This is a genomic window from Azospirillum agricola, from assembly GCF_020005195.1.
Taxonomy (GTDB): Bacteria; Pseudomonadota; Alphaproteobacteria; order Azospirillales; family Azospirillaceae; genus Azospirillum; species Azospirillum agricola.
Window position 1 is genome coordinate 1,001,049 of the sequence record NZ_JAIFZR010000005.1, and the last position, 112,645, is coordinate 1,113,693.

104 protein-coding genes and 2 tRNA genes (1 of these 106 running past the window's edge) are annotated in these 112,645 nt (G+C 70.2%); 45 read left to right on the top strand and 61 right to left on the bottom strand.

Features of this window, described 5'->3' with window-relative positions; translation table 11 throughout:
• The first annotated feature begins 68 nt into the window (after positions 1-68).
• Both hslV and hslU read left to right on the top strand, forming a co-directional pair.
• Positions 69-632: an ATP-dependent protease subunit HslV gene (gene hslV / locus JN22_RS19700; RefSeq protein ID WP_085555558.1), complete on the top strand. Its 564-nt coding sequence runs from the start codon at positions 69-71 to the stop codon at positions 630-632.
• Between the two features lie 16 nt (positions 633-648).
• Complete coding sequence (gene hslU, locus JN22_RS19705; RefSeq protein WP_085555559.1) at positions 649-1,965, top strand: ATP-dependent protease ATPase subunit HslU; 1,317 nt, start codon at positions 649-651, stop codon at positions 1,963-1,965.
• A 337-nt stretch (positions 1,966-2,302) separates the two neighbouring features.
• Here hslU and JN22_RS19710 read toward each other — a convergent pair whose 3' ends face one another.
• From JN22_RS19710 to JN22_RS19740, 7 genes are all read right to left on the bottom strand, one after another.
• Positions 2,303-3,493: a sensor histidine kinase gene (locus JN22_RS19710; protein ID WP_085555560.1), complete on the bottom strand. Its 1,191-nt coding sequence runs from the start codon at positions 3,491-3,493 to the stop codon at positions 2,303-2,305.
• Positions 3,494-3,615: 122 nt separating this feature from the next.
• A complete protein-coding gene (locus tag JN22_RS19715; protein WP_085555561.1) occupies positions 3,616-4,014 on the bottom strand; it encodes a helix-turn-helix domain-containing protein in 399 nt (132 codons plus the stop codon).
• Between the two features lie 24 nt (positions 4,015-4,038).
• On the bottom strand, positions 4,039-4,611 hold the full coding sequence (locus JN22_RS19720) for a Smr/MutS family protein (RefSeq protein WP_085555562.1): 573 nt from the start codon (positions 4,609-4,611) through the stop codon (positions 4,039-4,041).
• Positions 4,612-4,735: 124 nt separating this feature from the next.
• Positions 4,736-5,281, bottom strand: a complete 546-nt coding sequence (thpR, locus tag JN22_RS19725; RefSeq protein ID WP_085555563.1) for an RNA 2',3'-cyclic phosphodiesterase — start codon at positions 5,279-5,281, stop codon at positions 4,736-4,738.
• Between the two features lie 37 nt (positions 5,282-5,318).
• Positions 5,319-6,362 (bottom strand): NADP(H)-dependent aldo-keto reductase, encoded by a 1,044-nt coding sequence (locus tag JN22_RS19730; protein ID WP_085555564.1) that lies wholly within the window; start codon positions 6,360-6,362, stop codon positions 5,319-5,321.
• A gap of 12 nt (positions 6,363-6,374) precedes the next feature.
• Positions 6,375-7,544 (bottom strand): FIST signal transduction protein, encoded by a 1,170-nt coding sequence (locus JN22_RS19735; RefSeq protein ID WP_085555565.1) that lies wholly within the window; start codon positions 7,542-7,544, stop codon positions 6,375-6,377.
• A 7-nt stretch (positions 7,545-7,551) separates the two neighbouring features.
• Positions 7,552-8,187: an arylesterase gene (locus tag JN22_RS19740; protein WP_223677798.1), complete on the bottom strand. Its 636-nt coding sequence runs from the start codon at positions 8,185-8,187 to the stop codon at positions 7,552-7,554.
• A gap of 88 nt (positions 8,188-8,275) precedes the next feature.
• Between JN22_RS19740 and JN22_RS19745 the strand changes: the two genes are divergently transcribed.
• The 3 genes from JN22_RS19745 to JN22_RS19755 all read left to right on the top strand — a co-directional run bounded on the left by JN22_RS19745 (position 8,276) and on the right by JN22_RS19755 (position 12,524).
• Positions 8,276-9,064 carry an ABC transporter ATP-binding protein gene (locus tag JN22_RS19745; protein WP_085555567.1) on the top strand — a complete coding sequence of 263 codons (789 nt, stop codon included), beginning with the start codon at positions 8,276-8,278 and terminating at the stop codon, positions 9,062-9,064.
• 5 nt (positions 9,065-9,069) lie between these two features.
• A complete protein-coding gene (locus JN22_RS19750) occupies positions 9,070-11,655 on the top strand; it encodes an ABC transporter permease (protein WP_223677799.1) in 2,586 nt (861 codons plus the stop codon).
• A gap of 143 nt (positions 11,656-11,798) precedes the next feature.
• A complete protein-coding gene (locus JN22_RS19755) occupies positions 11,799-12,524 on the top strand; it encodes a Bax inhibitor-1/YccA family protein (RefSeq protein ID WP_085555568.1) in 726 nt (241 codons plus the stop codon).
• A 120-nt stretch (positions 12,525-12,644) separates the two neighbouring features.
• Here JN22_RS19755 and JN22_RS19760 read toward each other — a convergent pair whose 3' ends face one another.
• The 3 genes from JN22_RS19760 to dnaK form a co-directional block, all read right to left on the bottom strand.
• On the bottom strand, positions 12,645-13,673 hold the full coding sequence (locus tag JN22_RS19760) for a GGDEF domain-containing protein (protein WP_223677800.1): 1,029 nt from the start codon (positions 13,671-13,673) through the stop codon (positions 12,645-12,647).
• Between the two features lie 301 nt (positions 13,674-13,974).
• On the bottom strand, positions 13,975-15,132 hold the full coding sequence (gene dnaJ / locus JN22_RS19765; protein WP_085555570.1) for a molecular chaperone DnaJ: 1,158 nt from the start codon (positions 15,130-15,132) through the stop codon (positions 13,975-13,977).
• 151 nt (positions 15,133-15,283) lie between these two features.
• The gene (gene dnaK / locus JN22_RS19770) at positions 15,284-17,209 is read right to left on the bottom strand and encodes a molecular chaperone DnaK (RefSeq protein ID WP_085555571.1); all 1,926 of its coding nucleotides are present in this window, start codon (positions 17,207-17,209) and stop codon (positions 15,284-15,286) included.
• 618 nt (positions 17,210-17,827) lie between these two features.
• Here dnaK and JN22_RS19775 point away from each other — a divergent pair.
• Positions 17,828-18,031 (top strand): hypothetical protein, encoded by a 204-nt coding sequence (locus JN22_RS19775; protein WP_085555572.1) that lies wholly within the window; start codon positions 17,828-17,830, stop codon positions 18,029-18,031.
• Positions 18,032-18,095: 64 nt separating this feature from the next.
• Here JN22_RS19775 and JN22_RS19780 read toward each other — a convergent pair whose 3' ends face one another.
• Positions 18,096-18,608, bottom strand: a complete 513-nt coding sequence (locus JN22_RS19780) for a hypothetical protein (protein ID WP_085555573.1) — start codon at positions 18,606-18,608, stop codon at positions 18,096-18,098.
• A 135-nt stretch (positions 18,609-18,743) separates the two neighbouring features.
• On the opposite strand from JN22_RS19780, the gene JN22_RS19785 reads away from it, so the two are divergent.
• Positions 18,744-19,622 carry a DUF1848 domain-containing protein gene (locus JN22_RS19785; protein WP_085555574.1) on the top strand — a complete coding sequence of 293 codons (879 nt, stop codon included), beginning with the start codon at positions 18,744-18,746 and terminating at the stop codon, positions 19,620-19,622.
• A gap of 23 nt (positions 19,623-19,645) precedes the next feature.
• Here the strand turns inward: JN22_RS19785 and JN22_RS19790 are convergent, their stop codons facing one another.
• The 4 genes from JN22_RS19790 to JN22_RS19805 form a co-directional block, all read right to left on the bottom strand.
• Positions 19,646-20,011, bottom strand: a complete 366-nt coding sequence (locus JN22_RS19790; RefSeq protein WP_085555575.1) for a response regulator — start codon at positions 20,009-20,011, stop codon at positions 19,646-19,648.
• Between the two features lie 149 nt (positions 20,012-20,160).
• Entirely contained in the window at positions 20,161-20,835 is a 675-nt protein-coding gene (gene grpE / locus JN22_RS19795; RefSeq protein WP_263300962.1) for a nucleotide exchange factor GrpE, read from the bottom strand.
• Entirely contained in the window at positions 20,825-21,865 is a 1,041-nt protein-coding gene (gene hrcA / locus JN22_RS19800; RefSeq protein WP_085555577.1) for a heat-inducible transcriptional repressor HrcA, read from the bottom strand. The genes grpE and hrcA overlap by 11 nt, the downstream gene beginning before the upstream one ends.
• Before the next feature lie 155 nt (positions 21,866-22,020).
• On the bottom strand, positions 22,021-22,767 hold the full coding sequence (locus JN22_RS19805) for a creatininase family protein (protein ID WP_085555578.1): 747 nt from the start codon (positions 22,765-22,767) through the stop codon (positions 22,021-22,023).
• Between the two features lie 209 nt (positions 22,768-22,976).
• Between JN22_RS19805 and JN22_RS19810 the strand changes: the two genes are divergently transcribed.
• Complete coding sequence (locus JN22_RS19810) at positions 22,977-24,506, top strand: YifB family Mg chelatase-like AAA ATPase (protein ID WP_085557256.1); 1,530 nt, start codon at positions 22,977-22,979, stop codon at positions 24,504-24,506.
• Positions 24,507-24,520: 14 nt separating this feature from the next.
• On the opposite strand, the gene JN22_RS19815 is transcribed toward JN22_RS19810, so the two are convergent.
• Together JN22_RS19815 and JN22_RS19820 are read right to left on the bottom strand one after the other, a co-directional pair.
• Positions 24,521-24,757, bottom strand: a complete 237-nt coding sequence (locus tag JN22_RS19815) for a Pathogenicity locus (protein WP_085555579.1) — start codon at positions 24,755-24,757, stop codon at positions 24,521-24,523.
• Positions 24,758-24,790: 33 nt separating this feature from the next.
• Positions 24,791-26,335, bottom strand: a complete 1,545-nt coding sequence (locus JN22_RS19820; RefSeq protein ID WP_223677801.1) for an alpha/beta hydrolase — start codon at positions 26,333-26,335, stop codon at positions 24,791-24,793.
• A 281-nt stretch (positions 26,336-26,616) separates the two neighbouring features.
• Here JN22_RS19820 and JN22_RS19825 point away from each other — a divergent pair, with 281 nt between their 5' ends.
• Together JN22_RS19825 and JN22_RS19830 are read left to right on the top strand one after the other, a co-directional pair.
• Positions 26,617-26,835 (top strand): hypothetical protein, encoded by a 219-nt coding sequence (locus JN22_RS19825; RefSeq protein ID WP_085555580.1) that lies wholly within the window; start codon positions 26,617-26,619, stop codon positions 26,833-26,835.
• Between the two features lie 406 nt (positions 26,836-27,241).
• Positions 27,242-27,616: a helix-turn-helix domain-containing protein gene (locus tag JN22_RS19830; protein ID WP_085555581.1), complete on the top strand. Its 375-nt coding sequence runs from the start codon at positions 27,242-27,244 to the stop codon at positions 27,614-27,616.
• Between the two features lie 34 nt (positions 27,617-27,650).
• Here JN22_RS19830 and JN22_RS19835 read toward each other — a convergent pair whose 3' ends face one another.
• The 6 genes from JN22_RS19835 to rsmI all read right to left on the bottom strand — a co-directional run bounded on the left by JN22_RS19835 (position 27,651) and on the right by rsmI (position 32,900).
• Positions 27,651-28,268, bottom strand: a complete 618-nt coding sequence (locus tag JN22_RS19835; protein ID WP_085555582.1) for a pyroglutamyl-peptidase I family protein — start codon at positions 28,266-28,268, stop codon at positions 27,651-27,653.
• A gap of 15 nt (positions 28,269-28,283) precedes the next feature.
• A complete protein-coding gene (gene trpS / locus JN22_RS19840) occupies positions 28,284-29,282 on the bottom strand; it encodes a tryptophan--tRNA ligase (protein WP_085555583.1) in 999 nt (332 codons plus the stop codon).
• Between the two features lie 470 nt (positions 29,283-29,752).
• The gene (gshB, locus tag JN22_RS19845; protein WP_085555584.1) at positions 29,753-30,700 is read right to left on the bottom strand and encodes a glutathione synthase; all 948 of its coding nucleotides are present in this window, start codon (positions 30,698-30,700) and stop codon (positions 29,753-29,755) included.
• A gap of 28 nt (positions 30,701-30,728) precedes the next feature.
• Positions 30,729-31,562, bottom strand: coding sequence for a SirB1 family protein (locus tag JN22_RS19850; protein WP_085557258.1), 834 nt, complete (start codon positions 31,560-31,562; stop codon positions 30,729-30,731).
• A 23-nt stretch (positions 31,563-31,585) separates the two neighbouring features.
• Positions 31,586-31,954 carry a YraN family protein gene (locus tag JN22_RS19855; RefSeq protein ID WP_085555585.1) on the bottom strand — a complete coding sequence of 123 codons (369 nt, stop codon included), beginning with the start codon at positions 31,952-31,954 and terminating at the stop codon, positions 31,586-31,588.
• Complete coding sequence (rsmI, locus tag JN22_RS19860; protein ID WP_317852932.1) at positions 31,947-32,900, bottom strand: 16S rRNA (cytidine(1402)-2'-O)-methyltransferase; 954 nt, start codon at positions 32,898-32,900, stop codon at positions 31,947-31,949. Before rsmI ends, JN22_RS19855 begins: the two co-directional genes overlap by 8 nt.
• Before the next feature lie 125 nt (positions 32,901-33,025).
• Between rsmI and JN22_RS19865 the strand changes: the two genes are divergently transcribed.
• Complete coding sequence (locus tag JN22_RS19865) at positions 33,026-34,111, top strand: penicillin-binding protein activator (RefSeq protein ID WP_223677802.1); 1,086 nt, start codon at positions 33,026-33,028, stop codon at positions 34,109-34,111.
• A gap of 50 nt (positions 34,112-34,161) precedes the next feature.
• Here the strand turns inward: JN22_RS19865 and holA are convergent, their stop codons facing one another.
• The 4 genes from holA to JN22_RS19885 are packed head-to-tail and all read right to left on the bottom strand — an operon-like array spanning position 34,162 to position 38,940.
• Positions 34,162-35,187, bottom strand: a complete 1,026-nt coding sequence (holA, locus tag JN22_RS19870; protein ID WP_085555588.1) for a DNA polymerase III subunit delta — start codon at positions 35,185-35,187, stop codon at positions 34,162-34,164.
• 36 nt (positions 35,188-35,223) lie between these two features.
• The gene (lptE, locus tag JN22_RS19875) at positions 35,224-35,784 is read right to left on the bottom strand and encodes an LPS assembly lipoprotein LptE (RefSeq protein WP_085555589.1); all 561 of its coding nucleotides are present in this window, start codon (positions 35,782-35,784) and stop codon (positions 35,224-35,226) included.
• Entirely contained in the window at positions 35,771-38,341 is a 2,571-nt protein-coding gene (gene leuS / locus JN22_RS19880) for a leucine--tRNA ligase (protein WP_085555590.1), read from the bottom strand. Before leuS ends, lptE begins: the two co-directional genes overlap by 14 nt.
• A 59-nt stretch (positions 38,342-38,400) precedes the next feature.
• Positions 38,401-38,940 carry a DUF3576 domain-containing protein gene (locus tag JN22_RS19885; protein WP_085555591.1) on the bottom strand — a complete coding sequence of 180 codons (540 nt, stop codon included), beginning with the start codon at positions 38,938-38,940 and terminating at the stop codon, positions 38,401-38,403.
• Between the two features lie 302 nt (positions 38,941-39,242).
• On the opposite strand from JN22_RS19885, the gene JN22_RS19890 reads away from it, so the two are divergent.
• Together JN22_RS19890 and JN22_RS19895 are read left to right on the top strand one after the other, a co-directional pair.
• Positions 39,243-40,424: a porin gene (locus tag JN22_RS19890; RefSeq protein ID WP_085555592.1), complete on the top strand. Its 1,182-nt coding sequence runs from the start codon at positions 39,243-39,245 to the stop codon at positions 40,422-40,424.
• Positions 40,425-40,729: 305 nt separating this feature from the next.
• On the top strand, positions 40,730-41,833 hold the full coding sequence (locus tag JN22_RS19895) for a porin (protein WP_085555593.1): 1,104 nt from the start codon (positions 40,730-40,732) through the stop codon (positions 41,831-41,833).
• A gap of 111 nt (positions 41,834-41,944) precedes the next feature.
• Here the strand turns inward: JN22_RS19895 and JN22_RS19900 are convergent, their stop codons facing one another.
• Entirely contained in the window at positions 41,945-42,481 is a 537-nt protein-coding gene (locus JN22_RS19900) for a hypothetical protein (RefSeq protein ID WP_085555594.1), read from the bottom strand.
• A 114-nt stretch (positions 42,482-42,595) separates the two neighbouring features.
• Between JN22_RS19900 and JN22_RS19905 the strand changes: the two genes are divergently transcribed.
• Positions 42,596-43,324 (top strand): YggS family pyridoxal phosphate-dependent enzyme, encoded by a 729-nt coding sequence (locus JN22_RS19905; protein ID WP_085555595.1) that lies wholly within the window; start codon positions 42,596-42,598, stop codon positions 43,322-43,324.
• On the opposite strand, the gene JN22_RS19910 is transcribed toward JN22_RS19905, so the two are convergent.
• The 3 genes from JN22_RS19910 to ribA form a co-directional block, all read right to left on the bottom strand.
• Positions 43,309-43,866 (bottom strand): L,D-transpeptidase family protein, encoded by a 558-nt coding sequence (locus JN22_RS19910; RefSeq protein WP_085555596.1) that lies wholly within the window; start codon positions 43,864-43,866, stop codon positions 43,309-43,311. The two genes, JN22_RS19905 and JN22_RS19910, sit on opposite strands and share 16 nt — an antisense overlap.
• Positions 43,863-44,819: a hypothetical protein gene (locus JN22_RS19915; protein WP_143268367.1), complete on the bottom strand. Its 957-nt coding sequence runs from the start codon at positions 44,817-44,819 to the stop codon at positions 43,863-43,865. The genes JN22_RS19910 and JN22_RS19915 overlap by 4 nt, the downstream gene beginning before the upstream one ends.
• Positions 44,820-45,037: 218 nt before the next feature.
• Entirely contained in the window at positions 45,038-46,243 is a 1,206-nt protein-coding gene (gene ribA / locus JN22_RS19920) for a GTP cyclohydrolase II (protein ID WP_085555598.1), read from the bottom strand.
• Positions 46,244-46,461: 218 nt separating this feature from the next.
• Here ribA and JN22_RS19925 point away from each other — a divergent pair, with 218 nt between their 5' ends.
• Together JN22_RS19925 and JN22_RS19930 are read left to right on the top strand one after the other, a co-directional pair.
• Positions 46,462-47,037, top strand: coding sequence for a glycosyl transferase (locus JN22_RS19925; RefSeq protein ID WP_179166195.1), 576 nt, complete (start codon positions 46,462-46,464; stop codon positions 47,035-47,037).
• Positions 47,038-47,113: 76 nt separating this feature from the next.
• Positions 47,114-47,809, top strand: coding sequence for a response regulator transcription factor (locus JN22_RS19930; protein WP_085555599.1), 696 nt, complete (start codon positions 47,114-47,116; stop codon positions 47,807-47,809).
• On the opposite strand, the gene JN22_RS19935 is transcribed toward JN22_RS19930, so the two are convergent.
• Positions 47,791-48,522 (bottom strand): hypothetical protein, encoded by a 732-nt coding sequence (locus JN22_RS19935; RefSeq protein WP_085555600.1) that lies wholly within the window; start codon positions 48,520-48,522, stop codon positions 47,791-47,793. The genes JN22_RS19930 and JN22_RS19935 overlap by 19 nt on opposite strands.
• 261 nt (positions 48,523-48,783) lie before the next feature.
• Between JN22_RS19935 and JN22_RS19940 the strand changes: the two genes are divergently transcribed.
• Together JN22_RS19940 and JN22_RS19945 are read left to right on the top strand one after the other, a co-directional pair.
• Positions 48,784-49,644 (top strand): MBL fold metallo-hydrolase, encoded by an 861-nt coding sequence (locus tag JN22_RS19940; RefSeq protein WP_085555601.1) that lies wholly within the window; start codon positions 48,784-48,786, stop codon positions 49,642-49,644.
• A gap of 180 nt (positions 49,645-49,824) precedes the next feature.
• On the top strand, positions 49,825-50,676 hold the full coding sequence (locus JN22_RS19945) for a YcbK family protein (RefSeq protein ID WP_085555602.1): 852 nt from the start codon (positions 49,825-49,827) through the stop codon (positions 50,674-50,676).
• A gap of 28 nt (positions 50,677-50,704) precedes the next feature.
• Here JN22_RS19945 and xth read toward each other — a convergent pair whose 3' ends face one another.
• Together xth and JN22_RS19955 are read right to left on the bottom strand one after the other, a co-directional pair.
• Positions 50,705-51,499, bottom strand: coding sequence for an exodeoxyribonuclease III (gene xth, locus JN22_RS19950; protein ID WP_085555603.1), 795 nt, complete (start codon positions 51,497-51,499; stop codon positions 50,705-50,707).
• A gap of 8 nt (positions 51,500-51,507) precedes the next feature.
• On the bottom strand, positions 51,508-52,191 hold the full coding sequence (locus tag JN22_RS19955) for a fumarylacetoacetate hydrolase family protein (RefSeq protein ID WP_085555604.1): 684 nt from the start codon (positions 52,189-52,191) through the stop codon (positions 51,508-51,510).
• 422 nt (positions 52,192-52,613) lie between these two features.
• Here JN22_RS19955 and JN22_RS19960 point away from each other — a divergent pair, with 422 nt between their 5' ends.
• Complete coding sequence (locus JN22_RS19960; protein WP_223677803.1) at positions 52,614-53,108, top strand: MarR family winged helix-turn-helix transcriptional regulator; 495 nt, start codon at positions 52,614-52,616, stop codon at positions 53,106-53,108.
• A 122-nt stretch (positions 53,109-53,230) separates the two neighbouring features.
• Here JN22_RS19960 and JN22_RS19965 read toward each other — a convergent pair whose 3' ends face one another.
• The 4 genes from JN22_RS19965 to JN22_RS19980 all read right to left on the bottom strand — a co-directional run bounded on the left by JN22_RS19965 (position 53,231) and on the right by JN22_RS19980 (position 56,863).
• Positions 53,231-53,995, bottom strand: coding sequence for a gamma-glutamyl-gamma-aminobutyrate hydrolase family protein (locus JN22_RS19965; RefSeq protein WP_085555606.1), 765 nt, complete (start codon positions 53,993-53,995; stop codon positions 53,231-53,233).
• Between the two features lie 63 nt (positions 53,996-54,058).
• Entirely contained in the window at positions 54,059-54,694 is a 636-nt protein-coding gene (locus tag JN22_RS19970) for an HdeD family acid-resistance protein (RefSeq protein WP_085555607.1), read from the bottom strand.
• Between the two features lie 95 nt (positions 54,695-54,789).
• Positions 54,790-55,458: a LolA family protein gene (locus tag JN22_RS19975; protein WP_085555608.1), complete on the bottom strand. Its 669-nt coding sequence runs from the start codon at positions 55,456-55,458 to the stop codon at positions 54,790-54,792.
• Between the two features lie 136 nt (positions 55,459-55,594).
• A complete protein-coding gene (locus tag JN22_RS19980) occupies positions 55,595-56,863 on the bottom strand; it encodes a UbiH/UbiF/VisC/COQ6 family ubiquinone biosynthesis hydroxylase (RefSeq protein ID WP_085555609.1) in 1,269 nt (422 codons plus the stop codon).
• Between the two features lie 362 nt (positions 56,864-57,225).
• Between JN22_RS19980 and glnK the strand changes: the two genes are divergently transcribed.
• From glnK to JN22_RS19995, 3 genes are all read left to right on the top strand, one after another.
• Positions 57,226-57,564, top strand: coding sequence for a P-II family nitrogen regulator (gene glnK / locus JN22_RS19985; protein WP_085555610.1), 339 nt, complete (start codon positions 57,226-57,228; stop codon positions 57,562-57,564).
• 267 nt (positions 57,565-57,831) lie between these two features.
• A complete protein-coding gene (locus JN22_RS19990) occupies positions 57,832-59,091 on the top strand; it encodes an aminotransferase class I/II-fold pyridoxal phosphate-dependent enzyme (protein WP_085555611.1) in 1,260 nt (419 codons plus the stop codon).
• 74 nt (positions 59,092-59,165) lie between these two features.
• Complete coding sequence (locus tag JN22_RS19995) at positions 59,166-61,772, top strand: DNA translocase FtsK (RefSeq protein ID WP_085555612.1); 2,607 nt, start codon at positions 59,166-59,168, stop codon at positions 61,770-61,772.
• Positions 61,773-62,119: 347 nt separating this feature from the next.
• Here JN22_RS19995 and znuB read toward each other — a convergent pair whose 3' ends face one another.
• Positions 62,120-62,905: a zinc ABC transporter permease subunit ZnuB gene (znuB, locus tag JN22_RS20000; protein ID WP_085555613.1), complete on the bottom strand. Its 786-nt coding sequence runs from the start codon at positions 62,903-62,905 to the stop codon at positions 62,120-62,122.
• Positions 62,898-63,680 carry a zinc ABC transporter ATP-binding protein ZnuC gene (gene znuC / locus JN22_RS20005; protein ID WP_085555614.1) on the bottom strand — a complete coding sequence of 261 codons (783 nt, stop codon included), beginning with the start codon at positions 63,678-63,680 and terminating at the stop codon, positions 62,898-62,900. The genes znuB and znuC overlap by 8 nt, the downstream gene beginning before the upstream one ends.
• 99 nt (positions 63,681-63,779) lie before the next feature.
• Here znuC and znuA point away from each other — a divergent pair, with 99 nt between their 5' ends.
• Both znuA and dapB read left to right on the top strand, forming a co-directional pair.
• A complete protein-coding gene (gene znuA / locus JN22_RS20010) occupies positions 63,780-64,814 on the top strand; it encodes a zinc ABC transporter substrate-binding protein ZnuA (protein ID WP_085555615.1) in 1,035 nt (344 codons plus the stop codon).
• A 72-nt stretch (positions 64,815-64,886) separates the two neighbouring features.
• Positions 64,887-65,684, top strand: coding sequence for a 4-hydroxy-tetrahydrodipicolinate reductase (dapB, locus tag JN22_RS20015; RefSeq protein WP_085555616.1), 798 nt, complete (start codon positions 64,887-64,889; stop codon positions 65,682-65,684).
• A 7-nt stretch (positions 65,685-65,691) separates the two neighbouring features.
• Here the strand turns inward: dapB and JN22_RS20020 are convergent, their stop codons facing one another.
• From JN22_RS20020 to JN22_RS20040, 5 genes are all read right to left on the bottom strand, one after another.
• Positions 65,692-67,251: a response regulator gene (locus JN22_RS20020; RefSeq protein ID WP_085555617.1), complete on the bottom strand. Its 1,560-nt coding sequence runs from the start codon at positions 67,249-67,251 to the stop codon at positions 65,692-65,694.
• A 158-nt stretch (positions 67,252-67,409) separates the two neighbouring features.
• Positions 67,410-68,039, bottom strand: a complete 630-nt coding sequence (locus tag JN22_RS20025) for a LysE family translocator (RefSeq protein WP_085555618.1) — start codon at positions 68,037-68,039, stop codon at positions 67,410-67,412.
• A gap of 261 nt (positions 68,040-68,300) precedes the next feature.
• Complete coding sequence (locus JN22_RS20030) at positions 68,301-70,067, bottom strand: glycoside hydrolase family 17 protein (RefSeq protein WP_085555619.1); 1,767 nt, start codon at positions 70,065-70,067, stop codon at positions 68,301-68,303.
• A 333-nt stretch (positions 70,068-70,400) separates the two neighbouring features.
• Positions 70,401-71,174, bottom strand: coding sequence for a ferredoxin--NADP reductase (locus JN22_RS20035; protein ID WP_085555620.1), 774 nt, complete (start codon positions 71,172-71,174; stop codon positions 70,401-70,403).
• Between the two features lie 279 nt (positions 71,175-71,453).
• Positions 71,454-72,896: a helix-turn-helix domain-containing protein gene (locus JN22_RS20040; protein ID WP_085555621.1), complete on the bottom strand. Its 1,443-nt coding sequence runs from the start codon at positions 72,894-72,896 to the stop codon at positions 71,454-71,456.
• Between the two features lie 269 nt (positions 72,897-73,165).
• On the opposite strand from JN22_RS20040, the gene aceA reads away from it, so the two are divergent.
• The 3 genes from aceA (at position 73,166) to JN22_RS20055 (ending at position 77,468) form a co-directional block, all read left to right on the top strand.
• Positions 73,166-74,443, top strand: a complete 1,278-nt coding sequence (gene aceA / locus JN22_RS20045; RefSeq protein WP_085555622.1) for an isocitrate lyase — start codon at positions 73,166-73,168, stop codon at positions 74,441-74,443.
• 558 nt (positions 74,444-75,001) lie between these two features.
• Complete coding sequence (locus JN22_RS20050; protein WP_085555623.1) at positions 75,002-75,565, top strand: DJ-1/PfpI family protein; 564 nt, start codon at positions 75,002-75,004, stop codon at positions 75,563-75,565.
• Positions 75,566-75,752: 187 nt separating this feature from the next.
• Positions 75,753-77,468, top strand: coding sequence for a methyl-accepting chemotaxis protein (locus JN22_RS20055; protein ID WP_223677804.1), 1,716 nt, complete (start codon positions 75,753-75,755; stop codon positions 77,466-77,468).
• 7 nt (positions 77,469-77,475) lie between these two features.
• Here JN22_RS20055 and JN22_RS20060 read toward each other — a convergent pair whose 3' ends face one another.
• From JN22_RS20060 to JN22_RS20075, 4 genes are all read right to left on the bottom strand, one after another.
• On the bottom strand, positions 77,476-78,990 hold the full coding sequence (locus tag JN22_RS20060) for a sensor histidine kinase (protein ID WP_085555624.1): 1,515 nt from the start codon (positions 78,988-78,990) through the stop codon (positions 77,476-77,478).
• 112 nt (positions 78,991-79,102) lie between these two features.
• Positions 79,103-80,752 (bottom strand): ABC transporter ATP-binding protein, encoded by a 1,650-nt coding sequence (locus JN22_RS20065; protein ID WP_085555625.1) that lies wholly within the window; start codon positions 80,750-80,752, stop codon positions 79,103-79,105.
• Complete coding sequence (locus tag JN22_RS20070) at positions 80,749-81,492, bottom strand: ABC transporter permease subunit (protein WP_085555626.1); 744 nt, start codon at positions 81,490-81,492, stop codon at positions 80,749-80,751. Before JN22_RS20070 ends, JN22_RS20065 begins: the two co-directional genes overlap by 4 nt.
• A 55-nt stretch (positions 81,493-81,547) precedes the next feature.
• Positions 81,548-82,309: an ABC transporter permease subunit gene (locus JN22_RS20075; RefSeq protein WP_085555627.1), complete on the bottom strand. Its 762-nt coding sequence runs from the start codon at positions 82,307-82,309 to the stop codon at positions 81,548-81,550.
• 169 nt (positions 82,310-82,478) lie between these two features.
• On the opposite strand from JN22_RS20075, the gene JN22_RS20080 reads away from it, so the two are divergent.
• From JN22_RS20080 to JN22_RS20090, 3 genes are all read left to right on the top strand, one after another.
• Complete coding sequence (locus JN22_RS20080; RefSeq protein WP_223677805.1) at positions 82,479-84,728, top strand: VTT domain-containing protein; 2,250 nt, start codon at positions 82,479-82,481, stop codon at positions 84,726-84,728.
• The gene (locus tag JN22_RS20085; RefSeq protein WP_085555628.1) at positions 84,725-85,537 is read left to right on the top strand and encodes an endonuclease/exonuclease/phosphatase family protein; all 813 of its coding nucleotides are present in this window, start codon (positions 84,725-84,727) and stop codon (positions 85,535-85,537) included. The genes JN22_RS20080 and JN22_RS20085 overlap by 4 nt, the downstream gene beginning before the upstream one ends.
• Before the next feature lie 306 nt (positions 85,538-85,843).
• The gene (locus tag JN22_RS20090; protein ID WP_085555629.1) at positions 85,844-87,067 is read left to right on the top strand and encodes a polyhydroxyalkanoate depolymerase; all 1,224 of its coding nucleotides are present in this window, start codon (positions 85,844-85,846) and stop codon (positions 87,065-87,067) included.
• Between the two features lie 160 nt (positions 87,068-87,227).
• Here the strand turns inward: JN22_RS20090 and JN22_RS20095 are convergent, their stop codons facing one another.
• Positions 87,228-88,388 (bottom strand): sensor histidine kinase, encoded by a 1,161-nt coding sequence (locus JN22_RS20095; protein ID WP_223677806.1) that lies wholly within the window; start codon positions 88,386-88,388, stop codon positions 87,228-87,230.
• A gap of 544 nt (positions 88,389-88,932) precedes the next feature.
• Between JN22_RS20095 and JN22_RS20100 the strand changes: the two genes are divergently transcribed.
• From JN22_RS20100 to JN22_RS20125, 6 genes are all read left to right on the top strand, one after another.
• A complete protein-coding gene (locus JN22_RS20100) occupies positions 88,933-89,871 on the top strand; it encodes a thiamine pyrophosphate-dependent dehydrogenase E1 component subunit alpha (RefSeq protein ID WP_085555631.1) in 939 nt (312 codons plus the stop codon).
• A complete protein-coding gene (locus JN22_RS20105; RefSeq protein ID WP_223677807.1) occupies positions 89,852-90,946 on the top strand; it encodes an alpha-ketoacid dehydrogenase subunit beta in 1,095 nt (364 codons plus the stop codon). The genes JN22_RS20100 and JN22_RS20105 overlap by 20 nt, the downstream gene beginning before the upstream one ends.
• A 35-nt stretch (positions 90,947-90,981) precedes the next feature.
• Entirely contained in the window at positions 90,982-92,151 is a 1,170-nt protein-coding gene (locus JN22_RS20110; protein ID WP_085555633.1) for a DegT/DnrJ/EryC1/StrS family aminotransferase, read from the top strand.
• 24 nt (positions 92,152-92,175) lie between these two features.
• A complete protein-coding gene (locus tag JN22_RS20115; RefSeq protein WP_085555634.1) occupies positions 92,176-93,120 on the top strand; it encodes an NAD-dependent epimerase/dehydratase family protein in 945 nt (314 codons plus the stop codon).
• Positions 93,121-93,313: 193 nt separating this feature from the next.
• Positions 93,314-94,054: a Sir2 family NAD+-dependent deacetylase gene (gene cobB / locus JN22_RS20120; protein ID WP_085555635.1), complete on the top strand. Its 741-nt coding sequence runs from the start codon at positions 93,314-93,316 to the stop codon at positions 94,052-94,054.
• Complete coding sequence (locus JN22_RS20125) at positions 94,047-94,634, top strand: uracil-DNA glycosylase family protein (RefSeq protein ID WP_223677808.1); 588 nt, start codon at positions 94,047-94,049, stop codon at positions 94,632-94,634. The genes cobB and JN22_RS20125 overlap by 8 nt, the downstream gene beginning before the upstream one ends.
• A 21-nt stretch (positions 94,635-94,655) precedes the next feature.
• Here the strand turns inward: JN22_RS20125 and JN22_RS20130 are convergent, their stop codons facing one another.
• On the bottom strand, positions 94,656-95,006 hold the full coding sequence (locus tag JN22_RS20130; protein ID WP_085555637.1) for a metallopeptidase family protein: 351 nt from the start codon (positions 95,004-95,006) through the stop codon (positions 94,656-94,658).
• A gap of 136 nt (positions 95,007-95,142) precedes the next feature.
• On the opposite strand from JN22_RS20130, the gene JN22_RS20135 reads away from it, so the two are divergent.
• The 4 genes from JN22_RS20135 to JN22_RS20150 all read left to right on the top strand — a co-directional run bounded on the left by JN22_RS20135 (position 95,143) and on the right by JN22_RS20150 (position 98,929).
• Entirely contained in the window at positions 95,143-95,445 is a 303-nt protein-coding gene (locus tag JN22_RS20135) for a 4a-hydroxytetrahydrobiopterin dehydratase (protein WP_085555638.1), read from the top strand.
• Between the two features lie 92 nt (positions 95,446-95,537).
• Positions 95,538-97,040: an ABC transporter substrate-binding protein gene (locus tag JN22_RS20140; protein ID WP_085555639.1), complete on the top strand. Its 1,503-nt coding sequence runs from the start codon at positions 95,538-95,540 to the stop codon at positions 97,038-97,040.
• 10 nt (positions 97,041-97,050) lie between these two features.
• Positions 97,051-97,998: an ABC transporter permease gene (locus tag JN22_RS20145; protein ID WP_085555640.1), complete on the top strand. Its 948-nt coding sequence runs from the start codon at positions 97,051-97,053 to the stop codon at positions 97,996-97,998.
• Positions 97,999-98,095: 97 nt separating this feature from the next.
• Positions 98,096-98,929, top strand: a complete 834-nt coding sequence (locus tag JN22_RS20150; RefSeq protein WP_085555641.1) for an ABC transporter permease — start codon at positions 98,096-98,098, stop codon at positions 98,927-98,929.
• Between the two features lie 21 nt (positions 98,930-98,950).
• Here the strand turns inward: JN22_RS20150 and JN22_RS20155 are convergent, their stop codons facing one another.
• Together JN22_RS20155 and gpt are read right to left on the bottom strand one after the other, a co-directional pair.
• The gene (locus JN22_RS20155) at positions 98,951-100,573 is read right to left on the bottom strand and encodes a hypothetical protein (RefSeq protein ID WP_085555642.1); all 1,623 of its coding nucleotides are present in this window, start codon (positions 100,571-100,573) and stop codon (positions 98,951-98,953) included.
• 178 nt (positions 100,574-100,751) lie between these two features.
• Positions 100,752-101,246 (bottom strand): xanthine phosphoribosyltransferase, encoded by a 495-nt coding sequence (gene gpt / locus JN22_RS20160; RefSeq protein WP_085555643.1) that lies wholly within the window; start codon positions 101,244-101,246, stop codon positions 100,752-100,754.
• A gap of 202 nt (positions 101,247-101,448) precedes the next feature.
• On the opposite strand from gpt, the gene JN22_RS20165 reads away from it, so the two are divergent.
• The 3 genes from JN22_RS20165 to JN22_RS20175 all read left to right on the top strand — a co-directional run bounded on the left by JN22_RS20165 (position 101,449) and on the right by JN22_RS20175 (position 103,734).
• A tRNA-Arg gene (locus tag JN22_RS20165) sits at positions 101,449-101,525 on the top strand.
• 169 nt (positions 101,526-101,694) lie between these two features.
• Positions 101,695-101,771, top strand: a tRNA-Arg gene (locus JN22_RS20170).
• Between the two features lie 331 nt (positions 101,772-102,102).
• The gene (locus JN22_RS20175) at positions 102,103-103,734 is read left to right on the top strand and encodes a methyl-accepting chemotaxis protein (protein WP_223677809.1); all 1,632 of its coding nucleotides are present in this window, start codon (positions 102,103-102,105) and stop codon (positions 103,732-103,734) included.
• A gap of 47 nt (positions 103,735-103,781) precedes the next feature.
• Here JN22_RS20175 and ptsP read toward each other — a convergent pair whose 3' ends face one another.
• The 8 genes from ptsP to JN22_RS20215 form a co-directional block, all read right to left on the bottom strand.
• A complete protein-coding gene (gene ptsP / locus JN22_RS20180) occupies positions 103,782-105,566 on the bottom strand; it encodes a phosphoenolpyruvate--protein phosphotransferase (RefSeq protein ID WP_085555645.1) in 1,785 nt (594 codons plus the stop codon).
• On the bottom strand, positions 105,556-105,855 hold the full coding sequence (locus JN22_RS20185) for an HPr family phosphocarrier protein (RefSeq protein WP_085555646.1): 300 nt from the start codon (positions 105,853-105,855) through the stop codon (positions 105,556-105,558). Before JN22_RS20185 ends, ptsP begins: the two co-directional genes overlap by 11 nt.
• Before the next feature lie 6 nt (positions 105,856-105,861).
• Positions 105,862-106,260, bottom strand: a complete 399-nt coding sequence (locus JN22_RS20190) for a PTS sugar transporter subunit IIA (protein WP_085555647.1) — start codon at positions 106,258-106,260, stop codon at positions 105,862-105,864.
• Positions 106,261-106,376: 116 nt separating this feature from the next.
• Positions 106,377-107,369, bottom strand: coding sequence for an RNase adapter RapZ (gene rapZ / locus JN22_RS20195; RefSeq protein ID WP_085555648.1), 993 nt, complete (start codon positions 107,367-107,369; stop codon positions 106,377-106,379).
• 18 nt (positions 107,370-107,387) lie between these two features.
• Positions 107,388-107,846, bottom strand: a complete 459-nt coding sequence (locus JN22_RS20200) for an HPr kinase/phosphorylase (protein WP_085555649.1) — start codon at positions 107,844-107,846, stop codon at positions 107,388-107,390.
• Between the two features lie 160 nt (positions 107,847-108,006).
• Positions 108,007-108,441, bottom strand: coding sequence for a hypothetical protein (locus JN22_RS20205; protein ID WP_085557261.1), 435 nt, complete (start codon positions 108,439-108,441; stop codon positions 108,007-108,009).
• 68 nt (positions 108,442-108,509) lie between these two features.
• Entirely contained in the window at positions 108,510-110,228 is a 1,719-nt protein-coding gene (locus tag JN22_RS20210; RefSeq protein WP_085555650.1) for a stimulus-sensing domain-containing protein, read from the bottom strand.
• Complete coding sequence (locus JN22_RS20215; protein WP_085555651.1) at positions 110,170-110,868, bottom strand: response regulator transcription factor; 699 nt, start codon at positions 110,866-110,868, stop codon at positions 110,170-110,172. Before JN22_RS20215 ends, JN22_RS20210 begins: the two co-directional genes overlap by 59 nt.
• A 314-nt stretch (positions 110,869-111,182) precedes the next feature.
• Here JN22_RS20215 and JN22_RS20220 point away from each other — a divergent pair, with 314 nt between their 5' ends.
• The gene (locus tag JN22_RS20220; RefSeq protein WP_247877517.1) at positions 111,183-111,905 is read left to right on the top strand and encodes a HugZ family pyridoxamine 5'-phosphate oxidase; all 723 of its coding nucleotides are present in this window, start codon (positions 111,183-111,185) and stop codon (positions 111,903-111,905) included.
• 492 nt (positions 111,906-112,397) lie between these two features.
• Positions 112,398-112,645, top strand: the 5' portion of a protein-coding gene (locus JN22_RS20225) for a phosphoenolpyruvate carboxykinase (GTP) (protein ID WP_263300964.1). Its footprint extends 1,612 nt past the window's final position; only the first 248 of its 1,860 coding nucleotides appear in the window; the start codon lies at positions 112,398-112,400; the stop codon falls past the right edge of the window.

The following is a 112,645-nucleotide window of genomic DNA, read 5'->3' on the forward strand; positions in this document are numbered from 1 at the left end:
TTATCCTGAACGGGTGGATCCGGTACCGGATCCGGGCGCGGCTCATCCTTTTCACATCATGGTTGCGTATGACCTTCTCAGCTTCCAACCCCCATGACCCGATCCAGTGGCACGGCACGACCATCCTGTCGGTGCGCAAGAACGGGCAGGTGGTCATCGCCGGCGACGGGCAGGTGTCGGTCGGCCCGACGGTGATGAAGTCGAACGCCCGCAAGGTGCGCTGGCTGGCCGGCGGCACGGTGATGGCCGGCTTCGCCGGGGCCACCGCCGACGCGCTGACCCTGTTCGAACGGCTGGAAGGCAAGCTGGAGCAGCATCCCGGCCAGCTCACCCGCGCCTGCGTGGAGATGGCGAAGGACTGGCGGACCGACCGCTACCTGCGCCGGCTGGAGGCGATGATGGCGGTGGCCGACAAGAGCGTCAGCCTGGTGCTGACCGGCAACGGCGACGTGCTGGAGCCGGAGGACGGGCTGATCGGCATCGGGTCCGGCGGATCCTACGCCCTGTCGGCGGCGCGCGCGCTGATCGACATCGACGGCATGGACGCCGAGGCGGTGGCCCGCAAGGCGATGAGGATCGCCGCCGGCATCTGCGTCTACACCAACGAAAACGTCACGCTCGAAAAGCTCTGACTCCGGAATCCGCGCCATGACCGCCTCCTTCACCCCCCGCGAGATCGTCTCCGAACTCGACCGCTACATCGTCGGCCAGAACGACGCCAAGCGCGCCGTCGCCATCGCGCTGCGCAACCGCTGGCGCCGCCAGCAGCTGCCCGAGGCGCTGCGCGAGGAGGTTCTGCCGAAGAACATCCTGATGATCGGCCCGACCGGCGTCGGCAAGACCGAGATCGCGCGGCGCCTCGCCAAGCTGGCGCAGGCGCCCTTCCTGAAGGTCGAGGCGACCAAGTTCACCGAGGTCGGCTATGTCGGCCGCGACGTCGAGCAGATCGTCCGCGATCTGGTGGAGGCCGCCATCGGCCTGACCCGCGAGCGTCTGCGCAAGGAGGTCGAATCCAAGGCCGAGCTGCGCGCCGAGGAGCGCGTGCTCGACGCGCTGTGCGGCGAGAGCGCGAGCGCCGACACCCGCGCCAAGTTCCGCAAGATGCTGCGCGAGGGGACGCTGAACGACAAGGAGATCGAGATCCAGGTCGCCGACACCGGCGCCGCCGGGATGCCGACCTTCGACATTCCGGGCATGCCGGGCGCCCAGATGGGCATGCTGAACCTGAACGACATGTTCGGCAAGATGATGGGCGGCCGCACCAAGACGCGCCGGCTGACCGTCGCCGAGAGCCACACCGTGCTGATGGCCGAGGAGTCCGACAAGCTCCTCGACAACGAGAAGGTGGTGTCGGAGGCGATCCGCGCCGTCGAGCAGAACGGCATCGTCTTCCTCGACGAGATCGACAAGATCACCGCGCGGTCGGACACGCGCGGCGGCGCCGACGTCAGCCGCGAGGGCGTCCAGCGCGACCTGCTGCCGCTGATCGAGGGGACGACCGTCTCGACCAAGCATGGCGCGGTGAAGACCGACCACATCCTGTTCATCGCGTCCGGCGCCTTCCATGTCGCCAAGCCGTCCGACCTGCTGCCCGAGCTTCAGGGCCGCCTGCCGATCCGCGTCGAGCTGAAGGCGCTGACCCGCGAGGACTTCAAGCGCATCCTGACCGAGCCGGAAGCCAGCCTGATCCGCCAGTACCGCGAGCTGCTGAGGACGGAGGAGGTCGATCTGGTCTTCACCGACGACAGCATCGACGAGCTGGCCCTGCTGGCGACGGAGATCAACGCCTCGGTCGAGAACATCGGCGCGCGGCGCCTGCACACGGTGCTGGAGCGTCTGCTGGAGGAGATCAGCTTCGCCGCCAACGACCGCGCCGGCGAAACCGTCACCATCGACGCGGCCTATGTCCGCGAGCGGGTCGCCGGTCTGGCGAAGAACGCCGATCTGTCGAAGTTCATCCTGTAGCACCGGAAGCTTTGATACCAGAGCCAGAAAGTTTTGACTTCTGGCTCTGGTATCGGCCGCGACTGCGGCCGCGCGGGCCCATGCCCGCGAAGCCAAGGCCCGCGGAGGCGGGCCGCCCGGCGTTTGAGGGACCGGAAAGTTCCGACCACAGGTCGGAATTTTCCGGTACTGGTATGACTCGCCGGCCCCTTTGACTTGCCGGCCCATGAACCGTCACCCCGCGAAGATAGGGATGGCGGGTGGAGAGGTCGGGATTCAAAGCCGTTGATGAGACGCCTCCGCCCACTCTCCCTTGTCGTGCCCGGCCTTGTGCCGGGCCCGGCAAGGGGGGCTGGTTCTACAGCGGCAGCAGACGGGTCCTGGGAAGCCGCATCGTCACCACCGTTCCGGCCCCGGCCTGGGAGCGGATCGCCAGCGAGCCGCCGTGCCGTTCGGCCAGGGAGCGGGCGATGCTCAGGCCGAGGCCGATCCCCTCGTAAGCGCGGTCCAGTCCGGACTCGCCCTGGACGAAGGGCTGGAACACCCGTTCCATCAGCTCGTCGGTGATGCCGCAGCCGGTGTCGCGCACCTCGATCAACAGGTCGCCCTCCGCGTCCAACCCGGCGCTGACCCCGACCATGCCGTTCTCCGGCGTGAACTTCACCGCGTTCGACAGCAGATGCAGCAGCGCCTGCTTCAGCGCGCGCGGGTCGGCGGTGAGGGGCGGCAGTTCGCCGGGCGGCGTCATGGTGACGGTCAGCCGGCCGCGTTCCGCCCGCTTGGCGATCAGCCGCAGGCAGGAGGCGACCAGCTCGGCCGGGTCGACCAGCGTCTCCTCCAGCGCGCCGCACCCGGCCTCGATGGTGGCGATCTCCAGAAGATCGTTGATGTTGGCGAGCAGCAGTTCGCCCGAGCGCCGGATCTCCTCGGCGCCTGCCAGGAGCAGCGGGTCATGGGAGCGGCCTTCCATCCGCTGGCGCAGCAGGTCGGCGAAGCCGAGGATGCCGGTCAGCGGGGTGCGCAGCTCGTGGCTCATGTTCGCCAGGAAGGCGGTCTTGGCGCGGTCGGCCAGTTCGATCGCGGTTTTGGCGTCGCGCAGCGCGCGCTCGGTCTCCTTGGCGGCGGAAATGTCGCGCAGCATGGCGACGAAGATCCGGTAGCCCGGCAGGTCGATGTCCGACAGGGTCAGCCAGAGCGGAATGTCGACCCCGTCGCGGCGCCGGCCCGTGACCTCGCGCCCGATGCCGACGACGTGCGGCTTCATGGTGGACAGGTAGCGCGAGAGGTAGGCGCCGTGCGAGGCGCCGGCCGGCATCAGGCAGTCGATCGGCTGGCCGACCAGCGCGCCCGGCTCGTACCCCAGCAGCCGCTCGGCCGAACGGTTGGCCGACAGGATGGTGCCGGTGGCGTCGGCGGTCAGGATCGCGTCCACCGCCTGTTCGACGATGGCGCGGTTGCGCGCCTCGCTGCGGCGAAGCGCCTCCTCCGCCGATACCGTCTGTGCCGACGAGGCGGGTGGAGGAATGGATGAAGGAATCCGGTCGGTCATGTCGCGGTCGTCCCGGCGCTGTGCCTGCCTTAACGAAAGACATAGATCCGCGGAACGGGAAATTCGACTCTCAACAATGCCGCAGGCGGGCAGGACGCCGGCGGCCGGCCACCCGGATCCGGTCAGCGACGCCGGGCGGCGCCGCGGCGGCGGCCGCCCTTCTGTAGCGGCACCGCGTCGAGAATGGCGAGAAGCCGCTCGATCGCCGCGTCGTCGAGGTCGCCGATGCGTTCCGACAGCCGGTTGGCCAGTTCGGTCGCCCTGGCGCTGAGGCCGGAGGTGTCGACCGTCACGCGGGGGTGCGACAGATCCGCCAGCCGTTCCAGATCCTCCGCCTCGTCCCAGATGATGCCGAAATAGGCGCAGATCTGGCGGACGAGCTGGGGCGAGGGCTGGCCGCGCTTGCCGTGCTCCAGCGCCGACAGGTAGGCGGAGGAGATGGACAGATCCGTCGCCATCTGCTTCAGCGTCACGCCCTTGGCGTCGCGCAGCGAACGGACCCGTTCGCCGAACGGGGTCATCGAAGACAATCCTTGTTGAACCGCTCAGTCCTTACGGTCGCGGCGGCGCTTGATCAAGACATAGAGGGCGCCGTCGCCGCCGTCCCTGGGTTGCGCCGGCTGGATCGCCAGCACCATCGGGCGCAACGCCGGGTCGCCGAGCCAGCGGGGAGCCGCCTGCCGCAGCACGCCGGCCCCGCCGGTGAAGCTGCCCTTGCCGGTGATGACCAGCACGCAGCGCCGGCCCTCGTTCCAGGCGCGGTGGACGAAGGAGGCGAGTGCGGTGTGCGCCTGGGCCTGGGTCATGCCGTGCAGGTCGATCCGCCCTTCGATCTCCAGCTCGCCACGGCGGAATCGGTCGCCGGTGCGGCGGTCGATGTTGGCGGTCGAGCCCGGGGTCAGCGGCGGCAGCGGCGACCGTCCCGGCCGGGCGGAGGGGGAATGCTGTTTCGCCGTCGGCGGCGGGGCGAGGCTGGTCGCCACCGGCTCGTCATAGCCGGGGAAGGGGGGCGGATCCGGTTCGGGCTCGACCGCCCGGCCCGGCATCGGCTCCGCGTCGCGCATGGCGATCCGCCACAGGCGCCGCTCGTCGGGCGTGGGCAGGCGGCGGCGGGTCATCGGCGCGGAACCTTCTTCGGGCTGGAGCGGCGGGAGCGGAAAAACGGGACCGGGCCGGATAAATCCCGACGCGGCCCCTGTGTCAATGTGTGTTGCCGCAGCGCGAAGAAAAAGAGCGCCGGCCTTACGGTTCCCTGCCCAGCGGGTACGCGCGCAGCGCCTCGTAGACCGAGCCGCCGTTGCCGAGATGGCTGCGGTAGAGCGTCAGGTGGTCGACCGCCATCGGCCCGGCGCGGAACAGGCCGCGCTCGCCCAGGAAGCGGGCGACGCGGTCCTGTGGCGGGTCCTTCAGCCGGGCCAGGGTGACGTGGGGGCTGAACTTGCGCTCCTCCGCCGGCAGGCCGCAGCGGACCAGGGCGGATTCCACCTTGGCCTGGAGGTGGTTGAGCGCCTCGTTGCGCTCCACCCCGGCCCACAGGACGCGGGCGCGCCGGCCGCTGCCGAACACGCCGACCCCGTCCAGCGTCAGGGCGAAGGGCGGGGCGCGCACCCCGGCCAGGGCCTCGTCGATGTCGAAGGCCTGGTCCTCCGGCACCTCGCCGATGAAGCGCAGGGTGAGGTGCAGGCTGGCCGGATCCATCCAGCGCGCCCCCGGCACCCCGCCGGACAGGCCGGCGAGGCGCTGGCGGATCTCCTCCGTGACGTCGAGGGCGACGAACAGACGGATCATGGGCGCATCCTTGGGAGTGAGGCTGTGGAAGAGGCGATCAGGGGCAGGGATCGGGCAGGCGCTCGTGGACCGCGTCGATCTCCGCCAGAACCTCGTCGGACAGGGTGACGTCGATGGAGCCGATGTTGGAGAGCAGCGTCTCCATCGTCGTGGCGCCGATCAGCGCGGAGGTGACGAAGGGCTGGCGCAGGGTGAAGGCGATGGCCATCTGCGTCGGCGACAGGCCGTGGCGCCGGGCGATGTCGAGATAGGCCCCGGTCGCGGCGTCGGCGTTGACGGTGGCGTAGCGCGACGGCCGGTGGTCGATGGCGCGGCGCGAGCCGGGCGGCACGGCGCCGTTCAGGTACTTGCCGCTCAGCGTGCCGGCGGCGAGCGGCGCGTAGGCGAGCAGCCCGACATCCTCGCGCAGCGACACCTCCGACAGCCCCTGCTCGAAGGTCCGGTTCAGCAAATTGTAGGCGTTCTGGACGCTGGCGACGCGCGGCAGCCCGGCGACCTCAGCGGCGCGCAGGAAGCGCATGACGCCCCAGGGGGAATCGTTCGACAGGCCGACATGGCGGATCTTGCCGGCGGTCACCAGCTCGCCCAGCGCCGCCAGCGTCTCCTCGATGGACACGTCGTCCTTCTCGGGCTTGTGGCTGTAGAGGCGGGCGCCGAAGCGGTTGGTCACGCGGTCGGGCCAGTGGATCTGGTAGAGGTCGATGTAATCGGTCTTCAGCCGCGCCAGGCTGGCCTCGACCGCCGCGAACAGGTTGGCGCGGTCGAGCCGCGACTTCCCATCGCGGATCCAGCCGAAGCCACCGGCCGGGGCGCCGATGATCTTGCTGGCGAGCACGATCTTGTCGCGGCCGCCGCGCGCCTGGAACCAGGAGCCGATGATCTCCTCGGTCTTGCCATAGCTCTCGGCGGTGGGCGGCACGGCGTACATCTCCGCCGTGTCGAAGAAATTGATGCCGCGGTCGACGGCGGCGTCCATCTGGGCGTGGCCCTCGGCCTCGCTGTTCTGGCGGCCCCAGGTCATGGTGCCCAGGCCGATGGCGCTGACCGACAGGCCGGTGCGGCCAAGCGAACGATACTGCATCCGAAACGATCCTTACAGGAAAAGGGTCAGTACGCCTGTGTAACCATACAGGCGGTTGTGGGAAATTTCACCGGAGGCGAAGAAGCCGGTCAAGGGCACGTCGCCGAAGGCCTCGCGGATCAGCGACAGCTCGGTGTTCGCCTCGCCGAACAGGCTGGGGCCGCGGGCGATGCAGCTGACATAGACCGCCCCCCTGGGCGTCGTCCTCACCCGCTTCCTCAGGCCGTCCAGCATCCGGCGCATGTCGGCGGCGGCGCTGGCGCGATCGCGGCGGGTGAACAGGATGGGTTGGCCGGTCGTCACCCGCTCGGCGATCGACAGCCAGCCGGCACGCGGGTCGATGGCGATCAGGTCGCGCACCAGATAATCCTGGGTGTCGGACCCGGCGATCGGCAGTCCGGCGCAGATGGTGCCGGCCACTTGACGCAAGTCGGCGGCCAACTCCGGACCGATGTCCTCCTTGAAGACGTCGAGCGCCGGGCGGCCATCGATTTCCAGGATGACGTTGTCGTCGCTGGCGGTGACGCTGCGCTTCGGCCCGATCGGCAGGCAACCCTGGGTGCGCGCGGTGGCGACCTCGACGGATGGGGCGAACAGCACGCCGGAGACACCGTTTTCGGCCACGGGGCCGCCGTCGAGCGGGTCGGTGAATTGCGGGAAGGCGGTGCGCGACGCGCTGGTGCCACCGACCAGGAAGGCGCTGGTCGTCTCCGACAGGCTGGCGACGAGGTCGGCGAGCTGCGGCGTGCGCGGGTCGGCGTGGACCAGCGCCAGCGAGGCGCCGTGCTTGTCGAGCCAGCCGCCGGCCGAGCGGCGCAGCGGTTCCAGGTCACCGCTCACCGCCGGGAACGGGCGGAAGCTGTCGGCGGGCAGGCGGGCGGCCATGACGGCGATGCCCGGCTCATCGAAGATCACCTCGCCGTTGGCGCAGACGCCGATGCCGACCGTGCCGGTCCAGTCGCGGATGCCGGTGATGGCGCGCAGCAGCGTGACGATGCTGCCGGCGTGCTCGGCGAAGCCGTCGGTGATGTACAGGAAGCCGAGGTTGCAGCCGGTCACCGGCCCCAGCCGGTCGAGGCAGGCCTTGGTCGTCGGCCCCCAGTCGGTGCCGGCGGCGCTGGCCGCGCGGAAGAAGACCTCTCCGGACGTCTCTTCGGACGTTGCGCGGGTGGCTGTGGTCATGGCGGCCTCAGCCTCCGGTCTTGGGCAGGGAGTCGAGCAGGCGGGTGACGTCGGGCAGGATGCGCTCGACGATGACCGCCACCCCCTGGGCGTTGGGGTGCAGCCCGTCGGCCTGGATCAGCGCCCGTTCGGTCGCCACCCCGTCGAGGAAGAAGGGGTAGAGCGGCACGCCGTGCGTCTTCGCCAGCTCCGGGTAGAGCGCGTTGAAGCGCTCGGTGTAGGGGCGGCCGAGGCTGGGCGACGCCAGCATGCCGGCCAGCAGGGTCGGAATCTTGCGTTCGTTCAGCCTGGTCAGGATGGCGTCGAGGTTCGCCTTGGCGGCGCCGGGGTCGAGGCCGCGCAGCATGTCGTTGGCGCCCAGCTCGACCAGAGCCGCGTCGGGCTTGTCGGCGAGCGCCCAGTCGAGCCGCGCCAGCCCGCCGGCCGTGGTGTCGCCCGACACGCCGGCGTTGACCACGGTGACCGAATAGCCCTTGGCGGTCAGCGCCTTCTGGAGCTGGCTGGCGAAGCCCTGCGGCTCCGGCAGGCCGTAGCCGGCGGTCAGGCTGTCGCCGAGCGCCAGCAGCTTGACGGGAGCGGCGGCGGCCGAGGCGGGAGAGGTGGCGGGAAGGATCGTCATCGACACCCCTGCGGCGAGCAGCATCGTGAAAGCCGCGTTGAGAAGGCCCGTGTTGAAAGCGCGGCGGGCCGTGCCATATGGCGAACGTCCGTTCCGCATGATCGAGAGACGCATGTCCAAGGTCCAATCCGCTGCAACGTCGTCCGAAACCATCGCCGATCGAACCATCGTGGATCTCGACGACGTCCACTTGAGATTGGACAGCGGGGCCGGACCCGTCAACATCCTGAGGGGCGTGAATCTTCACGTCGGCCGCGGCGAGCGGGTCGGGGTGGTCGGTCCCAGCGGCTCCGGCAAATCGACGATGATGATGGTGATGGCCGGCCTGGAACGCCCGAGCGGCGGCCGGATCCGGGTCGCCGGGCAGGATCTGGGCGCGCTCGACGAGGACGGGCTGGCGCGCTTCCGCCGCGACCATGTCGGCATCGTCTTCCAGGCCTTCCATCTGGTGCCGACCATGACGGCGCTGGAGAATGTGGCGATCCCGCTGGAGTTCGCCGGGGCGCGCGACGCCTTCGACCGCGCGCGCGTCGGGCTGGAGTCGGTCGGGCTCGGCCACCGGATCCACCATTATCCGGGGCAGCTCTCCGGCGGCGAGCAGCAGCGCACGGCGCTGGCCCGCGCCTTCGTCGCCGAGCCGTCGCTGCTGCTGGCCGACGAGCCGACCGGCAACCTCGACATCGACACCGGCGCCACCATCGTCAAGCTGCTGTTCGACCTCGCCGAGCGGCGCGGCACCACGCTGGTGCTGATCACCCACGACCCGGCGCTGGCGGCGCGCTGCGACCGCACGGTGCGGCTGGCCGACGGCCGGATCGCCGACGATGGGCTCGGCGGCGGTGATTTGGACGGCGTCGCCCTGGCAGCCCGGCGCGAGCGCGCCCGGCTGGCGGGGGAATGACGGGGATGGCGACGGAAAACGGTGCCATGGGGAGCGGGGTGATGGGCGGGGCCGGCACCTTGCGGCTCGCCCTGCGGCTGGCCCGGCGCGAGCTGCGCGGCGGGCTGAAGGGATTCTGGATCTTCCTGGCCTGCCTGACGCTGGGCGTCGCCGCCATCGCCTCGGTCCAGTCGGTGTCGAGCGGCCTGCTCGACGGGCTGGCCAGCGACGGGCGGTCGATCCTCGGCGGCGACGTGGCGCTGCGCCAGCTCTACACCCCGCCGACCGACGAGCAGAAGGCGGTGCTGGCCGGGGCCGGTCCCAACGTCGCCCGCGTGTCGAACTCGGCCGAGATGCGGGCGATGGCGCGCGCCGACGACGAGGTCCGCGCCTCGCTGGTCGAATTGAAGGCGGTGGACGGCGTCTACCCGCTCTACGGCACCCTGACCCTGCGCGGCGGCGGCGACCTGAAGGAGGCGCTGTCCCGGCGCGACGGGCGCTGGGGGGCGGTGGTCGAGGCCAGCCTGACCGACCGGCTCGGTGTCGGGATCGGCGACCCGATCCATCTCGGCGACAGCGTCTACCGCGTCGCCGGGGTGATCGACCGCGAGCCGGACCGGGCATCGTCCAACGCCTTCTCGCTGGGTCCGCGCCTGATGGTGGCGTTGGATTCGCTGCCCGACACCGGCCTGCTGCAACCGGGCAGCCTGACCTGGTGGAGCGCCAAGGTGGCGTTGCCGGAGGGCACCGACCTCCGGGCGTGGCAGGAGTCCCTGAAGGCGCGCTTCCCCGACGCCCCCTGGCGGGTGCGCGACTTCACCAACGCCTCGCCGCAGATCGAGCGCTTCATCGACCGCATGACGCTGTTTCTGACGCTGGTCGGGCTGACCGCCCTGCTGGTCGGCGGGGTCGGGGTCGGCAACGCGGTGCGCAGCCATCTCGATTCCCGCGCCCGCACCATCGCCATGATGAAGTGCATCGGCGCGCCCGGCGCGCTGGTCTTCCAGCTCTATCTGGCGCAGATCCTGGCGCTGGCGCTGGTCGGCATCCTGCTCGGGCTGGCGCTGGGGGCGGTGGCGCCGCTGGCGCTCGGCCGGCTGCTGGAGGATGTGCTGCCGGTCTCGGCCCACATCGGGGTCTATCATCCCGGCGCGCTGGCGCTGGCGGCGCTCTACGGCGTGCTGACGGCGCTGACCTTCTCGCTGTGGCCGCTCGGCCGGGCGCGCGAGGTGCCGGCCGGCGCCCTGTTCCGCGACGTCATCACCCCGGCGGGCGGGCGGCCCAGGGCGCCCACCCTCGCCGCCATGGCGCTGTCGGTGCTGGCGCTGGCCGGGCTGGCGGTGGCGACCGCCGACAACAAGCTGTTTGCCGGCTGGTTCGTCGCCGGCTCCATCGCCACCTTTGTCACCTTCCGGCTGGCCGCCGGGCTGGTGACGATGGCGGCGGCGAAGGTTGGCCGGGTGAGGCGGCCGGGGCTGCGGCTGGCGCTCGCCAACCTGCACCGGCCGGGCAACCCGACGGCGGCGGTGGTGCTGTCGCTTGGGCTCGGGCTGACCGTGCTGGTCGCCATCGCGCTGGTCCAGGGCAACTTCGCCCGCCGGGTGTCGGAGACGATCCCCAAGGACGCGCCGAGCTTCTTCTTCGTCGACATCCAGCGCGACCAGTTCGACCCGTTGCGCGATCTGGTGACCGCAATCCCCGGCACCAGCGCCTTCGAGGCGGTGCCCAGCCTGCGCGGCCGCATCGAGAGCGTCGACGGGGTGGAGGCCGAGAAGGCGCTGGCCAACCCCGAGCAGGCCTGGATCCTGGCCGGCGACCGCGGCATCACCTACGCCGCCACCCTGCCGGCGCGCTCGCAGGTGGTCGCCGGGTCGTGGTGGGCGGCGGACTACAAGGGACCGCCGCTGATCTCGATCCACCAGAGCGTCGCCGAAGCCTTCAACATCGGTCCCGGCGCCAAGCTGGCGGTCAACATCCTCGGCCGGACCATCGAGGCGACGGTGGCCAACGTCCGCGCCGCCGATTTCAGCAGCATGGCGATCAACTTCACCATGGTCTTCGCCCCCGGCACGCTGGAGGGCGCCCCGCAGACCTGGATCGCCACCGTCCGCGCCACGCCCGACGCCGAGGAGGCGGTCCAGCGCGCCGTGTTGCAGCGGTTCCCCAACGTCACGCTGGTGCGGGTGAAGGACGCGCTCGACACGGTGGGCGACATGCTGGGCCACATCGGCACGGCGGTGCGCATCGTCGCCGGCATCACGCTGGTCGCCGGCACGCTGGTGCTGGCCGGGGCCGTCGCCGCCGGCCACCGCCGCCGGGTCTACGACGCCGTGGTGCTGAAGGTGCTGGGGGCGACGCGGGCCGACGTGCTGCGCGCCTTCCTGCTGGAATATGGCCTGCTCGGCCTGATGACCGCCGCCATCGCCGGGGCGATCGGCACGCTGACCGCCTGGGCGGTGATGCGCTTCCTGATGCGCTGGGAGTGGAGCTTCCTGCCGTCGGCTGTGGTGACGACGGCGCTGCTCAGCACCGCGATCACGCTGGCCTTCGGGTTCTATGGTACCTGGCGCGCCCTGGGGCAGCCGGCGGCGCCGTTGCTTCGCAACGAATGAAGAGGGTCGGGACGTTCCAAAGTCACGGGTTCATGAAAGCTTTTTCATCCCGTGGACGAGTTTCCGATTCCTGTTGAACGGCATGGCGGACTCGCCAATATGTCAGGTCGACGGGACAACCTTCTTTCACCGAGGATACGACCATGGCTGACCCGACCTTTAACCGCTTCGCGACCGTGGGCCGCGCGACAGATCGGGGATACTTCGACGAAGGCCTGCGGCAGCACATGCTGCGCGTGTACAACTACATGGGCGCCGGCCTGATCCTGACGGGTCTGGTCGCGATGCTCGTGTCGTCCAGCCCGACCATGATGGCGGCGATCTTCGGAACGCCGCTGAAGTGGGTGGTGATGCTGGCGCCGCTGGCCTTCGTGATGGTGCTGTCCTTCGGCATTCAACGCCTGTCCTTCGCGTCGGCGCAGCTGGTCTTCTGGGCCTACTGCGGCGCGATGGGCCTGTCGATGTCGGCGATCTTCCTGGTCTTCACCGGGGCGTCGATCGCGCTGACCTTCTTCGTCACCGCCGCGACCTTCCTGTCGATGAGCCTGTACGGCTACACGACGAAGGCCGACCTGTCGAAGATGGGCTCCTTCCTGATGATGGGCGTGATCGGCCTCGTCATCGCCGGTCTGGCCAACATCTTCTTCCAGTCGCCGGCCCTGCATTTCGCGATCTCGGCCATCGGCGTGCTGATCTTCACCGGCCTGACCGCCTACGACACCCAGGCGATCAAGGAAAGCTACGCCGAGGGCTACGACCATGAGAGCACCGGCAAGCTGGCTCTGATGGGCGCCCTGACGCTGTACCTGGACTTCGTGAACCTGTTCCAGTTCCTGCTTCAGTTCCTGGGCGTGCGCAACAACGACTGAGCGTGACCAATCGTCGGATCGGTTGATCGAAACGATGAACCGCCCGGAAGCAGCCGCTTCCGGGCGGTTTTTCTTTGGGAGTGAGGGGCAGGGGAGGTGTCCCACCCCCGCCTGACAGCCTCACGCCGGCTCGGTGCTGACCACGCGGTCCTTGCCGGCCTGCTTGGCCTGGTACATGCGCTGGTCGGCCAGTTCCACCAGCGCTTCCCAGTCGATGGAGCGGTCGGCGTGCTGCTCGGCGATGCCGATGCTGGCGGTCTGGAGGGCGCCGTCCGGCCGCTTGCCGAAGCCGGCGGTGCGCATCCGTTCGACCGCGATCATCGCGCCGTCGATCGGGGTATCCGGCATGATCACCAGGAACTCCTCGCCGCCCCAGCGGACCAGCGCGTCGGATTCCCGCAGCAGGCTGCGGATGGTGGTGGCGGCGTGGCGCAGCACGCGGTCGCCCTCGTCGTGCCCGAAGCGGTCGTTGACCGCCTTGAAATCGTCGAGGTCGACGAAGATCGCCGACAGGGGCTGGTGCGAGCGCTGGGCGTGCGCGAGCTGGAGCCGCAGCAGCTCCTCGCCGATCCGGCGCGACAGCGCGCCGGTCAGCACGTCGTGCGCCGCCTGCTCCAGCAGGGCGATCATGAAATGGAGCTGGCTGATGGCGGCCAGCGTCGCCACCACGGCGATCAGCACCAGCAGCCAGAGCGCGCTGATGTAGGACGGGAAGGGCAGGACCAGCGAGCCGTAGAAGCCGGCGCCGAGATGCGCCGCCAGCATCGGGGCGGCGAAGAGGGCGCCCTCCTTGGCGGTCAGCGGGAAGACGCTGAGGCCGGCGACCATGACGAAGGGCAGGTAGCCGTAGCCGGCCGTCACCGCGATGCGCAGGTCGTCCATCCCCTGCTCGTAGAGCAGCGGGTGCGAGATGGTGAAGAACAGGGTCGGGATCGCCAGCAGCGCGGCCAGCCGCCACCACGCGTCCTTGATGTCGTCGCAGGGGCGCGGGTCGAGGGCGAGCGCCAGGAAGGCGCCGCTGGCGGTCAGCCGCAGCGCGGCGAGGGCGGCGGACAACGGCCAGTTGAACACCGTCACGTCGATGATGATCCACAGCGGCGTCAGCAGCCCGAAGACCATCGCCACCATGCGGACACGCGAATGGATCATCGCCGCCCGCCGCCGGTTCAGGATGGGCGAATGCCCGGACGGCACAATCAGGTCTCTGATCTGGTCGCTCCGGATGAAATCCGCGAAGGACGGGTTACCGAGCATGACGCGGCCTGTTCCCAGCACAGTCAAAGGGGAAACGCGTTGGCAAATTGCACAGGCATGTTTCGCCCGGCAATGGCTTTCGCCAAAAAAGGTACCCTATCAGGGTGGGGCGGCCGCGACAAACATCATACAAAAAAAGAGGCGGCATTGCGCCGCCTCCGTTCCGTTTCATGGGCTTTGAAGCTTTTTGAAACTTTCAATCCTTCAGGTCTTCCCACAATTCCTTCACCTTGGCGAAGAAACCTTCTGATTGTGGATTCGAACCTTCTTTCCCGCCACTCTCGAACTCGCGCAGCAATTCCTGCTGGCGCTTGGTGAGGTTGACCGGCGTCTCCACCACCGCCTGAATGTACATGTCGCCGCGCTGGGGGCTGCGCAGCACCGACATGCCTTTGCTCTTGATGCGGAACTGGTGGCCGGACTGGGTGCCCGGCGGCACCGTCACCTTGGTGCGGGTGCCGTCGATGGTCGGCACCTCCACCGTGCCGCCCAGCGCCGCCGTGGTCATCGGGATCGGCACGCGGCAGTGGATGTTGGCGCCGTCGCGCTGGAAGATCGGGTGAGGGGCGATGGCGAGGAAGATGTAGAGGTCGCCCGCCGGCGCCCCGCGCAGCCCCGCCTCGCCCTCGCCGGCCAGACGGATGCGGGTGCCGTCCTCGACGCCGGCCGGGATGTTGACCTGGAGGGTCTTCTCCTTGCGCAGGCGGCCGGCGCCGCCGCAGGTCTTGCAGGCGTCCTTGATGACCTTGCCGGCGCCGTGGCAGCCGGGGCAGGTGCGCTCGATGGTGAAGAAGCCCTGCTGGGCGCGCACCTTGCCGTGACCCTGGCAGGTCGGGCAGGTGATCGGCTGGGTCCCCGCCGCCGCACCCGAGCCGTTGCAGCCGTCGCACTGGACCGACGTCGGCACGCGCACGTTGGTCTGGGTGCCCTTGAAGGCCTCCTCCAGCCCGATCTCCAGATTGTAGCGCAGGTCCTGGCCGCGCCCCGAGGCGCCGCCGCCGCCGCGCCGGCCGCCCATGAACTCGCCGAACATCTCGTCGAAGATGTCGGCGAAGCCGCCGGCCCCGCCGCCGAAGTCGAAGTTGAAGCCGCCGGCCCCGGCGCCCGGCCCGCCGCGTCCGCCGCCATTCTCGAAGGCGGCGTGGCCGAACCGGTCGTAGGCCGCGCGCTTCTGGTCGTCCTTGAGGATCTCGTAGGCCTCGCTGACTTCCTTGAACTTGTGCTCGGCCTCCTTGTCACCCTGGTTGCGGTCCGGGTGGTACTGCATCGCCATCTTGCGGTAAGCCTTCTTCAGCTCATCCGCGCTGGCGCCTTTTTCCACACCGAGCAGCTCGTAATAATCCTGTTTCGCCATGGGGGCCGACCGCCTTACGTCTGGTCCAAACTGTCCGGGTCACGCTGCAACCTGACCCCAGCATACCGAAGGCCCGCCGCCGGGGAAAGGCGGCGGGCCAACGATGCTCGCGTCAGGTCCGTATCAAAAAGAAGCTGCCCAAGGGATGGGCTTAGGCCGACTTCTTCTTGTCGTCCTGGACCTCCTCGAAGTCGGCGTCGACGACGCCCGGCTCGTTCGGCTTGGCGCCCGCCGCGGCGGCGTCGTCGCCGCCGGCGCCGGGGGCCTCGCCCTGGCCGGCCTTGTACATCGCCTCGCCCAGCTTCATCGAGACCTGGGCCAGGGCCTCGGTCTTGGCCTTCAGCGTCTCCAGGTCGTCGCCGTCGAGCACGCCCTTCAGCTCGGCGACGGCGGCCTCGGCGGCGGTCTTGTCGGAGGCCGGGATCTTGTCCGCGTTCTCCTTGATGGTCCGCTCCGTGGTGTGGATCAGCGCGTCGGCGTGGTTGCGGGCGTCGACCAGCTCGCGGCGCTTCTTGTCCTCGGCCGAATGGGCCTCGGCGTCCTTCACCATCTTCTGGATGTCGGCGTCCGACAGGCCGCCCGAGGCCTGGATGCGGATCTGCTGCTCCTTGCCGGTCGCCTTGTCCTTGGCGGTGACGCTGACGATGCCGTTGGCGTCGATGTCGAAGATCACCTCGATCTGCGGCACGCCGCGCGGGGCCGGCGGGATGCCGACCAGATCGAACTGGCCCAGCGCCTTGTTGTCCTGCGCCATCTCGCGCTCGCCCTGGAAGACGCGGATGGTGACGGCGTTCTGGTTGTCCTCGGCGGTCGAGAAGACCTGGCTCTTCTTGGTCGGCACCGTGGTGTTGCGGTCGATCAGGCGGGTGAAGACGCCGCCCAGCGTCTCGATGCCCAGCGACAGCGGGGTGACGTCGAGCAGCAGGACGTCCTTGACCTCGCCCTTCAGCACGCCGCCCTGGATGGCGGCGCCGATGGCGACCACCTCGTCCGGGTTGACGCCACGGTGCGGCTCACGGCCGAAGAACTGCTTCACCGCGTCGATGACCTTGGGCATGCGGGTCATGCCGCCGACCAGGATCACCTCGTCGATCTCGCTCGCCTTCAGGCCGGCGTCCTTGAGGGCGGCCTTGCAGGGCTCGATCGTGCGCTGCACCAGATCGTCGACCAGGGCTTCCAGCTTGGCGCGGGTCACCTTGATGTTCAGGTGCTTCGGGCCGGTCTGGTCGGCGGTGATGAAGGGCAGGTTGACCTCGGTCTGCGTCGTCGAGGACAGCTCGATCTTCGCCTTCTCGGCGGCCTCCTTGAGGCGCTGCAGGGCGAGCTTGTCCTTGCGCAGGTCGATGCCCTGCTCCTTCTGGAACTCCTCGGCCAGATACTCGATGACGCGGCTGTCGAAGTCCTCGCCGCCGAGGAAGGTGTCGCCGTTGGTCGACTTCACCTCGAACACGCCGTCGCCGATCTCCAGCACCGAGATGTCGAAGGTGCCGCCACCGAGGTCGTAGACCGCGACGATGCCGGTGCCCTTCTTCTCCATGCCGTAGGCGAGCGCGGCGGCCGTCGGCTCGTTGATGATGCGCAGCACTTCCAGGCCGGCGATCTTGCCGGCGTCCTTGGTGGCCTGGCGCTGGCTGTCGTTGAAGTAGGCCGGGACGGTGATGACCGCCTGCGTGACCTTCTCACCCAGATAGTTCTCCGCCGTCTCCTTCATCTTGCCGAGGATGAAGGCGCTGATCTGGCTCGGGCTGTACTTCTTGGCGTGGGCCTCGACCCAGGCGTCGCCGTTGTCGCCGGAAATGATCTTGTAGGGAACGAGGCCCTGGTCCTTCTTGGTCAGCGGATCGTCGTAGCGGCGGCCGATCAGACGCTTGATCGCGAAGAGGGTGTTTTCCGGGTTGGTGACGGCCTGGCGCTTGGCGGGCTGGCCGACGAGGCGCTCGCCGCCCTGGGTGAAGGCGACCATCGACGGCGTCGTGCGGGCGCCCTCGGCGTTCTCGATGACCTTGGCGCTGCCGCCTTCCATCACGGCGACGCAGGAGTTCGTGGTGCCGAGGTCGATACCAATCACTTTGCTCATGTTCAGCCTCTTGTGTTCGGCAGATGCGTGGCGGCCCGTCGGTTCCGGCACCGCCGCGATCCCCTGGGATCGGTGGAACGGTTTGGGTGGATCACTTCTGGCGGAGATATAGGCGGGCGCGTTTCGGGCTGCAACGGTGTGCTGGTCGGTTCAACCCGCAAAAGCGGGGAAAAGCACGCCGGCGGGGAGACCGGCTGCGTCGCGGCGGCGGTCTCGCTTCTGAATAGAATACCCCCGTATTCAAGGATGCATCGTATATACCCCGATATTCACCGCGTTTGAATCATATCGTTTCTCCTGTTACAAGTCTTTAACCGAGAAACCGATAAGTAGACAAGGTCATTAACTTTTCATTAACAAGAAACCGTGTGATTATTATCCAGGAATCAATTGCCAGTTGCCGTGTCTATTCAATGTCCCAAGATTCTAATAGTGAAATCGAGAAAGGATGATGCTACCTTCTTTGGAGGTAAGGGAGCTGCCGTTCGCCCTGTTTCCGGTTCGGCTCGGTTCGGCCATCCCGGCTGGCGGCGGCTCGTCCTTTCATTTTCCAGGCAGCGCCCGACAAGGCGTCCGGCGGCACAAACCAGCGGCACAAGAGCGTGAAAGGGAAGCGCTATGACGGATGAACGACGCGACGTGGCTCTGGCCATCAAGTCCTGCCTGGACAGCCTGATGAGCGACGCGGCGCGCTGCGACCTCGACGACCTCGCGCGCTTCCTCAGTCTCGCCTCCCTGGCCGCCGAGGAGGCGGCCGTCGCCCACGATCCCAAGGCCACGCGCCTGAAGGTGCTGATGGCGAGCGGCGCCGGCCACTGCTGAACGGCGGTCGCCGTCCCGGCCGCGGCGACGGGCATGGGGGTGCCCGCCGACCGACGCCGCGGCGTTAGAGGATGTCGGCGGTGCGGATCGCCTCGTCGATCCGGCCCAGCATCGCGGCGCAGGATTCGTCGCCGTCCAGGATGGCGGGCAGGGCGAAGCTGAACATCGCCACCGCCGCGCGACCGTCGCGGGCGGTGCCGACCAGCCAGAGATAATGGGTCTCCGCCCGGCCGTCCTCGTCGGTCATCATCATCGCCTGCGCGATCGTCGCGCCGTCCTCGCGGGTTTCGACGCTGCGGTCGCTCGCGCGCGAATCCTGGGGGCGGACGAAGCGCAGCGCCATCTCCTGCAAGGTGGCGGCGACGCCGCCCGCGTCCGGCTTCGGCGTGACCCGGTCGGTCACCAGCCGCAGGGTTCCGCCGGCCGGCGGCGGCGGACGGAAGGTGGCGACGGGCTGGCCCTCATGCTCCTCGACGTCGGCGGCCCAGCCGGGGGGCAGGCGGAAACGGACGGTGTCGTTCCAGCCGATGATCCGGCCTTCGGTGGTTTCGCCGCCCTGCGCTCGTTCGCCGCTCATGCCTTGTCCCCTGTTCCGGTCGCGGCGCACTGTAGGCGCTCGAACGAACCGCGCCAATCGCCACGTGTCGGTCATCGGGAATGGCTTTTTTGACCCGGCCTTGATGCGCGGGCGGCGGATGCCCATCCTGGTCCGATGATCGTTTCGTGCAGCTACAAGACCGACATCCCGGCCTTTTACGGCCGCTGGTTCCTCAACCGCCTGAAGGCCGGCTATTGTCGGACGGTCAATCCCTATGGCGGGCAGACCTACCGCGTCGATCTGACGAAGCCGGCGGTGGAGGGCTTCGTGTTCTGGACGAAGAATCTCGGGCCGTTCCTCGACGGGCTGGGCGCGGTGTCGGAGGCCGGCTTTCCCTTCATCGTCCAGTACAGCGTCACCGGCCTGCCGACCGCGCTGGAGCGCTCGGTTCCCGACTGGCGGGTCGCCGTCGATCACATGAAAGCGGTGCGCGACCGCTGGGGACCGCGGGCGGTGGTCTGGCGCTACGATCCGGTCGCCGTGACCGACGCCACGCCACCGGCCTGGCACCGCGAGACCTTCGCGCGGCTGGCCGGCGCGCTGCGCGGCGTCAGCGACGAGGCGGTGCTGTCCTTCCTGCAACCCTATCGCAAGACGGCGCGCAACCTCGCCGCCGCCGGCATCGGCTGGCGCGACCCGGAGGCGGGGGAGAAGCGCGCCCTGCTGGCCGATTTGGCCGGCATCGCGGCGGGGGAGGGGATGGCCCTGACGCTCTGCACCCAGCCGGATCTGGCCGGGGTGGCGGGGGTCGGGGCGGCGCGCTGCGTCGACGCGGCGCGGCTGTCGGAGGTGGCCGGGCGGGTTCTGGCGGCGCGGGAGAAGGGCAACCGGCCCGGTTGCCTCTGCGCCGAAAGCCGCGACATCGGCGAGTACGACACTTGCCCGCACGGCTGCGTCTATTGCTACGCCGTGGCGGACCGGGCGACGGCGCAGCGGCGCTTCGCGGCGCACGACCCGGAGGGCGAGTTCCTGTTTCCCCGCCCAATCCGCTGAGGCCCGGCTCGGCGGGATCCCGCTTACGGGCAGACCTTCCTGACCGTCTCGACCAGCTTTTCCGGGTTGAAAGGCTTCACCAGCCAGCCGGTGGCCCCGGCCTCGCGGCCGGCGGCCTTCTTGGCCGGGTCGGCCTCGGTGGTCAGCAGCAGGATCGGCGTGGCGCGGTTGCCGGCGTTGGCGCGGATGGCCTTGGTCAGCGCCAGACCGTCCATGCCCGGCATGTTCAGGTCGGTGATGACGCAGTCGAACTTCCGCTGGTTGACCAGGGCCAGGGCGGCGAGGCCGTCCGCCGCCTCGGTCACGGCGTAGCCCGCCTTTTGCAGCGTGAAGCCGACCATGTCGCGGATGGTCTTGGAATCGTCGACGGTCAGGACGCTCTTGGGCATGAGGCTTTTCCTCCTGGGGGCCGCATTGGTTCGGGCCGTAAGGATTGCGCGTCCCGAAGGCGTAGGAAGTTTCGCGCCCCGCGTCAACAGGCGCCCGCAAGGCCGGCCCATGTGCGGCCGGCCTTGCGGATCGTTTCAAAGCCGAACCGTTACGCCTTCGTATCGATGTGCTGGCCGCCCGGTTCGTTGGCACCGCCCTTGGCAACGCCGACCATGGCCTCGCGCAGCAGGCGGCCGTGGATGGTGTAGCCGGGCTGGAGCACCTGCACGACGGTGCCGGCCGGCTTGCCGGTGTTCTCGATCTCGAACATCACCTGATGGAAGTTCGGGTCGAACATCTCGCCGGCCGGGTCGATGCGCTTGACGCCGGCGCGGTCGAAGGCGGCGAAGAGCTGGCGCTCGGTCGCCTCGACGCCGACGGCGAGGCCCTTCAGCATCTCGTCCTGCTCGCGGCCCTCGGCGGGAACGGCGTCGAGCGCGCGGCGCAGATTGTCGGCCACCGCCGCCAGCTCCTTGGCGAAGCTCGTCACGGCGTATTTGCTGGCGTCCTCGCGATCGCGCTGGGCGCGGCGGCGGGTGTTCTCCGTCTCGGCCATGGCGCGCAGAAGCTGGTCCTTCAGCGTGGCGACCTCGGCCTCCAGCGCGGCGACGCGGTCGTCGCCGGTGCCGGCTGCGGCGGCTTCGGGAGCGGGGGCGGCGGTCGGCTCGACCTCGGCGTCGGCGGGCTTGTTCTGCTCTTCGCTCATGGGATTCTCGGCTTCTTCGTTCGGTCGATTGAGGCGGGTGAAAGGGGGCGGTGGGTCCGGCGCGGGATCAGCCGACAAGACGGCTGACCACCTTGGCGGTGTAGTCCACCAGCGGGATGATGCGGGCGTAGTTCATGCGGGTCGGGCCGATGACGCCGATGGCGCCGATCACCTGTTCCCGGCTGTTCTGGAAGGGCGAGATGATCATCGTGCAGCCGGAATGGTTGAACAGCACGTTCTCGGCCCCGATGAAGATCTGCACGCCGTCGCCCTTGCCGGTGGCGTCCAGCATGCGCAGCATGGCCTCCTTGGTCTCCAGCGCCTCGAACAGGGAGCGGACGCGCTCCAGGTCGGTCAGCGCGGTGACGTCCTCCAGCAGCCTGGACTGGCCGCGGACGATGAGCTGCCCGGCGTTGGCCCCGCTGGTGCCGGCCCAGGTCGCCAGCCCGGCGGAGACGACGCGGCGCGACAATTCGTCCAGCTCGGTCTTCTGCTCGCGGATCTCGTGCAGGACCTCCTGGCGGGCCTCGTCGAGGGTGCGGCCGACCAGCCGGGCGCTGAGATAGTTCGACACCATCTGCAAGGTCGAGGCGGGCAGGCCGAGCGGCACCTCGATGACGCGGTTCTCGACCAGCCCGTCCTCGTTGACCAGCACGACCAGCGCGCGGCCGGGCCCCAGCGAGACGAATTCGATGTGCTTGAGCGGCCGGTCGGTCTTGGGCGCCATCACCAGCCCGGCGCAGTGCGACAGGCCGGACAGCATGGTCGAGGCCTCCGACATCACGTCGGGCAGGGCGCGGCCGGAGGCGGAGCATTTCGCCTCGATCGACACCCGCTCGTCCTCGGTCAGCGAGCCGATCTCCAGCAGCCCGTTGACGAACATCCGCAGGCCGGCGTCGGTCGGGATGCGCCCGGCCGAGGTGTGCGGGGCGTAGAGCAGCCCCTGTTCCTCCAGGTCGGCCATCACGTTGCGGATGGTCGCCGGCGACAGCGCCATGCCGAGCCGCCGCGAGATCGTGCGCGAGCCGACCGGCTCGCCCGACGCCACATAGGCATCGACGATCAACCGGAAAATCTCGCGCGACCGCTGGTTCAACTCGCTGATCATGGCCCGTACGCAAAGGACGGCGCCGACGCGGTTGCGTCAACGCCGTCCGAATTTAGGAGGGTCGGGCCTTCGAATCAACGTGCGGGGTGTGGTCTCCGGGCAATCGGCCGCGGTCCCTCTCCCTTGGCGCAAGGGCAAGGATGGCGGCGGACCGCTCAGGCCTCGGCGAGGAAGGCCCGGTACTGCGCGGCGATGGCGCCGACCGCCGCCTCGTGGAACTGCCGGCCGTGCTCCGGACGGGCGAGGCCGGGGGCCGAGCCGATGCGGCCGTCGGGGTAGCGGCGGCGGAAGTCGCGGGCGTCGTGGAATCCGCCGGCCGGAGCCTGCTCGGGCTCCATCGCCACGCTCTTGATGGAGTCCGGGTAGGCGTACTGGGTCAGCGACACCTCGCTGGGGGTGGCGTGCGAGCCCTCCTTGCCGGGGTAGAACTCGCGCGACAGGCGGCCGACCTCGGCGTTCTCCCACCAGTTGACCAGGGTGCAGCGCAGGTCCGGGGCGTCGCGGCCCTTCAGCGCGCGCTGCTCGGCGTAAATCTCGTAGAAGGCGGCGCGCACGGTGGCGATGTTGCCGCCATGGCCGTTGACGAAGAAGAAGCGCTCGAAGCCGTGCTCGGCGAGTGAGCCGACATAGTCGCGCAGCAGGGCGATCAGGGTCGAGGGCTTGAGCGTCATGGAGCCGGGGAACTCCATGTGGTGCACCGCCATGCCGACCGGAATGGTCGGGCCGACCAGAGCGCCGGTCGCCTCGCCGACGCCGCGCGCGATGACCTCGGCGCAGATGGCGTCGGTGCCGACGAGGCCGTTGGGGCCATGCTGCTCGGTCGAGCCGATCGGCATGACGATGCCCTTGGAGGTCTTCAGATAGGCCTCGACCTCGGCCCAGGTGCTCAGGTGAAGCTGCACGATGTTGGTTCCTCGATGCGGGGGTCCGGCGCGGATCAGCAATCCCGGAATGGCAATCCTAGAGCGTCGGCGCCGCCGGGCAACCGCTCAAATGCGGGGGGCGGCCCGGCGCCGCCGTCGGGTCGGGGGGCGGTCTCCGCATCCCAGGCTGGCGCTTTCGTCGGCCGGCCCCTACACTCGCGTGCATTTCCTGAAATCGAGGTGTGTCGGTGGTTGCGCGCGTCAACACGGTGGCGTTCCAGGGCATCGAGGTGCTGGGCATCGACGTGCAGGTCCAGATGTCCGGCGGGATCGTCGCCTTCACCGTGGTCGGGCTGCCCGACAAGGCGGTGGGCGAGAGCCGGGAGCGGGTGCGCGCCTCGCTGCACGCTCTGGGTCTGGCGCTGCCGGCCAAGCGGATCACCGTCAACCTCGCCCCCGCCGACGTGCTGAAGGAGGGCAGCCATTTCGACCTGCCGATCGCGCTCGCCCTGCTGACCGTGATGGGCGTGCTGCCCGACGTCGAGATGGCCCGCTACGTGGCACTCGGCGAGCTGGCGCTGGACGGGGCGCTGAGCCCGGTGGCGGGGGTGCTGCCGGCGGCGATCGACGCGCTGGCCCGCGACCGCGGGCTGATCTGCCCGGAGCCCTGCGGCGGCGAGGCGGCCTGGGCCGGGCCGGGGCTGGACGTGCTGGCGCCGCCGACGCTGCTGGCCCTGATCAACCATTTCAAGGGCAGCCAGGTGCTGACCCCGCCCAGGCCGCGCGTGCAGGAGGCGGAGGCGCTGGCGCCCGACCTGCGCGACGTCAAGGGCAACGAGACCGCCAAGCGCGCGCTGGAGGTTGCCGCCGCCGGCTCGCACAATCTGCTGATGATCGGGCCGCCCGGATCCGGCAAGTCGATGCTGGCGGCGCGGCTGCCCGGCCTGCTGCCGCCGCTCGACCCGGCGGAGGCGCTGGAGGTGTCGATGATCCACAGCGTCGGCGGCCTGCTGGAGGGCGGCAAGCTGCTGCGCCAGCGGCCCTACCGCGCGCCGCACCAGTCGGCCAGCCTGCCGGCGCTGGTCGGCGGCGGCTCGCGCGCCAAGCCGGGGGAGATCTCGCTGGCGCACCAGGGCGTGCTGTTCCTCGACGAGCTGCCGGAGTTTCCGCGCCCGCTGCTGGAGGCGCTGCGCCAGCCGCTGGAGACCGGCAAGGCGGTGGTCAGCCGCGCCAACCACCACGTCACCTACCCGGCGCGGGTGCAGCTCGTCGCCGCGATGAATCCCTGCCGCTGCGGCCATCTCGACGACGCCGCGCTGGCCTGCGCCCGCGCGCCGAAATGCGCGGGGGACTACCAGTCGAAGATCAGCGGCCCGCTGTTCGACCGCATCGACCTGCACATCGACGTGCCCGCCGTCAGCCCGGCCGACCTCAGCCTGCCGCCGCCGGCGGAGGGCAGCGCCGAGGTCGCCGCCCGCGTCGCCGTCGCCCGCGCCATCCAGGCGGAGCGCTACGCGGCGCTGGCCCCGGCCGGCCGGGCACCGCTGCGCACCAACGCCGAGGTGGATGGCGAGCTGCTGGAACGGGTCGCCGGTCCCGACGCCGCCGGCCGCGCCCTGCTGACCGAGGCGGCCGAGCGGCTGAAGCTGTCGGCGCGCGGCTACCACCGGGTGATGCGGGTGGCGCGGACGCTGGCCGACCTGGACGGCGTCGACGGCGTGCGGCGGCGCCACATCGCCGAGGGGTTGAGTTATCGCCGCATCGCGCCGGGGCGCTGAGCGGGCCGGAGTCTTCAGGCAGGCGTCCGGGCCAGGGCGATGGCCGCCTCGATGGCCTTGCGCGCCTGCGGGCTGTTCTTCCAGCAGCTGCTGCCGAGCATCGCGGCGGCGGCGCCGCACAAGGCGGCGGCGTCCTGTTCGGCCAGCGTGGACAGCCGCTCGATGCCGAGCTGTTCGAGCCGCGCGATCACCGTCGGGCCGACGCCCTTCACGGACAGCAGGCGGTCGCGTTCATCGCTGGGGAAGGGCATCGCGGGTTTCCTGGAAAAGAGGGGGGACGGGGGTCACGGCCCGTCGAACTGGGGCGGCCTGGCGGCGCCGGGGCAGATGTTGGCGGGCAGGGTCTCGGTCTCGACGAAGGTGACGGCGGCGGCCATCGCGCAATCCTCGCCGGAGGTGACGAGATGGCCGGCGCTGCGGAACACCAGATGGCGGCTGCGCGGCAGGGTGGCCGCCGCCCGCTCGCCCCATTCCGGCGGCGTCACCGGGTCGTAGGCGCCCGACAGCAGCAGCACCGGCAGCGGACTCGCCACCGGCAGGCGCTCCGTCGGCTCCTGCGTTCCCGCCGGCCACAGGCGGCACACGCGCCGGCCGGGGTCGTCGGCGGCGATCGTGCCGTAGGGCGGGAAGCGGCGGGCGCTTTCGGCGCGTCTGGCGGGATCGGCCGGGTTCACCGTCTCCCGGCATTCGACGGAGAAGGCGAGGCCGTCGGCGATCTCGGTGTCGCCCAGCCAGCTCGACGGAGCCCACTCGGCGACCATGTCGTAGCGGCCCCTTGCGGTGCGGTCGATCATCGCCGGCACCGAGGGCACCGCCTCGCCGGTGGACATCGCCTCCATCCCGGCGGCGATCAGCGCGGCGCCGGTCAGGCGCAGGGCGCGGCGCGCCTCGAAGTCGCCGACGATGAGGTCCACCGGGTTGCGGTCGAGCCGCTCCACCAGATCGAGGAAGCGCTTTTCCAGATTGGGGTAGGCGGCCCGGCAGGCGCGGTTGGCGGCGCAGTCGTCGAACAGCCGGCGGAACACGCGCTGGGCCAGCCAGGGCGCCTCCTCCTGCGCGTTGACGTCGGGCGGGTAGACCGAATCGAGAACGGCGCTGCGCACGCGGGGACCCTGCCGGCGCAGGATCTCCAGCGCGACGCGGGTGCCGTAGGACACCGCGAACAGGTTGACGCGTTGGGCGCCCAGCGCGGTCGCCACGTCCAGCGCGTCGTCGGCGGCGATCGGGGTGGAGAACTGGGCGCTGTCCAGCCCGGTCGCCTTGAAACGGTTCAGACAGGTGGTGACCGCCGCTCGCTCGGCCGCCGCCCGCTGCTCGCGTGGCATCGGGCGGATGTGCGGAGTGGCGCCGGCGGCGTCCAGCTCCGGGCAATCGGTGTCCGGTTCGGCCCGGCCGACCCCGCGCGGGTCGAACAGGATCACGTTGCGGGTGCGGCGGAAGGCGGCGGACAGCTCCCACCACACCTCCATCCGTTCCTCCACCGCCTCGCCGCTGCCGAAGGGGGAGGCGCCGGGCCCACCCTCCAGGAACAGGACCGGGTCGGGGGCGGGCTGGCGCGCGGTGCTCAGCAGGACCGCGACCGGCAGGCGGAAGCCGCCCGCCGCCGCGCGGTCGCGCCGTTCCGGAACGGCGACGGTGCCGCACAGCGCGGCCTCGCCGTCCGGAACGCTGAACCAGCAGGGGCCGGGGGTGAAGCGCGCCTGGGTCGCCGTCTGGGCCGCCGCCGGGGCCGGACCGGCCAGGGTCGCGGCTGCCAACGTCGCGAGGGCCAGCCCCGACAGGGCGATCCGCGACCACCAGGGCCGCGCGGGACGGGCGCAGACGGGCACGGGCGAGGACTCGCGTGAAGGGAAACAGGCGGGGTGGACGCGGGGGTTCCCCGGAACCGGATTGTTTGACCGAGCCACCACCAATTGTCCAGTCGCGCCGGTCCCCCGGCTTTCGCGCCACAAAACACCGATGGCACGGTGCAAAATTGTCACAGCGGCGTTTGGGCGCTGTCGAGCGGACCCGGATCACCGCTTGACGCAACACATCCGAGAGCGGAATTATTGCGACACCCGACGCCGGATGGTCCGACGGCGGGAATTCATGCGGAAGGAACAAGACCATGCCGACCTTGTGGACGGCGTTGCGGAGCCGCTGGCTCGATTCCGGCGGCGGGACGGACCGGCTGGAAGACGGGCTGGGCGAGCATCTGCGGCGCGACATCGGCCTGACCGCCGGGAGCCCGGCCGCCGGGGAGCGGCGGTTCGATCCGGCCTATCCCATCCGCGATCGGAACCTTTCTGACGCGCGGACATTTTTGACGTTGCAACCGTATCGCTGACCGGCGATACCGGATCCGCCGGTGCGTTCGCCCCGGCGCCACTCAACCCCTGGAGCATCACGATGAAAACCCTCGTAACCGCCTGGATCGCCCGATCCGGCGACCCGGCCGCCCCGGCCGCCACCCATGCCCAAAACCGCAACATGCGCGTCCCGACCTTCAAGCCCTTGGGCGAACGTGACTTCCGGACATCGAGAGGATCCCATGAGTGTCTTTCTGGGCTTTTGCGGTCACCGTCTCTTCGTTGAACACGCCCTCTGGGCAGCGCCGAACGGGTCGTTCGACCTGCGGCGGGAAAACGGGGAAGTCATCCTATGGCTTGGACGCCTGAACATCATCTACACACCGGCCCGCTGGGGACCACCGTCGCGCGCGCGGTAGCGCCGGACGTCGTGGAGGCAGTCTGATGCCGGCCCGCGTCCGTCACGACGAGGTTGCCACCGTCGTCCAGGTGCTTGAGGCGTTCCGCAAGCTCGACCCCGACCTGCCGATCCAATACGCGCTGAGTTTCATGACCATCGCGCAGAGCGAAGGCATTTCGATCGGAGAGCTGGCGGAACGCCTGGGCATCGCCCAATCCTCGGCGTCGCGCAACGTCGCCGCGCTCAGCCGCTGGCACAGCTTCGGCAAGGCCGGGCTGGATCTGGTGCAGGCGCAGGAGGATCCGCGCGAGCGCCGCCGCAAGATCGTCACCCTGACCGACGCCGGCCGCGCCTTCCTGGCCGGGCTGCGTGTCATCGTCAACCCGCCGGACAGCCGCCGCGCCGCCAAGCTGGCCTGAGCGCGCCGTTCCGCGCGCCGGTCGCGGTGGAAAATCAGCCGACCCTGTCCAGGGCGCGGCGCAGCATGTCCACCAAAACCCGCCCGGCCAGCTCCTGCCGTTCCAGCGCCAAGCCGTGCTGTCCCCTGGCCGCCTGCGCCTGCTCCGGCAGCGGCGGCATGTGGAAGAAGCCCATCGGCGCGTCCATCCCCGCCGTCTCGACGATGTGGCGGGTCCGGTAGAACAGGTGGTTGCCAAGAAAGCCGCCGGCAAAATCCCCGAACGTCACCGGCAGGCCGGCCATCGCCAGTTCCCGCATCACGTGCGGCACCGGCAGGGTGGAGCCGTAGGCGGTCGGCCCGTCCGCAACGATGGTGTGCTCCTCGCGCACCGTTCCGGCGGCGTCGGCCTGTGCGCTCTCGTCGCGGTTCCAGGCGAGGCGCTCGATCCGGATGGAGGCGGTGCGCTCGGACAGGGCGAAGGCCAGCACCGCCATCGGCCGGTGGCGGTCGAGCAGGGCCGCCATCTCCTCGCCGCAGACGTCGTAGAGCGGGGAGAGGGTGGCGGCGACGACCCCCGGCTCGCCAGCCAGCCGTTCCATCAGCAGGGCGGTCGGATCGACCGTCCGGTCGCCGAAGGGGTGGAAGCCGGTGAGCAGGATGGGGGCCGTCATCGCGGGCACGCCGTCTTATGGCCGCAGCAGGCCGATGATGTCCTTGACGTCGTTCAGGTTCTTCTCGGCGATGGCGGCTGCGCGCTCGCCGCCCTTGCGCAGCAGGCGGTCGATCTCCGCCTTGTCGGCCAGCAACTCCTGCATGCGGGTGGTGATCGGCGCCAGCTTGGCCACCGACAGATCGACCAGCGCGGTCTTGAAGCCGGAGAACTGGGCGCCGGCGAACTGCGCCAGCGTCTGCTCGCGGCTCTGGGCGGCGAGCGCGGAGTAGATGGTGACGAGGTTGTCGGCCTCGGGCCGCGCCTCCAGCTCGGTGACGGTCTCGGGCAGGGGTTCCGGGTCGGTCTTGGCCTTGCGGATCTTCTGCGCGATGGTGTCGGCGTCGTCGGTCATGTTGATGCGCGAATATTCGGACTCGTCCGACTTCGACATCTTCTTCTTGCCGTCGCGCAGGCTCATGACGCGCGTCGCCTCGCCGAGGATCTGCGGCTCGGGCTGCGGGAAGAACTCAGTGCCGTAGCGGCGGTTGAAGGCGCCGGCGATGTCGCGGGCCAGTTCCAGATGCTGCTTCTGGTCCTCGCCGACCGGGACATGGGTCGCCTTGTAGAGCAGGATGTCGGCGGCCATCAGCGTCGGGTAGGCGTAGAGGCCGAGGTTGGCCATGTCCTTCTGCTTGCCGGCCTTCTCCTTGAACTGGGTCATCCGGTTCAGCCAGCCGAGCGGCGTGTGGCAGGACAGGATCCAGCTCAGTTCCGAATGGCCTGGAACGAAGGACTGGTTGAACAGGATGTTCTTGTCCGGGTCGATGCCGGCGGCGATGTAGGCCGCGGCGACCTCGCGGATGTTGTTGCGCAGGACCTCGGAATCCTGGTCGATGGTCAGGGCGTGCAGATCGACGACGCAGAAGATGCATTCGTAGCTGTTTTGCAGATCCACCCAATTGCGCAGCGCCCCCAGATAGTTGCCGAGGTGAAGCTGCCGGGTCGGCTGCATGCCGGAGAAGATGCGGTTCACGGGTGGTCTCGCTCGAAAACTCTGGGAGGCCGGAGTTATCGCCCCCCCCGGCGCGGTGGTCAAGGCGCGCCGCGCAGAACCGGCGCGGCGAAAGGGGGCATCGGGCGCGTGCCATGACCCGGAGCCAGGACGAAGCGGCAGGGAAGCGACGCTTCAGTCACATCCTCGTGGTTGAGTGGAATGCGTTCGTGTGCTACCGAGATCCGGTGTGGTCGGGAGGGGGCGGACCGGCCGCCCCCGCCACACAGGAGGAGATGCAGGATGCGGGACATCCTCACTCTTCTGGTCCTGCTGCTGGAGATCATCAAGCGTCTGCTTGACCTCTTCCGCTAAGGACCGGACCTGGGGCGACGGGAATCAGCCGTCGTCCCCATGGTCACTAAAGATATGGCCGCCCCCTCGGCAACGCAAGGGGACGGCCATCGCCGGAAACGCGGAAAATTGCAGGGAGCTGCCGGTTTTTCCCGCCGTCAGGTGGTGGCGCGGCGGCGCTCGATGGCGTCCCACAGCAGGGCTTCCAGCTGCACGCCGTCCAGGCGGTTGATCTCCTGGATGCCGGTCGGCGAGGTGACGTTGATCTCGGTCATGTAGTCGCCGATCACGTCGATGCCGACGAAGAGCAGCCCCTTCTCGCGCAGCACCGGGCCGATGGCGGCGCACATCGCGCGCTCGCGGTCGGTCAGTTCGGTCTTCTTCGCGCTGCCGCCGGCGTGGAAGTTGGCGCGGGCCTCGCCCTCCTGCGGCATGCGGCTGACGGCGCCGGCCGGCTCGCCGTCGATCAGGATGATGCGCTTGTCGCCCTGGCGGATCTCCGGCAGGTAGCGCTGGACGATCACCGGCTCGCGGTAGAGCTGGGTGAAGAGTTCCAGCAGCGAGCCGAGATTCTCGTCGTCCGGCTTCAGGTGGAAGACGCCGGCCCCGCCGTTGCCGAACAGCGGCTTGACGATGATGTCCTTGTGCTCGGCGCGGAAATCCAGGATCGACTGCTTGTCGCTGGTGATCAGCGTCGGCGGCATCAGGTCGGGGAAGCGGGTGATGAAGATCTTCTCGGGCGCGTTGCGCACCTCGGCCGGGTCGTTCAGCACCAGAACCTTGGGCTGGACATGCTCCAGCAGGTGGGTGGAGGTGATGTAGGCCATGTCGAAGGGCGGATCCTGCCGCAGCAGGATGACGTCCATGGTCGACAGGTCGGTCAGCACCGGCTCGCCCAGCGTGTGGTGGGCGCCGCGCTGGCGGACGACGGTCATCGCGCGGACGCGGGCGGTCAGCCGGTTGCCGGTCAGGATCAGGTCGCGCGGGTGGTAGTGGTACAGGCGATGGCCGCGCTTCTGCGCCTCCAGCGCCATCATGAAGCTGGAATCGGTGTCGATGTTGATCGACTCGATGGGGTCCATCTGGAACGCGACGGCGAGGCTCATGGCGGGTCTCCGGCCACTCAGGGTCTTGTCAGTTCAGGCGTTTCTTCAGCTGCTGGATCAGCGAGGCGGTCTGCATCCGGTGATGCTCGTCGCCGGTCAGCGCCATGAAGGTCTCCAGCGCGACGATGGCGTCCCTGATGTTGCCGGTGTGGGCTTCCAACAGGCCGGTTTCGCGCCACAGCGCCGGCTCGTGCGGGGCGAACAGGCGCATGCCCTCCAGCACCTCCAGCGCCTTGGGCACCGCGTGGGCCGACAGGTGGCGCAGCTTGATGTTGTTCTGGAGCCGCAGCAGCACGTCGCGGTTCGACACCGGCTGGTAATGCTCGGGCTCCAGCTCGGCGGCGCTGCCGGCGGTGGCCTTCAGCAGGTCGCGCAGGTCGACGACGGTGCGGATCTGCCCGTCGTTGAAGGGATCGACGATGGCGCGGGCCGGTCCCTGGTCGATGCGGACGAGGAAATGGCCGGGGAAGTTCAGCCCGACCATCGACCAGCCCTGCGAGCGGGCGGCGTGCATGTAGAGGATGCCGAGGGCCACCGGAAGCCCGCGCCGCCGGTCGATCACCCGCAGCAGGTTGGCGTTCTGGAGGTCGTCGTAGGTGTCGTGGTCGCCGGAATAGCCGTGCCGTTCGCCGATCACCCGGCGCAGCCGTTCGATGCGGGAGTCCAGGCTGTCGCCGTCGGGAGCGTCCTGCGCGGCCATATCCTCTACGATCGCCCGGATGTGGCGGCGGTAGCCGTCGAGGTCGCTGTTGGGCATCTCCAGGGCGCCGAGCGCCAGGGCGGCTTCAGCCAGATCGATCTCGTCGTCCGGCTGGTCGCCGGTGCGACGCAGGATCTCGCGGGCTTCGGCTGTGCTGGTCAAGGAGCTGTCCTTCGTCTCGCTCGTCAGATCCGCCACGCGTCGATCAGGTGACGGGGCCACGCCCAAGGCGTAACGAGCATCACGTCGAAGCGCAAGACATAGCCGGCGTATCGGGGGTTCGCCGCCAGATAGACATGGGCCGCGCGGGCCAGACGGCCACGCTGGCGGGCGTTCACCGCCTCGTTGGCGGTGTCCCAGTCGCCGCGCGCCTTCACCTCGATCACGGCGATGGTCTGGCCGCGCCGGGCGACGATGTCGATTTCCCCCATCGGGGTGCGCAGCCGGTTGGCGAGGATGCGGTAGCCCTTCAGACGCAGCGACAGCCGGCACAGGCTTTCGGCGAAACGGCCGAACGCCTCGGCCCGGCGGCGCAGCGCGTCGAACTCAGACATGGCCGCTTCCCTTGGCCCCGCTTCCCCTTGGCCCGTCCCCATCCTCGCGCGCCAGCTCCAGGGCGCGGGCGTAGACCCCGCGCTTGGGCTGGCCGGTGCGGGCGGCGACGTCGGCGGCGGCGTCGCGCACCGACAGGCGGGTCAGCGCCTCGCGCAGCAGGGCGTCGATGTCGGCCTCGCCGGGGGTCTCCTCGGCGCCGGGCGGGCCGATCACCAGCACGACCTCGCCGCGCGGCGGGCCGGCCTCGGCGTAATGGGCGGCCAGTTCGGGCAGGGTGCCGCGCCGCACCTCCTCGTAGAGCTTGGTCAGCTCGCGGGCGACGGCGGCCTCGCGCGGGCCCAGGATGTCGGCGAGGTCGGCCAGGGATTCCGGCAGGCGTTGCGGGGATTCGAAGAAGACCAGCGTGGCCGGCACGCCCTTCAGCTCGCCGGCGGTGGCGCGCCGGGCGCTGCTCTTGTTGGGCAGGAAGCCCGCGAACAGGAAGCGGTCGGTCGGCAGGCCGGAGAGCACCAGCGCCACCAGCGGCGCCGAGGCGCCGGGCAGGGTGGTGACCGCGACCCCCTCCGCCACGCACTCCCGCACCAGCTTGTAGCCGGGGTCGGAGACCAGCGGCGTGCCGGCGTCGGTGACCAGCGCGATGGAGTCGCCGCTTTTCATGCGTTCGATGAGGATCGGACGCATCTTCGCCGCGTTGTGCTCATGGTAGGAGACGAAGGGGGTGTGGATGCCGTGGATGCCCATCAGCTTGGCCGTGACCCGCGTGTCCTCGCAGGCGATCGCCGAGGCGCGCGTCAGGACATCGAGCGCGCGCAGCGTGATGTCGGCGGCGTTGCCGATCGGCGTCGCGACGACATAAAGGCCGGGCGCGAGTTTACTTGCAGGGCCGGTGCCGCTACCTTGAGCGCCACTTTGGGCCGCAGCGGATGTGGAGACGATCGGTGGCACGCTTGGCAACAGCTTTCTCACGGGGTCTGAAACGTCACGGCGTGGCAGCCTTGGTGGTCGCCGGGTGGCTTTCGGCCTGCTCGACTGTAACGGCCCCACCGCCGGTGGCACAAGCGCCGCAACCGGTGGCGCCGGTTCCGTCGGCGGTCGTGCCGCAGACGGTCAAGGTGGCGCTGCTGCTGCCGCTGACCGGGCCGAGCGCCCAGATCGGCCAGCCGATGCTCGACGCCGCCCAGCTCGCCCTGTTCGACACGGCCGGCGACCAGTTCGAGCTGCTGCCGCGCGACACCAAGGGCACGCCCGCCGGGGCGGCCGAGGCGGCGCGGCAGGCCATCGCCGAGGGCGCCCGGCTGATCCTCGGCCCGCTCTTCGGGGCGGAGGTCGCGGCGGTGCGGCCGGTGGCGCAGAACGCCGGCATCGACGTGCTGGCCTTCACCAACGACTGGACCCAGGGCGGCGCCGGCACCTATGTCATGGGCTTCGTGCCGGGCGACCAGGTCAACCGCGTCGCCGGCTTCGCCCGCTCGCGCGGCGTCACCCGCTTCGTGGCGCTGGCCCCGCGCACGCCCTACGGCGACGCCGTGGTCAGCGCGCTCCAGGCCACCAGCCAGCGGCTGGGCGGCACGGTGACGCAGGTGGAACGCTACGACCCGGCGGTGCCGGACCTGTCGATCCCGGCCAAGCAGGTCGCCCAGGGGCCGGGGGCCGGTGCCGGCCAGCCGCAGGCGGTGCTGCTGGCGGAAGGCGGCCCCCGCGCCCAGGGCATCGCCTCGGCGCTGGCGGCCAACGGGATGGCGCCGCAGCAGGTCAAGCTGCTCGGCACCGGCCTGTGGGACGACACCCAGGGCGTCGCCGCGCTGGGGCAGGAGCCGGCGCTGGTCGGCGCCTGGTACGCCGCCCCGGCGCCGCAGGCCCGCGCCGAGTTCGAGAGCAAGTTCGAGCGGACCTACGGCCGCAAGCCGCCGCGCATCGCCACGCTGTCCTACGACGCGACGGCGATCGCCGCGGTGCTGGCGCGCACGAACGGGCCGGCGGCGCCGTTCGACCGGATGGCGATGACCAACCCCAGCGGTTTCGAGGGCATCGACGGCCTGTTCCGCCTGACCCCGACCGGTCTGGTCGAGCGCGGACTGGCCGTGCTGGAAGTGACCCCGAACGGCGCCCGCGTCGTCGATCCGGCGCCGCCGAACTTCGACGTGCTGGGGCAGTAAGGGGCTGTCGTCTCCCTCCTCCGCGCGAGCGGGGGAGGGGTAGGAAACCGCTATCGCCGCGCCGCCAGCGAGGCGAGCTGGAACAGCACCCGCGCGCAGATCGTCTGGTCGGGCATGTTGGTCCGCTTGCAGTCGGCCTCGGCGTCGACCAGCCGCTCCAGCGCTTGACGGACGGCGTTGGGCGACCAGCGGCGGGTCTGGCCGATCAAACGATTCTTGAGCTTGAAGAAGACCGGCGGGCGGATCGACTCGACCGCGGCCTCGGCCGACTTGCCTGCGGCGATCTGGGCGCACAGCAGTTGCAGGCGCTGGAAATGCCGCTGCGCCCCGCGCAGGATCGGCACCGGCGAGGTCCCTTCGGCGAACAGCCGGGCCAGCGAGCGGTCGAGCGTGGCGAAGTCGCCTTCCGCCGCCGCCCAGACCGGTTCATCCATCGACAAGGCGGCGCTGTCGCCGATGCAGGCCTGGGCGTCCTCCAGTGTCACGCGCCTGGTCCCGCCCATGTAGAGCGCCAGCTTCTCCGCCTCGTTGCGCGCGACCATGCGGTCGCCGACGAGGTTGGCGGCCAGGAAGGTCAGCGCGTCGGGATCGGCGGTCAGGCCGTGGCCGTGCAGGATGTCGGCGATGACCCGGCCGAGCGACGCCTCCTCCTCGACGTAGCAGGGGATGGCGGCGGCGGCGTCCGCCCCCTCGAACAGCAGGCGCAGCTTCGAGCGCGCCGACAGGTCGCCCGACTCGACGAGGATCAGGCTGTCGCCGGGCGGCGGGGTGTCGAGGAAGGCGGCGAAGGCGGCGGTGGCGTTGTCCTCGGCGTCGCGCACGCGGATCAGGCGGCGCCCGCCGGTGAAGGACAGGGCGGCGGCCTCGTCGGCCAGCCGGGCCGGGTCGTCGGCGACGGCGCGGCCAAGGAACTCGGCGACGCGGAAGGGATCGGCCAGATCGTCGACCACGGTCTTGCCCAGCGTCTGGGCGCGGTCGCGCACGAGGCCGGAGTCCGGGCCGTACAGCAGGACCGCCCGGATCTTCGGATCGGGCTTGCGCAGGAAGCCGTCGATTGCCCTGGCTTGCAGCTTCACCGGCGGCCCCCCGTCGCTGGGACGCGGGTCGCCGGGTTACGACCCACGGCCGAGATGCATCGCGACGCGGGTCGTGATGTCGTTGGAGATTTCCAGCAACGCCCGGTCATAGGCGTTCTCCACCGTCAGCAGCCCGGCGTAATGCTGCTCTAGGATGTTGTAGCTGATCATCGACCGGGAGCTGGACGCGAAGACCACCTGTCCGTTGGTGGTGTCGGTCAGCCGGTAGGGCGCGTTGACCAGAAGCTGGGACCGGACCGCCGAGGCATCCTTCTGCAAGGCCAGCTTCTGTTCGACCGCCGTCACGGAGACGTCCAGACGGTAGCGCGTCTTTTCTGGCCGGCTCGACTCGTAGAAGCGGTCGATCAGCAGGTTGCGCAGCTTCTGCCCTTCCCGATCGGGGATCGAGGCGATGTCGACGCTGTGCAGCTTCTCCGACGCTCCGGCCCCGATGCCATGGTCGCCGTAGAGCGGCTGGAAACCGCAGGCCGCCGTGGCGGTGACGGCGAGGGCGAGAAGCCCCCGCGTCACGGCACGGCTCACGGCACGGCGCAGGCTCGGGAAGCGGCGGAAACCGCCGAGGTCAGACGACGACATTGATCACCCGGTTCGGGACGACGATGACCTTGCGCACCGGCTTGCCCTCCAGCGCGCGCTGCACGTTCGGGTCGGCGAGCGCGGCCTGTTCGGCGGCGTCCTTGGCCATGTCGCGCGGCAGCTCCAGCGTGGCGCGCAGCTTGCCGTTGACCTGGACCGCCATCTTGACGCTGTCCTCGACCACCAGGGCGGCGTCGGCCTCCGGCCAGGGCTCGTCGGTCAGCAGGGTCGTGTGACCGAGCTGGACCCACAGCTCCTCGGCGAGGTGCGGCATCATCGGGCCGACCAGACGGACCAGCGACTCGAAGCCCTCGCGCAGAACCCAGGCCTCGCCCTCGCTCTGGCCGTCCAGCTCGCCGAGCGCGTTCGACAGCTCGCGGACACGGGCCACGGCCTTGTTGAAGCGGAACTTGTCGAGGTCGTCCGACACGCCGGCGATGGTCTTGTGGACCAGCCGGCGGGCGGCGTCGGCCTTGGGGCTCAGCGTTTCGGGCTTCGGCGTCCCGGCCGGGGGCAGGGTGACGGGCGCCTCGGTGATCATCCGCCACAGGCGGTTGATGTAGCGCCACGCACCGTCGATGCCGGCCTCGGTCCATTCCAGGTCGCGTTCCGGCGGGCTGTCGGACAGCATGAACAGGCGGGCGGCGTCGGCCCCGTAGGTGCCGATGATGTGCGCCGGGTCCACCACGTTCTTCTTGGACTTCGACATCTTCTCGACGCGGCCGACGGTGACCGGCGCGCCGGTGTCGGCGCGGACCCACTGGCCGGCGTCGCTCCTCGTCAGGTCGGTCGGGGCCAGCCACGCGTTGGTGTCGGCGTCCTTGTAGGTCTCGTGGTTGACCATGCCCTGGGTGAACAGGCCGGTGAAGGGCTCGTCCAGGTTCAGGTAGCCGCAGCTCTTCAGCGCGCGGGTCCAGAAGCGCGAATAGAGCAGATGCAGCACCGCGTGCTCGATGCCGCCGATGTACTGGTCGACGCCCAACCAATAGTCCACCGCGTCGCGGGTGAAGGCGGTGCCCTCTTCCTTGGGCGAGCAGAAGCGGGCGAAATACCAGGACGACTCGATGAAGGTGTCGAAGGTGTCCGTTTCGCGCACCGCCGGTTTGCCGCAGTCCGGGCAGTTCACATGCTTCCAGGTCGGGTGGTGCGACAGCGGGTTGCCGGGCTTGTCGAAGGTCACGTCCTCGGGCAGCACGACGGGGAGCTGCTCGGGCGGGACCGGGACGATGCCGCAGGCGTCGCAATGGATGACCGGGATCGGGCAGCCCCAGTAGCGCTGGCGCGACACGCCCCAGTCGCGCAGGCGGTACTGGGTGGTGCGCTCGCCCTGGCCGGTCGACTCGAGCCGCTCGCCGACCGCCTGCTTGGCGGCCTCGCTGTCGAGCCCGTCGAGGAAGCGCGAGTTGCGCAGCAGGCCGGGGCCGGTGTAGGCGTCGTCGCCGACCCTGAAGGTCGCCGGGTCGGTCCCCTCGGGCACCACCACCGGCAGGACCGGCAGGCCGTACTTGCGGGCGAAGTCGAGGTCGCGCTGGTCGTGCGCCGGGCAGGCGAAGATCGCGCCGGTGCCGTATTCCATCAGAACGAAGTTGGCGACGTAGACCGGCAGCTCCCAGCTGGGGTCGAGCGGGTGGACGACCTTCAGCCTGGTGTCGAAGCCGCGCTTTTCCGCCGTCTCGATGGCCTCCTCGCTGGTGCCCAGCCGGTTGCACTCGGCGATGAACTCGGCCAGCTCGGGATTGGTCGCGGCGAGTTCGGCGGCCAGCGGGTGGTTGGGCGAGATCGCCGCGAAGGAGGCGCCGAACAGCGTGTCGGGCCGGGTCGTGAAGACCTCCAGCGTGTCGGCGCGGTCCTTGATGGCGAAGCGGAAGCGCAGGCCGGTCGACTTGCCGATCCAGTTCTCCTGCATGATGCGGACGCGCTCGGGCCAGCGGTCCAGCGTCTCCAGCCCCTTCAGCAGATCCTCGGCGAAGGCGGTGATCTTCAGGAACCACTGCGACAGCTTGCGCTTCTCGACCAGGGCGCCGGTGCGCCAGCCGCGGCCGTCGATCACCTGCTCATTGGCCAGAACGGTGTTGTCCACCGGGTCCCAGTTGACCCAGGATTCCTTGCGGTAGGCGAGGCCCGCCTTCAGGAAATCGAGGAACATCCGCTGCTCGTGGCGGTAATACTCCACGTCGCAGGTGGCGATCTCGCGGTCCCAGTCGATCGACAGGCCCATCGTCTTCAGCTGGCCGCGCATGGTCGCGATGTTCTCGCGGGTCCAGCTCGCCGGGTGGGTCTTCTTCTCCAGCGCGGCGTTCTCGGCCGGCAGGCCGAAGGCGTCCCAGCCCATCGGGTGCAGGACGTTGAAGCCCTTGGCCCGCTTGAACCGGGCGATCACGTCGCCGATGGTGTAGTTGCGGACGTGGCCCATGTGGATGCGCCCCGACGGGTAGGGGAACATCTCCAGGACGTAGTATTTCGGGCGGGAAGCGTCCTCGCGCGCGGTGAAGCAGCCTTGGCTGTCCCACGCGCTCTGCCACTTCGCCTCGGTTTCCTTGACATTGTAACGCGACATGGACGCGACGCCGTTTTCCGTGTGTGCCGATCAGCTTGAAATGCGGGTGCCGCCGCGCGTCAGCGCGTGGCGGCCGCCTGCGAGACGCGGAGCTGGCGGGCGCGGGTCAGCACCGCGTCCTCCAGCGTGCCGGCGGTCTCCGGCCCGACGTTGGCGTCGCGCCATTCGCTGCCGTTGCGCTGCTGCTTGAAGACCGAGACGCGCACGCCGTCGGCGCGCAGCTGGCGGTCGAGGATGTAGAGGTTGACCTTGAAGCGCTCGTTCGGCGAGTCCGGCGGGGTGTACCAGTCGGTCAGGATCACGCCGCCGAACGGGTCGGCCGAGGCGATCGGCATGAAGGACAGGGTGTCGAGCGAGGCGCGCCACAGGAAGCTGTTGACGCTGAGGCCGTTGGCGCTGTCCTGCTCGCCGCCGCGCTTGTTCTTGCCGAACAGGTTGAGCCCGCCGTCGGTGCCGAGCAGGCTGCCGAACTTGTAGTCCTTGTTCTTCATCTGCTCCTCCACCGTCTCGGTCTTGCCGCCCCAGCTGGAGCAGCCGGCGACGGTGACGGAGGCCGCGAGCAGGACGGGGACAAGGCGAAGTGCGGTCAAGCGGCGCATGGTCGGAAACCCGGATCAGACAAGAGGGCACCGTGCGCCTGGTCGCGCGCGGAATGCCGGTGAAAAGACCATAAATGGACGGGCCGGCGCAACAGCGGAAGCGGGCGCCGAGCCGTTGCGCAATGACTCGGTGTGCGTTGCGGAACGGCCATTCCTAGTGTGCTCCGTGCGACACACTGTCCCCCCAATGCAGCATTCCGCCCGATTTGACGCTTGCTGGCTCGGGCCGGGGTGCGTACGAAAGTCTCAGCCAGGACGTCAACCAGGCTGAAACATCTGCTGCCAGGATGGAGGCAACTATCATGAACCGTTATCTGCTGGCCGGCTCCGCCGCCGTTGCTCTCGCTCTCGGTGCTGGCGCTGCCAACGCCCAGGCCAAGTTCGATGTGAAAGTCGGCGGCGACTTCTACTTCGAGGGTGGCTACGTCGACCAGGACCTGGACACGGGCACCCGTTCGACCGAGTTCACCAACCGGATGCGCATCAACATCATCCCGTCCGCCAAGGCCGACAACGGTCTGGAGTACGGTGCCCGTCTGCGCTTCCGCGCCGCCAGCGGCCAGAACAACGGCCGTACCACCGACGCCGACCGCGCCTATCTCTTCGCGCAGGGCACGTTCGGTCAGGTCCGCCTGGGCGTCCAGAACTCCTTCAACGACGAGACCTACGTCACCGCTCCGCAGGATTACCTGCCGCTCGGCATCTATGACGGCGTCGCGTCCTTCCTGAACATCAACACCGACATCGCCTCGGCCAACGGCCCGGCCGGCGTCAACGGCAGCCTGATCGGCCAGTCGCTGGTCGTCGAGAAGAACTCGACGAAGATCGTCTACTTCTCGCCGCGCTTCGCCGGTCTGCAGCTGGGCGCCAGCTACCTGCCGCGCAACGACAGCTCGCACACCGACGTGAACCGTCAGAAGGTGATCGGCACGGTCGCCGGCCAGTTCAACACCACCTTCCAGGACATGGTTGAAGTTGGTGCGAACTACAACAACACCTTCGGTGGCGTTTCGGTGAAGGCCAGCGCCGGCTACTTCTGGGGCCAGGCCGCCGACAACACCACCATCGCCGGTGTGTCGTCGAACTACAAGGACCTGAACGCCTGGCAGGTCGGCGCCCAGCTGGGCTACGCCGGCTTCAGCGTCGGCGGCAGCTACGTCGATTACGGCAAGTCGGGCCAGAACGAGCGCGCCGGTTACTTCACCGAGAACACCCGCAGCTGGGTGGTCGGCGTTCAGTACACCACCGGCCCGATCGTCGTCGGCGCCAACTACAAGAACGGCAAGGACGCCGGTTCGCTGGCCGTTGCCGGCGAGCGTGAGCTCCAGGTCTACGAAATCGGCGTCGGCTACACCGTCGCTCCCGGCCTGACCCTCCAGGCCCAGTACGACTACTTCAAGGCTGACAGCGACCTGTCGACCGCGGCCGTTGACCGCGACGACAAGGGCAACGTCGTCATCCTGCGTTCGGTCCTGGCGTTCTAATAAAACGTCCGGCAACGGAACAGGAAAGGGCGGTGGCTTCGGCCACCGCCCTTTTTTTTGTGCCCAATCTTTGCACCCATCGCCTGTTCGGTGGGCAGCGAATGTGCTGTTTTTGCGGCAGTGCCATAATAGTGTTGTATATCAATAGGTTGTCTGTGTGTCGCCAATGCCACTGTGTGGCGTGAGGGAGTGTTTCATGACACTTTGCCTCTTGCCTGCGGAAACGGGGCGCGGTTAAGTCAAAGTCACAAAGACAACCGCTCGACCCCGCAACAGGGGTGCCTGCCTAAAAGGATGGACAATCCATGAAGCGTTCTCTCGTTATCGGCTGCGCCGCCGTCGCCCTCGCGGCTGGTTGCGGCTCCGCCTCGGCCCAGTCCAAGTTCGACGTCCTGCTGGGTGGCGACGCCTTCTTCCAGGGCGCCTATGTCGACCAGGATCGCGACCAGAACCAGCGCACCACCGAATTCTCCAACCGTCTCCGCCTGACCATCACCCCGACGGCCAAGGCTGACAACGGTCTGGAATACGGCGCCCGCCTGCGTCTGCGCGCGGTCGGCAACGGCAACAACCGCACCACCGACAACGACCGTGCGTTCATGTTCGTGAACGGGTCCTTCGGCTCGATCCAGGCCGGCGTGACCAACGGCCTGTCGGACGACTCGGGCATCATCGGCCCGAACCCGGACGGCATCGAGGGCTCGCCCGACGGCTTCGTCACCACCTTCTACACCTTCCCGGGCCTGGTCGGCGCCGGCGCGCTGCCCTACGTCATGGGCAGCCTGCGCACCCTGGAGTCGGGCGACGCCAGCACCAAGCTGGTCTACCAGACCCCGACCTTCGCCGGCTTCAAGCTGGGCGCCGCCTACACTCCGGTGATGGGCAGCAGCAACACCAACGTCAACCGCCAGAAGAACACCACCAATTACCGGGACGTCGGCGAAGTCCAGGCCACCTACACCGGCGCGTTCGGCGCCGTCGCCATCGAGGCGAGCGCCGCCTACCAGTTCGGCAAGGCCGATTTCAGCAACACCGAGGACCTGTCGTCGGTCCATGCCGGCCTGAACGTCGGCTTCGGCGGCTTCAAGATCGGCGGCAGCTACGCCTTCAGCGGCGACAGCGGCTACGCCAAGGGCGCGACCGGCATCGACGACGCGCAGGTCTGGATCGTCGGCGTCAACTACACCACCGGCCCGCTCATCCTGGCCCTCAACTACACCGACGCCAAGGGCATCGACAGCAACTACTTCGGCGTCAACGCCCGCACCCACCTGTGGCAGGCCGGCGTGACCTACACCGTCGCTCCGGGCCTGACCACCGGTCTGGAATACAGCTATTTCGACAACAAGGTTGGCACGCTCAACAACGATGCCAATGTGTTCCTGTGGGACACCCGCTTCGCTTTCTAAGCGATCGGTTCCTGGCAGCACAAACGTGGGCGGCGGAGCAATCCGCCGCCTCTTTTTGTTTCAGGCCGTCCTTGTTCCAGACGGCCCTTCAGGCGTTTCGGCCGGACCGGATCACGGCTTCTTCGGCGCGGCCGCGTCGGTGTCGCACATCATCAGCAGGACCGAGGTCTCCATCGGCACCCAGACCATCAGAAGACGGCGCTTCTCGCGGTCGGCGAGGAAGACGATGGTTTCCGGATCGACCACGGCCTTGGGCTTGACCTCGCCCACCAGATAGCCGGTCCGTCCGAAGCCGATCATCGTCCCCTGGAAGATGCGGTCGAGCCGCGTCTGGTCGTCCTTGGCGAGCTCCCAGCCGAACTGCTCCTGGCGCACGCAGCGGCGGCCGTATTCGGCCATGATCCTGCCCATGTAGTCGCGGTAGGTGCCGTCATCCGTCAACAGGTAGGCCGGTTCGCCGAAGCGGACCTGGGCCATCGGCGAGCCCTGCATCGTCTTGGACTGGGTCGGTTTCGCCGGCTTGGCCGGAGCCGCCGCCCTTGGGGCCGCCTTGCCGGACTCCTGGGCCAGCGCGGGGGCCAGGGGGGAGCCGGCGGCGACCAGGACCGCGAACAGGGCGGACAGGAGGGGGCGGAACGGGCTCCGCATGCGGAGGTCTCCTCGGACGTGCGTCGTGTTGGGGATGCTTGCGTTTCCCAAGCCTGTCGGCTACCACGCCGAACGGTCCCCTGTACACCGGGACCGTCCAGATTGAGGGCCGCCATGACGCCGACGCAGGGCATCGAACCGCCGCATTCCTCCCCCGATCCCGAGGCGACGGGCGTCGCCGGGCGCCTGGCCGAGGTGCGGCGCTCCATCGCCGCCACCGCCACCGCCTGCGGACGCGCCGCGGAGGCGGTGACGCTGGTCGCGGTGTCGAAGACCCACCCGGTCGAGGCGGTGGAGGAAGCTCTGGCCTCCGGCCAGCGTGTCTTCGGCGAAAACCGCGTGCAGGAGGCCAAGGGCAAGTTCCCCGCCCTGAAGGCCCGCTTCCCCGATCTGGAGCTGCATCTGATCGGCCCGCTCCAGACCAACAAGGTCAAGGACGCGGTCGCCCTGTTCGACGTGATCCAGACGCTGGACCGCCCCAGGCTGGCCGAGGCGCTGGCCGAGGAGATGGCGAAGACCGGCCGCCGGCCGCGCTGCCTGATCGAGGTCAACACCGGCGAGGAGCCGCAGAAGGCGGGCATCCCCCCGGCCGGGGTCGAGGCGTTCCTGGCGGATTGCCGCGACCGCCTCGGGCTGCCGGTCGCCGGTCTGATGTGCATCCCGCCGGTCGACGAGGAGCCGGCGATGCATTTCGCCCTGCTGTCGGAGATGGCGCGGCGCCTCGGTCTCGCCGAGGTCAGCATGGGGATGAGCGGGGACTTCGAGACCGCGGTCCGCTTCGGCGCCACCCATGTGCGGGTCGGCACCGCGATCTTCGGGGCGCGGCCCTACCCGGCGGCCTGACCGGCCCCGTCCGGCAGGGGCAGGGGAAGGGGCTGGGGTGGGACGCTCAGCGCGCTTCCCGGCCCGCAGTCCCTCAGCAGGCGCAGAAGATCGTCGAGGGCGAGCGCGATGCAGCCCTCGGTCGGTTCCCAGCCCGGCCGCGCGACATGCAGGAAGACGGCGCTCCCCCGGCCCGGAACGACCGGATCGTCGTTGTGCCCCATCACCACGATGACGTCGTAGACGCCGTCCTCGCGCCACAGCGCCTCGTGGCTGGCGGGGTGGGGGCGCGTGACCGGACGGTTGTAGGCGGGGTCGTCGGGGGCGTCGCACCAGCCGTCGTCGGCGGCGATGGGCCGGGCGGGCAGCCCGGTGTCCGGCCGCTCCAGCCGGTCGCTCCGCCACAGGACGCGGCGCAGCGGAAAGCGGCCGACCGGCGTGCCGCCGTCGCCCTCGCGCTTGTCGGCGCGGATGCCGCCACGGCCCAGCGCGCAGCGGACACGGCCGCCCGGCCAGACCAGATGACCGTCCGGCTCGACCGCGATCTCGACCGGACCGCTCACCCCGACACCCGCAGGGTGGGGGCGGCGGGCTGTGCGGCCTTGCGGGACTGCTCGTACTTGGCGAGGTTGCGCATCATGGTTTCCGACAGCGTGTCGGGAGTCGCGGCCGGGATGGCGCCGGGAGCGGCGGCGTTGCCGTTGGCCGGCGGCGCCGGGTTCCCGTTCGCGGCGGGCGCCTGTCCGGCGGCCTGGGCCTGGGCCTGGATCTGGGCGTTCGTTCCGGCATTCCCATGGGCAAGTCCCTGGGCGCTCACCGGGACGGAGCCGGGCATCGGGGCGGCGAATTTCGGAACGCTGTGCTTGACCATCGTCGAGCTGGCGAGCGGGGTGTCGCGCGGCGGCATCTTGCCGGGAGGGGAGAACGCCCCGTGCGCCGATCCGGCGGCGAGCTGGGCGGCCAGCGACGGCGCCCCGGCTTCAGCCCCGGCGGTTCCCGTGGCGCCGGGCTTCACGGGTTGCCCGGCCGCCGCCGCGGGGAATGCCGGCGTTGCGGCCGTCTGGACGGCCTGCGGCCCTCCGCGCAGCTCCACGGGGGAGCCGGCGGTGGCCGGCCCCCCCGCGGCGGCCGCGACGGCAACGGAGTCGGTGGGATGGGCATCGCCCCCGAAGCCGAGCGACGCCATGATCTGGTCGCCGATGTCCTGCCCCTGGGCCTCCTCCACCACGGCGTTGGCGATCGCCGTCATGCCGCCCAGCGGGCCGCCGTAGAGGATGCCGCCGATCACGCGCGATGAAGGCTGGATCGTGTCGCCGGTCAGGTTCCGGTAGATGGTGTTGACGATCGGGATGTGCTGGAGCGGGTTGATGACGTCGAGGAAGTCCCAGAAGGACATCTCGCCCCGGATCTCGACCCCGCCGCCCATGTGACCATCGTTGATGATCGGCGACGGCCGCTCGCGCGGCGCCGTGCGTTGCGCGGCGCTGCTGTCGATGGTGGTGGCGTCGATGGCCATGGGCGGTCTCCCGGCGCTGAGGTCACCCGTCGGAGAAGCAAGCCTTGTGCCAGCCTTGACGCGGCGTCGGGCGGTCCTTTCGGGCCCTCCACCCGGAATCCGATTCCGGTCCGCCGGCCCGAGGGCGGCTTCCGGGCGGAGAGGCGGCAAGAACTGCCGGGGCGGGGTGCGATTCCTGCCCGCCTCCTTCCGGCGGCCGGGCCGGCCGGGACCGGGCTTCAGAACATATGGCCGCTGCGTTCCGCCTTGGTGCGGAGATAGCCTTCGTTGTGGCCGTTGGCCGGGAAGATGTGGGCGACGCGCTCGACCACCGCGATGCCGCAGCGGGCGAGCTGGCGCAGCTTCTCCGGGTTGTTGGTCATCAGCCGCACCGAGCCGAAGCCGAGCTGCCGCAGCATCTCCGCCGCCGGCAGATAGACGCGCTCGTCGGCCTCGAAGCCGAGGATCTCGTTGGCGTCCACCGTGTCGAAGCCCCGGTCCTGGATGCGGTAGGCGCGCAGCTTGTTGACCAGGCCGATGCCGCGGCCCTCCTGGGCGAGGTACAGCAGCACGCCGCTGCCCTGCCGGGCGATCTCGGCTATCGCGCCGCGAAGCTGGTCGCCGCAATCGCAGCGGAGGCTGCCCAGCAGGTCGCCGGTGAAGCATTCCGAATGCAGGCGGGCCAGCACCGGCTGTTCGGGGTCGGGATCGCCGATGACGATGGCAAGATGCTCCGGCCCGCCGTCGGCCGGGCGGAAGGCGTAGATGCGGGTGTCCTCGGCTCCGCTCAGCGGCACCCGCGCGTCGGCGACGCGGCGCAGCGTGCGCACGACATGGACGCGGTAATCGGCGACGTCGCGGGCGCGGACCAGCAGCAGGTCATGCTCGGCCGCCCACTCGTCGGCGCTGGTGCCGGGGTCGGGGACGTCGGCGGTGATGGCGGCGGGCAGCAGCCGGGCCAGCCGGGCGAGGTCGACCGCCGCCGCCTCGCGCGTGCCGGCCGGCATGGCGGCGGCGGTCAGGCCGGCGGGCAGGGTGGTGGCGTCCGGACGGTGCTCGGGGTCGGCCAGCGCGTGCGCCTGATCGGCGGTCAACCCGCCGGCGCAGCCCAGCGCGACCACGCCGGGTCCCGCCGCGCCGGGTCCCGCCAGGCCAGGTCCGGCAGCCACGCCCGGCGCCTCGTCATTGCCGTCCCCGGCCAGCCCCAGCATGATGGCGCGGCGGCGGGTGACCGCAAGGCTGGGGGTGCCGCCGGTCAGCGCCTTGAGCCGTTCCACCGCGTCGATCGGCACGGATTCGACGGACACCGCGGCGCCGACCGTGCCGTCGGCGGTCTCGATGGCGACCACCTCGCCGCGTCGGAGAGCGGCCAGCGCACGGTCCACCGCGCGTACGGCGGCTTCGTCGATCGTGGGAACGGTGTCGGTGCGGCGTTGGGCGTGCATCTTGCGGGGTACTTCGTGGCGAAAGGCGGAAGATGGTGCGGACGGCGGGCGAAGCAAAGCGCAGGAGGCGCGCCCCTGTCCAGCGTTTCCCGCGCGCCACTCCGTTGCCGGGACCGCAACGATCCCCGTGACGCGGTCGTGGTTCCGACGAACGGGCAGTGCCCGCGGACCGCCGCGCCGCGCTAGGATGGAGAAAAACAGCGAGGGAGCGTGTTTCCGTGACGACGAGCGACCCACCGGACCCGCAACGGCCGGCTGCGCAGGCCCAAACCCTGCATGTGGTGCTGCCGGCCGGCCTGCCGCCCGGCTCCTACAGCCTGCGCATGGTGGAGGCGCTGCGCTCGGCCGGGCAGGGAATGACCGTCCACGCGCTGCCCGGCCCGCACCCCCAGGTCGATCCGTCGGCCATCCTCGCGGCCGACGTCGCGCTGTCGCGCCTGCCCGACGGTGCGCCGGTGCTGATCGACGGTTCGGCGCTGGCCAATCTGGCAGCCACCCTGCCGACCGACGACCGCCGGCTCCGCTTCACCGCGCTGGTCGACCGGCTGCACTGGACCGACGAAGGGCTGAGCCCGGAGGAGGCGACGGCGCGCCGCCATCTGGAACAGGGGGCGCTGGCCCTGATGCGCCGCATCGTGGTGCCGGACGCCGCCGCCGCCGCCGCCGTCGCCGAACTGGGGATTCCGCCCGACCGGGTGACCCGCGCGGAGGCTCGGGAGGAGGAGGTGCCGGCGCTGTTGACGCAACTGCCCGGCTTTGCGGCCGGCGCGGTGCTGCGTGAGGGCGGCGCGTGACGACGACGCGTGGCGACAGGGACTCGAGCGCCATGCTAAGGTCCCGGCCTTTCCGACGGTCCGGTTCCGTGCCCCCATGACGCCTCCCAAACGCATTCTTCTGGTCGATGACGACACGGCGCTCCGCCAATCGCTGGCCGAGCAGCTCCGTCTGCTGGAGGAGTTCGAGACGGCGGAGGCCGGCGACGGCGCCGCGGCGCTGGAGGCGGTGCGGCAGGGAGGAGGCGGCTTCTCCGCCATCCTGCTCGACGTCGGCCTTCCCGACATGGACGGTCGCGACGTCTGCAAGCTGCTGCGGCGCGCCGGAGTGCGCTGCCCGATCGTCATGCTGACGGCGTCGAGCACCGACGCCGACACCATCCTGGGGCTGGAATCCGGGGCCAGCGACTACATCGCCAAGCCGTTCCGGCTGGGCGTGCTGATCGCCCGGCTGCGCGCGCAGCTCCGCCAGTTCGAACAGAGCGAGGACGCCGTCTTCACGATCGGCCCCTACAGCTTCCGGCCGGCCGCCAAGCTGCTGCTCGACGAGGCGGCGAACCGGAAGGTCCGGCTGACGGAGAAGGAGACGGCGATCCTCAAATACCTCTACCGGTCCGGCGATCTGGTGGTCGGGCGCGACACGCTGCTCGGCGAGGTGTGGGGCTACAACGCCGGGGTCACGACCCACACGCTGGAAACCCATGTCTACCGCCTGCGCCAGAAGATCGAGCGCGACCCGTCCAACGCCGAGATCCTGGTGACCGAGCCCGGCGGCTACCGTCTGGTGCCGTAGGGATTCCCGCCCCCGCGCCCGGCGATGGTGATCTCGCCGGCGTAGCCCGGCCAGCGGCGCCGTTCGCGTTCCAGCGCCGGGGGGCGTTTGCCGGGGCTTCCCCACAGGCCGCGGCCGCGCGGCACCACCGGCAGCAGGCGAAGCTTGCGGCCGACGATGGCGAGCCGGCGGCGCCAGTGGCCGACGATGTGCGCCGACACGCCGACGCGCCGGGCGATCTCCTGGTCGGACAGCAGGGCGCTGCCGGGATCCTGCAACAGCTCCAGCACGGCGCGCCGCTTGTCGCCGCTGGTGTGGCGGGAATGCTTGCGCTCCAGCGCCTTGCCCATGTCCCACAGCTTTTCCGCCGTGTCGCGCGCCAGGCTGCGCCAGCGGTCGGCCTCGTCCCTGTGGCGGTCGCTGTCGCCCGCCGCCTTGTCGAGCTGGCGGCGCAGGGTGGCCAGCTCCAGCTCCAGGTCGCGGACCTGGCGGCGCAGCCCCTGGACGAGCTGGTCGGGCGGCGGCGGCTGGGCCGGGGCGGCGGGGGTGACGACGATGGTGGGGTCGGGAGCCGGACCCGCCGGGTCGGAGGGACGCGCCCGCTCCGCCAGGTCGCGGAAGGAAAGGCCGGCGCGCGACAGCATGATCCGGGCCGCGCGCAGGGCGGACAACGCCTCGCCCTGATGCTCCGACTCGGCCATGGCGAGGACTTTGGCGAGCTTGTCTGGGTCCATCCGTCGTCGGGTCCGTCGTCGGGTCCGGCGGCGCATCCCCATGGCGAGGGGGCTGCCGCAAGAAGGGAGCCGCGCAATGCGCGACCACCGGCACGCTACCACATCTTATAGGTTCGGACACACGCCCATCGTGGGGGCGCCGGAGGAGAAGAGAGGCGATCGATCGGGGAGGAGGGGTAGGAAAGCCTCCCATCGGCGCTTAGGCCGTTCGGGTGGTTTTTGCTCGACTTAGGTCACTGGCCTCGCCAACATGGCGCCGAAATGACCGCCGGAACCACGACCACGCCCGCCTCGGCGACCACGCCCTTCACCGTCCGTTTCTGGGGCGTCCGCGGCAGCATCGCGTCCCCGGGACCCGGCACCGTGCGTTACGGCGGCAACACCGCCTGCATCGAGGTGCGCTGCGGCGACGCCCACATCGTCTTCGACTGCGGCACCGGCATCCGCCCGCTCGGCGAGTTGCTGGCGCGCGGCGGTCCGGTCGACATCGACCTGCTGCTGACCCACAGCCATCTCGACCACATCTGCGGGCTGCCCTTCTTCGCGCCGGCCTTCAACCCGGCCAGCCGGCTGCGGCTGTGGGCCGGGCACCTGCCGCCCGACCGGCCGTTCCGCACCGTGCTGTCGGACATGATGACGGCCCCGCTGTTCCCGGTTCCGGTCGACGTCTTCCAGGCCGACTGCGATTTCCGCGACTTCTCGGCCGGCGAGACGCTGGACCTCAAGCCCGGGGTGGTGGTGCGCACGGCGCCGCTGAACCACCCGGACGGCGCCACCGGCTACCGCATCGAGTTCGGCGGGCGCAGCGTCTGCGTGCTGACCGACACCGAGCATCCGGCGCAGGGCCGCGACCCGGTCCTCGTCGAGCTTCTGCGCGGCGCTGACCTGATGGTCTACGACAGCACCTACACCGACGCCGAATACCCGGCGCGGGTCGGCTGGGGCCATTCGACCTGGCAGGAGTGCCTGCGGCTGGCCGAGGCGGCCGGGGTCGGCCGCGCGGTGATCTTCCACCACGACCCCGCCCGCACCGACGCCGAGCTGGACGTCATCGCGGCGGAGGCCGAAGCGATGCGGCCCGGCTCCATCATCGCCCGCGAAGGGATGGAATTGGCGCTCTGACGCCGGCTCCCGCCACGCTTACCCTTTGATTCCGGTTGATTCGCCGCTATTGATTCGCAGGGCGGAAACCCCTTGGCCGTGTCGTTCCCGTCACACAGCCCGGATGTCACGGGGACCTCGTGTGACAATTCTGCTAGAACTGCGCCGCGCAACCGTGTGGGGAAGCTCCGGGGGGAAGCGATGCGGTCGATCCTGCGTGCCGTCATTCACCATGCCGCCATCCGTCATCTTGCCGTGCCGTGCCTGTTCGCCGTCGGGCTTGCCGGCTGCGCCACCGCGCCGGACGGCGCGGCCGGGCTGGGGGAAGGGCCCCGCTCCATCGTGCTGACGCACCCCAGCGGCGAGACCGTCGCCGTCACCTACTGGCGGCCGGGCGGCTACGACGCCGACGCGCTGCGCGAGATCGCCATCCTGTTCCGCGACCGCCGCAGCGGCGAGACGATCCCGGTGGATCCCGCCCTGGTCGACATGCTGGTGGAGCTGCGCCGACGCACCGGCGCGCCGCCGGAGGCGCCGATCCGCATCACCTCGGGCTACCGTTCGACGGCGACCAACGCGGCGCTGGCGCGGACGAACGCCAACGTGGCGGAGAACTCCTACCACATGCGCGGGCAGGCGGCGGACTTCTCCATCCCCGGCGTGTCCCCGGCCCGGCTGGCCGAGGAAGCGGCGGCGATGCAGCGCGGCGGCTATGCGCTCTACCCGCACACCGGCCACGTCCATGTCGACACCGGGCCGTTCCGCACCTGGACGCCGAAAAGCGGCGGCGAGCCACGCGGCGTTCCGGCGACGCAGGAGGCGAGGGCTGCGGCGCGCAACCGCAACCCGGCGCGGGCCCCGGCGCAGGTCGAGGTGGCCGAGGCGCCGGTGGCGGCTCCGCGCCCGGCCGGCAAGCCGGCGCCCGAGCGCCCCGCCGCCAAGCCGGCGCTCGCCAAGGCCCCGGCGCCGCCCGACCTGTCGAAGGTCCGCATGGTGCTGGCGCAGCTGAAGGAACAGCCGGCGCCGGTGGGCAAGGACCGGAAGAAGAACTGAGGGGAGGGGGCGCGTCGGCCCCGCCCCCTCACACGTCGAGATCGACGATCACCGGCACATGGTCGGACGGCTTGGGCTCCCAGCCACGGGCGTCGCGCAGCACGCGCTGGCCGCGCAGGGCGTCCTTCAGCGGCGGCGTGACCCACACATGGTCGAGCCGCCGGCCGCGGTTGGACGCCGCCCAGTCCTTCGCCCGGTAGCTCCACCAGGTGTAGAGCTTCTCGTCGGGCGGCACGAAATGGCGCATGGCGTCCACCCAGCCGACCGAGTTCTGCATCGCCGTCAGCTTTTCCACCTCGATGGGCGTGTGGGAGACGACGGAGAGCAGCTCCTTGTGGCTCCAGACATCCTGCTCCAGCGGCGCGATGTTGAGGTCGCCGACCAGCACCATCCGGCGGTCGGGCGACCGTTGGGTGCGCAGCCAGTCGGTCATCTCGTCGAGGAACCGGAGCTTGTGGGCGAACTTCTCGTTCACCGCCGGATCGGGGATGTCGCCGCCGGCCGGGATGTAGACGCTGTGCAGCTCGATGCCGCCCGGCAGATGGGCGAGCGCGTGGCGGCAGTCCTGCTTCCCGCACCAGTGCCGCACGTCGTGCGACTCGAAGGGCAGGCGCGACAGGATGGCGACGCCGTTGTAGCTCTTCATGCCGTGGATGTGGGTGTGGGCGTAGCCGCGCTCGACGATGGGCGCCAGCGGGAAGTCGGCGTCCACCACCTTGGTTTCCTGAAGGCAGATCACGTCCGGCCTCTCCTCCTCCATCAGGCGGAAGAGGAGATCCAGACGCATGCGGACGGAATTGATGTTCCAGGTCGCGATGCGCATCGGGCGGCTCAGCCGATGGTCAGGGTCAGGGTGCCGACGCCCTCGACCGCGCCGGTCAGCACGTCGCCGGCCACCACCGGGCCGACGCCCTCCGGCGTGCCGGTGTAGATCAGGTCGCCGGGCTGGAGCTCGACGAGGCCGGACAGGTAGGAGATGGTCTCCGCCACCGACCAGATCAGGTCGGACAGGTCGCCCTTCTGGCGCAGCGCGCCGTTGACCGAGACGGTGATGGCGCCCTTGTCCGGGTGGCCGATGTCGGCGACGGTGCGGATGGCGCCGCACGGGGCCGACCGGTCGAAGCCCTTGCCCATGTCCCAGGGCTTGCCTTCCTTCTTGGCCGCGTTCTGGAGGTCGCGCCGGGTCATGTCGAGCCCGACCGCGTAGCCGAACACATGGTCCAGCGCCTCGGCGACCGGGATGTCGCGGCCACCCTGCGCGATCGCCACCACCAGCTCGATCTCGTGGTGCAGGTTGGCGGTCTTGGGCGGGTAGGGGATGGTGGCGCCGTCGGCGACGATGGCGTCGGCCGGCTTCAGGAAGAAGAAGGGGGGCTCGCGGTCGGGGTCGGCGCCCATCTCGCGCGCGTGGGCGGCGTAGTTGCGGCCGACGCAATAGATGCGGCGCACCGGGAACGGATCGCCGCCCGTCACCGGAACGGAAGGCTGGGTCCACAGGGGAATGGCGTAGGCCATGGCAGCGGCTCTTTGCGTTGGGAACGTCGGAGGAACGTCCCCAACAGGTAACCCGAAAGCGCGCGATGGACCAAGCCTCTCCGGCGCGCGGCTGGAGCGCGGGGCCGTCGCGCGACTCGCAAGCGGGGCGATTCGGGAACCCGGACACGAAGACGCCCGGTCTGGGGGGGACCGGGCGTCGGAAGCTCCGTTTACGGAACCCGCTTGCGGCAGGGGAAACCGTGCGGCGGGCGATCGTTTCCGTATTCGGGCACGATCACTTCTTGACTCTTCAAGATGGAGTTTGTTTGGTGGGCAACCAATGCGTATAACGCATGTCAGATATGCATCGACCGTGGACTGTGCGGTTCTTGCTGACAAAGATACCCCTTGGCCCCATTTTATCCGTTGATCCGACAGTTTCTTGAAAGATGGCAGAAGCGGTGACTGACAACGAGCGTTCCACCCCCGCCGACCGGCGTTCGCGCCTGCGCCCCGGCAAAAACGGCAAGCTCGCCCTTGGACCCCTTCCCGAGCTCGTGGGCTACAACCTGCGCAAGGCTCAGGTCGCGGTGTTCCAAAGCTTCCAGACCGCCGTCTCCCCCCATGACATCACGCCCGGCCAGTTCGGCGTGCTGATCATGATCCGGGAGAACGAGGGCCTGTCCCAGTCCGACCTCGGCACGGCGGTCGGCATCGACCGCTCGACCATGGTGGCGGTGATCGACCGGCTCGAGTCGCGCGGCCTCGTGGTGCGCGCGCCCTCGCCGAACGACCGCCGCTCCTACGCGCTGCGCCTGTCGCCGGAAGGCCAGTCCCTGATGGACGAGCTGATCCCGCGCATCCAGGCGCACGACCAGGGCATGGTCAAGGATCTCTCGCCGGAAGAGCAGGTCCAGTTCATCGACTTCCTCCGCCGGGTCTCCCGCGCGAAGTGACGCCGAAGGGCTGAAGACGGCTTGGTTGTGACGAAGGGGAACCGGCCCGATGGGCGCGGTTCCCTTTGTCGTGTCTTGCCTTTGCCGTGTCCTGATGGCTGCGTCCCGGTTCAGCGGCGGACTCAGCGGCGGACGCGGCGCTGGGCGTGCTCGACGGCGGCCGATCCGAAGGCGCGCAGCAGGGCGGCGGACAGCGGATCCTCCCAGAAGCGCCATTCCGGGTGCCACTGCACCGCCAGCGCGAAGGAAGGGGCGGCGGTGACGCGCACCGCCTCGACTAGCCCGTCCTCGGCCACCGCCTCGACGCTCAGCCCCTCGGCGACCCGGCGCAGCCCCTGGCCGTGCAGCGAGTTGACGGAGACCGACTCCGCGCCGTTGGCGAGGCCGGACAGCAGGCCGCCCGGCGTCAGCCGCACCCGGTGGGCCGGGCCGTACTGCACCGGCAGCGGCGCCGTCTTGTCCTCGCGGTGGTCGTTCAGGCCGGGGACCTCGTGGACCTTCTGATGCAGCGAGCCGCCGAGCGCGACGTTCAGCTCCTGGAAGCCCCGGCAGATGCCGAGCAGCGGCACGCCCATCTCCAGCGCCGCCAGGATCAGCGGCAGGCTGGTGGCGTCGCGGTCGGGGTCGTGCAGGGTCCCCGGCTCGCTCGGCTCGCCGCCGTAGCGCTGCGGCTCGACGTTGGACGGGCTGCCGGTGACGAGCAGACCGTCGAGCCGCCCGACCAGATCGTCCATGTCGAGCGCGTTGCCGAGGGCGGGGATCAGCAGCGGCACGCCGCCCGCCCCGTCCGACACGGCGCGGACGTACTTGTCGCCGCAGACATGGAAGGGGTGCTCGCCGAGCTGGCGGGTGCAGGCGGGGATGCCGATCAGGGGCTTGAGCATCATGAACGGGAACCTCCGGTGGCCGCGTCCACTATGCCGTGTCGCGGCGCTCCGGAAAAGAGACGCTCACACCATCGGCATCGCGGTGGGGCCGGGCCGGTTGGAGTCGGCGTGGCAGCGGCGCAGGCGCAACGCGGTGGCGAGCGCCAGCACCCCGAAGGCGATCAGGTAGGCCGCCACCCCCCAGGCGAGCGCCAGCAGCCCCAGCGCCGGCAGCACCCACATGCCCAGCCCGAAGGCGATCGACAGGGCGCCAGCAATCCCCCAGGCCCATTTGCCGTGGGTGCGGTTCATGCGCCACGCCCCCATCACCTCGGCGAAGCCGGTCATGACCGACCAGGCGGCGATCAGGAACACCAGGGCGAACAGGCTGGCCGCCGGCCACAGGGCGGCGACGATGCCGGCGATCAGGCTGACGATTCCCTCCAGGATGAAGGGCAGGGCGCGGCCGTGATGGCGCGAGGCACGGATGCCGGCGAGGATGGCGAAGATCCCGTCGAGCAGCAGATAGGCGGCGAAGGTCAGGGCCAGCGTCGCCACCGTCACCCCCGGCATCGCCAGGGCCAGCACGCCCAGCAGGATAGCGGCGGCCCCGCGCAGCGCCAGCGCCCACCAGTTGCGGGCCAGCAGGTCGTTCATGCCCTGGATGCGGGATGCCGCCGTTCCGGGAGTTGGGCCTTCGGGAGTCGGAATGTGGGACATGGGAACCCTCCCGTTGCGTCTCGTCCGGAAAGGCAACAGGAAGGGAAGGGCTTTGTTTCCGCCTTTGTCTTCGATGGAATGGCTGGGGACGCCGGTCAGTTGCCCCGGCCGTAGTCCGAACCCTTGGGCGGCTCCTTGAAATAGAACATGTCGCGGTCGAAGCTCACGTCGGTGCGCGGGTTCAGCAGCGCCACCTCCGTCGTCAGGCCCTGGCCGTCCAGCACCCGCCACTTGCGGAGCTGGAAGGGGTGGTCCTCGAACACCAGCGTCAGGGTGCCCTTGCCGGAATCCTTGCTCTCGACGAGGCTGACCTCGACCACGCCGGGGGCTTGGAAGACGTTGGTGACGACCACGTCGCCGGACAGCCGGATGGTCTTGCGCAGGATGAAGTCGGCCATGGTCGAGCCGATCGGCGCGCTCGACTGCTGGCGCATCTCGCCGTCCCAGTAGAAGATGAAGGAGCCGTCGGCGACGACGAAATCCTTGATCGGCTTGTCATACTCCAGCCGCATCCGGCCCGGCCGCGCCATCGAGAAGATCCCCGTGGTCTGCTGGCCGTTGGGCGCCACCTGCACGAACTTCGATTGCAGGGTGTGGATGTTGTTCAGATACTCCTCGACCCGTGCGACGGTGGCCTGGTCCTGCGCCGACAGCCGGGCGGCGGTGGGCGCCGCCGACGCGGCCGGCGGGGCGCCGGCCGCCACCCCGGTCAGCGAGGCGGAGACGAGAAGCGTGGCGAGAAGGCGGCGAAGCACGGCGGTCATCCCTGGAAATTCCAAGCCCGGCGGTTGTAGCCGGGCCTTGTGGCGGACATAAGGCGCCGCCGGGCCGGATCCAAGTCGTCCTTATGGGCCGTCCTTACGGGCAGCCCTTTGTGAAGGGCTTGCATTTGTGGAGGGCTTACAGGGGAACGCCACGGATCATTCGCGGCAGGTCGCCGACGACGCCCATGGCGTGCCGCATGAAGAAGCGCTTGACCGGCGGCAGCCGGTTGACCACCGCCATGCCGAGGTCGCGCGCCAGCCGCACCGGCGGGATGTCGTTGGAGAACAGATGCACCAGCCCGTCGCACACCGCGGCGAGCAGCACCGTGTCGAAGCGGCGCCAGCGCTGGAAGCGGGCCAGCACCTCCGGCCCGCCGACGTCCAGCCCCAGCCGGTGGGCGTCGACGATCACCTCGGCCAGCGCGGCGACGTCGCGCATGCCGAGATTCAGCCCCTGGCCGGCGATCGGGTGGATGGCGTGGGCGGCCTCGCCGATCAGGGCGAGGCGGCCGGCGATGAAGCGCTCGGCCAGCAGGACCGACAGCGGCCACGCCTCGCGCCGGGTCAGCAGCTCAATGTCGCCGAGGTAGCCGCCGGACCGCCGGGTCAGCTCCTCGATGAACTCCGCGTCGGGCAGGCCGAGGTAGGTCTTCACCAGCGACGTCTTCTCGCTCCACACGATGGAGCAGCGGTTCTCCGTCATCGGCAGCACGGCGAAGGGGCCGGTGGGGAAGAAATGCTCCAGCGCGATGCCCTTGTTCGGCTCAGAATGGCGGATCGTGCAGATGATGGCGCTCTGGTCGTAGGACCAGCGCCGCACCTTGATCCCGGCGCTCTCGCGCGCCAGCGAGCGGCGGCCGTCGGCGCCGATCACCAGCCTGGCCCGCACGGTGCGCCCGTCGGCCAGCGTCACGGCGGCGCCGGAACGGGTGCGCTCGACGCCGGTGGCCTTGGCCGGGGCGAGGTGGACGAGGCCCGGCAGCTCGGCGGCGCGGGCGAACAGGGCGCGGCGGATGTCCTTGTTGTCGAGAATCCAGCCGAAGGGCTGGTTCTTGCCGTCCATCGCCAGTTCGGTGTGGTCGTAATGCACGAACAGGGACGAGAACTGGTCGGCGATGCGGATGTCCAGCATCGGGCCGGCCTGGGCCTCCATGTGGCGCCAGACGCCCGCTCCCTCCAGCACCTTCATCGAGGCGTAGGAGATGGCGGTGGTGCGGATGTCGAAGCCGTCGCCGGCCTGCCGGTCCGGGCTGTCCTGGTCGATGCACACCACGGGCACGCCGGCGCTGGCCAGCGCCGCCGCCATGGTCAGCCCCGCCAGCCCGCCGCCCAGGACCACCACCTCGGTCGTGATGTCGGCGCCGCCGGGGGTGTGGTTCGGCGGCGTGTTGCCCGATTCGGCCATGATCCTGCTGTCCTTCGTTGCGGTCCGGTCCGCCGCGTCCTTGGCCGCGACCCCGTGCGCAGCAACAATTGTCCCCGCGTCCGCCCGATGTCCAGAGCCGCCGCGATCCGGTGCGCCCGGACGGATTGTCGCTGAATGAAAAATAGGCATATGCTTCCGGATTGAGCGCCAAAACATCCGGCATATCCCGAATGTTGCGGCGCAATTCAACCGGCACGATTCTTGTAATCGTTGATTTTTGCGGCAGACGCGAACAGGCTCGGTCCACGAACGGGACACCCACTCCGGCCAGGGGCGGGGAAAATCCCGCGACGGGCCGGGCAGCGGGCTGAGGCCGGAACAACGCTTTAAGGGGAAGCCACATGAAACTGGTTATGGCCATCATCAAGCCGTTCAAGCTCGACGAGGTCCGCGAGGCGCTGACGTCGCTCGGGATCCAGGGCCTGACCGTCAGCGAGGTCAAGGGCTTCGGCCGCCAGAAGGGTCAGACGGAGATCTACCGCGGCGCCGAATATTCGGTGAGCTTCCTGCCCAAGGTGAAGGTCGAGGTCGCCGTCTCGGACGACCAGTTCGAACAGGTGGTCGAGGCGATCCAGAAGGCCGCCAACACCGGCCGCATCGGCGACGGCAAGATCTTCGTGCTGGAAATCGCCCAGGCCGTCCGCATCCGCACCGGCGAGACCAACGCCGAGGCGCTGTAAGGGCTTCCCTAAGCCCTCTCCCGTCCTGGGAGAGGGCGGGGCGATCGGTCGTGTGACCGGATGCATGTCCCGACAACCCCTCACCCTTCCCATGCTTGCGCATGGGCCCCTTCCCTCTCCCGGGGCGGGAGAGGGAGGAACGGCCCGAACCCCGTGTCCGGTTTTGTGCGCTTGTGCCCTCCGTCCCTCGCCGATAGGATCGTTTCCGATTCGTACGGGTAATGCCCGTATGGATGAGCGCGTGGTCTTGGGAAGGTTTGCGGCGTCATGGTCTCTGCGGATTTCAGCGTTCATCCCGGTGCCGTCTTTTCCGAGGCGATCGGCAACGACCGGCTGGATCGGCTGACCGACTACCCCTTCACCCGGCTGGCCAACCTGCTGTCCGGCATCACGCCGCGCGCCAACACCGCCCCGGTCCTGCTGTCGGTCGGCGAGCCGCAGCACCCGCCGCCCGCCATCCTCGACGAGACGCTGCGCGCCAACGTCGCCGGCTGGAGCAAGTACCCGCCGGTCGGCGGCAGCCCGGATTTCCGCGCCGCCGCCGGCGACTGGCTGACCCGCCGCTACGGCCTGCCCGCCGGCCTGCTCCAGCACGACCGTTCCATCCTGCCGGTGTCCGGCACGCGCGAGGCGCTGTTCATGCTGGCGCTGCTGGCGGTGCCGTCGAGCAAGGCCGGCCGCCAGCCGGCGGTGCTGATGCCCAACCCCTTCTACGCGCCCTACGAGGGCGGCGCGGTGCTGGCCGGGGCCGAGCCGGTGTTCCTGCCCGCCACCCGCGAGACCGGCTTCCTGCCCGACCTCGACGCGCTGACGCCGGAGCTGCTGGAGCGCACCGCGCTGTTCTATCTCTGCACCCCGGCCAACCCGCAGGGCGCCGCCGCCTCCGCCGCCTATCTGGCGCGTGCCATCGGACTGGCGCGGGAGTATGGCTTCGTGCTGGCGGTCGACGAGTGCTACGCCGAGATCTACCTCGACACGCCGCCGGTCGGCGCGCTCCAGGTCGCGGCCGGCCTGCCGCAGGCGGCCGGGGACACGCCCTGGGCCAACCTGCTGGTCTTCCATTCGCTGTCCAAGCGGTCGAGCGCCGCCGGCCTGCGCTCCGGCTTCGTGGCCGGCGACCCGGTGCTGCTCGGGCGCTTCTCGCGACTGCGCAGCTACGCCAACGCCGGCATGCCGCTGCCGATCGACGCGGCAAGCGCCGCGCTGTGGCGCGACGAGGTGCATGTCGAGGAGAACCGCCGTCTCTACCGCGCCAAGTTCGCGGCGGCCGAGGCCGAGCTGAAGGGCCGCTACGGCTACTACCGGCCGGACGGCGGCTTCTTCCTCTGGCTGGACGTCGGCGACGGCGAGGAGGCGGCGCGCCGCCTGTGGGCCGAGGGCGCCATCCGCGCGCTGCCCGGCGCCTACCTGACCCGCAGCAATCCGGGGGAGCCGAACCCCGGCGCCCCCTTCCTCCGCATCGCCCTGGTGCAGGACGCCGAACTGGTCGGACAGGCCTGCGCGGCCATCGTCCGCATCCTCGGCTGAGGTCCTGGACCGAGTTTTTTGGCTGACTGCGTCCGCCCCCGTCCGGGACGGACCGAGAACGAGGTTTCCACCCCATGGCCCGACCCGCCGGCCCTCCCTCCGCGCGCCCCCGGCCCACCCTGGGGCGGGCCGCCAACGCGCGCGCGAACGCCAAGGACGACAAGCCCACGCTGAAGGACAAGCTGCGGCCGGCGGGCGCCCGGGGGGAGCGGCCGCCCTTCTTCTCGCCGGCCACCCGCGCCTTCGTCGTCGCCCGCGCCCGCGAGGCGATGGGTTTCGTGCTGGGGCTGTTCGGCCTGTTGCTGATGGTCCTACTGGGCAGCTACAACCCGGCGGACCCGTCCTGGAATTCGATCCCGTCCGGCTCGGTGCGGACCTTCAACCTGTTCGGGACGCCCGGCGCCTATCTGGCCGACCTGCTGATCCAGTCGTTGGGCTGGGCCTCCTTCGTCATCGCGCTGGTGCCGATGTTCTGGGGCTGGCGGCTCGGCGCCCAGCGCAGCCTGGGCAACCCGGTCTTCCGCACCGTGCTGGCGCTGTGGGGCGTCCTGCTGGTCGCCATGGCGCTGGCCGGGCTGACCACCGAATCCTCCGACCCGCTCGCGGCGCTGCCCGGCGGCAGCGTCGGCGCTGTGCTGCTGCGCGGCGTCGGCAACCTGTTCGGCGCCGAGTCGATGGTCGCCACCGTCGCGGCCTTCGGCGGCGGCTTCGTGCTGTTCCTCGCCGCCGGCCTGTCGATCGCCGAATGGATCAGCAGCTTCAAGGCGCTCGGCACCGGCACCGTGGCCGTGGCGCGCTTCCTCACCCGCACCGCCAAGGCGGGGGCGGGAAGCCTCGGCCAACGGGCGCGCACCGCCGCGCAGGCCGCCGCGCAGACCGCCAGCGGCGCCGTCGACGACGAGCTGAAGCGCGAGCAGCCGCCCGCCGTCCGCGGTCGGGGGCGCAGCGCACCGAGCTTCGACGACACGCCGCGCGCCGAGTCGGGGGCCGCGCAGGTGCTTCCTGGCCAGGCTTACAAGGCGCCCCTTTCCCAGCCCGAGGATGCCCGGCCGCCGCGCCCGATCCCCATCGTTCCGCCGCACAAGCCGGTCGAGCCGTCCAGCGCCCCCGAGCGCGACGACCCGCGCCAGACCCGGCTGCCCTTCGAACCGGAGGAGCCGGAGGGCTACGAGCTGCCGCCGCTCGACCTGCTCCAGTCACCGCCCGCCGGCGCGCGCGGCCAGCAGGTCGATGAAAGCCTCCTGCAACGCAACGCCGGCCAGCTTGAGGGCGTGCTCGGCGATTTCGGCGTGCGCGGCGAGGTGCAGAAGGTCCATCCCGGCCCGGTCGTCACCCTCTACGAGCTGGAGCCGGCCCCCGGCACCAAATCGTCGCGCGTCATCGGTCTGGCCGACGACATCGCCCGCTCGATGAGCGCCGTGTCGGTGCGCGTCGCCGTGGTGCCCGGCCGCAACGTCATCGGCATCGAGCTGCCCAACGCCAAGCGCGAAACGGTGCTGCTGCGCGAGCTGATGGCGTCCGACAGCTTCGACAAGAACGGCGGCAAGCTGGCGCTGGCGCTCGGCAAGGACATCGGCGGCCAGCCGGTGGTCGCCGACCTCGCGCGCTTCCCGCACCTGCTGGTCGCCGGCACGACCGGCTCGGGCAAGTCGGTGGCGATCAACACGATGATCCTGTCGCTGCTCTACCGGCTGCCGCCGGAGCGCTGCCGCTTCATCATGATCGACCCGAAGATGCTGGAGCTGTCGGTCTACGAGGGCATCCCGCATCTGCTGACGCCGGTCGTCACCGACCCGAAGAAGGCGGTGGTGGCGCTGAAATGGACGGTGCGGGAGATGGAGGACCGCTACCGCAACATGTCCAAGCTCGGCGTCCGCAACATCGAGGGCTACAACGCCCGCCTGCGCGAGGCGCGCGAGGAGGGCGAGTCGCTGACCCGCCGCGTGCAGACCGGCTTCGACCCCGACACCGGCAAGCCGCTGTTCGAGGAGCAGCCGCTCGACCTGACCGAGCTTCCCTACATCGTGGTCATCGTCGACGAGATGGCCGACCTGATGCTGGTGGCCGGCAAGGACATCGAGGCGGCGATCCAGCGGCTGGCGCAGATGGCGCGTGCCGCCGGCATCCACCTGATCATGGCGACGCAACGCCCGTCGGTCGACGTCATCACCGGCACCATCAAGGCCAACTTCCCGACCCGCATCAGCTTCCAGGTGACGTCGAAGATCGACAGCCGCACCATCCTCGGCGAGCAGGGGGCGGAGCAGCTGCTGGGGCAGGGCGACATGCTCTACATGGCCGGCGGCGGCCGCATCACCCGTGTCCACGGCCCCTTCGTGTCCGACCAGGAGGTCGAGCACATCGTCAAGTACCTGAAGGCGCAGGGCGAGCCCAACTACGTCGACGCCATCACCGAGGACGAGGACGGCGACAACCCCTTCGACGAGGGCGGCGTGTCGGGGGCCGGCGGCAACGGCGGGTCGGGCGACGACCTCTACGACAAGGCGGTCGCGGTGGTCTGCCGCGAGCGCAAGGCCTCGACCAGCTTCATCCAGCGCCAGCTCCGCATCGGCTACAACTCCGCCGCCCGGCTGATCGAGCGGATGGAGACGGAGGGCGTCGTCAGCAAGCCCAACCACTCCGGCAAGCGCGAGGTCCTGGCGCGCAACATCGACGAGTGAGGGGGCCGGTTGTCGGCCAGTGTGCCGGGTTTTGCGGTGGGGCCGGTTGACAGCCGCCGGCCGGAACACCACTATCGGGGGTAGGCAGGCCGGAGGTCCAACGCTCCGACCCGCCCGCCCGATCTTAGTGCAGAAGGTCAAGCAGACGCTTGACGATCTCCAGCACCAGGATCAGGAGAGTGAGGATCTTCTCCATCCTCTTGCCCTCCGTTCGTGCGGCGGCGGTGGCGGCCAATCCGCCACCGCGTCCGCACTCGGATTATGGTGCAGACCCTTTACGCGGTGAACGGGAAACGACTGCAAATGTCTTCTTTTCCCGGTTGTTCTTGACCGCGCTGAAAACCCCTTCACTCCCGCGTCGGCACCACCGACCCGATCAGGAACAGCGCCGCCGCCGCGACCACCACGCTGGGGCCGCCCGGCAGATCCCACTGTAGCGAGGCCATCAGCCCGCCCACCACCGCCACCACGCCCAGCACCGAGGCCAGCAGGGCCATGCTCTCCGGGTTGCGGGCGAAGCGGCGGGCCGCCGCCGCCGGGATGATCAGCAGCGAAGTGATCAGCAGGATCCCGACCACCTTCATCGCCACCGCGATGACCAGCGCGATCAGCAGCATGAAGGCCAGCCGCAGCGCGTCCACCGGCATGCCCTCGACCCGCGCCAGATCCTCGTCGACGGTGACGGCGAGCAGCCGGCGCCACAGCAGCGCCAGCCCGGCCAGCGCCACCACCCCGCCGCCGTAGATCCAGGCGAGGTCGGTCATCGTCACCGACAGGATGTCGCCGAACAGATAGGCCATCAGGTCGATGCGCAGGGTTTCCAGGAAGGCGAGCGCCACCAGACCCAGCGACAGCGAGCCGTGCGACAGGATGCCGAGCAGCGTGTCCGCCGCCAGCGTGCGCCGCCGTTGCAGCGCCACCAGCGCCAGCGCCAGCGCCACGCACACCGCCATCACCCCGATCATCGGGTTGACCCCGAGCAGGAAGCCGAGCGTCACCCCGAGCAGGGCCGAGTGGGACAGCGTGTCGCCGAAATAGGCCATGCGCCGCCACACCACGAAGGACCCCAGCGGCCCGGCGAGCGCCGCGATGCCGCAGCCGGCGGCCAGCGCGCGGAGCACGAAGTCATCCATGGCAGCAGTCCCCGTCATGCCCGTCGACGACCCGGCGGGCCTCGTCGTGGCTGTGGTCGTGGTGGTGGAGGTAGACCGCCAGCTCCGCCGCGTGGCGGCCGAACAGGGCGTGGTATTCGGGATGGCGGCTGACGTCCTCGGGCCGGCCGTGGCAGCAGACATGGCCGTTGAGGCAGACCACCCGGTCGGTGCGCGCCATCACCGTGTGCAGATCGTGGCTGACCAGCAGGATGCCGCAGCCGCGATGGCGGCGGACATGCTCGATGCGGGCGAACAGCTCGGCCTGGCCGTGGACGTCGACCGCCTGGTCGGGCTCGTCGAGCACCAGCAGCTCCGGGTCGGACAGCAGGGCGCGGGCCAGCAGCACCCGCTGCATTTCGCCGCCGGAGATCGTCTGCACGGCGGCGTCGGCGAGCCGGGCGACCCCGGCCTCCTCCAGCGCCGCTTCGATCCGCCCGGCCGGCACCGGGCGCCACAGCGCCAGGAAACGCCGCACCGTCAGCGGCAGGGTGGCGTCCACCGTGAGGCGCTGCGGCATGTAGCCGACGCGCAAGGCCTCGCGCCGCCGGACCCGCCCCCCGGTGGGCCGGACCAGCCCCAGCACGGCGCGCACCAGCGTGGTCTTGCCGGCGCCGTTGGGGCCGATCAGCGTCACGACCTCGCCCGGATGCACGGCGACGTCGACATGGTTCAGCACGGTGCGGCCGCCGAAGCGGACCGAGAGGTCCTCCGTCCACACGAGCGGAGCGGAGGAGGATGGCGAGGCGATTGACATGTTACGTTATAACGTGACAAATGGACGCGAGGTTTCCCCTATGCGCCCAAACCGCCGGCCTGTCCAGTCCGACAGAGGCGGGAGAAAAGGATTGCACCCATGCGCCGTTTCGCGCTGCCCATCGCCATGACCGCTTTTCCTGTTCTGGCCCTCCTGGCCGCCGCGTCGCCCGTCCTGGCGGAGACGCCGAAGGTCGTCGTCTCGATCAAGCCGATCCATTCGCTGGTGGCGTCGGTGATGCAGGGGGTGGGCGAGCCGGCCCTGCTGGTGCGCGGCGGCGCTTCCCCCCACACCTACACGCTGAAGCCGTCCGACGCGAAGGCCCTGTCCGCCGCCGATCTGGTCGTCTGGATCGGCCCGGAGATGGAGGGCTTTCTCGAAAAGCCGCTGGTGTCGAACGCCCCCAAGGCCAAGGTCCTGACCTTGATGACGGCGCCGGGCATGGCGCTGCTCGACGCGCGCGAGGGCGGGGCGTGGGAGGCCCACGACCATGGCCACGATCACACGCACGGCGGCCACGGCCATGGCGACAAGGCCAAGGACGCCCACAAGGACGCCCACAAGGACGCCCACAAGGACGCCCATGGGCACGATCACGACGACGACCATGATCACGACGAGGTGAACACGCACATCTGGCTCGACCCGGCCAACGCCCGGCGGATCGTCGCGGCGACGGCGGAGGCGCTGGCGGCGAAGGACCCGGCCAACGCCGAGACCTACCGCACCAACGCCGAACGCACCGCCCAGTCGATCGACGCGCTCGACGCCGAACTGAAGGCGGCGCTGGCGCCGGTGGCGGCCAAGCCCTTCGTCGTCTTCCACGACGCCTACCAGTATTTCGAGGCGCGCTACGACCTGTCGGCGGTCGGCTCGATCACCGTCAACCCGGACCGCCGGCCCTCGGCCAAGCGCCTGTCGGCGATCCGCGCCAAGATCGCCGGGCTCGACGCCGCCTGCGTCTTCGCCGAACCGCAGTTCGAGCCCGCCCTGGTCCGCACCGTGGTGGAGGGCACCAGGGCGAAGACCGGCGTGCTCGATCCCGAGGGCGGCGACCTGCCGGAAGGGCCGGCGCTCTATGCGTCGCTGATGCGCAACCTTGCGGCCGGGCTGCGCGGCTGCCTTGGGACTTAAGCGCCGCCCGCCGCTGTGCTAAATCCTTGAGGGAATAGTCCTCGACGGACTTTTGAGTTCAGGGAGAGCGTCATGAAGATCGGTGTCGTCGGGTGCGCGGGGCGCATGGGGCAGATGCTGGTGCGCGAGATCGCGGCGACCGCCGGCTGCACGCTGGCCGGCGGCACCGAGCGGGTCGGCGGGCCGGCGCTGGGCAAGGATCTCGGCCTGCTCGCCGGGATCGAGGCGCTGGGCGTCACCGCCATCGACGACCCGGCCGAACTGTTCGCCCTGTCCGACGCGGTGATCGACTTCACCAGCCCGGACTCGACCGTGCGGCACGCGGCGCTGGCGGCGCAGTCGGAAACCGTGCTGGTCGTCGGCACCACCGGGCTCAACCCGTCGCAGCAGGCCGCCATCGAGGCCGCCGCCACCCACACCCCGGTCATCCAGTCGCCCAACATGTCGCTGGGCGTCAATCTGCTGCTGGCGCTGGTCGAGCAGGTCGCCCGCACCCTGGGTGACGACTACGACATCGACATCCTGGAAATGCACCACAACAAGAAGGTGGACGCGCCGTCGGGCACCGCGCTCGGGCTTGGCCGGGCCGCCGCCGCCGGGCGCGGGGTGGCGCTGGAGGATGTCTGGCAGAAGGTGCGCGACGGCCACACCGGCGCCCGGCCGCGCGGCGAGATCGGTTTCGCCACCCTGCGCGGCGGCGACGTGGTCGGCGACCATGTGGTGATGTTCGCCGGCGACGGCGAGCGGATCGAGCTGACCCACAAGGCGTCGGGCCGCCAGATCTACGCCAAGGGCGCCGTGCGCGCGGCGCTGTGGGCGCGCGACAAGACTCCGGGCCTCTACAGCATGAAGGACGTGCTGGGGATGTGATCCCCGCTCACCCCGGCAGCGGCACCCCGTCGCGGGCCAGCACGGCCAGGAAGGCGTCGACCACGCGCGGGTCGAAATGGCGTCCCGCCTCGGCGCGCAGCAGGTCGAGCACCGCCTCGATCTCCCACGCCGCCTTGTAGGGGCGGCGGTGCAGCAGCGCGTCGAAGACGTCGGCCACCGCCACGATGCGGCCGGCCAGCGGGATGGCGTCGCCGCTCAGGCCTTGCGGGTAGCCGCTGCCGTCGAACTTCTCGTGATGGCTCTCGGCGATCTCGGCGCCCATGGTCAGGATGTTGGGAGCGCCGTCGCGGCCCCCGGCGGAGCCGCCCGCCTCGCGCAGGATGGCGCCGCCGATGGCGGCGTGCTCGCGCATGTGGCGCATCTCGTCGGCGTCGAGCCGGCCGGGCTTGCGCAGGATGGCGTCGGGGATGCCGACCTTGCCGACGTCGTGCAGCACGCTGGCCAGCCCGATCATGCCGCAGAAGGACTCGTCCAGCGTGCCGGTGAACTGGCCGCGGTCGCGCAGCTCCCGCGCGATGGCGGTCGCCCAGCGGCCCAGCCGCTTCACATGGTCGCCGGTGACCTCGTCCTTGTATTCGGCGAGCTTGCCCAGCGCGTGGACCGTGGCGACCTGCGCCTGGTTCAGCCGCTCGTAGAGGTGCAGGTTGTCGAGTCCGATCCCCGCCTTGGCGCAGAACAGCTCGGTCAGCTGGTGTTCCAGGTCGGAGAGCGGCGGGTGGCCGAGCAGGCAGAGCGCCAGCGGCTCGGCGTTGCCGTGGCTGCGCAACGGCACGACGCTGTGGCCGGCGCCCCAGCGCGGCTGCCGGTCCGCCAAGGCGGCGGCGACGTCGTCGCCGACGGGCCGGGGCAGATTCTGGACGCCCCTGGTGGCGGCCAGGACGGCCGGCGGCGTCCCGCCTCCGCACAGCAGGATCGTGTCGGCGCAGGGCAGCAGCGCCGCCGCCCGTTCGACGGCGATCCGCAGGAAGCCGGCGAGCGAGCGCTGCTCATAGAGGCGGTCGGCCGCCTCCATCACCGCCTCCAGCCCCTGGCGGCTGCGCTCGATGGTGGCGATGTGCCGGTAGGAGCGCAGCGCCGACACCGTCGTGGTGAACAGCTTCTGGGCGGTCAGCTCGCTCTTGGCCTTGTAGTCGTTGATGTCGTACTGGGCGATGATCTGGCGTTCCGGCGCCTGCCCCGGCTGGCCGGTGCGCAGGATGATGCGGATCTGGCCGTTGCCGAGCTCCTCGCGGATGTGGCGGACCAGCGTCAGGCCGGCGTCGTCGGTCTCCATCACGACGTCGAGCAGGATCGCCGCGATGTCCGGATGCTCGGCCAGCAGCGCCCGTGCCTGGATGGCGGAATAGGCGGAGAGGAATTTCAGCGGCCGGTTCTCGAACCGCACGTCGCCCAGCACCACGCGGGTGATGGCGTGGACCTCGTGGTCGTCGTCGGCGATCAGGATCAGCCAGGGCGGGGGGCGTCGGACGCCGCCGGTTTCCTCCGGCGTCTCGCTGGCGAACAGCAGAGCGTCGCCGTCACCTTCCGCCCCTGCCGCACCAGCCATCGCCCGCTCCCGCCGCTCACGATCGGCCGCGCCGGCCGGTCCCTTCCGGCCCAGGCGCGCGCAACCGACCGAACGGATACAATTTTCCGCTTAACAACAGCGCTCTGTCAACGCCACCGCGCTGCGGCATGGCCGCCGCAGGAACCGCACCGGGCGTGTCAGGCGGCGGCCTTCTTCCAGGCGGCGGTCAGCAGCCCGGCGCCGACCAGCAGCGAGCCGCCGGTGCGGTTCACCGCGCGCTGCACCGACGGGGTGCGCACCGCGCGCCGCGCCGCCGAGGCGAGCAGGGCGTAGAGCGTGGCGTTCAGCGTCGCCAGCACCAGGAAGGTCGCCTCCATCGCCACCATCTGGGCGGCCAGTGGCCGGGCGGTGTCGAGGAACTGTGGCAGGAAGGCGACGAAGAAGACGATGCTCTTGGGATTCAACGCGGTGACGGCGTAGGTGTGCAGCATCATCCGCAGCGGGCTGACGCCGGGCTGCTCGGTGGCGTCGGCGCCGATGGTGATCGGCGCCCGCCACAGCTTGACGCCGAGATAGACGAGGTAGGCGGCGCCGACCCATTTCAGCCCGGTGAACAGCGCGGCGGAGGTGGAGAGCAGGACGCCGAGGCCCAGCATCGAGGCGGTCATCGCGGTGAAGTCGCCGAGCGCCACGCCGGCGACGGTGGCCATCGCGGAGCGCCGGCCGTGGCCCAGCGCGTAGGACACGACGATCAGCACCGTCGGTCCGGGAATCAGCAGCATGACGGTCGAGGCGGCGGCGAAGGCCAGCCAGAGTTCGAAGGACATGGGACGGGTCTCCAGACGGGAGGGACGATCGGCTCATCAATCCACAGTGGCGCGCGGCGCGCAACGTCCGCGTTGCGCGGCCCTAATCGGCCCCGTCCGTCATGACCGGGCTTGTCCCCGGAGGCGCTCACTTAAAGCCCTTCTTCCCTTGTGGGGCGCATCCCAGAGGACGCCAGAGGCATCCGATGGGTGCGCGGGTTGGGATGAGAGGGCAGCCCGGCCACAGAGGCCGGGACGCAGGCTATCCTTACCTACCCATCCTTACTTGCGCGCGCTCAGAACCCCGGCGATGAAGGGAACCGCCAGCGCCACCTGGAGCGCCGCCCAGCCCAGCGCCTCCCAGTTCGGCAGGGTCCAGTCGATCTCGTGCAGCGCCTCGCGGAAGGGGAGCTGGCCGTGGATCAGCGACTCCAGCGGCACGAAGCCCTCGGCGACCACCGTCAGGACGGCGCCCAGCAGCAGGCCGGCGGCAAGCGCCGACTCGACCGGCAGGCGGCGGACGGCGCCGCACAGGCAGCGTGCGGGCGCGTCGGCGACGGGAACCGCCGGGCGGAACAGCGCGGCGATGCCGTGGGCGTCGCGCGGCCGCGTGCCGGCCGGGCGGCGGGCGGCGCGCAGCGCGCCCAGCGCCGGCAGGGCGATGGCCGGGATCAGCAGGTAAGGGTTGGGGAAATCGCGGTAGCGCCCGTCGAACACGATCAGCAGCGACCAGACCAGAGCCACCACCCCCAGCGCCAGCGCCGACCAGCGGCCGACCGACTCGACCGGCGACAGGGAGGGGCGTGGGTGATAAAGCCCGCTCAGCGGCTCGCGCGCCAGCCCGCCGCTGGCCAGCGTGCGGTGGGCGGCCAGCAGCACCGCCAGCGACAGGGCCGCGGTCAGCATCAGCATGCCGGCGGCCAGCGCGTTGTCCTGCCAGTAATGTTTCCCGTGAAACGCCGCGTGGACGGCGTGGACGTAGAGGGTGGAGAGCGTCTGCGCCAGCAGGATCAGCGCTGCCCAGCCCGAGCCGGGCAGATGCCGCCGCGTCAGCGCCAGACCGGCCAGCAGCGCCAGCGCGACGCCGCTGGAGATCGCGAACAGGCGGGGCCAGTCGCGCGTCTCCACCACCGGCCCGGCCAGCGAGAACTTCGCCACGCGGTCGGAGCCGTAAAGGCCCCAGTGACCGCCGACGGTGCCCTCCAGCTTGGCTTTCCAGCCCTGGTCGAAGGCCTCGATGACGTTGTAGTCGAAGCCCTCCTGCTCGGCCATGCGGACGAAGCCGTTGACGAAGGTCGCCTTGTTGACGAGGCCGGGCACGGCGGCGCCGCGCGAGCGGCCGGCGGTCGGCCAGCCGGTCTCGCCGACCAGGATCGGCTTGCCGGGGAAGCGCTGGGCGATGGTGCGGTAGGAGGAGCGGATGCGCTCGGTCGCCCCGGCGACGCCGGCCGGCACGTCCTCCCAGTAGGGCAGCAGATGGATGGTCAGGTAATCGACGTGATCCGCGATCTGCGGGTATTTCAGCCACCATTCCCAGACGTCGGCGTAGGAAACCGGCTGTTTCACCGCCGCCTTGACGCGGTCGATGTAGCCGGCGACCTGCTCGGGCGTCAGCTCGCGGCGCAGCAGCACCTCGTTGCCGACGATCACGCGGGTGATGACGTCCGGGTAGCGGTTGGCGAGGTCGATCAGCGAGGCGATCTCCGCCTCGTTCTTCTCGGTCTTTGACGACAGCCAGGCGCCCATCGTCACCTGGAGCCCGTGCCTGCGCGCCAGCTCCGGCACCACTTCCAGCCCTTCCAGCGCGGTGTAGGTGCGGATGCCCGCCACCTGCGGGGCGAGGGCGGCCAGATCCTCCTCGATCTGGGCGACGCTGGGGAAGACCTGGGTCAGCGGACTCTGGCCGTCGCGGAAGGGCGCGAAGGACACGCTCCGCAGCTTGCCGCCGGGGGGAGGGTCGAGCGGAACCGGCCGGTTGGGCAAGGACCAGACGGCGAGGTTCGCGAGACCGGCCACGCACAGCGCGGCGAGGATGAGGATCAGGCGCATGGGCGGGATGTCTACACCAAAGGCTTGGCTGTTTGAACGGGGATGGCGGGGGACGGGCGCCTGGGGAGGGCGCAGGGAGACACGGATGAACACGGATTTTGCCGGATGAACACGGATGGCCGCCGTTTATTCAGTCTCATCCGTGCGCGGGCGAAGCCCGCATCCGTGTTCATCCGTGTCTCAAACCCCGCCCAACGAAGAAAGGCGCGTCCCCGGTGAGGGGAACGCGCCTGCAAGTCGTATCAAGGATTGGGTGACGTGCCGACGTCACGGATCAGCGAACAGGGCGGGGTGCCGGTTTATTCCGGCGGCGTCCGCGATGTCCGCTTTTCGTCACCGCTCCACGAAGGCCTTTTCGATGATGTAGCTGCCGGGCTCGGCGTTGGTGCCCATGACGAAGCCCTGGCGGTCCATCATCGCGCTGGTCTCGGCCAGCATCGCCGGGCTGCCGCAGATCATCACGCGGTCGTGCTGCGCGTCGAGCGGCGGCAGGCCGAGGTCGCTGTACAGCTTGCCGGTCTCCATCAGCGTGGTCAGGCGGCCGCTGTTGCGGAAGGGCTCGCGCGTCACGGTCGGGTAGTAGAGCAGCTTCTCCTTGACCTGCTCGCCGAAGAACTCGTTCTCCGGCAGGGCGTGCTGGATCAGCTCGTCGTAGGCCAGTTCGGCGACCGTGCGGGTGCCGTGGGTCAGGATCACCCGGTCGTACTTCTCGTACATCTCCGGGTCCTTGATGATGCTGAGGAAGGGCGCCAGGCCGGTGCCGGTGCTGAGCAGATACAGGTTCCGCCCCGGCAGCAGGTTGTCGGAGATCAGCGTGCCGGTCGCCTTGCGGTTGACCAGCAGCGTGTCGCCTTCCTTCAGGTGCTGGAGGCGCGAGGTCAGCGGGCCGTCCGGGACCTTGATGCTGAAGAACTCCAGCGTCTCCTCGTAATGGGCGCTGACGAGGCTGTAGGCGCGCAGCAGCGGGCGCCCCTCGACCTCCAGGCCGATCATCGTGAACTGCCCCGGCAGGAAGCGGAAGGACGGGTCGCGCGTGGTGGTGAAGGTGAACAGCGTGTCCGTCCAGTGGTGGACGCTCAGCACGCGCTCCTTGATGAGATTGCTCATTGGAGATCCAAAACCGTATCGATGCCAGGGCCGGGGTCGGGCGCTGCGCACGGATGGCTATGATCGACCGCTTCGGACCGGAGGACCGGCTTTGGACCGGAGGACCGGGAGCGCGGGATCGGGCTGCCGAGGCGCAACGCGCGGACCCTAACAACAAATCAACCGGAAGGCCATGGCTTTATACCAGCACGGCCGGCGTGGTCTTCGGAAAACAACACGAAATAAACCGTGAAAATTTGATCCAGATCAATCCCAGCTCAATCCCAGGTCAGGCCGGCGTCATTCGGCACTGGGCGGCGCGAACAGGTAAGGCGACAGGCCGCGCAGGTTCTCGTCGACGATAAGCCGGTGATTCAGCGGCGGAAACGCCCGCTGGGAGCAGTCCAGCCGGGGGCAGAGCCGGCAATTCACGCCGATCGGCGTCGCCGCTTCGGTGTTGTTCAGGTCGAAGCCGTCCGCATAGGTGACGTGCGCCGCGTGCTGGGCGTCGCAGCCGAGCGCCACGGCGAATTGCTGGGGCGGGCTGCGGTGGCCGCCGCCCGCCTTCACCACCGTCCGGGCGATGGAGAAGTAGGTGGTGCCGTCCGGCATCTGCGCCACCTGGCTGTGGATTTTGCCAGGAGTTCGGAACGCTTCGTAAACGATCCAGCGCGGGCAACCCCCGCCAAAGCGGGCGAGGTGGAATCCGGCGCCCGAGAAGCGCTTCGACACGTTGCCGGCGCTGTCGACCCGCATGAAGAAGAAGGGCACGCCCTTGGCGCCGCCGCGATGGAGCGTGGTCAGGCGCTGGCAGACCTGCTCGAAGGAGGCGTCGAACCGCCGGCGCAATATTTCGATATCGTATCGAACCTGTGTGGCCGCCTCCTGGAAGCGCTGGTAGGGCATCAGCACGGCGGCGGCGAAATAGTTGGCGAGCCCGATGCGGGCCAGCCGCCGCGCCTCGTCGCCCGACAGGTTGGCGCCCTCGACGATGCCGTTCAGCAGCTCGCGGTGGCGCAGCAGGGCGATCTGGCAGGCGAGCTGGAAGTTGCGGCCCGACGGCGCCAGCATCTCCGACAGCAGGATGCGCCGGCTGTGGCGGTCGAAGCGGCGCACCGCGTAGCCCATCACCTCCGACGGCAGCAGCCGGACGCGGACGCTGTGCTGCTGGTTCAGCCAGTCGACCAGCCCGCGGTAGAGATCGCCCTTCTCCAGCCGGCCGTCCCGCCACAGGGCGTCGGCGGCGTCCTCCAACTCGGGGAAATGGTTGGAATGCGCCTGGAACAGGTCGCGCACCTCGTCCTGCGGAAAGCCGGTGCTCTGCACCAGATGCAGCTTCTCGCGGTCGGCGACCCGCTCGGCGAGCGCCTGGAGATCGTCGCGGGCGCCGCGGAAGCCGCGGTAGAGCGCCACCACCGCCTGCCCCAGCGTCGGCGCCACGGCGGCCAGCTCGCGGAAATCCTGGTTCTTGATGTCGGAGCCGGCGAAGAGCGGGTCGGCGAACACCTCGCGCAGGCCGGCGACCAGACGGCTCTCCTCGTCCTCGGCGAAGGCCTGGAGGTCGACGCCGAAATTGTGGCCGAGCTTGAGGAGCAGCGGCACCGTCACCGGGCGCTGGTTGTGCTCGATCAGGTTCAGGTAGCTGGGCGAGATGCCGAGCTGGTCGGCCATCTGCGCCTGGGTCAGCCCGTGGTCGCGGCGCAGGCGCCGGACCTTCGGACCCAGCATCGCCTTCTTGTCCATGACCCCGCCGGCCTCCGAGCGAACTTTACAAGATTTACGGATTTACAGAATTTTTCTGACGGCAGTTTACAAGTGGACCTTTTTACAAACAAGGGCTTATTGCAACGCAACCGGGGTCGGTTTACCTCTTGTCTCAAGGACGCACTGTAAAGCCAAACGGCACCGACCGCTGGACCAAGAAAAACGGACGGCGGTGTCAAAGAAAATACGCCCCGAGATTTTCCCACCGCCCCCGATAAAGGGGGTATTCGGACAGAAGGACACCGACCATGTCGCTCGATGAGAAGACCAAGGCCGCCCTGCGCGCCGCCCGTTACGAAGGCATCCGCCGCGACTACACCATGGACGACGTCAAGCGTCTGAGCGGTTCGGTGAAGATCGAGTACACGCTGGCCGAGCTGGGCGCGCAGCGCCTGTGGGAGCTGCTGAACACCGAGCCCTACATCAACACGCTGGGCGCGCTCACCGGCAACCAGGCGATGCAGGCGGTGAAGGCCGGCCTGAAGGCCATCTACCTGTCGGGCTGGCAGGTCGCCGGCGACGCCAACTCGGCCGGCCAGATGTACCCGGACCAGAGCCTGTACCCGGTGAACTCGGTGCCGGCGGTGGTCGAGCGCATCAACAACGCCTTCAAGCGCGCCGACGAGATCCAGACCTCCGAGGGCAAGGGCGACACCTACTGGTTCGCGCCGATCATCGCCGACGCGGAAGCCGGCTTCGGCGGCCCGCTGAACGCCTTCGAGCTGATGAAGGCCATGATCAAGGCCGGCGCCGCCGGCGTGCACTGGGAAGACCAGCTGGCGTCCGAAAAGAAGTGCGGCCATCTCGGCGGCAAGGTGCTGATCCCGACCCAGCAGCACATCCGCACGCTGAACGCCGCCCGCCTGGGTGCCGACGTCTGCGGCACCTCGACCCTGGTCATCGCCCGCACCGACGCCGAGAGCGCGCAGCTCATCACGTCCGACATCGACGAGCGTGACCACCCGTTCATCGACTTCGACAGCGGCCGCACCTCGGAAGGCTTCTACCGCCTGAAGAAGGGCCTGGGCGTCGAGCATTGCATCGCCCGCGGCCTGTCCTACGCGCCCTATTCGGACCTGATGTGGTGGGAGACCTCCAAGCCGAACCTGGACGACGCCCGCCGCTTCGCCGAGGCGATCCACAAGGAATTCCCCGGCAAGATGCTCGCCTACAACTGCTCGCCCTCCTTCAACTGGAAGGCCAACCTGGACGACGCGACCATCGCGAAGTACCAGCGCGAGCTGGGCGCCATGGGCTACAAGTTCCAGTTCGTCACGCTGGCGGGCTTCCACTCGCTGAACTACTCGGCCTTCACGCTGGCCAAGGGCTACGCCGAGCGCGGCATGGCCGCCTACTCCGAACTCCAGCAGGCCGAGTTCGCGGCCGAGAAGGACGGCTACACCGCCACCAAGCACCAGCGCGAGGTCGGCACCGGCTACTTCGACGCGGTCGCCACGGCGATCTCGGGCGGCCAGTCCTCGACCACCGCGTACAAGGACTCCACCGAGGCTGACCAGTTCCATTGATCGGGACCTGGTCCGTGATCCGGTGTGCGAGCCGGATCTTTCTGAACGGCTGATGCTTTGACTCAACACAACGGCCGGGGGCTCACGTCCTCCGGCCGCTTTTTTTGCGTGAGGCCGGCTGGCCGGTTCCGTTCTTTGGCGGTAGGCCGTCCGCGAAGCCCCGCCCTCAAGGTATGGCTGCGTTGCGCAGCATCAACCGATGGTGTCCGTCAAGTCGGCCGAAAGTCTTGAACGGAGCCGGGAAATGGCCGCTGCCGGCCCTTGGATCGTTGATTTCCGGGCATCGCCCCGTCCGCTGCGCTGCGGAATCCCTTATTGACTTGGGAACGCTTCAAGACCACTTGTGTCGCATGCTGAAAACACCCCGATCCGGGACGTAGGTCCCACACGCCGGCCGCCCAACGCGGGTTCCGGCGGAGGGTCCGGCCGCCGCGCCATTCCGTACCCCTCGGGGGGCCGGCCCGGCGCGGTGAAGGCCGGGTCCTCCCTGCCGCATTTCCGCGCATGGAGCCACACCCCCGGCGTCTCCGGTCGAAACGATGAAGAGGACAGTCAAGTATGGATAACACGCTCACGGGAAAGACCATTGCCATCCTCGTCTCCAACGGCTTCGAAGAAGCGGAGATGACCGAACCGCAGCGCGCCCTGCTCAAGACCGGCGCCACCCTGCGCACGATCTCGACCGAGACGGGCCTGGTGAACGGCTGGCACGGCAAGTCCTGGGGCCATTACTTCCCGGTCGATAAGCAGTTGGGCGAGGCGCTCGGCGCCGATTTCGACATGCTGCTGCTGCCGGGTGGCGAGCGCAGCGTCGCCAAGCTCCAGAACTCCGCCCACACCCGCCGCATCGTCGGCCATTTCCTGGACGCCGGCAAGCCGATCGCCGCGATCGACCACGGAATCCAGCTGCTGGCCATTCCCGGCAAGCTGCGCGGCCGTCTGCTGGCCGCTCCGGAAGCCTACCGCGCCGACCTCCAGGCCGCCGGCGGCAAGATCAGCGACGAGGCCCTGGTGGTCGACGACATCACGGTCAGCGCGCTCGGCCAGGAGCAGCTCGTCGAGTTCGTCGAGGCGGTGGTGAAGCTGTTCACCGACGTCGCCTCGGTGCGCAAGGCCGCCTGACGGTCCGACGTTTCGCAAGCCGGCTTGTGACAAGGCCGCGGCACCTCGGGTGCCGCGGCCTTTTTGCGTTGCAGCATTGTGTGAGCGTTGATAATTTTAAACGTCTTTCGCGCAAGCGCCGGACACCGGATGATCGTCGTCACCGCACTGCCGCCGCCCGCACGAGGCGGGGCGAGGAGGTTTGCGAATGGCCAAATCCATGGAATTCGCCAAATTCGGGGCGTTCACCAGCATCACCATCCGCGCGAAGATCATCGGCGCCGCGCTCGGCGCCGTTGTCATGGCGGCCGGATTTGGTCTCTTCACGGTCAGCCGGCTCGATATTCTAAACGGTACCGCCGAGACGATGCGCGGCACCTCGCTGCCCAGCACCCAGATCGCCGGCCAGCTCTTGGCCGCCGCGCAGGGTTACCGCATCGCCGAGGCGGCCTACGCGCTCTCGACCAACGCCATGCAGATCGAGCAGGTGGAAACCAACCTGCGCAACGCCGCCGCCGCCCTGGCGACGCTGCGCGGCGAGGCCGGGCCGCTGTTCGCGGCGGGCGAGGGGGCCGAGCGGCTGGCCGCCTTCGACGCCGCCTGGACGGACTACGCCGCCGCCGCCGACCGGGTGCGGAGCCTGGTGCGCGACAACCAGGGCCAGTCGGCCGCCAGCGTCTTCAAGCGGCCGAGCGCCGTCGCCTTCACCCGCGTGCAGGAAACGCTGGGCGCCCTGGTCGACACCACGGTCCGCGAGGCCGACGCGGTGGCCGACCGCAGCGGCGACGTCTACCGCGAGGCCCACGCCCTGGTGCTCGGGGTGGTGGCGTTCGGCACCCTGCTGTCGCTGGCCTTCGGCGCGGCGCTGGTGCGCAGCGTCTCGCGCCCCATCCTCGACATGGCGGCGGCGATGGAGCGGCTGGCGGCGCGCGACGTCTCGGTCGATTTTCCGGCCGGCCGGCGCGACGAGATCGGCCGCATGGCCGAGGCCGCGCGGGTGTTCAAGGACAACATGCTGGAGACCGACCGCCTCCAGACCGAGCAGGACCGGCTGAAGGCCGCCGCCGCCGAGGAACGCCGCCGCGAATTGCAGGGGCTGGCCGCCGGCTTCGAAACGACGGTGAAGCGGCTGGTGGAGGCGTTGGCCGCCTCGACCGCCGGCATGGCGACGGCGGCCACCGGCATGGCGGGCAGCGCCGCCGAGACGGCCTCCCACGCCGACGCGGTGTCGTCGGCGGCCGGCCAGGCCTCGGCCAACGTCGACAGCGTCGCGGCGGCGACCGCCGAACTGTCGGCCTCCTTCGCGGAGATCGAGCGGCTGGTCGCCGATTCCGCCGGCATCGCGGCCGGCGCCACCCGCGACGCCGAGCGCAGCACCGCCGTGATGGGCGAACTGGCGGCGGCGGCGGCGGAGATCGGCAAGGTGGTCGATCTGATCGCCGGCATCGCCGGCCAGACCAACCTGCTGGCGCTGAACGCCACCATCGAGGCGGCCCGCGCCGGGGAGGCCGGCAAGGGCTTCGCCGTCGTGGCGTCGGAGGTCAAGAGCCTCGCCGGCCAGACGGCCAAGGCGACCGGGGAGATCCAGGCGCGCATCGCCGAGATCCAGGCGGCGTCCGGCACGGCGGTGGACAGCATCGGCGGCGTCGCCCGCACCATCGCCCGCATCAACGAGATCGCCGGGGCGGTCGCAGCGGCGGTGGAACAGCAGACCGCCGCGGTCGGCGAGATCGCCGCCAGCATCCACGACGCCGCCACCGGCACCCGCACCGTGTCCGGCAGCATCGCCGCCGTCACCGCCGCCGCCGCCTCGGCCGAGCAGGCCTCGTCGGCGATGGTCGGCACGGTGGAGACGGTGTCGGAGGACACGGCCCGCATGCGCCGCGAGGTGGACGGCTTCCTGTCGGCCCTGCGCGCGGCGTAAGGGGGGCTTACGCCGGCTCCTCGACACCGACGCGCGCGGCGGGGAAGACCAGCCGGACCGTGGTGCCGCGGCCGGGAGCGCTGTCGATCTCCAGCCGGCCGCCGTGCAGCTCCATCAGCGCGCGGGTCAGCGGCAGGCCGAGGCCCGACCCGTGCTGGGGCACCGTCATCCGGTCATGCACCTGGGAGAAGGCGCTCAGCGCCAGGGGGATGTGCTCCGCCGCCATGCCCCGTCCGGTGTCGGCGACCCACAGGCCGAGGCTGCCGTCCGCGTCCAGAGCGGCGCCGACGGCGATGCGCCCGCCCGGCGGGGTGAACTTCACCGCGTTGCCGATCAGGTTGGTCAGCATCTGGCGGATCAGCGACGGGTCGCCGAACAGGCCGGGCAGGTCGGGTGGCAGATCCCAGTCCAGCGCGATGCCCCCCCGCGCGGCGCGCTCGCCCATCATGGCGATGGTGGCGTCGACCAGCAGGGGCAGGGAACAGGATTCCTCGTACAGCTCCATCCGCCCGGCCTCGATCCGCGCGAGGTCGAGCAGGTTGTTGATCAGCTCCAGCATGTAGTCGCCGGCGGTGACGATCTGCCCGGCCGCCTCGCGGTAGCGCGGGTTGTCGAGCGGCCCCATCAGCGCGTCGCGGATGATCTCGGCGAAGCCGATGACGGCGGTCAGCGGGGTGCGCAGCTCGTGGCTCAGGTGATGGACATAGTCGGACTTGCGCCGGTTGGCCTCGTCCGACTGGTCGCGGGCGGCGGCCAGCTCCAGCTCGCGCAGCTTCAGGTCGGTGATGTCGGTCCGCACGCCGACGGTGCCGCCGTCGCGGGTGCGCCGTTCCTCGATGCGCAGCCAGCGGCCGTCGCGCAGCTGCACCTCGGTCGGCGGGCCGCCCTGGCGGTGCAGGGCGAGGCGCCCTTCGACCCAGGCCTCCGCCGCCTCCGGCGCCACCCGGTAGAGACCGCGGCGCACCCCCTCGCGCAGCACCGCCTCGAAGCGGGTGCCGGGCTGGGCCAGATAGGGATCGCTGATGAACAGGTCGCGGTAGCGCTGGTTGCACAGCACCAGCCGGTCTTGCGCGTCGTAGAGGACGAAACCCTCGGTCACGCTGTCGATGGCGTCGAGCAGCAGCGGGTGGGCGACGCGGTCGGCGACCCCCTCGATCAACAGGAGCGGCGGATCATGGTCGGCGGGGCCTCCGGGCACGCGGGCGATCCGGGCGTCGAGCTCCAGCGGCGGCAGGGGCGGAGCGCGCCCGAAGGTGACCACGGCCTCGGCCCGCCGGCCGTCCGCCGGAGCGTCCGCCAGGACGGCGAGGGTGTCGGCGTCGGGGATCAGGCGGACATCGCCGGGATCGGCGCCCGACGCCACGCCGAGAAGCCGGCCCGCGGACTCGTTGAGCCACAGCACCGTGCCGTCGGGGCGCGCCAGCCAGATCGGGGTCGCCAGTCTCGCCAGCAGGCCAAGCCCCGGCGGGCCGCCTTCAAGCCGGCCTTCAAGCCCGATGCCACCGCTGCGCGACCACGCCATCGCCGTTCCATGATGTGAGGGGCAACATCGTACCATCGTGCGCAATAAACAGCCACGAGTCGTGTAAGTCCGACCGTTCCCCGGTTGAGGCCGGAAGCGGGCCCGGAAGATCCTACGGCGTGTCCCAGTAATGGCAGGCGACACGGTGTCCGGGAGCGATTTCCTCCAGCACCGGCACCGCCTGGCTGCAAAAGGAGCGGGCGTTCGGGCAGCGCGGCCGCAGCGGGCAGCCGTCCGGTGCCGCGAGGGCGGAGGGGGCCTCGCCGTCGAGCTGCGGCGCTTCGCCGCGGGCGGCGGCCAGCATCGCCCGCGTCAGCGGATGGCGGGCGCCGTTCAGCAGCACGCCGGCCCCGGCGCTCTCGACCACGCGGCCCATCAGCATGACCAGACCGCGGTCGGCGTGGCGCAGCCCTTCCCCGGCCTGTTCGGTCGCCAGCAGCAGCGCCAGCCGGCGGCGGTCGCGCAGGCCCAGCACATCGTCGCGGAACGCCGTGCGCTCCCCGGCCGAAAGGGCCGCCGCCGGCTCGTCGCAGACCAGCGCGCGCGGCTCCGGCAGCAGCGCGCGGGCAAGCCCGACGCGGGCGGCCTCCGTCGCGGAGAGCGTGGCGGGCCAGCGCGGCGCGATCTCGGCGCGCAGGCCGGCCTCCTCCAGCGCGTCGGCGATCCGGCGGGCGCGGCGGTCGGCGGGGATGTCGGGGCGCAGGCTTTCGAGGGTGCCGGCCAGCTGCGCCCCGACCGTCTGGGCGGGGTCGAGCGACGCCGCCGGATCGGGAAACAGGATTTGCAGGTCGCGGCGGACACGGCGCATCCCGGTGGCGTCGGCCGCCGCCAGATCGCGGCCCATCCACGAGACCCGGCCGCCGGACGGGGCCGGCAGATGGGCGAGCGCGCGGGCCAGCATCGCCTTGCCGCTGCCGGTCTCGCCCAGCAGGGCCACGGTCTCGCCCTCCGCGAGGTCGATGTCGACTGCGTGGACGGCGGTCAGGCGCCGCTCCGCGCCCTTGGCGGTGCGGCCGAGCGCGAAGGACACCGACACGCCACGGCCGCTCAGCAGCGGCGCGCCGGTTCCGCCGGTGCGGGGGACCAGGACGGGGGAGGGAAGGGGCGGCGGGGCGGGCAGCAGACGGCCGCGCCGCAGGGCGAGGACGCGGCCCGCCGGGCCGGCGACGCCGTCCTCCGGGCGTCCGGCGAGGATCAGGGCCACCGCGTTGCCGCGCGCCCAGTCGGCGAGCCGGTGCAGCAGCCGCAGCCGCACGGTGGGGTCGAGTCCGGCGCCCGGCGCGTCGGCCAGCAGCACCGCCGGTCCCACCGCCAGGGCCAGGGCGAACAGCGCCGTCCAGCGCAGGCCGTCGGGCAGCCGGTCGGGCGGCAGGTCGAAGCGGCGGGCGGCGGCGGGCACCCCCAGCCGGTCGAGCGCGTCGGCCACCCGGCGCAGCGAGGCGCTGGCGTCGAGCCCCAGATGGTGGCCGACGATCTCCGCCGCCTGCATGGTCAGCGGACGGCGCGGCGCCAGCATCCCGCCCTGGGCGATCAGCAGGCGGCGGCCGTCGACGCGGGCGCTTCCGGCCTGGTCGATGCCGGGCAGCGGCAGGCCGGCCAGGGCGCGCAGCAGCAGGCTCTTGCCCGCCCCGGCGCCGCCGGTGACGGCCAGCACCTCGCCGGCCCCGACGGCCAGGGTGGCGCGGTCGATCAGCACGCGGTCGCCGGACAGCAGGGTCAGGGCGTTGGTCTCGACGGGTGGGGGAACGGGACGGGAGATCACCGGCGCAGCCCCTCGGCGAAGGCGCACAGCCCCCACAACGCCACCGCCAGCAGCAGGGCGGGGGGCGCCAGCGCCAGCCCGTCGCCCAGCCGCGCCGCCAGCCCGACCGAGCCGCCCCAGCTTCCGACCGGCGCCGGGAGGCCGAGGCCGAGCAGGCTGGCGAAGCTCTCCGCCGCCAGGGCGCGGGGCAGGGCCAGCGCGCCGGCCGCCAGCAGCGGGCGCCGCGCGTTGGGGATCAGGTGGCGGCGCAGGATCGTCCCCTCCGACAGCCCGGCGGCGCGGGCGGCGGTCAGGAACTCGCGGCGCATCAGGGCGCGCAGCTCGGCGTGGGCGAGGGCGGCGACCGCCGGGGCGGTGGCGGCGGCGACGGTCGCCGCCAGCAGCCCGACGCCCCCGCCGGCCAGACCGGCGGCGAGCGGCGCCAGCAGGATCAGCGGCAGCGCCAGCAGCCGGTTGGCGGCGTCCATCATCCGGCGTTCGGCGCGCTGGCCGAGCGCGCTGGCGGCGATGGCCCAGCCCAGCCCCAGCGCGGCGCCGAGCAGCCCGGCCAGCAGGGCGAAGGACAGGCTGCCGCGCCCGTCGAGCAGGGCGGCGACCACCGGGTCGGCGTCGTGGCGGCGGATGACGGACCCGTCCGCCATCAGCGGCGCCACGGTGCAGGCCAGCGCCAGCCCGGCCAGCACGGCCATGGCGGCGGCGGCGCGTCCGCCGTTCCGGGAGTCGGGATCGCCGAGGGTCATCGCGCCGTCCGGTCGCTCAATGGGTCGCTCGGTGGGGCGCTCGATGGCTGGCGGTTCAACGGCGGATCCTGCGGTTGTCGGCCCAGCGGTTGTCGGCCCAGTCGCGGGCGGCCGCGCCCAGCGCCGTCAGGAAGGCGGTCAGCCCGCACAGCCCGCACAGCGCGGGAAGCACGCCCGTCACCGAGCCATTGCGGGCGGCATCGATCATCAGGGCGCCGGCCCCCGGCAGGTCGAGCAGGCTTTCCAGCGCGACCGCGCCGACGAGCCCCGCCAGCACGGCGTTCTGGAAACCGCCCAGCGCCGGGGCGATGGCCGCCGGCAGCGCATGGCCGCGCAGCACCGTGCGCTCGTCCAGCCCGAAGCCCTGGGCGGTCAGCAGGGCGCCACCGCCCAACGCGCCGCCCAGCGCCTGCTCCATCGCCGGGCGGGCCAGCCGGGCGGCCTGGCAGGCGGCGGGCAGGGCGAGCGCCGTCCAGCCGAGCGGGGCGGCGGAGGCGCCGGCGCGCACCGCCAGGGCGGCGACGGCGGCGAGCAGGAATCCGGGGATCGTCGGCCCGGCGGCGGCGAGCAGCCGCCCGAGCCGTCCGGCGGCCGACGCCGGAGCCAGCCCGGCCCAGGCCCCGGCCAGCGCGCCGACGGCGGTGCCGACCGCGAGTGCCGGCAGGACCAGCAGCAGGGTGAGGGCGAGCGCCGCGAGCAGGCCGAGGCCGCCGCCGGCCTCCGGCCCCAGCAGGGCGGCGAGCGCCAGCCCGGCGGCGACCGGCAGCAGGGTGGCGGGCAGGGCTTCGGTCAGACGGCGGAGGGCGTAACGCGGCATCGGGCGAGGCGTAGTCTTCCCACGGAGGCGACAGGCCGACCGTAAGCGCCCCGGCCCCGACGGGGCAACGAAATTGGGCGGCGGCTGTCCATTTCGGCGCGAATTTTCACGAAAGGTCAGGGGTAAGGAAGGAATCGCGTTCCCAGATGTTAAGGCGACAGACGCAGCCATGACCGGTCCCTTGATGTTCGCCCAACCGTCCGACCCGCTCCGCGATCCCCTCCGAGCCCCCGGCCCGTCGCTGGCCTGGGCGGCCGGAACCCAGGCGGCCGGAACCCAGGCGGGAGGGACGCGCCCGATCCTGGAGCCGGGGCGCACCTGCTGGCGGATCGAGGACACGCGGCGGCTCGGCGTGATCGTCGACGCCGAGGATTACTTCACCCTGGCCAAGACGGCGATGCGCCGGGCCAAGCGCAGCATCTACCTGACCGCCTGGGACTTCGACGCGCGGATCCGGCTGACCCCGCAGATCCGCCGGCCACGCCGTCCCGACCGGCTGGGCAACCTGCTGAACTGGCTGGCGACCAGCCGGCCCGACCTGCACATCCATGTGCTGAAGTGGGACTACGCCGAGCTGTTCGATCTGGCGCGCTGGTCGCACCCCTTCATGCTGCGCAACTGGCTGACCCACCGGCGGCTGCAATACCGGCTGGACGGCGACCACCCGACCGGCGCCTGCCACCACCAGAAGATCCTGGTGATCGACGACAGCGTCGCCTTCTGCGGCGGGCTGGACATCACCGCCAACCGTTGGGACACCCGCGCCCACCGCGCCCACGAGCCGCTGCGCCGGCAGCCCGACGGCAAGCCCTACGAACCCTTCCACGACGTCATGATGGCGGTGGACGGCGACGCCGCCCGCGCGCTGGGCGACCTGTTCCGCGAGCGCTGGCGGCGCGCCACCGGCGAGACGCTGGCGCCGCCCGTGCCGCCGCCGTCCGATCCCTGGCCTCCGGCCCTGCGCCCGCTGGTGCGCGACGTCCGCGTCGGCGTCAGCCGCACCGATCCCGCCTGCAACGGCCGGGCGGAGGTGCGCGAGGTCGAGGCGCTGCATCTGGAGGCGATCGCCCAGGCGCGGGAGTCCATCTATCTGGAGAGCCAGTATTTCGCCTCCGACGCCGTCGCCGAGGCGCTGAAGGCGCGGCTCGCCGAGCCGGACGGGCCGGAGGTCGTCGTCGTCAACCCGGTGCGCACGACGAGCTGGCTGGAGAACACGGTGATGCTCGGCGCCCGCGCCCGCATCGCCCAGGAGCTGCGCGACGCCGACCGGCACGGGCGCTTCGGCCTCTACGCGGCCAAGACCGACGGCGGCAACTGCATCACCGTCCACGCCAAGGTGCTGGTGGTGGACGACCGGCTGCTGCGCATCGGTTCGGCCAACATGAACAACCGCTCCATGGGGCTGGACACCGAGTGCGACCTGTCGCTCGAGGCCGATCCCGTGGCGCCGGAGGAGGCGCATGTCCGCCGGGCCATCGCCGCCACCCGCGACGATCTGATCGCCGAGCATCTCGGCCTGCCCCCCGAAACCGTCGCCGCCGAGATCCGCCGGCGCGGCTCGCTGGTCGGCGCCATCGAGGCGCTGCGCCGGCCCGAGGGAGAGGGCCGCACGCTCGACCCGCTGCACGAGCCGGCGCCCGACGGGCTGGCCGCCGCCGTGGCCGACGCGCGGGTCTTCGACCCCGAGCGCCCGGTCGACGCGGTGGAGATCGTGCGCCGGGTGCTGCCGTCGCGGATTCCGCGCACCCGCCATTGGCTGATGATGCTGGGCGCGCTGCTGCTGGTCGGCGGGCTGTGGTGGATGTGGCGCTACACCGCGCTCAGCGAATGGGCGACGCTCGACGCCGTGCTCGGCGCCTTCCACCGGCTGCGCGACACCGGGATGGCGCCGCTGTGGCTGGTGCTGGTCTATGTCGCCGGCGGCTTCACCATGTTCCCGCTGACCCTGCTGATCGCGGCGACCGCCATCGTCATGGGGCCCTGGTGGGGCTTCCCGACCGCGATGGCGGGGGCGCTGGCCTCGGCCGCCGCGCTGTTCTGGGTCGGGCGGCTGGCCGGGCGCGACCTGATCGAGCGCTACGGCGGCACGCTGGTGGCGCAGGCGAACCGGCGGCTGTCGGACAGCGGCATCCTTGCCATCGCCGGGGTGCGCGCGGTGCCGGTGGCGCCCTTCACCGTGGTCAACCTCGTCGCCGGGGCCTCGCGCGTCCGGTTCAGCGATTTCATGATCGGCACCATGGTCGGGCTGGCGCCGGGAGCCCTTGCCTTCAATCTTTTGGGGCACCAGCTTGAGCGCACCATCACCGATCCCGGCGCCGGCGACATCGCCCTGCTCGCCGGGCTGGCGGGTCTGGCGCTGGGACTCGGCTGGCTGACCAGCCGGCTGCTCGGCGCGCGAAAGGGGAAGGACCAACCGTGATTCGATTCAGCCGAGACCGCGTGGAGCGCATCGCCGCCGCGTTGCGCGCCGCCCGCGCCCGCCGTCCGCGCCGCCGCCAGGAGGGCCGCAGCGGCCCGGTGCCCGACGGCATGACCGGCTTCACCGTGGCGACCTGGAACATCCACAGCTGCGTCGGGCTCGACGCCCGCTTCGCGCCCGACCGGGTGGCCCAGGTGATCCGCGACCTCGACGTCGACCTGATCGGCCTCCAGGAGGTCGGCTGGCACCACCGCGGCGAGGCCGGGCTCGACCAGTTCGCCTTCCTGGAGCGCGCCACCGGCCTGAAGGCCCACGCCGGCCCGACCAAGCACAGCGAGCGCGCCCATTACGGCAACGCCCTGCTGACCCGCCTGCCGGTGCGCTCGCTGAGCGCCATCGACCTGTCGGTCGGCCGGCGCGAGCCGCGCGGCGCCATCGACGCGGTGGTCGAGGTTCAGGGGCGGCCGGTGCGGGTGATCGTCGCCCATCTCGGCCTCGACCCGTGGGAACGCGCCAAGCAGGTCGGCGACATCGTGGCGCGCGTCGCGGCGCAGCCCGACCTGCCGACCCTGTTCATGGGCGACCTCAACGAATGGACGCCCAACTCCCCGCGCCTGAAGACGCTGGCCAAATCCTTCGCCGACGTCGCCAACCCGCGCAGCTTCCACGCCCGCATGCCGACGCTGCGGCTGGACCGCATCTATGTGTCGGGCGGCTTGCAGATCCCGGCCTTCGAGGTGATCCGCACCGTGCTGACCCGCCGGGCGTCGGACCATCTGCCGGTGCGCGCGACCATGGCCCTCCCCTGATGCCCGGCTCTGACTTCTGATCCGGCCGCCGGTCAGACCCTTGGGATCCGACCTTTTTCCTGACCGCACCGTATGGAGGAAAGGTGCCTGTCGAACGTCATACGGATAATTGCGCCAGGAACATTTTTGTGCAGTGCATTGTTGTTTCAACAACAGAGCCTTGCATGAATCGGGGGTGCTCTTGACCTATACGAACACCATATCAAAGGTTATGGTTGGTCATACGATCAATCGGACCTGACGGGTTCGAACCGGGTTCAACGGCCCCTCCCCATACGGGGACGCAACGTGACGTGAGGACGGGACTTGCTGTATCACCTGTACGACATGCAACACGCGGCCCTGGGGCCGATGCGTTTCTGGGCCGAAGCCGCTCAGCACACCTTCCAGAATCCCCTGGTCCCCCTCTCCCACACCAAGCTCGGCCGCGCGGTCGCGGCCGGCGCCGAACTGATCGAGCGGACGACCCGCCGCTTCGGCAAGCCGGCCTTCGGCCTGGAGGAGACGGTGGTCGAGGGGCGGACGGTGGCGATCACCGAGCGGATCGTGACCCGCACCCCCTTCTGCAACCTGCTGCATTTCTCCAAGCCCGAGGGCACGCCGGTCCAGCCGCGCGTTCTGCTGGTCGCCCCGATGTCGGGCCACCACGCGACGCTGCTGCGCGGCACGGTGGAGGGGCTGCTCGCCGACCATGACGTGTTCATCACCGACTGGATCGACGCCCGCCATGTGCCGCTGTCGGCCGGCCGCTTCGATCTCGACGACTACATCGAGACGGTGCAGGGGATGATCCGCTTCCTCGGCGAGCGCACCCACGTCGTCGCGGTGTGCCAGCCGGCGGTCCCGGTGATGGCGGCGGTGTCGCTGATGGCGGCGGCCGACGAGCCGGTGCAGGCGCGCTCCATGACCCTGATGGGCGGCCCGATCGACCCGATGGCCAACCCGACGACTCCGGTCAAGCTGGCCGTCGAGCGCCCGCTGTCCTGGTTCGAGAACAGCGTCATCACCACCGTGCCGATGTATTATCCGGGCGCCTTCCGCAAGGTCTATCCGGGCTTCATCCAGCTCTCGGGCTTCATGTCGATGAATCTCGACCGCCACATCGACGCCCACGTCAACCTGTTCCGCCATCTGGTGAAGGGCGACGGCGACTCGGCCGAGCAGCACCGCCGCTTCTACGACGAGTACCTGTCGGTGATGGACCTGTCGGCGGAGTTCTACCTCCAGACCATCGAGACGGTGTTCCAGAAGCACGCCCTGCCCAACGGCACCTGGGTGTCGCGCGGCCGCAAGGTCGAACCGGCGGCGATCCGCAAGACCGCGCTGATGACGGTCGAAGGTGAGCTGGACGACATCTCCGCCCCCGGCCAGACCATCGCGGCGCACCGCCTGTGCTCGTCGCTGCCCGACGGCATGCGCAAGACGCATTTCCAGGAGGGGGTCGGCCATTACGGCATCTTCAACGGCCGCCGCTGGCGCCAGAACATCCTGCCGGAGATCCGCGACTTCATCCGCGGCCACGACGCGTAAGGATGGGTGAATCGAGGGGCCGTCGGCCCCTCGGACGCCCTTTGACGGGCGTCGTTCCGCACGCCTCAAGCCTCGTCGTGCCCGGCCTTGTGCCGGGCATCCATGGCCGCAAATCCTCAGGGATAGGGGGCCCGACCGGCCCTCCCGATCGAGTCGCCCCTCACAGCTCCTGCGGAACGGTCACGACGATCGTCGTCCCGGTGCCGGGGACGCTGTCGATCGACAGGCGGCCGCCGAGCGGGCCGGTCACCGTGTTGAACACCACCGCCAGCCCGAGCCCCTTGTGGCCGCGTCCGCGCGCGGTGGTGAAGAAGGCGTTGGTCAGCGCCGGCAGATGGTCGGCGGGGATGCCGGCCCCCTGGTCGCGCACCGTCACCGCCCAGGCGGCCTTGCCGTCGAGCAGGGCGGGCTCCACCGCGACCTCGGCCACGCCCGGCCCGCCGCGGTAGGCGTGGGCGGCGGCGTTGGCGAACAGATGATGCAGCACCCGCTCCAGATGCAGCCCATGGCCGAGCCACGGGCAGGGCGCCCCCGGCGCCACCCGCACCGTCAGCGGAACCTCCGGATGCAGGGTGGCGTGCAGCGTGGCGGCCTGTTCGGCCACGTGGCGCACATCCAGCGCCTCCAGCGGTTCGGCGTGCTGGCAGGCGGCGATGGCGGTGAAGGCCTCCACCAGATCGACGGCGCGGGCGAGGTTGGATTGCAGCAGCGCCGCGGGCTCGTGCAACTCCTCGGCCCCCTGGCCGGCGAGATCCTGGAGATGGCTGGCCGCCGTCACGCAGATGCCGAGCGGCGTGTTCAGTTCGTGCGCCAGCCCGGTCACCGCCTGGGTGATGGCGCGGTGGCGGGCCAGCTCGGATTCGGCGATGCGGGTGCGGCGCTCCAGATCCTCCCGCACCACCCGTTCCGACACCTCGCGGATCATCCGGCTCAACTGGCGCAGCAGCTTGGCCAGCAGGTCGGGGGAGGGGGAGATCAGGGCGAGGAACAGGTCGCGCTCCAGTTCGAACACCGTCACCGGGGTGGCGGCGATCACCGAGGCGGAGCGGGTGCCGCCGTCGACCAGGGCCATCTCGCCGAAGCATTCGCCGGTCTGCCGGAAGCCGACCTCGACCTGGCCGCCGACCGAATCGCTGCGCACGACGCGGACGGTGCCGTCGATCAGCACATAGAGCGAATCGGCCTCCGCCCCCTCGCGCATCAGGACGCTGCCGGCGGGGGCCTTGAACACCCGGCCCCGGGCCTCGACCGCCGCCCGCTCCTCCGGCGTGAAGGAATCGAACAGGGCAATCCCGTCGAGGACGCCGGATGAAGTTGGCATGGCTGTCAAGGGCTCCGGGGGATTACGTCCATTTAGCATAAACCAACCCCGCCCCCACGGCGAGACGCTATCGGCGTCGCGCGGTCAAGGAATTCCCCTTGCCCCCGCATGTCACGGCGCAACCGGTCCCCGCGCCAGCGCGGGTCGAACACCTTCTCGAAATGCGCGCCCTCGCCGTAGGAAGGCGCCGTAGGAAGGGGCGGGCACCTCGCGGCCGGTCAGGCCGGGCGCGTCGTCGAGGGCCTGGGGGGCGGCCGGCTTGCCGTGGGTTTCCGGGCGCCGGGCGATTTTCCTTATTTGCGAAGAGATCAAGCAAGACCGCATCCGCACCCGCAGTCTCGGCTCGCGGAATGTTCATGGGGATTTCTTGGCGTTCACGTCCAAGCCTTCACGGCAAGGATTCCCCAGGTGTCAGAATTGTTCATATTACAATGAATGCCAACCAAATATTCCGCATTGGAATGGAAAGCGACGGGGGTATAATATGCGCCATAGGATATGGATCGGACCCTGGCAGCCGAGTTGGCGGCGTGAGCGGTAAAGCATGGAACATCATCGTCGCCTGTACCGCACCCTGCGGCTGATCCGCGTGGTCGAGGAGGAGGTGGCGCGGGTCTACCCGACCGACGTCATCAAGAGCCCGGTCCACCTGTCGATCGGCCAGGAATTCATCGCGGCCGGGGTCTGCGACGCGCTGGAGCCGGGCGATCATGTGTCGATCACCTACCGCGGGCACGCCGCCTACCTCGCCAAGGGCGGCGACCTGAACGCGATGATCGCCGAGATGTACGGCAAGAAGACCGGCTGCTGCGAGGGGCGCGGCGGGTCGATGCATCTGGTCGACATGAAGGCCGGCGTCATCGGCGCCTCGGCGGTGGTCGGCACCTCGATCCCGGTGGCGACCGGCTTCGCCCTGGCCGCCAGGCGCAAGCGGACGGGCGGCGTGGTCGTCTGCTTCATCGGCGACGGCGCCACCGAGGAGGGCTGCTTCGCCGAGAGCCTGAATTTCGCCGCCCTGCACAAGCTGCCGATCCTGTTCGTCTGCGAGAACAACGGCTACGCCATCCACGAGCCGCTGGCCAAGCGCTGGGCCACCGACCGGCTGTGCGAGCGGGTGGCGACCTACGGCATTCCCGCCCGGCGGATCGAGGACGGCGATACCGTCACCGTGCGTGACGCGACGCTGGAGGCGGTGGCGGCGATGCGCGGCGGCGGCGGTCCGGCCTTCCTGGAGATCCTCTGCTGCCGCTGGCGCGAGCATGTCGGCCCGAACGAGGATTTCGACCAGGGCTACCGCTCGGCCGAGGAGAAGGCGCCGTGGGCGGAACGCGACGAGGTCGCCCGGCTGGCCGCCTTGCTGCCGCCCGAAGACGTCGCCGCCATCGAAACCGACATCCTGGCAACGGTGAGCGCCGCCTTCGCCTTCGCCGAGGCCAGCCCTTTTCCGGTGGCCGGGGACCTTCATGACCATGTCTACGCTTGAGGCCATGTCCGGTTCCGTGTCCGGGGGCCGGCTGCTGCGCTACGTCGATGCCCTGCGCGAGGCCTTCGCGCAGGAGATGGAACGCGACGAGAACGTCTTCGTCTTCGGGCTGGACGTGGACGACCACAAATCCATCCAGGGCTCCACGGCCGGGCTGCTGCAACGGTTCGGGCCGGAGCGGGTGTTCACGACGCCGCTGTCGGAGGACGCCATGACCGGGGTCGCCATCGGGGCGGCGATGGCCGGGATGCGGCCGGTCCATGTCCACATCCGCATGGACTTCCTGCTGCTCTGCATGAACCAGCTGGTCAACATCGCGGCCAAGGCGCGCTACATGTACGGCGGCACGGTCAAGGTGCCGCTGGTCGTGCGCTCCATGGTCGGCAAATCCTGGGGGCAGGGCGCCCAGCATTCCCAGGGGCTGCATTCGATGTTCATGCATGTGCCGGGGCTGAAGGTGGTGGCGCCCAGCAACGCGCACGACGCCAAGGGCTGCATGATCGCCGCCATCCGCGACGACAACCCGGTGATCGTCATGGAGCACCGGCTGCTCTACCCGACGGAGGCCTATGTCCCCGAAGCCGCCTACGAGGTCGCTCCCGGCAAGGCCCGCGTGGTGGCGCCGGGGAGCGACGTGACCCTGGTCGGCATCTCCCACATGGTGGTGGAGTGCCTGCGCGCCCGCGAACTGCTGAGCGAAGCCGGTGTCTCGGCCGAGGTGATCGACCCGATCTGGCTGTCGCCGCTGGACATCGACACCATCGCTGAATCGGCGCGGCGGACGCGGCGGCTGGTGGTCGCCGACAATGGCTGGACCGCCTGCGGCGCCGGGGCGGAGATCGTCGCGGCGGTTCTGGAGCGTCTTGGACCGGAGGGGGGAATCGCGGTCAAGCGCATCGGCTTCGCGCCGACCACCTGCCCGCCGTCGCCTTCGCTGGAGGCCGCCTTCTACCCCAATCCCGGCACGGTCGCGGCGGCGGTCCATGCGCTGGTCCGCCCGCGGGAGGCGGCCTGGACCCCCGACCCGGAACGCGCCGGACTCGCCCACCAAGTGCAGTTCCGCGGCCCGTTCTAAGGCAGGCTGGATCTGGATTGAGGAGAGCGCAAACGATGTTCTACGAGCTGGCGGCATCCACCTGGGGGCCTGAGGAGATCGCGGCAATCGAGCGTGTGGTGGCGTCGGGCCGCTTCACGATGGGCGAGCAGGTGGCGGCGTTCGAGCGGGAGTTCGCCGACTATTTCGGCGTCCGCCACGGGATCATGGTCAATTCCGGCTCGTCGGCCAACCTCGTGGCCGTCGCCGCCCTGGCCTACAAGGCGGAACGCCCGCTCCAGCGCGGCGACGAGGTGATCGTCCCGGCGATCTCCTGGGCCACCACCTACCACCCGCTCCAGCAATACGGCCTGAAGCTGCGCTTCGTCGACGTCGAACTGGACACGCTGAACATCGATGTTTCAAAGCTCGAGCAGGCGCTGACGCCGCGCACGCGCGCCATCGTTCCGGTGTCGATCCTCGGCAATCCGGCGGCGCTCGACGTCATCCGCGCCTTCGCCGACGCCCACGGCCTCTACGTGCTGGAGGACAACTGCGAGTCGATGGACGCCGAGCTGAACGGCCGGAAGGCCGGCACCTTCGGCGACCTCAACAGCTTCAGCTTCTTCTTCTCGCACCACATCTCGACCATGGAAGGCGGGATGGTGCTGACCGACGATCTGGAACTCGCCCATCTCTGCCGCGCCATGCGCGCCCATGGCTGGACCCGCGACCTGCCCGCCGACACGCCGCTGTACCAGCGCGGGGATTCGGACCATTTCGAGGCCTACCGCTTCATCCTGCCCGGCTACAACGTCCGCCCGCTGGAACTGGAGGGCGCCATCGGCCGCGAGCAGCTGAAGAAGCTGCCGGCCCTGACAGCCGCCCGGCGCAGGAACATGGCGCTGTTCCAGGAGCTGTTCGCCGGGGACGGGCGCTTCATCATCCAGCGCGAGAACGGCGTCTCGTCCTGCTTCAGCTTCACGATCATCCTCAACCCCGAGCGCGATCCCGACCGGGAGACGGTCTTCGCCGCGCTGAAGGAGGCCGACATCGGCTTCCGCATCATCACCGGCGGCTGCTTCCTGCGGCACGACGTGCTGAAATATTATGATTACGACACGGTCGGCGCGATCCGGAACGCCCACACGGCGCACGACCTGGGCTTCTTCGTCGGCAACCACCCCTATGACCTGACCCCGCAGATCGAGCGGCTGCGCGCCGTGCTCGACCGCGTGTGTTCCTGACGCGGCGGGAAGCGGAGAGACATCATGGCGGACAGCAAGAGCATCCTCGTCACCGGCGGCGCCGGCTATCTCGGGTCCATCCTGGTTCCGGCCCTGCTCGACGCCGGGCACAGGGTCACGGTTCTGGACAGTTTCCTGTTCCGGCAGGCGCCGCTGGCCCATGTCTGCGCGCACCCGAACTTCGACATCGTGCGCGGCGACGCCCGCAGCGAGGACGTGCTGCGGCCGCTGATCAAGAGCGCCGACGTGGTGATCCCGCTGGCGGCGCTGGTCGGGGCGCCGCTGTGCGACGCCGACACGCTGGCGGCGGCCAGCACCAACCGCGACGCCGTGCTGACGCTGGTCCGGCTGCTGTCGAAGGACCAGCGCATCATGATGCCGGTGACCAACTCCGGCTACGGCATCGGCGAGGCGGGCAAGTTCTGCACCGAGGAGACGCCGCTGCGTCCGCTCTCGCTCTACGGCCGCACCAAGGTCGAGGCCGAGGCGGCGGTGCTGGAGCGCGGCAACGCCCTCTCCTTCCGGCTGGCCACCGTGTTCGGCATGGCGCCGCGCATGCGGATCGACCTGCTGGTCAACGACTTCGTGCATCGGGCGCTGAACGACCGCGCCGTCGTGCTGTTCGAGCCGCATTTCAAGCGCAACTACATCCACATCCGCGACGTCGCCCGCGCCTTCCTGCATGGGTTGGACCATTTCGAGGCGATGAAGGACCGGCCCTACAATGTCGGCCTGTCGGACGCCAATTTGTCGAAATGGGAGCTGTGCGGGGTCATCGCCCGGCATCTTCCCAAATTCGTCTTCCTGGAGGCGCCGATCGGCGAGGATCCGGACAAGCGCGACTACATCGTCTCGAACGAGCGGATCGAGGCCACCGGCTACAAGCCGGCCTTCTCGCTCGACGACGGCATCCGGGAACTGATCAAGGGCTACCGCATGCTGCGCAACAGCCGCTACGGCAACGTCTGAGACGGACGAGAGGGGGGCGTTTCCCTCACCCAGCCGGGTGACTCCGGCGCAGGCCGCCGCGCGTCGCCCCTTGCCTTTGGTCGGATTGGCCCGATGTCGCAGCCATGGGCCGTCGCAGCCATGGCCCTCCTCCGCCATTCCCTTGCCGTCCAAGGCTTTCGTCCAAGGCTTTCCTCCAGGGTTTTCCACCACCATGACCTCCGCCCTCGCCAGCCTCCGCCTGCATCCGGCCGATTCCATCGTCATCCTGACCGGGGCCGGAATTTCCAAGGAATCCGGTCTGGACACCTTCCGCTGCGCCGGCGGGATCTGGTCGCAGGTCGATCTGGAGGACGTCGCCACCCCGCAGGGCTTCGCCCGCGACCCCGATCTGGTCCACCGCTTCTACAACGACCGGCGGCGCGGGCTGCACGATCCGGCGATCCGGCCCAACGCGGCGCATGTGGCGCTGGCCGGACTGGAGCGCCGCTGGAAGGGCTCGGTCCTGATCGTCACCCAGAACATCGACGACCTGCACGAGCGCGCCGGCTCGACCAGGCTGCTCCACATGCACGGCGAGCTTCTGAAGGCCTTCTGCCAGCATTGCCGGACGGTGGTGGACTGCCACGGCGACCTGTCGGTGCACGACCATTGCCTGACCTGCGGGCGCAAGGGCGGCATGCGGCCGGACGTCGTGTGGTTCGGCGAGATGCCCTACCACATGGAGCGCATCCAGCAGGCGCTGGCCGACTGCGACCTGTTCGTGTCGATCGGCACCTCGGGCAACGTCTACCCGGCCGCCGGCTTCGTCGCCGAGGCGCGGGCCGGCGGCGCCCACACGGTCGAGCTGAACCTGGAACCGTCGGAGGGGGCGAGCCATTTCCATGGTGCCGTCCACGGCCCGGCCACCGAGGTGGTGCCGGCCTTCGTCCGGGATTTGCTGGCGCTTGTCTGAGATCGAGAGACTGTTCGCTAAGGTCCGCGCCTGCACGCTTTGCGCGGGCGTGCTGCCGCACGGCTGCCGGCCGGTGCTGCGCGGAACGCCGACGTCGCGCCTGCTGATCGTCGGGCAGGCGCCGGGCGCACGGGTGCACGCTTCGGGCATCCCGTGGAACGACCCGTCGGGCGACCGGCTGCGGCGCTGGCTCGCCATGGACCGCGACGCCTTCTACGACGAATCGCGGATCGCCGTGGTGCCGATGGGGCTGTGCTACCCCGGCACCGCGCCGAAGGGCGGGGATTATCCGCCGCGCCCGGAATGCGCGCCGCTGTGGCATCCGCCGCTGCTCGACGCGCTGGGCGGCGTCCGGCTGACGCTGCTGATCGGGCAGTACGCCCAGGCGCGCTATCTGGGCTCCCGGCGCAAGGCCACCATGACCGGGACGGTGGCGGCGTGGCGGGAGTACGGGCCGGGTTTCATCCCGCTGCCGCACCCGAGCTGGCGCAACACCGCCTGGCTGAACCGCAATCCCTGGTTCGACGCGGAACTGGTCCCGGCCCTGCGCCGCCGGGTCGCGGAGGCGCTGGACGGGTAGGGCGTCCTTGCCCCGTCGCCCTCACTCCATCGCTTCGAGCCGCTCCATGTCGTCGTCGGAGAAGCCGAAATGGTGGCCGATCTCGTGGATCAGCACATGGCGGACGATGGCCGGCAGCTCCTCCCCGGTCTCGCACCAGTAATCGAGGATCGGGCGGCGGTAGAGGAAGACCATGTCCGGCCCGCCGCGCAGGTCGGCGACGCTTTGCCGCGTCATATCCACCCCCCGGTAGAGGCCCAGCAGGTCGAAGGGGCTTTCCAGCTCCATCTCGCGCTCGGTATCCTCGTCGGGGAAGTCCTCGACATGGATGACGAGGTTCCCGACCGGGGCGAGCAGCTCCGCCGGGATGGTGTCGAGGGCGTCTTCGGCCATCCGTTCCAGGTCTTCGACCGTGGGCGGAACCGTATGGGGACCAGCGGGTTTCCGTATCATGGCCCAGAAGGTAGCGAGGGGCGGCGCGTCCGCCAAGGACCGCCGCCGCAACAAAATGCAAGGAGGAGCAGTCGTCATGTCGGATCGATTGGTCGGAGCGCATCGCCAGACGGCGTTGAAGGAGCTGCACGGCTGGGCCGAGGTTCTGGAGCGCGACGCCATCCGCAAGACTTTCCATTTCGCCGACTTCCCGGCGGCCTGGGGCTTCATGAACCAGGTGGCGCTGCTGGCCGAGAGGACCGGCCACCACCCGGAATGGTTCAACGATCTGGGCCGCGTCGAGGTGATCCTCTACACCCGCTCCGCCGACGGGGTGACGCAGGCCGACGTCGAGTTCGCCCACCGGCTGGACCAGATCGCCCCCGCCCACGACCGGTAGGGACCGCTGGCGGGCAACCGCCGGACTCTTGCGCTCTTCCCCGCTGCGCCGCATCATCGCGGCAACAAACAAACGGGGGAGAGGACACCATCATGCCGAACCGCAAGCCCTGCGCTGCGCTGGCGATCCTGGCCGTCGGGGCGGCGCTCGGCGCGCTGCCGGGGGCCGCGCCGTCCTGGGCGCAAGTCCGCACCGACCTCGTGGTCGGCATGGCGCTGGAGCCGCCCCACCTCGACCCGACGGCCGGAGCGGCGGCGGCGATCAAGGAGGTCACCTACGCCAACCTCTACGAGCCGCTGACCCGCATCGACGCCGAAGGCAACGTCGTCCCCGGCTTGGCGCGGAGCTGGACGGTGTCGGATGACGGCCTGACCTACCGCTTCACCCTGCGGCCCGGCGTCCGGTTCCACGACGGCACCGCCTGCGATTCGGCCGACGTGAAGTTCTCGCTCGACCGCGCGCGGGCGGCGGATTCGGTCAACGCGCAGAAGGCCTACTTCGCGCCGATCGCTTCGGTCGAGACACCCGATCCGGCCACCGTCGTCGTCACGCTGTCACGGCCCGACGGTCTGTTCCTCTTCCACATGGCCAGCGGCGACGCCGCCATCGTGGCGCCGGAGAGTGCGGCGACCAACAAGCAGAAGCCGGTCGGCACCGGGCCCTTCAAGTTCGAGCGCTGGGTGGCCGGCGACCGCGTCGTGCTGGCGCGCAACCCCGATTACGACGGGCCGAAGCCGGCGCTGGAGCGCGTGTCCTTCCGCTTCATCAGCGACCCCGCCGCCCAGGTCGCGGCGCTGAAGGCCGGCGACGTCGACGCCTTCACCCTGTTCAGCACCTACGAGGCGCTGCCGGAGTTCCGCAACGACCCGAAATTCGCCGTCACCGTCGGCACGACGGAGGGCGAGACGATCCTCTCGACCAACAACGCCCGCAAGCCCTTCGACGACGTCCGCGTTCGCCGCGCCATGGCCCACGCCATCGACCGCCCGACGCTGATCGAGGGCGTGCTGTACGGCAACGGCGCCGCCATCGGCAGCCACTTCCCGCCGCACCGCGCCGGCTACGTCGACCTGACCGGGCTCTATCCTTACGACCCGAAGAAGGCGCGGGCGCTGCTGGCCGAGGCCGGCTACCCCGACGGCTTCGAGACGACGCTGCGCCTGCCGCCGCCGCCCTACGCCCGGCGCGGCGGCGAACTGATCGCCGCCATGCTCGCCGAGGTCGGCATCCGCGCCAGGACCGAGCCGATGGAATGGGCGGCGTGGCTGGAGAAGGTGTTCAAGGGCAAGGATTACGACCTGACCCTGATCGCCCACACCGAGCCGCTGGACATCGACATCTACGGCCGTGCCGACTACTACTTCAACTACAGGAACGACCGCTTCCGGGCGGTGGAGGAGGAGCTGAACCGCAGCCAGGATCCGGCCAGGCGCAACGCGCTCTACGGCGAGCAGCAGCGGATCCTGGCCGAGGACGCGGTGAACGGCTTCCTGTTCATGTTGCCCTCCATCACCGTGCAGAACGCCAAGCTGGCGGGGATGTGGGTGAACCGGCCGATCCAGGCGAACGACGTCACCGGCGTGTCGTGGAAGTAAGGATAGACGTTTGCTCGCCTTCCTGCTGCGCCGGCTGCTGACGCTGCTGCTGACCGCCTGGCTCGCCACCGTCGCGGTCTTCGCCGTGCTGGAGGCGGTGCCGGGCGACCCGGCGCTGGTGATGCTGGGGGTGAACGCCCAGCCCGACACGCTGGCCGCCCTGCGCGCCCAGATGGGGCTCGACCGGCCGCTGGCCGAGCGCTACCTGCGCTGGACCGGCGGGCTGCTGCGCGGAGACCTCGGTGTCAGCCTGACCTACGCGCGGCCGGTCGCCGATCTGGTGGCGGAGCGGCTGGTGGTGACGCTGCCGCTGTCGCTGCTGTCGCTGGTGCTGAGCACGGCGGCGGCGATCCCGCTGGGGCTGCTGGCGGCGGCGCGGCGCGGGCGCGGCGGCGACTGGGCGGTGCTGGGCTTCACCCAGCTCGGCGTCGCCATGCCCAGCTTCTGGATCGCCATCCTCTTGATATTGTTGTTTTCTGTGACGCTCGGCTGGTTTCCGGCCGGTGGTTTTCCGGGCTGGGAGGCCGGCGCCGGACCGGCCTTGAAGGCGCTGCTGCTGCCCGCCGTGGCGCTGGCGGTGCCGGAGGCGGCGATCCTCGCCCGCGTCACCCGCACCGCCATCCTCGACACGCTGGGCGAGGATCATGTCCGCACCGCGCGGGCCAAGGGGGTGGGGCGGACGGCGGTTCTGCTGCGCCACGCCCTGCCCAACGCGCTGCTGCCGGTGGCGACGGTGCTGGGGCTGCAACTGTCCTTCCTCGTCGCCGGGGCGGTGGTGGTGGAGAACGTGTTCACCCTGCCGGGGCTGGGGCGGCTGCTCTATCAGGCCATCGGCCAGCGGGATCTGATCGTGGTGCAGGGGGTGGTCGTGCTGCTGGCGGTGTTCGTCGTGGTGGTCAACGCGCTGGTCGACATCGCCTGCGCCTTGGTCGACCCAAGGCCGAGGGCGGGAGCGTGACGCCAGTGCCTATCCTTACCTGCACCTCTCTGATTTTTGTATCCCCGCACCCTTTCCCCTCTCCCCGGAAGGGGAAGGAGAGCGGGGGGAAACGGTCATGACGGCCCGGCGCCTTCCCCTCTCCCTCCGGCTCGGCCTTGTCCTGGTCGCGCTGCTTCTCGCGGTGGCGCTGCTGTCGCTGGTGTGGACGCCCTTTCCGGCCGACAAGGTCCGCATCGTTGCCCGGCTGCGGCCGCCGGGCGCCGAGCATTGGCTGGGCACCGACCACTTCGGGCGCGACGTGCTGTCGATGATCATGGTCGGCGCCCGCAACTCGCTGTCGATCGCGGCGGCGGCGGTCGGGCTCGGGCTGCTGTTCGGGGTGCCGCTCGGGTTGGCCGCCGCGGCGCTCGGGCGCTGGGGCGACGAGATCCTCGCCCGGCTCGGCGATCTGGTCTTCGCCTTTCCCGCCGTGCTGTCGGCGATCCTGCTGACCGCCGTTCTGGGGGCCGGCGCCGTCAACGTCGTGCTGGCGCTCGGGCTGTTCAACGCCGCCGTCCTGGCGCGGGTCACGCGCGGCGCGGCGCTGGCGGTGTGGCGGCGCGAGTTCGTGCGCGCGGCGCTGGCGCTCGGGCGCGGGCCGCTGGCGGTGACGCGCGTGCATGTGCTGCCGAACGTGGCCGGGGTGGTGGTGGTGCAGGCGACCGTGCTGTTCGCCGTCGCCATCGTCAACGAGGCGGCGCTGAGCTACCTCGGTCTCGGCATCCAGCCGCCGAGCCCGAGCTGGGGCAAGATGCTGGGCGACGCCCAGACCCACCTGTTCAACGCGCCCTTGCAGGCGGTCTTTCCCGGCGCCGCCATCGCGTTGAGCGTGCTGGGTCTGACGCTGCTGGGCGACGGCTTGCGCGACTGGCTCGATCCCCGTCAGCGCGGCGAGTCGGGGCTGCTGTGACCGTCCTTCGGCCGGCCAAGCTCAGGGGGTCGAGCGGGCGCGGTCGGACAGCTCGATCAGGTCCATCAGCTCGTTGCTCTTCCAATAGCGCGACTTGCCGACCTCGGTCCGCGCGGTGGCGACGAGGTCGTCGATGATCGACTGCTCGTCGTCGCCCAGCGGGCCGCCGTGCTCCAGCCGGTGCGACAGCAGGCGGGTCATGTTGTGGCTGAAGGTGGGGATCCAGGCGCTGATGCGCTGGCCGAACACGCTGCTCAGCGTGTTGATGCGCAGCAGATGCTCCATCCGCTCGTCGAGCGGGTCGTCCTCCTCGAACTTCATCGCCCGCTCGACGTTGGCGCGCAGTTCCTCCAGCAGGGTCTCGCGCCACTTCACCAGGTCGTAGGTCTCGAAACCGAAGTCGCGGGCCATGCGCTGCCACTGCCACAGCAGGCGGTTCAGCCAGACGATGTCGCCATGGTCGATGACCGGCTGGCGCCGCGCCGCCGCCGCCTGCCCGGAACGTTCCATCGCCACCGCCGCCACGCGCGAGCCGATGATCTTGCTGGCGCCGGCCCAGGCGTTGCGGAAGGCCGGCTCGCTGCGCCGGTCCTCCATCAGCCCGGCGGCGGTCGCCGCGTCGGTCAGCTCGGCCAGCCGTTGCATCAGCGATTCCAGCCGGGTCTTTTCCTTGGCGCTCGGCCGGATGGCGGAGCCGGGAACCCGCTCGTTCAGCTTCAGGATGACCGTCAGCGCCGCCGTCAGGGCACGGGTCACGCCGATGAAATGGCCGGTCAGCGCCGCCGTCACCGTGCCGCCGCGCCCCGGATCGACGCTGCTCTGCCGGATGTAGAGCGCCACCACGCCGTAATTGCGTTTCACCGACAGCACCGACAGCGGCAGCAGGTTTGCATCGTCGTCGCCGTGGCGGTCGCGCAGCGCCTCGGTCGCCTCGACCAGGGCGTCGGCCTTGCGCTCGCGGTCCGCCTCGCCGGCGGAGGCGGCCGGGAAGCCGTCGAGCCGGGTGGCGACGGCCTTCATCGAGCCCTCGGCGTTCGCCAGGATGTGGTGCATCAGCCGCAGCGTGCCGATCTCGACCGGCGGGGTCTTTTCCAGGAAGCCCGACATCAGGCGGGTGCGGCGCGGCCGGTTGCGCGACATCGAGGCAAGGATCTCGTCCGTCGCCTTCTTGGTGGCGAGAAGGCCGTCGAGATGCCTGACCGCGGCGACGCGCATCCGTTCCTTCAGGACGGTGGCCTCGGAGGATTTCAGGACGCGGTCGATCACCTCGTCGCGCGCCATCTCGTCCAGCAGCTCCTGCGCCTCGACCGCCAGCAGGGGGAAGGCGTCGCGGCTCAGCACCTCCCACAGGGCGCCGGCGTCGATCCGTTGCAGCATGCCGGGCACGGAGACGCCCGCGTGATAGAGCGCGTCGTCGTCGATCAGGAAGGCTTCGAACAGGTTGGTGAACAGGCGCCGCGCGCGGTTGGTGCGCTGGCGGTTCAGATATTCGATGACGTATTGGCGGATGAGCAGGACCCGGTCGGTCGGCTCGCTGTCCATGCCCTCGATCTCGCTCAGCAGGCTGTAGACGAGGGTGGCGGGCAGACGGGCCACCAGATCGTCGATTTTTGCTCGCAGATCGTCCTGGGAATCGTCGGTCATGCGCCGGGAATCACGCGGGAAAGGTTGCGCCGGTTGAGCGGTCCGCCGCCGTTGTAGCGGCGGATCGGTTAATTTTGGCGTAACGAATTTCCGCCGGAACGATGGGGGGAACCCTGCCTTCCGGCCGGGCGCCGGGGCTGAGCCGCCCCCACCGTCGTCACCGTCCTTGCGGAGGGTTTCAGCCGTTGCGCTGCTTGGCGATGGGCTGGGAGAATTGCAGCTCGATGTCCCAGGGGAAGTGGATCCAGGTGTCCTGGCTGACCTCGGTGATGAAGGTGTCGACCAGCGGCCGGCCGGCCGGCTTGGCGTAGACGGTGGCGAAATGCGCCTTGGGCAGCATCTTGCGCACGATCACCGCGGTCTTTCCGGTGTCGACCAGATCGTCGATGATCAGCCAGCCCTCGCCGTCGCCGGCATGGGAGCCCTCGACGCCCTTCAGCACCGCCGCCTCGCGCTGGTTCTGGTGGTCGTAGCTGGAGACGCAGACCGTGTCGATCAGGCGGATTTCCAGTTCGCGCGCGATGATTGCGGCGGGAACCATGCCGCCGCGCGTGATCGCGATGATGCCCTTCCACGGACCCTTGTCGATCAGGCGCCAGGCCAGCGCCTTGGCGTTGCGGTGCAGCTCTTCCCAGGACACCGGGAAATGCTTGTTGGATGAGGCTTCGGCCACGGGAGGACACTCCAGAAAACAGATGCGGCCTGTATATCGCAGGCTGGCTTTTCCGGCAATCGGGGGCCTCGGCGCGACGCGTCTCCACGGGCAGGGAGAAAGAGTGAAAAAAGCGCTTGCGGGGTCGGAGGCTTTTGAGTAAGTTGCGCGCCTCGACGCCAGCGGGCAACCGACGGCGCCGGGAAAGAGTGATGTTTCGGATGCGCCCGTAGCTCAGCTGGATAGAGCATCAGACTACGAATCTGAGGGTCAGGAGTTCGAATCTCTTCGGGCGCGCCATCCTCCTCGAACAACGAGCAAGGCCACCTTCGGGTGGCCTTCGTCGTTTTCGAAGGCTTTTCTTGGGACGGATGACGAAATTCTTTCAAAGAAGGGCTTGCGCGGGCCTGAGGATTTGAGTAGGTTGCGCGCCTCGACGCCGGTGGCGGCGAGACAGGAAGTGGACAAGGCGCCCGTAGCTCAGCTGGATAGAGCATCAGACTACGAATCTGAGGGTCAGGAGTTCGAATCTCTTCGGGCGCGCCATCCTTCCTAAAAAAGATCAGCGACTTACGAGTGGGCGGCCTTCTGGCCGCCTTTCGTCGTTTTGGGCTTTCGCCGGCAACCGTTGGCGCGGTTCGAAAGTTCCGGACAGCCCGGAGCCCTGTCCGATTCATATCTGAACGAATTGCTTGTGTGGAATATGGCCGCATCTGAACAGGCGTGGTCGCAATTTCATACAAGTCGTAACCTCTCTGAAAATCATACCTGAGTATGCTCCATGGCGGATTGCTCCTATCAATGGACGGGCTAAGTCATGGGCGGATTTCTGGCGCGGATAAGCATCAGCCGTAAAATTTCTGTTGTGGTTGGTCTGATGACCGTTATCGCCGCGGTGATCGGAGGCATCGGTTTCGTTGGAATGCAGACGTATGACGGCCGGATCGACGACATTCAGGCGCGGTCGCAGAGGGCGTTGTTCGGCGAGCAGGTCAGCGGGCTGGTCTACAAGATCGTCATGGACAGCCGTGGACTCTACGCGGCCAAGACCAGGGACGAGGTTCTCCTGTTCAGCAAGGCCATCCAGGAATCGACGGCGACGATGGGCAAGCGTCTCGCGGCGTGGGAGAGCCTGCTGCCGCCGGGCAGCCGGGCCGATTTCCAGAAGATGGCCAAGAGCGGCCACGACTTCATCGCGATCCGCAACGAGGTGGCCCGCCTCGGTGTCGAGGCCGGTCCGGACGCGGCGGAGAAGCACGGCAACACGCCGGAGGGCCGGGCCAACCGCATCGCCTTCGGCAAGGAACTCGAAGCGACCTCGCAGCGGAACATGGAGGCCATCCAGCAGGCCAACGACGAGCTGGATGCGTTCAACTCCCGCATGATCACGCTGATGCTGGTGGTCGGCATCGGCGGCATCGGCGCGACGGTCGTCGCCAGCGTCATCATCTCCCAATCCGGCATCGCCCGGCCCGTCGCCGGGATCACCGGCATGATGGAGCGGCTCGCCAACGGTGATCTGTCGGTCGAGGTGAAGGGAGCCGAACGCGGCGACGAGATCGGCGGGATGGCCCGCGCGGTGGCGATCTTCCGGCAGAACGCCCTCGACCGCGAGCGCATGGCCGCAGCGGAAGAGGCCGAGCGCCAAGCCAAGGAGCGGCGCAACGTCGCGGTCGAGCGGCTGATCCGGGACTTCGACTCCGGCATGTCGGGCATCCTGCGCACGGTCAGCGCCGCCGCGACCGAGCTGGACGCCACCGCGCAGGGGCTGGCGCACACCGCCGAGCAGACCAACCGGCAGGCCGCCGGCACGGCGGCGGCGGCCGAGCAGGCGTCGGTCAACGTGCAGACCGTGGCGTCGGCGACCGACGAGCTGTCGGCGTCGATCCGCGAGATCAGCGGGCAGGTGTCCCGCTCCACCGCCATCGCCGGGCAGGCGGTGGGCGAGGCGCAGGCCACCAACGGCCGGGTCCAGGGGCTGGTCGATCAGGCGCAGCGCATCGGCGACGTGGTGAAGCTGATCACCGACATCGCCAGCCAAACCAACCTGCTGGCGCTCAACGCCACCATCGAGGCGGCCCGCGCCGGGGAGGCCGGCAAGGGCTTCGCCGTCGTGGCGTCGGAGGTCAAGAACCTCGCCAACCAGACCGCCAAGGCCACCGAGGAGATCGCCAGCCAGATCGCCTCGATGCAGCAGGCGACCAGCGAGGCGGCGTCGGCGATCACAGGGATCGGCAGCACCATCGGCGCGATCAACGAGATCGCGACCTCCATCGCCTCGGCCATCGAGGAGCAGGGGGCCGCCACCGGCGAGATCGCCCGCAACGTCCAGGAGGCGGCGCGCGGCACCGGAGTCGTGACCGAGAACATCACCGAGGTCAGCCGCGGCGCTACCCAGACCGGCTCCGCCGCGACCCAGATGCTGGGCGCCGCGGGCGAGCTGTCCCGCCAGTCGGAGATGATGAAGGGCGAGGTCGAGCGCTTCCTGGCCGGCATCCGCGCCGCCTGAGCAGGGCCGGAGACAGGAGGGCTGCCATCGCAGCCCCCTGTCCCCGTTCACGGCATCGCGTTGAAGTCGTCCAGCAGGGTGGCGATGCGGCCGCTGTCGCTCTGGTCCATGATGACGCGGGCGCGGCGGCTCGCCTCCATCATGTCGAGGCCGCGGATGCGCTTCTTCACCGCCGGGACCGAGGGCGGCGCCATCGACAGCTCGCGCACGCCCAGGCCCAGCAGCAGCGGCGCGTAGCGCGCGTCGCCGGCGATCTCGCCGCACACCGCCACCGGGATGCGCGAGCGCAACGCCGCCTCGATGGTGAACTGGATCAGGCGCAGCACCGCCGGGTGCAGCGGGTCGTAGAGCGTCGCCACCTGCTCGTCGGCGCGGTCGATCGCCAGCGTGTACTGGGTCAGGTCGTTGGTGCCGATCGAGAAGAAGTCGGCGGCGTAGGCCAGCGCGTCGGCGGCGAGCGCCGCGCCCGGAACCTCCACCATCACGCCGACCGGCGGCAGCGGGTCGGCGATGGCGACGCCGCGGCGGCGCAGGCGGCGCGCCACCTGCCCCAGCATCTCGCGCACCTTCTGCACCTCCGGAACCGAGGTGATCATCGGCAGCAGGATGCGCAGCGGCCCGTGCGCCCCGGCCCGCAGCATGGCGGCGAGCTGGGTTTCCAGCAGCTTGGGCTCGCGCAGGCCGAGGCGGATGGCGCGCAGGCCAAGCGCCGGGTTGGCCGGCTCGCCGTAGCGCCCGGCCATCCAGCCGGCCAGCTTCTCGCCGCCGACGTCCATGGTGCGGGCGGTGACGGTGCGGCCGCCCATGCCCTCGACGACGGCGCGCAGCACGCCGTACTGCTCCTCCTCGTCGGGCAGGTGGTCGCGGTTCATGAACAGGAACTCGGTGCGCAGCAGCCCGACGCCCTGGGCGCCGTTCTCCAGCGCGTGCTCCAGGTCGCGCGGCAGCTCCATGTTCGCCAGCAGGGTGATGGCGGTGCCGTCGCGGGTGACGGCCGGCAGCTTGCGCAGGCTCTTCAACTGCTCGCGCTCGCGGTCGCGGGCGGCGCGGCGGTCGCGGTACTCGGCCAGCAGCTCGGGTGGCGGGTCGATGACGACGCGGCCCTGCACGCCGTCGACCACCACCAGCACGCCGTTGCGCACCCCGGCCAGCAGGCCGGCGGCGCCGAGCACGGCGGGCAGGCCCAGCGAGCGGGCGAGGATCGCGGTGTGCCCCTCCGCCCCGCCCAGCACGGTGGCGAAGCCGGCGACCGCCTTGGGGTCGAGCAGCGCGGTGTCGGCCGGGGTCAGCTCCTCCGCCAGGATGATGCTGCCGGGGGGCAGGGTGGAGAAGGCCCGGTACTCGTGCTTCATCAGGTTGCGGGTCAGGCGGCGCCCGACCTCGCGGATGTCGGCGATGCGGGCGGCCAGATAGGCGTCGTCCATCCCGGCGAAGGTCTGGGCGATGGTGGCGATCTCCGCCTGGATGGCGGCCTCGGCGTTGACGCGCTCCTCCTTGATGCGGCGTTCGACGCCACGGGTCAGGCGGGAGTTGGTGACCATCGACAGATGGGCGTCGAGCAGGAAGCCGATCTCCTCCGACGCCGAGTCGGGCAGCACCAGCGCCTTGCTCTTCAGCTTCTTGATCTGGCGCCGCGCCTTGGCGGCGGCCTCGTTGAAGCGCAGCAGCTCGGCCTCGACGCCCTCGGGCGCGATCGGGTATTCCGGGATGGCGACGGAGCCGCTCTCCACCACATGGGCGGGGCCGATGGCGATGCCGGGCGACACCCCCAGGCCGCGCAGGGAACGGATCGGGGCGGCGGCCGGGGCACCCGGCGGCGTGTCACTCTTCATCGAACTTGCGGTTGATCAGGTCGAGCAGGGCGGCCATGGCGTCCTCGGCCTGGATGCCGTGGGCGCGCAGCTCCACGGTGGTGCCGGGGCCGGCGGCGAGCATCATCAGTCCCATGATCGATTCGCCCGACACGACGGATTCGCCGCGGCGGACCTTGATGTCGGCGTCGAAGGTGGCGACCAGCTTGACGAACTTGGCCGAGGCGCGGGCGTGCAGGCCGCGCTGGTTGGTGATGGTGGCGGTGCGGCGCAGCTCGCCGTCCAACGGGGCCGGATCGTCTTGGCTCATGCGGGGTCAGTCCGACAGCAGGGAGGAGGCGACGTTGATGTATTTCTGCCCGGCGTCGCGCGCGGCGATCACCGACTTGTCGAGCGGCTCGGTCTTGCGGACGCTGGCCAGCTTGATCAGCATCGGCAGATTGACGCCGGCGATCACCTCGACCTTCGCCTTGTCCATGATGGAGATGGCGAGGTTCGACGGCGTGCCGCCGAACATGTCGGTGAGGACCACCACGCCCGACCCGTCATCGACCTCGGCGACCGAGTTCAGGATGTCCTGGCGCCGCTGCTCCATGTCGTCGTCGGGGCCGATGCACACCGCGCGCACCTGGCTCTGCTCGCCCACCACGTGGAACAGAGCGGCGATGAACTCTTCGGCGAGTCGCCCGTGGGTCACAAGAACCATGCCGATCATGGGACATCCTTCAAGGTTGGAGCCTCCCCAGGAAACGTCGTTGCGGTGATTTTGATCATCGCCTGCCGGCTTTTGGATGATTTGTCGGGCGCATGGTCGTCAAGGCGCAAATTGCGTCACCCCTGTCCGGCGGCCGGCGGGCCGCCCGGCCCGCCCGCCGCTCCGCCTGTTTGCCCGCCCGCCGCGGCGCCGGGGCGGGCGCCCAGGCGGTTCAACTCGCGGTGGCTGAGGTTGACCTTGATGCCGAGCCCGGCCAGCCAGGCCGCGAGCCGTTCGGCGACGAACACCGAGCGGTGCTTGCCGCCGGTGCAGCCGATGGCGATGGTCAGGTAGCTCTTGCCTTCCTGGTTGTAGCGCGGCAGCAGCGGCCGCAGCAACTCGGTCAGGTTGTGGAAGAAGGCGGGGAAATCGGCGTCCCCCGCCACCCGCGCGGCGACGGCGGGGTCGAGCCCGGTCAGCGGGCGCAGGGCCGGGTCGTAATGGGGGTTGGTCAGGAACCGCACGTCGAAGACCAGATCGGCTTCGCGCGGCAGCCCCAGCCGGAAGGAGAAGGAGGTCACGAACACCTGAAGCGCCGCCTGCGCATCGCGTTGGAAATGTCCCGACAGGATGCGCCGCAAATCATGAATGGACAGTTGCGTCGTGTCGATGGTCAGGTCGGCCCGCTCCTTCAGCGGGAACAGCAGGGTGCGCTCGCGCGCGATGCCGTCGGGCACCGTGCGGTCGATGGCCAGCGGGTGGCGCCGCCGCGTCTCGGTGAAGCGGCGTTGCAGCACCTCGTCGCCGCAGTCGAGGAAGACCAGCCGGACGTCGAGGTCGTCGCGCGCCTCCAGGTCGTCCAGCTCGTCCAGGAAGGTCTGGGCGGAGAAGTCGCGGGTCCGGCTGTCGATCACCAGGGCCAGCGGCCGGCGGCGCGGGTCGGCCTGCTGGAGCAGCGCCGGGACCAGGGACAGGCGCAGATTGTCGACAGCCTCGTAGCCGAGATCCTCCAGGGCCTTCAGCGCCACCGACATGCCGGCGCCGGACAGGCCGGTGACCAGCACGATGCGGCCGCGCTGCGCCGCAGGAACGGTGTCGAGGGTCTCGGTCGAGGCGGTGTGGGGGGGCATGGTCGGCACGGGATCGTTTTAGGGATGGGCGTCGAGGATGGCCGGCACCCGGCCCAGCGTGCCGGCCCGCGCGGCGGCGGCGGCCAGACGCAGCTTCGCCGGGGTCGAGGCGTCGAAGGGCGACAGGGCGAGACGGGGCAGCGGCACGCCGTGGATCGTTTCGAAGGCGGGCTCGGGTAGCCGTTCCACCCGCTCCGCCGGGACGAGATCGACGACCAGCCCGACGTCGGCGGCGGGCGCGGTCGGCACCGGCAGGATGCCGACGCCGCGCACCTCCAGCAGGCCGGCGAGCGGCGCCGGGGCGCTGGCGATCAGACGGCCGTCCTCGACGCGCAGCAGGATCCGGTCGTCGGCGACCAGCCGCGCGCCACCGTCGATCAATCGCAGAGCCACATCGGATTTTCCGCTTCCCGAATCCCCTCTCAGCAACACGCCGATCTCGGAGAGCAGGACGCAGGTGCCGTGCATCGTCACCATGATCCCGCGAAGGTGAGCGGTGCCGCGGTTTCTGTCAATGGAGTCGGGGTAGGGGGGGCCGGAGGGAAGGCGGGGGAGCCTGAACAGGGGGCCGCCATCCGCTTGCGCGGGGCGCCGCTTGCGCGCAGCGCTCCCCGCACGGGGCATCGGAGAGGCCCGTTCAGGTTCCGGTGGATCCGCGCCCGCCGCGGCGGATGCTTTCCAGTTCGTGCACCAGCGCGTCGCGGCGGCGGATCATCTCGTCGAGATCCTCCAGTTCCGCCGCTTCCTGGCAGGCGTCGCGGAAATCCTTTTCGCGCTTCAGGCGGACGAGCAGGATCTTGTAGCTCTCGGCGATGCGGGTCAGGTGGCGCTGGGCGCCTTGCAGCGCCTCGGCCAGCTGGGTTCGTTCCTGCGCGGAATCGCGCATCATGCGGGCCAGCTCACCCTGCTGGCGGCCGGCGTCGCGGATCAGCCGGGCCAGGCGATAGCGCCGGATATCAATGACTTGAGCGGGGACTTGAGCGGGTGCGGACATGATGACCCCCCATGGTTGCCCAGAGTCAGGCGCACTCGCGAACGAAAGCCGGCGAACAATGCGGGCGGTGATGACCATGGGCATGATCGACCCGCATTCGGGCCTTGTCCACATCTTATCGAGAAAAAGCGCAACTTTTCGGCAAATCATCGCCCCAACGGCAGCGTCACGCGGAAGTCGGCGCCAAGGATGCGACCATCGGGGGAAAGTCGATTTTGTGCGTCAACCAAACCATCGTGAGCCTGAACTATTTGCTGCGAGATGGACAACCCGAGTCCGGAATGGGTGCCGAACTTCTCGCCGGCCGGCCGCTCGGTGTAGAAGCGCTCGAAGATCGCCTCCTCCTTGCCCTCCGGGATGCCGGGACCGTCGTCCGAGACGACGACCCGCAGCAGGGAACCGGCACGCCTTGCGGTGACGCGCACCGTTCCGCCGGGCGGCGAGAAGGACAGGGCGTTGGCGATCAGATTCTGGAACACTTGCGTCAAGCGTCCTTCCAGACCCGGAACGATCAATCGTTCCTCATCCGGAACGTCGATGACGACGCGGGGGCCGTCGCCGGCGCTTTCGCCGTCCTCCGACACCTTGGCGGCGCGCTGGATATCGGCCAGCGTCGCCAGCATGGCGCCGATGTCGACCGGCTCCAGTTCGGCCCGCGACAGCTCGGCGTCGAGGCGCGAGGCGTTGGAGATGTCGCTGATCAGCCGGTCGAGCCGCTGGACGTCGTCGGCGATGATCGCCATCAGCCGGGCGCGGCGTCCGGGATCCTCGATGCGTCCCACGGTCTCCACCGCGCTGCGCAGCGAGGTCAGCGGGTTCTTGATCTCGTGCGCCACGTCGGCGGCGAAGCGCTCGATGGCGTCCATCCGCGCCCACAGCGCGGCGGTCATGTCGCGCAGCACGCCGGACAGCTCGCCGATCTCGTCGCCGCGCCGGGTCAGGTCGGGGATCTCGGTGTGGCGGCCGTGGCCGGTGCGCAGCCGGTCGGCGGCCTGGGCCAGCCGGCGGATCGGCCGGGCGATGGTGCCGGCGAGGTAGAAGGACAGCGCCACCGTCACCAGCAGCGCCACCGCGAACACCCGCAGGATGTCGAAGCGGACGGAGCGGATGGCGCGGTCGATCTCGCCGCCGCCGCGCGCCAGCAGCACGGCGCCCAGCACCTCGCGGTAGCGCTGGACCGGCACGGCGACGGTCAGCAGCAGCTCCGGCTCGCCGGCCGCCGACTCCACCCGCCAGACGGTGGCGCCGGTCTCGCCGGCCAGCGCGCGCTCGACGTCGGGGTTGGGCCGGCCGGTCTCCTCGCCGTGCAGCGGCAGACCCTCGCGGCTCGGCGCCACGTCGATCAGGCGGCTGTACAAAGTGTTGATCGCGCGCGACACGGCGTCGCCGGCGGGCGGGGCGGGCAACTCGCGGATCTCGATGCGGCCGGTCGAGCCGGTCAGCACCCGGCTGTCGGACAGCATGCGGCCGTCGATGTCGAACAGGCGGGTGCGGGTCGCCGTCGCCTCGGCCAGCCGGCGGATCATCTGGCGGGCCAGCTCGGGTGCCAGCTCGAACCGTTCGCGCCCGCCATCCTCGCCGCTGGGCGACGGCGGGACGAGGATGCGGTTCACGGCGCCCTCGCCGAGCGCCGAGGCGAAGATGCGCGCCTCCGTCGCCAGCGCCTCCATCTCCGCCTGGATCAGCCGGTCCTGGTAGCGGCCGAGATAGAGCAGCCCGGCGACCAGCAGCGCCAGCGCCAGCACGTTGACCGCCAGGATGCGCAGGGTGAGCTTCGAGACGCCCCGGCGTCCCCGCCGCGAGGCGCTATTCCCGGTAACGGTAGCCGACGCCGTAGAGGGTCTCGATCTGGGCGAAATCGGCATCGATCGCCTTGAACTTCTTGCGGAGCCGCTTGATGTGGCTGTCGATGGTGCGGTCGTCGACATAGACATGCTCGCCATAGGCCGCGTCCATCAACTGGTCGCGGTTCTTCACATGGCCCGGCCGCTGGGCCAGGGCCTTCACCAGCAGGAACTCGGTCACCGTCAGGTCGATGGGCTGGCCCTTCCAGGCGCAGGCGTGCCGCGCGCCGTCGAGCAGCAGCGGCCCGCGCGTCACCACCTGTCCGGGATCGACCGCCTCGCCGGCCTCGCCGCGCAGGGCCTCGCGGCGCAGCAGGGCGCGGATGCGCTCGACGAGCAGCCGCTGCGAAAAGGGCTTCTTGATGTAGTCGTCGGCCCCCATGCGCAGGCCCATCAGCTCGTCCAGCTCGTCGTCCTTGCTGGTCAGGAAGATCACCGGAAGCCGGGAGGTCTGGCGCAGGCGCTGGAGCAGCTCCATGCCGTCCATGCGCGGCATCTTGATGTCGAGCACGGCGAGGTCGGGCGGGCGCTGGGTCAGGCCGCGCAGGGCCTCCGACCCGTCGGTGTAGGTGCGCACCTCGAAGCCCTCGGCCTCCAGCGCGATGGAGACGGAGGCCAGGATGTTGCGGTCGTCATCCACCAGGGCGACGGTGTGGACCATGGTCGTCGGCACGTCCTTTGTCGAAGGCGGGGGCAGGGGGGCGATGGGGGCGGCCATTCGGACCGATTATGACAGAGTCAAGGGAACGGCGGCAGTTTTCACTTTTCCCGCGCCATTTTTCTGGGCCAATATGGCGTCAATGCGGCGCCGAGCAACGGTGCCGCGCGGGAAGAGCGCACGCGCGGTTCGGTATGAGGTCCACACAAGCCTTTGGCGCGTCCTCCCCATCCGGGAAGGACGGCGCGGCGCCGTTCCCGGCGTCCCCTTCACCGTCCGCCCGGCCCGCGGCCCCGGCCGATGCCGCGCGCCGCCTGATGCGCGCCTGCGACCGCGCGACGCTGGCGACCGCGCAGCGCGGCGACGCCGCGGGGGCCGACGCCGCCGGCTGGCCCTACCCGTCGCTGGTGCTGGTCGCGCTCGACCATGACGGAAGCCCGCTTCTCCTGCTGTCGGGGCTGGCCGACCACAGCCGCAACATCGCCGCCGACGGGCGCGTCGGGCTGCTGTTCGACGGCACCGCCGGCCTGGCGCAGCCGCTGACCGGCGCCCGCCTGTCGGTGCTCGGCCGCGTCGCGCCGACCGACGAGCCGCGCCACCGCGAGCGCTACCTGCGCCGCCATCCGGACGCCGCCTTCTACGCCGGCTTCGGCGACTTCGCGGTCTACCGGGTGGAGGTGGAGCGGGCGCATCTCGTCGCCGGTTTCGGCCGCATCCATTGGCTGTCCGCCGGCGATCTGGGCTTCCCGAAGGTCGAACTTGCGCTGGCGGAGGCCGAACCCGATATCCTCGCGGGCATGGACGAGACGCACGCCGCCGCCCTGTCGACGCTGGTTCCGCCGCTTCCCGCCGGGGGCGGCGACGGGGCCGGCTGGACCGTCACCGGCATCGACCCCGAGGGGTGCGACCTTCGGTGCGGGGGGTACGTCGCCCGCGTCGATTTTGACGAGAGAACACACGATCCCGAATCGGCTAGAATGGCCTTGGCCATTCTGGTCCAACGCGCCGCCTCACGCGGCGGCGCGGACGGCTCCCGTTGACTTCCGTCGGCAAGGGGGCCGGAGCCACTGGCGGAACGAACGCCCGGAGAGGCGTCGCCGTCCAAGAAAACCAACGGGCAGACCGAGCAAGCGGACAGCATCACCCGAGGACCAGACCGTCACCAACGGACGCCGCACCAAAAACAAGAACGCGGCGCACGACCAGCGCAACCAGGAGAACATGTCAGTGGACCATAACGGATCGACCCGTTTCCCGTCCGGGCCTCTCGCCCTTGGACCGCCTTTGGGACCGTTTCGTCGCGGCCTCCGTCCGGCGCGGCTGTCCGGCGGCTTCGGCCGCCGGTGCGCCGCCCGTCTGGGGCGCGGCTGATCCTGCGGCATCGCCCGCACCCTTGAGCACGACAACGGACAAAAGCAGGACCGGAACGGCCGACGCCCCACGCACCGTCTGACGGTGCCATCCGCCCGCGGCTCCCGATCGGCATCCGACGCCGGGGAGGAGGCTGGGCGATGGTTCGGGGGAGGGGAGGAATGGCCGGTACCGGTACCGCATTCGAGAGGAAGACGATGACTGCAAACACGCGGACGCGGAACACGAAGCTCCTGGCCTGGGTCGAGGAGATCGCGCTGAAATGCAAGCCGGAGCGCATCCACTGGTGCGACGGCTCGCAGGAGGAATACGACCGTCTCTGCAACGAGATGGTCGAGGCCGGCACCTTCATCCGCCTGAACGAGGCCAAGCGCCAGAACTCGTTCCTGTGCCGGTCCGATCCGGGCGA

Bases quoted from the DNA above. Each gene is read 5' to 3' on its own strand.
- hslV (WP_085555558.1), top strand. From the start codon at position 69: ATGACCTTCTCAGCTTCCAACCCCCATGACCCGATCCAGTGGCACGGC.
- hslU (WP_085555559.1), top strand. From the start codon at position 649: ATGACCGCCTCCTTCACCCCCCGCGAGATCGTCTCCGAACTCGACCGC.
- JN22_RS19710 (WP_085555560.1), bottom strand. From the start codon at position 3,493: ATGACCGACCGGATTCCTTCATCCATTCCTCCACCCGCCTCGTCGGCA.
- JN22_RS19715 (WP_085555561.1), bottom strand. From the start codon at position 4,014: ATGACCCCGTTCGGCGAACGGGTCCGTTCGCTGCGCGACGCCAAGGGC.
- JN22_RS19720 (WP_085555562.1), bottom strand. From the start codon at position 4,611: ATGACCCGCCGCCGCCTGCCCACGCCCGACGAGCGGCGCCTGTGGCGG.
- thpR (WP_085555563.1), bottom strand. From the start codon at position 5,281: ATGATCCGTCTGTTCGTCGCCCTCGACGTCACGGAGGAGATCCGCCAG.
- JN22_RS19730 (WP_085555564.1), bottom strand. From the start codon at position 6,362: ATGCAGTATCGTTCGCTTGGCCGCACCGGCCTGTCGGTCAGCGCCATC.
- JN22_RS19735 (WP_085555565.1), bottom strand. From the start codon at position 7,544: ATGACCACAGCCACCCGCGCAACGTCCGAAGAGACGTCCGGAGAGGTC.
- JN22_RS19740 (WP_223677798.1), bottom strand. From the start codon at position 8,187: ATGCTGCTCGCCGCAGGGGTGTCGATGACGATCCTTCCCGCCACCTCT.
- JN22_RS19745 (WP_085555567.1), top strand. From the start codon at position 8,276: ATGTCCAAGGTCCAATCCGCTGCAACGTCGTCCGAAACCATCGCCGAT.
- JN22_RS19750 (WP_223677799.1), top strand. From the start codon at position 9,070: ATGGCGACGGAAAACGGTGCCATGGGGAGCGGGGTGATGGGCGGGGCC.
- JN22_RS19755 (WP_085555568.1), top strand. From the start codon at position 11,799: ATGGCTGACCCGACCTTTAACCGCTTCGCGACCGTGGGCCGCGCGACA.
- JN22_RS19760 (WP_223677800.1), bottom strand. From the start codon at position 13,673: ATGATCCATTCGCGTGTCCGCATGGTGGCGATGGTCTTCGGGCTGCTG.
- dnaJ (WP_085555570.1), bottom strand. From the start codon at position 15,132: ATGGCGAAACAGGATTATTACGAGCTGCTCGGTGTGGAAAAAGGCGCC.
- dnaK (WP_085555571.1), bottom strand. From the start codon at position 17,209: ATGAGCAAAGTGATTGGTATCGACCTCGGCACCACGAACTCCTGCGTC.
- JN22_RS19775 (WP_085555572.1), top strand. From the start codon at position 17,828: ATGACGGATGAACGACGCGACGTGGCTCTGGCCATCAAGTCCTGCCTG.
- JN22_RS19780 (WP_085555573.1), bottom strand. From the start codon at position 18,608: ATGAGCGGCGAACGAGCGCAGGGCGGCGAAACCACCGAAGGCCGGATC.
- JN22_RS19785 (WP_085555574.1), top strand. From the start codon at position 18,744: ATGATCGTTTCGTGCAGCTACAAGACCGACATCCCGGCCTTTTACGGC.
- JN22_RS19790 (WP_085555575.1), bottom strand. From the start codon at position 20,011: ATGCCCAAGAGCGTCCTGACCGTCGACGATTCCAAGACCATCCGCGAC.
- hrcA (WP_085555577.1), bottom strand. From the start codon at position 21,865: ATGATCAGCGAGTTGAACCAGCGGTCGCGCGAGATTTTCCGGTTGATC.
- JN22_RS19815 (WP_085555579.1), bottom strand. From the start codon at position 24,757: ATGCCCTTCCCCAGCGATGAACGCGACCGCCTGCTGTCCGTGAAGGGC.
- JN22_RS19825 (WP_085555580.1), top strand. From the start codon at position 26,617: ATGCCGACCTTGTGGACGGCGTTGCGGAGCCGCTGGCTCGATTCCGGC.
- JN22_RS19830 (WP_085555581.1), top strand. From the start codon at position 27,242: ATGCCGGCCCGCGTCCGTCACGACGAGGTTGCCACCGTCGTCCAGGTG.
- JN22_RS19835 (WP_085555582.1), bottom strand. From the start codon at position 28,268: ATGACGGCCCCCATCCTGCTCACCGGCTTCCACCCCTTCGGCGACCGG.
- gshB (WP_085555584.1), bottom strand. From the start codon at position 30,700: ATGAGCCTCGCCGTCGCGTTCCAGATGGACCCCATCGAGTCGATCAAC.
- JN22_RS19855 (WP_085555585.1), bottom strand. From the start codon at position 31,954: ATGTCTGAGTTCGACGCGCTGCGCCGCCGGGCCGAGGCGTTCGGCCGT.
- lptE (WP_085555589.1), bottom strand. From the start codon at position 35,784: ATGTCGTCGTCTGACCTCGGCGGTTTCCGCCGCTTCCCGAGCCTGCGC.
- leuS (WP_085555590.1), bottom strand. From the start codon at position 38,341: ATGTCGCGTTACAATGTCAAGGAAACCGAGGCGAAGTGGCAGAGCGCG.
- JN22_RS19885 (WP_085555591.1), bottom strand. From the start codon at position 38,940: ATGCGCCGCTTGACCGCACTTCGCCTTGTCCCCGTCCTGCTCGCGGCC.
- JN22_RS19890 (WP_085555592.1), top strand. From the start codon at position 39,243: ATGAACCGTTATCTGCTGGCCGGCTCCGCCGCCGTTGCTCTCGCTCTC.
- JN22_RS19895 (WP_085555593.1), top strand. From the start codon at position 40,730: ATGAAGCGTTCTCTCGTTATCGGCTGCGCCGCCGTCGCCCTCGCGGCT.
- JN22_RS19900 (WP_085555594.1), bottom strand. From the start codon at position 42,481: ATGCGGAGCCCGTTCCGCCCCCTCCTGTCCGCCCTGTTCGCGGTCCTG.
- JN22_RS19905 (WP_085555595.1), top strand. From the start codon at position 42,596: ATGACGCCGACGCAGGGCATCGAACCGCCGCATTCCTCCCCCGATCCC.
- JN22_RS19915 (WP_143268367.1), bottom strand. From the start codon at position 44,819: ATGGCCATCGACGCCACCACCATCGACAGCAGCGCCGCGCAACGCACG.
- ribA (WP_085555598.1), bottom strand. From the start codon at position 46,243: ATGCACGCCCAACGCCGCACCGACACCGTTCCCACGATCGACGAAGCC.
- JN22_RS19930 (WP_085555599.1), top strand. From the start codon at position 47,114: ATGACGCCTCCCAAACGCATTCTTCTGGTCGATGACGACACGGCGCTC.
- JN22_RS19935 (WP_085555600.1), bottom strand. From the start codon at position 48,522: ATGGACCCAGACAAGCTCGCCAAAGTCCTCGCCATGGCCGAGTCGGAG.
- JN22_RS19940 (WP_085555601.1), top strand. From the start codon at position 48,784: ATGACCGCCGGAACCACGACCACGCCCGCCTCGGCGACCACGCCCTTC.
- JN22_RS19945 (WP_085555602.1), top strand. From the start codon at position 49,825: ATGCGGTCGATCCTGCGTGCCGTCATTCACCATGCCGCCATCCGTCAT.
- xth (WP_085555603.1), bottom strand. From the start codon at position 51,499: ATGCGCATCGCGACCTGGAACATCAATTCCGTCCGCATGCGTCTGGAT.
- JN22_RS19955 (WP_085555604.1), bottom strand. From the start codon at position 52,191: ATGGCCTACGCCATTCCCCTGTGGACCCAGCCTTCCGTTCCGGTGACG.
- JN22_RS19965 (WP_085555606.1), bottom strand. From the start codon at position 53,995: ATGATGCTCAAGCCCCTGATCGGCATCCCCGCCTGCACCCGCCAGCTC.
- JN22_RS19970 (WP_085555607.1), bottom strand. From the start codon at position 54,694: ATGTCCCACATTCCGACTCCCGAAGGCCCAACTCCCGGAACGGCGGCA.
- JN22_RS19975 (WP_085555608.1), bottom strand. From the start codon at position 55,458: ATGACCGCCGTGCTTCGCCGCCTTCTCGCCACGCTTCTCGTCTCCGCC.
- JN22_RS19980 (WP_085555609.1), bottom strand. From the start codon at position 56,863: ATGGCCGAATCGGGCAACACGCCGCCGAACCACACCCCCGGCGGCGCC.
- glnK (WP_085555610.1), top strand. From the start codon at position 57,226: ATGAAACTGGTTATGGCCATCATCAAGCCGTTCAAGCTCGACGAGGTC.
- JN22_RS19990 (WP_085555611.1), top strand. From the start codon at position 57,832: ATGGTCTCTGCGGATTTCAGCGTTCATCCCGGTGCCGTCTTTTCCGAG.
- JN22_RS19995 (WP_085555612.1), top strand. From the start codon at position 59,166: ATGGCCCGACCCGCCGGCCCTCCCTCCGCGCGCCCCCGGCCCACCCTG.
- znuB (WP_085555613.1), bottom strand. From the start codon at position 62,905: ATGGATGACTTCGTGCTCCGCGCGCTGGCCGCCGGCTGCGGCATCGCG.
- znuC (WP_085555614.1), bottom strand. From the start codon at position 63,680: ATGTCAATCGCCTCGCCATCCTCCTCCGCTCCGCTCGTGTGGACGGAG.
- znuA (WP_085555615.1), top strand. From the start codon at position 63,780: ATGCGCCGTTTCGCGCTGCCCATCGCCATGACCGCTTTTCCTGTTCTG.
- dapB (WP_085555616.1), top strand. From the start codon at position 64,887: ATGAAGATCGGTGTCGTCGGGTGCGCGGGGCGCATGGGGCAGATGCTG.
- JN22_RS20020 (WP_085555617.1), bottom strand. From the start codon at position 67,251: ATGGCTGGTGCGGCAGGGGCGGAAGGTGACGGCGACGCTCTGCTGTTC.
- JN22_RS20025 (WP_085555618.1), bottom strand. From the start codon at position 68,039: ATGTCCTTCGAACTCTGGCTGGCCTTCGCCGCCGCCTCGACCGTCATG.
- JN22_RS20030 (WP_085555619.1), bottom strand. From the start codon at position 70,067: ATGCGCCTGATCCTCATCCTCGCCGCGCTGTGCGTGGCCGGTCTCGCG.
- JN22_RS20035 (WP_085555620.1), bottom strand. From the start codon at position 71,174: ATGAGCAATCTCATCAAGGAGCGCGTGCTGAGCGTCCACCACTGGACG.
- JN22_RS20040 (WP_085555621.1), bottom strand. From the start codon at position 72,896: ATGGACAAGAAGGCGATGCTGGGTCCGAAGGTCCGGCGCCTGCGCCGC.
- aceA (WP_085555622.1), top strand. From the start codon at position 73,166: ATGTCGCTCGATGAGAAGACCAAGGCCGCCCTGCGCGCCGCCCGTTAC.
- JN22_RS20050 (WP_085555623.1), top strand. From the start codon at position 75,002: ATGGATAACACGCTCACGGGAAAGACCATTGCCATCCTCGTCTCCAAC.
- JN22_RS20055 (WP_223677804.1), top strand. From the start codon at position 75,753: ATGGCCAAATCCATGGAATTCGCCAAATTCGGGGCGTTCACCAGCATC.
- JN22_RS20060 (WP_085555624.1), bottom strand. From the start codon at position 78,990: ATGGCGTGGTCGCGCAGCGGTGGCATCGGGCTTGAAGGCCGGCTTGAA.
- JN22_RS20070 (WP_085555626.1), bottom strand. From the start codon at position 81,492: ATGACCCTCGGCGATCCCGACTCCCGGAACGGCGGACGCGCCGCCGCC.
- JN22_RS20075 (WP_085555627.1), bottom strand. From the start codon at position 82,309: ATGCCGCGTTACGCCCTCCGCCGTCTGACCGAAGCCCTGCCCGCCACC.
- JN22_RS20080 (WP_223677805.1), top strand. From the start codon at position 82,479: ATGACCGGTCCCTTGATGTTCGCCCAACCGTCCGACCCGCTCCGCGAT.
- JN22_RS20095 (WP_223677806.1), bottom strand. From the start codon at position 88,388: ATGCCAACTTCATCCGGCGTCCTCGACGGGATTGCCCTGTTCGATTCC.
- JN22_RS20100 (WP_085555631.1), top strand. From the start codon at position 88,933: ATGGAACATCATCGTCGCCTGTACCGCACCCTGCGGCTGATCCGCGTG.
- JN22_RS20105 (WP_223677807.1), top strand. From the start codon at position 89,852: ATGACCATGTCTACGCTTGAGGCCATGTCCGGTTCCGTGTCCGGGGGC.
- JN22_RS20110 (WP_085555633.1), top strand. From the start codon at position 90,982: ATGTTCTACGAGCTGGCGGCATCCACCTGGGGGCCTGAGGAGATCGCG.
- JN22_RS20115 (WP_085555634.1), top strand. From the start codon at position 92,176: ATGGCGGACAGCAAGAGCATCCTCGTCACCGGCGGCGCCGGCTATCTC.
- cobB (WP_085555635.1), top strand. From the start codon at position 93,314: ATGACCTCCGCCCTCGCCAGCCTCCGCCTGCATCCGGCCGATTCCATC.
- JN22_RS20130 (WP_085555637.1), bottom strand. From the start codon at position 95,006: ATGGCCGAAGACGCCCTCGACACCATCCCGGCGGAGCTGCTCGCCCCG.
- JN22_RS20135 (WP_085555638.1), top strand. From the start codon at position 95,143: ATGTCGGATCGATTGGTCGGAGCGCATCGCCAGACGGCGTTGAAGGAG.
- JN22_RS20140 (WP_085555639.1), top strand. From the start codon at position 95,538: ATGCCGAACCGCAAGCCCTGCGCTGCGCTGGCGATCCTGGCCGTCGGG.
- JN22_RS20150 (WP_085555641.1), top strand. From the start codon at position 98,096: ATGACGGCCCGGCGCCTTCCCCTCTCCCTCCGGCTCGGCCTTGTCCTG.
- JN22_RS20155 (WP_085555642.1), bottom strand. From the start codon at position 100,573: ATGACCGACGATTCCCAGGACGATCTGCGAGCAAAAATCGACGATCTG.
- JN22_RS20175 (WP_223677809.1), top strand. From the start codon at position 102,103: ATGACCGTTATCGCCGCGGTGATCGGAGGCATCGGTTTCGTTGGAATG.
- ptsP (WP_085555645.1), bottom strand. From the start codon at position 105,566: ATGAAGAGTGACACGCCGCCGGGTGCCCCGGCCGCCGCCCCGATCCGT.
- JN22_RS20185 (WP_085555646.1), bottom strand. From the start codon at position 105,855: ATGAGCCAAGACGATCCGGCCCCGTTGGACGGCGAGCTGCGCCGCACC.
- JN22_RS20190 (WP_085555647.1), bottom strand. From the start codon at position 106,260: ATGATCGGCATGGTTCTTGTGACCCACGGGCGACTCGCCGAAGAGTTC.
- rapZ (WP_085555648.1), bottom strand. From the start codon at position 107,369: ATGCCCCCCCACACCGCCTCGACCGAGACCCTCGACACCGTTCCTGCG.
- JN22_RS20200 (WP_085555649.1), bottom strand. From the start codon at position 107,846: ATGGTGACGATGCACGGCACCTGCGTCCTGCTCTCCGAGATCGGCGTG.
- JN22_RS20205 (WP_085557261.1), bottom strand. From the start codon at position 108,441: ATGGTCATCACCGCCCGCATTGTTCGCCGGCTTTCGTTCGCGAGTGCG.
- JN22_RS20210 (WP_085555650.1), bottom strand. From the start codon at position 110,228: ATGCCGATTTCGCCCAGATCGAGACCCTCTACGGCGTCGGCTACCGTT.
- JN22_RS20215 (WP_085555651.1), bottom strand. From the start codon at position 110,868: ATGGTCCACACCGTCGCCCTGGTGGATGACGACCGCAACATCCTGGCC.
- JN22_RS20220 (WP_247877517.1), top strand. From the start codon at position 111,183: ATGCGCGCCTGCGACCGCGCGACGCTGGCGACCGCGCAGCGCGGCGAC.